The following is a 115,343-nucleotide window of genomic DNA, read 5'->3' as shown; positions in this document are numbered from 1 at the left end:
GCCAGCGGCCAGCTTTCACCAGCGCGCAGCGCCTCACGCCGTGCATTCTGATCGTTCTCCATGGCCGAGAACGCTAGGCGGCACACCACGTCCCCCACCTGGGGCTGGCGGTCCCTGCCGGATGGCCTTCCGGCCCAATCCTGCAGGTCGCAATAGGGCCCAATGGTCCCTGTGGTGGGGTCCGGTCGGCCGAGGAGTCAGCGTGCCCGACCGTGCATGCTGGGCATTGATCGAACCGCAGATGCCCCTCTGTACGACCGCATTCCGTGCCTGCCAGGCGGCCGATTCCCCCGTCCCTGGCTGCCGCAGGTGTAGCGCGTACGGCGCGTGCAGTCCGATTCGGTCGGGCGTCCGGCCGCCCCTCGCGGCCGGACGCCACATCCTCCTCACCGTCACCCACCCCGCGGAACCGCATACCCACACCGGCCGGCCGAGCCGACCGTGACCTGCTGGAGACCCCGTCATGAGCGTGCTCACCCTCGCCTCGGCCCCCGAGGACGCCACGGCCCTGCAGAGCGCCGAGGCACATCATGCCCGTTTGGCCGGTGAGCTGGCCGGCCGGGTAACGATGCTGTTCACCGCCGTGGACCGCGACCCCAGTGCCGCGGAGAGGATCCACGCCGGGCTCGTGGCCTTCTGTGACCGCTCGCTGCTGCCGCACGCCGCGGCCGAGGAAGCCGCCCTCTACCCCGCCGCCCACCGCATGCGCGAGGCCCGTCTGCTGATCGAGAGCCTGATCGGCGAACACCGCTGCCTCACCGCGCTCGTCGACGCCCTGCGCGCAGCACCCGGTCCGGCGGATGCGGTGGCAGACGCCAGGGCCCTCCAGGTGCTCTTCGAGGAGCACCTGGCCAAGGAGAACGGCCTCGTGCTGCCGCTGCTCGCCATGACGCCCGAGATCTCCCTGGCGGAGTTGCTCGCGGACATGCACCACCGGCTCGCGAACGACTCGTCCGCCAAGGGCATCCAAGAAGACCAGCACAACGAGGAAGGGCACGACATGTACGAAGGGCAGATCGAGGAGACCGGCGGCTGCGGCGGCGTGTGCGGCTGCGGCGGGACCGAGGAGTCGAACGAACCCGAACTGGATGTCAGGGACGTACCGCACGCCATTCGCCATGCCACGGTCTTCGGCGCGCTCGACGCCGTACCCGCGGGCACCGCGATGGTGCTGGTCGCCCACCACGACCCGCTGCCGCTTCTCGCACAGATCGAACAGCGCAACCCGGGAGCCTTCGCCGTGGAGTATCTGGAGCGCGGCCCCGAAGCCTGGCGGCTGCGGCTCAGCCACCGCTGAGCCGAAACCACTCACCCGCGGCGGTCTGCGCGCACGTCGCTCCACCCGGTGTGTCCGCACCGTCGCACCCGCACGCACATGAGGAAAGAAGGACAAAACGCCATGGACGGATCGCACCGTCGGGCCGGCTCCCTGCTCGGGACGGTCGGCGCAGCCCTGGTGGTCGCCGGACCGGTCATGCTGTGGCGCGGCCGCAGCGGCCGGAAGGAGATCCGCACCGAGCTGGCGGCCCAGAAGATCACCTTCCCCGAGCGCGGACTGCCCGCCGAACTCGCCGCCTACGCCGGCCGCCGCGTGAAAACCGGCGCCGAGGCGCACGCCTACGCCGAGTTCATCAAGGGCAATCTCGCCCACGCCACGGGCGGTCGCACCTACGCCGAGATCAGCGCAGAGCTGCAAGCCGTCGGCGGCGACGACGTAAAGCTCGCCGAGCTGCGCCAGACCGCGTTCATGGCCCAGTCCCTGCGCGCCTCACTGATGTCCGCCTACCAGGCGTGGCACCTCACGACCCTGGTCACGGGCCTCGGCGCCGCACTGACCGGCCTGGGAGCCGCCCTGGTGACCACGGCGGACGCCCTGACAGCCCGCTCTCCGAACCGTCCTTGACCCTGTCGCGGCACGCACGGACGGGACCGGCACTCCCGTCTCGTCGGGGTGCCCGGCTGCCGCAGGGGATCCCACGCGCGCTGCCTCTCCGACGGTCCGTCCGGCCCTCCTGTGCTTGCCGCGAAGAAGGACCAACGGCCCTGTTCGACAAGACCATCGGCCGCCGCGCCGACCACCGCCGCCGGTGGATGCTGACGGCGACCGATCCGGAGGTAACACCGTGCACGACCACATCGACCACCCTCGAGGCCGATTCCACCGCTGTCGCTCGCGGTGGGTGCCGCGCACGGTCCGGGCCGTTCACCGTCCGGCCGCCCGCCTCGTCCGCCCTGGCTCCAGGGCGGCCGGACACAGCCCCCGGGTGCCAGGGAGGGCTGCGCGATGAGCGCCCCCGGCCATGCCATCCGGCGTCAGCGGCACGACGCGGGGGAGCGGCCGTTCATCGTCATCTGGGAGTCCACCCGGGCCTGCCCGCTCGCCTGCCTGCACTGCCGCGCCGAGGCCGTGCCCGACCGCGACCCGCGCGAACTGGACACCGCCGCCGCGAAGGACCTGCTGCACCAGGTGGCCGCCTTCGGGCAGCCCGCCCCGCTGTTCGTGATCACCGGCGGCGACCCCTTCCAGCGGCCCGACCTGACCGAACTCATCGCCCACGGCCGGGAGATCGGCGTCCGCGTCGCGGTGTCCCCCTCCGGCACGCCGACGCTCACCGCCGGGCGGCTGCGGGAGCTGCACGCGGCCGGTACGGTCGGCCTCTCACTGAGCCTGGACGGATCCACCGCCGACCTCCACGACACCTTCCGCGGCGTGCCCGGAGTGTTCCGCTGGACCCTGGACGCCTGGGACACCGCGCGCGCCCTCGGCATGAAAGTGCAGATCAACACCACGGTCGCCCGGCACAACCTGCGCGACCTCCCCGACATCGCCCGCCTCGTCGCCGAGCACGGCGCGATGCTGTGGAGCGCCTTCTTCCTGGTGCCCACCGGCCGCGGCCGCACCCTCGGCGCACTCACCCCGGCGGAGACGGAGGACGTCCTCAACTTCGTCTACGACGTCGGCCTGACCGTGCCCGCCAAGACCACGGAAGCCCACCACTTCCGACGCGTCGCCCTGCAACGCCAGATCCTCGCCGCCACCGGCGACGACCACATGGCGGTCCTCCGACTCGGCCCGCTGTACCGGGAGTTGCGCGAGCGAGCCGCCTCCCTCGGGCTGGACGACGCAACGCGCCGGACGCGACGCCCGCCCCTGGACGTCAACGCGGGCCGCGGCTTCGTCTTCATCTCCCACACCGGCACCGTGCACCCCAGCGGCTTCCTGCCGCTGGGGGCCGGAAGCGTCCGCCAAACGCCGCTCACGGAGATCTACCGCACCTCCGAGCTCTTCACCGGACTGCGGGACGCCGACCGGCTTGGCGGCCGGTGCGGAGCGTGCGAGTTCCGCCGGGTCTGCGGCGGCTCGCGATCGCGCGCGTACGGCGTCACCGGCGACCCGTACGCCGAGGAACCGTGGTGCGGATACGTCCCCGGATCCTTCCCCTACCAGGCGGAGCTGACCGCGCTGCTGCCCGGCGGCGACGGCAGGAACGCGCCGCACAAGGACAGCGACGCGGGTTCGAATCAGCACCAAGGAGTGGCATGACCAGCATCGCCGGCGGGCCCACCGAGACGGGCGACGCGAGCGGACCCGCCAAGTACCCGAACAGGTTCAGGGCGTCGGGCGTGAAGGCCCGGCATCTGCGCGCCCACGTGCTGGTCGTGGTGTGGCTGGGCCTGGCCCTGCTCGCGGCCGCGGCGCAGGAGACGATGCCGGTGGCCCGCTGGCTGTCTGTGCACATGTTCCTGCTCGGTGCCGTCACCACCGCCATCCTGATCTGGAGCGAGCACTTCGCCGTCGCCCTGCTGCACGCGAAGATCCCCGACGAGGGCTGGAGCACCGCCCGGCTCGCGACGGCCAACCTCGCCGTGGCCGGGCTGCTCATCGGGGTGTGGACCGCCGCTCCCGTACTCACCGCCGTCTCCGCCGCGTTGCTGGTTGCCGCGGTCGGCGCACACCTGGTGTTGCTGGTCCGCCTGGGGCGGGGCGCGCTCGGCGGACGGCTCAAGCCGATCGTCTCCTACTACCGGGCGGCCACCGCCGCCCTGATCGCCGGTGCGGTGCTCGGCTGGATGCTGTCGGGCGGCGGGGCCGGCGGGCCCGACCGGTACGCCGGACTGCGCCTGGCGCACATCCACGTCACGTTGCTCGGCTGGATCGGGCTGCCTGTCCTGGGCACGCTGTTCATGCTGTGGCCGACCGTGCTGGGCGTACGGATGAAGGACCGCACCACCAAGGTGTCCCGATGGGTGCTGTGGCTCACCGGCGGCGGACTCCTGATCGCGGCAGCCGCCCTGGCCCTCGGCTGGCGTCGGCCGGCCGCGGCGGGCCTCGCCCTCTACGTGGCGGGCGCGGCCCTCGCCGTCCACCTGCTCGTGCGTACCGTACGCGGCACCCGCCCCGTCTCTGCGGCAGCGGCCTGGATGCTCGCCACGGCCACCTGCTGGCTGCTGATCGCCGTGGCGGCCGATCTGGCATGGCTGGCCGCCCGGCCGCTCGCGGAGGCACAGGCCGCGATCGACGCTCTGCTGCCGGTGCTGCTCATCGGCTTCGTCGCCCAGATCCTCATCGGCGCGCTGACCTATCTGCTCCCGGTCGTCCTCAGCAGCGGCCCCAAGGATCGTGCGGCCGTGCGGGGACTGATCGAACGGGGCTGGTTGACGCGACTGGTCGCCCTCAACACCGGTGTAGCGCTCGCGGCACTTCCGCTGCCCGGCCCCGCCGCCACGACCGGCATGCTGCTGGCCGCGCTGGCGGGGGCCGCGTTCCTCACCCTCGCGGTGCCGGTACTCGTCCACAGCGGCCGGAAGGCGTCCCCGGACGCAGGAACCGCCGGTGCGTCCCGGCGCCCCGCGCTGTGGGGCACGGCCGCGGGCGTCGCCCTGACCGTGCTGGCCGTGCTCGTGGCCGACAGCGGAGGTGATACCGGCGAGCCGGCCGTCGCCTCCGCGGCGGGCAGCGGGGCTGCGATCGTGAACCGCACGGTCGAGGTGACCCTCGCCAACATGCGTATCCGCCCGGGCCGGATCGAGGTCACCGAGGGAACGACGCTACGGCTGAAGGTCACCAACGTTGACGCCCAGCGTCACGACCTCGAGGTCGAGGACGGCCCGTCGACTCCGATGCTCGGCAAGGGCGACAGCGACACCCTCGACCTGGGAGCCGTCACCGAGGACCGCGAGGCGTGGTGCACCCAGGCGGGCCACCGTGCCGTCGGGATGACCATGGCCATCGTCGTGAAGGACACCGCGAAGGACGGCACGACCGAGCACGCGGACGGTCACGACGGGCACTCCACCACCACCGTCTCGGGCGGGTTGGACCTCGCCGCCGACTTCTCCGACGGCTGGCAAGCACGCGATGCCGACCTCGCCCCCGCGCCCGGCGCAACGGTGCACAAGGTCGAACTGCACGCCGCCCACACCACGGTGGAGGTCGCCCCCGGCGTGAAACAGCAGATGTGGACCTTCGGCGGCAGCGCACCCGGCCCCACCCTGCGCGGCCAAGTCGGCGACACCTTCGAGATCACGCTCGTCAACGACGACACCGGCATGGGCCACGGCATCGACTTCCACGCAGGCGCCCTCGCCCCCGACAAGCCCATGCGTACCCTCGACCCGGGCGAGCGGCTGGTCTACCGGTTCCGTGCCGAGAAGGCCGGAGCGTGGCTGTACCACTGCAGCACCTCGCCGATGCTCCAGCACATGGGCAACGGCATGTACGGCGCCGTGATCATCGACCCGCCCGGCCTGGCGAAGGCCGACCACGAGTACGTGCTGGTCTCCTCCGAGCTCTACCTCGGCATGCCCGGGAGCACCGCCCAGGTGACGAAGATGCGTCAGAACACCCCGGACGCCTGGGCGTTCAACGGCATCGCGGACCAGTACGCCAAGCAGCCGCTCAAGGTGAAGTCGGGGGAGCGGGCCCGGTTCTGGGTGATCGCGGCCGGACCGAGCGACGGCATCGCCTTCCACGTCGTCGGCACCGTCTTCGACACCGTGTACAAGGAGGGCGCCTACGCGCTGAAGCCCAGCGATGCGGGCGGATCGCAGCTGCTGGACCTGGCCCCGGCGCAGGGCGGCTTCGTCGAGACGACGTTCCCGGAGGCCGGCCACTACGCGTTCGTCGACCACGACATGCGTCACGCCGAGGCCGGCGCGCACGGCGTGGTGGAGGTGAGCAGGTAGTGGACACCGTCGGCTGGTGGTCCCTGGTGCGGTTCGCGCATGTGGCCGGCGCCGCCCTGTGGGTCGGGGGCCAGCTGGCCCTCTCTCTGGTGATCCTGCCGCTGGCCCGCCATCTGCTCGGCCCGGAGGCCAAGGACAGCTTCACCGCTGCGGCCGGACGGCGGTTCGGGATGCTGACCGGGACGGTGTTCCTGCCCGTGCAACTGGCCACCGGCTGGGCCATGGCCTGGCATCGGGGAGTCTCGTGGGCCTCGCTCGCCGAACCCGGCTACGGCCGCACCCTGGCGACCAAACTCGCCCTCTTCGTGGTGGTGATGCTCGCCGCGGCCGGACACGGCATCGCCCACGCCAAGGGCCGCGCCGACCTGGCCCGGGCCCTGGCGGTCGTCTCCCTCGTCGGCTCACTAGGCGTCGTCCTGCTCGCCACGGCCCTGCCCGCCACCTGACCAGCAGCCACGAAGAAGAAAAAGGAAGAAAAAAGAGGAGGCATCATGCGCATCCAAGCCGTTCTGGACGCGGCCACCGTGGAGTCGCTCCTGGCAGCCGCCGTGGCAGCCCCGTCGATCCACAACACCCAGCCCTGGCGCTTCCGCCTCGACCCCCACCACCAGGTGCTTGAGGTCCATTCAGCACCGGAGCGCACCCTGCAGCTGACCGACCCGATGCACCGCGCCCAGTACCTGTCCGTGGGTGCCGCCGTCTTCAACCTCCGCCTCGCCGCCCTCCACCTGGGCTGGCGCCCGGAGGTGAGGCTGCTGCCGGACCCGCACAACCCCGGCCTGCTGGCCACCGTACGACTGACCGGACCCCTCGGCGCGGACGACCAGCCACCGGACCCCGCCCTCTACGGGGCCATCCCACTGCGGCACACGAGCCGGATGCCGTTCACCGGACGCCCCGTGCCCGAGCCGATCGTGGCGGAGATGACGTCGGCGGCACACGCCGCCGGCGCGCGCCTTCACGTACCGGACATCGCCGGCACACGACGGCTGCTGCGCCTGACCGGCGTAGCCGAGGCACGCAACCACGCCCACCCCGGCCGCACCGCCGAAACCCTCACCTGGATCACCGCCCCAGGAAGGGACGCCCCCTATGGCATACCCGTCACCGCGCTCGGCCCGCCGGACGCCGGCAGGCGCATACCGATGCGGGACTTCACCGGGCCCATCCCCGCGGGCCGCCGGCCCGCCCTGTGGTTCGAACGCCACGTCCAGCTCGGTCTGCTGTGGACGGCACACGACCGGCGGGACGACTGGCTGCGGGCCGGCCAGGCCCTGCAGTACGTCCTGCTCACGGCGACCGCCCACGGGGTGCGCACGTCACTGCTGCACCAGGCCATGGAATGGCCCGACCTGCGGGCCGCGACCGCCCTACCGCGAAACAAGCGGTGCCATCCGCATGTGCTGATCCGCTTCGGCTACGGCCCGGACGGCGCCGGCGCACCTCGAGCACTCGGGCACTCCGCTGCTCGTCCAGCACCGCCCCCGGCAGCCGAAACCGAAGCGGGCTGAGCGCCGCGGTGCGCGCATGTGGGCAGCCGGAACACGGTCAGCCACTCGGAGTTCCGGTCGATGAGCTCGCGCATGCCACGAGTGAGGAGGCGGACGTTGTCCCGGACCAGCAGGATCGGGCCACCGAGCTGGATGCGAGCCCGGACGAGAAGGCGGCAGAAGTCACGCCACCCGAAACCCTTCGGCTCCCCCTTTCGGTCCCGGTACTCCCGCAGCCCGTAGAACAGCTTGGACCTGGGCCCCGGCTTGAAGCAGCACATGCCCACCATGGACTGACGGCCACTTCCCCGGCTGCGGACCCGCACGACCGGCCTGCGGCCGGCCCGGCCCCAGGTCCTGGCCCGCGGCGGCGCCATTGATTGCTCCGTCCTGGCCGTCGCGGCCCACCGGAAGCCCAGCGGCCGGCGCCCAGGCTGCGCCTCACCGCACGCCGGGCGTTCCCCTGAGTTCGCGTCCGGTGACCATCTCCGACTCGATCCGTACGAACTGCGCGTCCTGCGGGGGCATCCATGACGTGGGGCCGGTCTCCGAGAGCCGGGCGTGCTCGTCGGGATCGGTCACGATCGTGGCCCGTCCGGTGACGACCACGCTCCAGCCGGCCCGGGTCGCCGCGTCGAACTCGTCCGCCTCGAAGGCGACCACGACGCCGTCGATGGCGCGCACGAGATCCGAGCCCGGTGAGGTGCGCAGCAGGACGGAGGCGTCCGCGTCCAGGGAGAAGTTGATGGGCAGGACCGCGGGCAGCGCGTGCCGGGTGTAGACCACGCGGCCCACCGGCACCTTGGCGAGCAGACGCAGGCACTCCTGCCGGTCGAGTGCGCGAAAGGCATCGTTGTGGAACATCAGTCCATCGTCTCCGCGGATGCCGTGTGGGGGTAGGGCCGACCGGCCCTACCCCCACGGGCCCCCTCGCGTGTGCGGACGGCCGACTGCTGCCGTCGTTTCGCGGGAGCCGTGCGGGCAAGCCGGTGGGCGGGGCTGCGCGGAGGGACTGCCGGGTCCGAATCCGGGGACCGTCCGTCCGTCGGTAGGGACTGTCGGCCCATGCCTGCGGTCGGCCCTGACGCGGACAGTGGTTCCCGGAAGCCGTTCCGCAGGCAAGGGGCCTGCGGCAATGCGCGATCCAGGTGGCGCAGTACCACCAGAAGACGAAAGGGACGGACAACATGGTCCAGCCGTTGAAGTCGAAGAGCGGCAGTTCGCCGTCGGGCGCCCCGGTGTCCGGCCGGGCCTGGCTGATGCTGGCCCTGGCCACGGTCGGTTTCGCCGTGAACTTCTGGGCGTGGGCGCTGCTGAGCCCGCTCGGCCCCCGGTTCAAAGACGGACTCGACCTGTCGTCGTTCGAGCAGTCGCTGCTGGTGGCGGTTCCGGTCGTGGTCGGTTCCCTGGGCCGCATCCCCGTCGGCGCCCTGACCGACCGGTTCGGCGGCCGGGTCATGTTCCCGACCGTGTCGGCGGCCACCATCGTGCCCGTGCTCTACCTCGGCCTGGCCGGACACGACTCCCTCGCCGCCCTGCTGATCGGCGGCTTTTTCCTCGGTATCGGCGGCACCGCGTTCGCCGTCGGCGTGCCGCTGGTCAACGCCTGGTTCCCGCCCGAGCGGCGCGGCCTGGCCATCGGCGTCTTCGGCGCCGGCATGGGCGGCACCGCGATCAGCGCCCTGACCACGGTGAAGCTGGTCGACGCGAACGGCATGTCCACCCCCTTCCTGATCACCGCCGCGGTGCTGGCCATCTACGCCGCGGCCGCCGCGCTGCTGCTGCGGGACGCACCCGGCCGCACCGTGCCGACCGAGCCGCTGGGCCGCCGCCTGGCCGCCACCGCCCGGCTGCCCATCACCTGGCAGGCATCCGCGCTGTACGCGGTCGCGTTCGGCGGCTATGTCGCCTTCTCCGTCTACCTGCCCACTTACCTCAAGACCGGCTACGGCCTCACCCAGGCCGACGCCGCTAACCGCATGGCCGGGTTCGTTCTCGTCGCGGTGGCGATGCGCCCGATCGGCGGCTGGCTGTCCGACCGGTTGGGCCCGGTCCGTGTGCTGGCCGGCTCGCTGGTCGTGGTCGTGGCCGGAGCGGTGGCCCAGGCGTTCACCCCGGCGCTGGCACCGGTGGGCACCATCGCCTTCCTGGCCATGGCCGCCGCGCTCGGTGCGGGCAGCGGAGCGACCTTCGCCCTGGTGGCCCTGCGCACCCCGGCCAGCCAGGTCGGCTCTGTCACCGGCGTGGTCGGCGCCGCGGGCGGCCTGGGCGGCTTCCTGCCGCCGCTGGTGATGGGCTCGCTGTACGGCGAGTACGGCACCTACGCAGCCGGCCTCGCCCTTCTCGCGATCGTGGCCGCTGCCGCGCTGGCCTTCACCCTCACCGGGGTGCGCGCAGCCACGGGCGGCGGCGAGCGCAAGCCCCGCACCAGCGGCCGGAGCGGGCGCCGCGCCGCGGGCACCACCGCGTAAAGACGAGAGCGACGTGCAGAGGACGAAGGAGAAGACCGGTGTGCGAGTACTGCGGCTGCCAGGCCCTGGAGACCATCGACGAACTGACCCAGGAGCATGACGAGGTGGTCCGCCTGATCAGCCACCTCCGCCCCGCCCACGAGGACGGCGGAGTGCTCCGGATGGCGGAGGTCGCCCGGGAGATCGCGAAGGTGCTCGGCCCGCACACCGAAGTCGAGGAGCACGGCCTGTTCCCGGCCCTGGCCGGGGACTTCCCCGAGCAGATCGCCGCCCTGGAGGCCGAGCACCGCCGCATCGAGGCGGTGCTGGCCGAGGCGAGCGGCGCGTTCCTGACCGACCCGAGCTGGCCGGACCGCCTGATGGAGGCGATGGCGGTCCTGCGGGACCACATCCTCAAGGAGCAGGACGGCGTCTTCCCGGCAGCGCTGGCGAACCTCGGCACCGAGGAATGGGAAGCGGTCGAGGCCGCGCGCGCCAAGGCGGGCAGCACCCTGTCCCGGCCGGCCGCCTGAAAGGCCCACCCGCCACAGCGCAGCGCTCCCGTTGGCCCGGTCACCCCCGCTCGCCACGAGCGGGCGTCACCGGGCCCTTGGAAGCTGAACGGAAATGACGTGGCAGAGCCCGGGGTTTCCGCGCCGGCACCAGCGGTTCGGAGGGAACGACGACGGCCCCGGGGCCGCCAGGTGCTCACAGGCGGCGCCGAGGTGACGCCGTCTGCGCCGGCTTGTCCATCGCCGCCTGTACGTGTCGGCGCACGACCTTGGCTCGGGCCGCCCGCGGTGGGGTTCGCAACGGCGCGTCGACGGTCACGGCCGCGGAACAGCTTCGGTCCACGGGACCCCTCCACGACAGACGAACCAGCGTCTTGCGCTGGGCGAACGTCCAGGGGGATGCAACCTCTGACGTACGGACACGGGGACGGCCGGCGAAACCGGGGTGACCGGCCTTGCGCGCTGACGATCTTTGCCAAGCTCCGAGCCGTTGATGGTGTGGCTGTTGACCTTCCGGGGGACGGCGGTCGTAGAGTCTTGTGGCCGGAACCGATCACAACTCGAACGGGCCGTGGCGCCCGGGAGCGGAGTGCCGCGGTGAGCACGGACACCAGCTCGGAGCGGACGCGGGCGGGCATGGACAGCGATCTGGCGCAGGCGCTGGTGCGCAGCCGCCGGTTCTTCACCCGGGCGGAGGTCTCCGACGACCTGCGCACCCTGCACCGCAAGGGCGGCCGGCAGGCGGACGAGTTCTACCGGGACCGCTGGTCGCACGACAAGGTGGTGCGCTCCACACACGGGGTCAACTGCACCGGTTCGTGCTCGTGGAAGGTGTACGTCAAGGACGGCATCATCACCTGGGAGGCGCAGCAGACCGACTACCCGTCGGTGGGCCCGGACCGTCCCGAGTACGAGCCGCGGGGCTGCCCGCGCGGGGCGGCGTTCTCCTGGTACACCTACTCGCCCACCCGCGTGCGCTACCCGTACGTGCGGGGCGTGCTGCTGCAGATGTACCGCGAGGCCAGGGCCCGCCTCGGTGACCCGGTGGCGGCCTGGGCGGACATCGTCTCCGATCCTGGGAAGGCGCGCCGTTACAAGCAGGTGCGCGGCAGGGGCGGCCTGGTGCGGGCGAGCTGGGACGAGGCAGTGGAGATGGTCGCCGCCGCGCACGTGCACACGATCAAGGAGTACGGGCCGGACCGGCTGGCAGGCTTCTCGCCGATCCCGGCGATGTCGATGGTCTCGCATGCGGCCGGGGCCCGCTTCTACTCGCTGCTCGGCGGGGCGATGCTGTCGTTCTACGACTGGTACGCCGACCTGCCGGTGGCCTCCCCGCAGGTCTTCGGCGACCAGACCGACGTACCGGAGTCGGGGGACTGGTGGGACGCCGGATATCTGATCATGTGGGGGTCGAACCTGCCGGTGACCCGGACGCCGGACGCGCACTGGATGGCGGAGGCCCGCTACCGGGGCCAGAAGGTCGTCGCGGTGTCGCCTGACTACGCGGACAATGTGAAGTTCGCCGACGAGTGGCTCGCCGCCCAGCCCGGCACCGACGGGGCGCTGGCGATGGCCATGGGCCATGTCATCCTCAAGGAGTTCTTCGTCGACCGGGCCACCCCGTACTTCACCGACTACGTCAAGAAGTACACGGATCTGCCCTTCCTGGTCGCCCTCGACGAGGTCGAGGGCAAGCCGGGCACCTTCACGCCGGGCAAGTTCCTCACCGCCGCCGATCTCGGCGGTGAGAGCGCCGATGCCGAGCACGCGGAGTTCCGGACCGTACTGCTCGACGCCGCAACCGGGCAGCCCGTGGTGCCGAACGGCACGCTCGGCGACCGCTACGGCGAGGCCGGCGCCGGGAAGTGGAACCTGGACCTCGGTGACACCCAGCCCCTGCTGTCCGCCGAGGGTGGCGAGGAGATGCCGGTCGCCGTCGAGCTGCCGCGTTTCGACGCCCCGGACGGCGGTGCGGGGCGGCTGCGGCGCGGCGTACCGGTTCAGCGGGTCGCCGGGCGTCTGGTGACGACGGTGTACGACCTGCTGCTGGCCCAGTACGGGGTGGCTCGCGACGGTCTGCCCGGCGAGTGGCCGACGTCGTACGAGGACGCGGAGGAGCCGTACACGCCGGCCTGGCAGGCGGCGATCACCGGAGTGGACGCGGGGAAGGCGGCGCGGGTCGCGCGGGAGTTCGCCGCCAACGCCGAGGAGTCCGGCGGACGTTCGATGATCATCATGGGTGCGGGGACGAACCACTGGTTCCACTCCGACACCATCTACCGGGCGTTTCTGACCCTGACCACACTGACCGGCTGCCAGGGCGTCAACGGCGGCGGCTGGGCCCACTACGTCGGCCAGGAGAAGGTCCGCCCGATCACCGGCTACTCGGCGATCGCGACCGCCGCGGACTGGAACCGGCCGGCCCGGCAGATGATCCAGACCGCCTACTGGTACCTGCACGCCGACCAGTTCCGCTACGACCCGTTCTCCGCCGACACCCTCGCCGCGGACGGCTCCGGTGCCGGCCCGTTCGCCGGGAAGGCCACCGCGGATGTGATCGCGCAGTCGGCGCGGATGGGCTGGGTGCCGTCGTATCCGACCTTCGACCGCAATCCCCTCGACCTGGCCGACGAGGCGGAGGCGGCGGGCCGCCCGGTCGCCGAGCACGTCGTGGACGAGCTGAAGGCCGGGCGACTGCGGTTCGCGGGCGAGGACCCGGACGCCCCCGAGAACTTCCCCCGCGTGCTGACCATCTGGCGGGCCAACCTGCTGGGCTCCTCGGCCAAGGGCAACGAGTACTTCCTCAAACACCTGCTGGGCACCGATCACTCGGTGCGGGCGACCGAGGCCCCGCCGGACGCCCGCCCGAGGGACGTGGTGTGGCGGGAGGAGGCACCCGAGGGCAAGCTCGACCTGCTGCTGACCCTGGACTTCCGGATGACCAGCACGACCGTCTTCTCCGATGTCGTCCTGCCGGCCGCCACCTGGTACGAGAAGCACGATCTGTCCAGCACGGACATGCACCCCTTCGTGCACGCCTTCAACCCGGCGATCGCCCCGCCGTGGCAGACCCGCACCGACTGGGACGCCTTCCACACCATCGCCAAGGAGTTCAGCCGCCAGGCCGCCGATCACCTGGGCGTCCGCAAGGACGTGGTCGCCGCCGCGCTGCAGCACGACACTCCGGACGAGATGGCCAACCCGCACGGCCGGGTGCTCGACTGGAAGGCGGAGGAGTGCGAGCCGGTGCCCGGCCGCACCATGCCGAAGCTGGTGACGGTGGAACGCGACTACGCGGCCGTCGCCGACAAGATGGGCGCCCTCGGCCCGTTGCTCGACACCCTGGGCGCGACCACCAAGGGCGTCACCTTCAAGGTCGAGCGCGAGCTGGAGTACCTGCGGCACAAGAACGGCACCGTGCGCGGCGGCGCGGCCGACGGCCGGCCCTCCATCGCCCGCGACGTCAACGCCTGCGAGGCGATCCTCGCCCTGTCCGGCACCACCAACGGCCACCTCGCCACCCAGGGCTTCCACAGCCTCGAAGCCCGCACCGGCACGCAGCTCGCTGACCTGGCCGCCGAGCACGAGGGGAAGCAGATCACCTTCGCCGACACCCAGGCCGCCCCCGTCCCAGTCATCACCAGCCCGGAGTGGTCCGGCTCGGAGACGGGCGGGCGCCGCTATTCGCCGTTCACCGTCAACGTCGAGCGCCTCAAGCCCTGGCACACCCTCACCGGCCGCCAGCACTTCTACCTCGACCACGACTGGATGACCGCCCTCGGTGAACAACTACCGGTCTACAGGCCCCCTTTGAACATGCACGCCCTGTTCGACGAGCCGCGCATCGGCGAGACGGGCGAGCTCGGCGTGACTGTCCGCTACCTCACCCCGCACAACAAGTGGTCCATCCACTCCGAATACCAGGACAACCTGTTCATGCTCTCCCTCTCCAGGGGAGGACCCACGATCTGGATGAGCACGCAGGACGCGGCCAAGGTCGGAGTGAAGGACAACGACTGGATCGAGGCGGTCAACCGCAACGGCGTGGTCGCCGCCCGCGCGGTCGTCTCGCACCGCATGCCCGAGGGCACCGTCTACATGCACCACGCCCAGGACCGCCTGATCGACGTGCCCCGCACCGAGACCACCGGCCGACGCGGCGGCATCCACAACTCCCTCACCCGCCTGCTGATCAAACCCAGCCACCTCATCGGCGGCTACGCCCAGCTCTCCTACGCCTTCAACTACCTGGGTCCCACCGGCAACCAGCGCGACGAGGTCACCGTCATCCGCCGCCGCACGAATCAGGAGGTGACGTACTGATGCCCCGTGGCGAAGCCACCATCGGACGGGTGATGGCCCAGATGGCGATGGTGATGAACCTCGACAAGTGCATCGGCTGCCACACCTGCTCGGTCACCTGCAAACAGGCGTGGACCAACCGCACCGGCGTCGAGTACGTGTGGTTCAACAACGTCGAGACCCGCCCCGGCCAGGGCTACCCCCGCCGCTACGAGGACCAGGACGCCTGGAAGGGCGGCTGGGAACTCAACAAGAAGGGCCGCCTCGGGCTGAAGGCGGGCGGCCGGTTCAAGAAGCTCGTCCAGATCTTCTCCAACCCCGTACTGCCGTCCCTCGACGACTACTACGAGCCCTGGACGTACGACTACGAGACGCTGACCAACGCCCCGCTGCAGGAACACACCCCGGTCGCCCGGCCCAAGTCCCTGATTTCGGGCAAGGACATGAAGATTGCCTGGTCGGCGAACTGGGACGACGACCTCGGCGGATCAACGGCGACCAGCGAGAAGGACGTCCTGCTGAACGAGGTCTCCGAGAAGATCAAGTTCGAGTTCGAGCAGACCTTCATGTTCTACCTTCCGCGCATCTGCGAGCACTGCCTCAACCCCTCGTGCGCGGCCTCCTGTCCCTCCGGCGCGATCTACAAGCGGGAGGAGGACGGCATCGTGCTCGTCGACCAGGACCGCTGCCGGGGCTGGCGGATGTGCGTCACGGGCTGTCCGTACAAGAAGGTCTACTTCAACCACCGCACCGGCAAGGCCGAGAAGTGCACCTTCTGCTTCCCCCGCGTCGAGGTCGGTCTGCCCACTGTCTGTTCCGAGACCTGCGTCGGCCGGCTCCGCTACATCGGTCTGGTCCTCTACGACGCCGACCGCGTCCTGGAAGCCGCCTCCACCCCGGAGGAAACCGGCCTGTACGAGGCCCAGCGGCAGGTCTTCCTGGACCCGAACGACCCCGACGTCGTACGCGAGGCGGAGCGGGCGGGTATCCCGCGGGACTGGATCGAGGCCGCCCAGCGCTCCCCGATCCACGCTCTGATCAACACCTACAAGGTGGCGCTGCCACTGCACCCGGAGTACCGCACCCTGCCCATGGTCTGGTACATCCCGCCGCTGTCCCCGGTGGTCGACGCCGTGCGCGACACCGGCGAGGACGCCGAGGACCACCGCACCCTGTTCGCGGCCGTGGACGCCTTGCGTATCCCCGTCGACTACCTCGCCCAGTTGTTCACCGCGGGTGATCCACAGCCGGTGGACGCGGTGCTGCGCCGCCTGGCCGCCATGCGCGCCTACATGCGCGATATCAATCTCGGCCGCGAACCCGACGCCTCCATCCCGAAGGCCGTCGGGATGGGCGAGGAACAGATGTACGACATGTACCGGCTGCTGGCCCTGGCTAAATACGACGAGCGGTACGTCATCCCCCCGGCCCACGCCGAACAGGCGCACAAGCTCGAGGAACTCGCCACCGAGTGCAGCCTCGACTATGAGGGCGGCCCCGGCATGGGCGGCTCCGGTCCCTTCGGTGAGACATCCGGCGGCGCCGCGCCGATCGCCGTGGAGAACTTCCACGCGCTGCGCGACCGGCAGACCTGCGACACCCCGGCCACGCCCACCGACAAGGCCACCCGCGTGAACCTCCTCAACTGGGACGGCAAGGGCTCCCCGCCCGGCCTGTTCCCGGACACACCATCCGGCACGGGAAGCGGTGCCGGCGCGGACAGCGGCGGGGAGGTCGAACCGAAGCCATGAACAGGAAGACCAAGCGCACCGCCCGCACCGCGCCTTGGCATCCCCATGCCTGGCAGGCCCAGTCGCTGTTGCTCGCCTACCCCGACGAGCAGTTCGAGCAGCGCCTGGCCCTGGCCGGCCGGGTGACCGCCACCCTGCCGGAACCGGTCGCCCGCCCGCTGCTCCGCTTCACCGCGCACGCCGAAAAGACCGCCCCCGCGGACCTGGCGGCTGCCTACGTGGCCACGTTCGACCACCGCAAACGCTGCTGCCTCTACCTGACGTACTACGCGCACGGCGACACCAGGAAGCGCGGCGTCGGCCTGCTGCGGCTGAAGCAGACCTACGCCGCAGCCGGCTGGCGCCTGGGCGACGACGAACTGCCCGACCACCTCGCCGTCGTCCTCGAATTCGCCGCCACCGACCCGGACACCGGAGCGCGCCTGCTGACCGAACACCGCGCCGGACTGGAGCTGCTGCGCCTGGCCCTGACCGACGACGCCTCGCCCTGGGCCCACGTCCTGGATTCCGTCTCCGCCACGCTGCCCGCCCTCGCCGGCGACGACCGCGAAGCCGTCATGCGCCTCGCCGCCGAAGGCCCGCCCGAGGAACAGGTCGGCCTCGACCCGTACGCAGCCCCGGTTTTCCTGCCCGACCCCGTCGTAGGAGGTCCCCGATGACCGCGTCCGCGCAGCCCCTCACCCTGGCGGCGGAGGCAGGCACCGGCGGCACGCTGCTGTGGGTCGTCCTGCCCTACGTGGCCCTCGCGATCTTCGTCCTCGGCCACGTCTGGCGCTACCGTTACGACAAGTTCGGCTGGACCACCCGCTCCTCGCAGCTTTACGAACGCCGCCTGCTGCGCATCGGCAGCCCACTGTTCCACTTCGGCATCCTCGTCGTGCTCCTCGGCCACATCGGCGGCCTGGTCATCCCCAAGAGCTGGACCGAGGCAGCCGGGATCAGCGAGCACATGTACCACGTCGGCGCGGTCGTCCTCGGCACGATCGCGGGCGTCGCCACGGTCGGCGGGTTGGCCATCCTGATCTACCGTCGGCGGACCGTCGGTCCGGTCTTCTCCGCCACCACCCGCAACGACAAGGCCATGTACGTCTCGCTGACGCTGACCATCGTGCTGGGCCTGGCCGCGACCGTGGCCGCGAACGTCGTCGGCGGAGGGTACGACTACCGCGAGACCATCTCCCCCTGGTTCCGGTCCATCTTCTACTTCCAGCCTGACCCGGCCCTGATGTCCGGCGCCCCGGTGCTGTTCACATTGCACGCCATCAGCGCTCTGCTGCTGTTCGCAGCCTGGCCCTTCACCCGGCTCGTCCACATGCTCACCGCGCCGCTGGGCTACCTGACCCGCCCCTACATCGTCTACCGCAGCCGCGACGCCCAACTAGGCGCCCGTGCCCCGCACCGCGGCTGGGAACGGACGGGTCCATGACGGCCGGTCCCGTCCCGGACACGTGGGACCACGGGCGTGGTCCGCCGGCGAATGCGAAGCGGCACGAGGGTGGCGGCCGCCCATGATGCCGTAGGCGCCTGGCTCATCCAACGCGAGTACGCCCGCACCGGCTCTCAGCGCGAGGTGTTGTAGAACCCGAACGGGGCCACCGCGCAGCCCGACGAGCATGTGGCCGACGTCGCCTGCCCGCGCCGGCCGCGCTCCACGGCGGCGGCGCCTTCCGAGAAGCCGTGAGCCCCCCCGCCGTGTGTCAGTTGGTTGCCCGGGCGGGGAAGGGAACGGTCCATTCCACGACCGTGCCGGTGGGCTGGTTGGGTGTGATGGTGAGGCTGCCGCCGAGATCGGTGGCGCGCCGGCGGAGATTGTCCAGGCCGCTGCGACGGTTGACGGCCGGGTCGATGCCGGACCCGTTGTCGGCTACGCGCAGCCCCAACCGCGTGCCGTCCGTCTCGGCGGTGACCTCGACGGCACTCGCGTGCGCATGCCGGGCGGTGTTCGACAGCGTCTCGCGCAGCACCGCCAGCACATGCTCGGCATGCTCAGCCGGTACGTCGGTGTCCAGCAGGCCGGTCATACGCAGGGCGGGCGTGAAGCCGAGGGTCTCGGCGGCCTGGTCGGTCTCGGCGAGCAGCTTGGAGCGCAGCCCGCCGTGCCCGTCATCACGGTCGCGCTCGCGCAGCGCGTAGATCGTGCCCCGCACGGTCTTGATGGTGTCGTCGAGATCGTCGACCACCCGCTGGACGCGCTCGGCCACCTCGGGCCGGTCGGAGACACGGCCGATCACCGAGTTCAGGGTCAGTCCGGAGGCGAACAGCCGCTGGATGGCCAGGTCGTGCAGGTCGCGGGCGATTCGGTCCCGGTCACTGAGCACCAGCAGCTGCTCGGCCTCGCGCCGGTGCTCGGCGATCTCCAGGGCGAGCGCGGCCTGGTCGGCGAAACCGTCGACCATGGTCATGGCCGCCTCGGAGAACTCCGCACCGCCGGGCAGGTTGGCGACCTGCAGTACCCCGCGCACGTGCTCTCCGCCTCCCAGCGGAAGCAGGAATCCCGGCCCCAAATCGATCTGTGCCGCGGAACCGCCGCCGGCCTGCGGCTCCTGCGACAGCGCACTGCTGGAGATCCGCTGATTGGAGTGGTAGACCTTCGTGGCCAGCGTGGTGGCCGGCAGCACCAGTCCCTGCACCCGTTCGGCGCCCTCGCCGTCGGCTGCCTCGATCACCAGCTCCTCGCCGCCGTCGAACGGCACCGCCAGCGTCACCAGGTCCGCATCGGACAGCGTTCTGACGGTGGCCGCGACCTGGCGCAGCACCTGCGCAGGGTCGGTACCCGACAGCAGGCTACGGGTCAGTTCACTGCTCGCCGCCAGCCACCGCTCACGGCGCCGCGTCTCGTCGTACAACCGGGCGTTGTCGATCGCCACACCGGCCGCGGCAGCCAGCGTGCGCAGTACCGCCTCGTCCTCGTCGTCGAACTGCGCCCCACCGCGCTTGTCGGTCAGGTACAGGTTGCCGAACACCTGGTCCCGCACCCGAACCGGCGCTCCGAGGAACGTGGTCATCGGAGGATGCCCCTCGGGAAAGCCGACGGAGGCGGCATGGCGGCCCAGGTCGGCCAGACGCAGCGGCTCCGGCTCCTTGATCAGCAGCCCGAGGATGCCGTGTCCCTCGGGATAGTGGCCAATCCTCCGTACGGTGTCCTCGTCCATGCCCACGGTGATGAACTGCCGAATCCGTCTCTCGTCCCCGAGCACGCCCAGTGCCCCGTACTGGGCATCCACCAGGGCGACCGCGGACTCGGTGATCCGCCGCAGCACCACGTCGAGATCCAGGTCGGAGCCGATGGAGAGCACCGCGTCCAGCAGGGTGTGCACCCGGTCCCGGGTCGCACGCACCTGGGTGATCTGCGCCTGCAGGCCCTCCAGCAGCTCATCCAGCCGCAACTGGGGCGCCGTCGGACCGTTGTCGAGTCCTTCGGCCGGCCTCTCCGCCATTCCCGCTCCCTCCGGAAGGTGCCATGGGCACCCCCTGATCATGCCCGAACGACCCTGCCCGCACTCGAACGCATGTGTTAAGGGTCGCTCGTCGTGGCAGTCAGATCCTATGCCCCCCGACGTCGCCGACCGAGGCCCGTGTCCGGCCCGAACTGTCGCGGGCCGGCCCTTACCAGGCTCCGCGAGGCGGGAGCCGTTCGGCTCTTCCGCCAGAGACGAACGGCCCTGGCCAGGACCACGCGACCGCCCGGACTCCGGAGGCATGGACACAGGGAGCGTGCCGGCGACGAACGCAGTCACCTGGGTACGTCGGCCGCGAGCGGTGAACCGCATTGTGCTCGCGATGCTCCCGCGAATCGGAAACTGGCCGGCCGCAGCCGGACTGGCCGCCGTCGACGGGCTGCTCCTGTTGCTCAGCCTGGGTGCCGCCCAGTGGTGGGTGCTGCACCACCACATCACCGGCGCCGGCACATGGATCCCTGCAACCGCTGTCGCCTGGCTGGCCGGACTGGTCGTCTCCTGCGCGACAGCCGTGCCACTGTGGCACCCCGGCCAGTCTCCCTTGCTGATCGCCGGGATCGAAGCTCTCGCCGGTCTCCTCATGGCGGCTACCGTCGCCGCCGTCACAGGAGCCGTGTTGGTCCGCCTCGCGAACCGAGCGGCAGAGCCTGCATGAAGTGCTCCCACACCCGGCGCAGGAGCGTGGGCGGAGGCGCGCGCTCGTGCCGAACCGGCAACGGTGACGCCCTGACCGTGCTCACGGCACGGGAAGCCGAACACCCACGGACGCACACGTGGACAACTGGTGAGGCGGGCCGGATGCTATCCGCCAATGCCGGTCACCCATGGACGAAATGCCGACTCGTTTCGATGCCTCGAGCGATATGCCGCCCGAGAGGCCTTCGACCTGGTCAGGACGGCATCCAGAGCCCCTCGTTATAGGGGCGTCCGTGAGACGAGAAGCCCCGCGGGTGCGGCCCGGCGGGGCAGCGCGGGTGACCTGGCCGTCAGCCGGGCGTCACTTCCGAGATCAGCACCCGGGCGCGGGTCTCGATCGCGTCGTGGATGGGGCGTACGGCCTCGACACCCTGCGCGGCCGGGTCCTCGAGTTGCCAGTCGAGGTACCCCTTACCAGGGAAGACGGGCAGGTGTCGCATGGTGGTGGCGGTGTTTGCCCCGGAGAGGAGGGGCGGGACCAACGAGATCGAGGTCAGCGACACTGCCGTCCACACGAATCGCTCGGCTGGGCGAGCGCTCCAACCTAGAAGAACGACGGCAAAGAGCCTGCGTTGATCCTTGCCAGCTCATGGACAGCGGACGGCATCCACCGTGTGCGGCGGTCGACGACAGGCGTTCACCGACACGGCGTGTGTTGATGCCGCCGTGTTATCGCTAGCGGCTGCCGCTGCGCCGGTATAGCGTTGTGATTCAGCAGTCGTGGTTCCGAAGTCCCGTTCGCCCGTGATCGCCATCACGGGCGTTCTTGCTGTTCAGCGCCTCTCCGGACCAGGGCGATCACCTCCCGGGTGCGCAGGTCGCGGGCCCGGTTCTCTCTCAAAGGAGACGGTCATGGCCACGGGCACTGTGAAGTGGTTCAACAGCGAGAAGGGCTTCGGCTTCATCGAGCAGGACGGCGGCGGCCCCGACGTCTTCGCCCACTACTCCAACATCGCCGCCCAGGGCTTCCGCGAGCTGCAGGAGGGCCAGAAGGTGACGTTCGACGTCACCCAGGGCCAGAAGGGCCCGCAGGCGGAGAACATCCGCCCCGCCTGATCCCGCAGCCTCAGTAAGGCCGGCTTCCCTTCGGGAGTCGGCCTTACCTCCTGTCGGACTGGTCCGTAGGCGAGGAGCCGGTCCGTGCTCAGACATCGCCGCGTCCGGATGAGCCATAGGCAGCAACAGCGTGCGGGAGCACCCCCGTGCGGACAGATGGGAGGATGGTGCCTGACACAGACGCATGCGGCGGTTCGACGGTGAGCGCGACAGCGTGGTCCCGGAGCCGGCCGGTGAGTTCAGGCTCATGAACTCCCCGGCACCCGCTGCTTCTACGGCTGGCATCCGCTCGCGAAGCGCGCCTGCGACCTGCGGCACTCGGGTCTGTCCACCTGAAAGCTCGTCGAGCATGCGCCGTTTCTCCGACGGCGTATCCCCGCCCGGCAGGACCATCACCCCCCCGTTCCCCGGGCCGGGATCGGCGTCCCAGGCCACCCGGAGACCGGCATCGGAGCGATCGTGGGTGACGATCCCCCGCTGTCCGACCGGCATTCACTGGACATGCTCGGCCTGAGCGAGGACCGACTCGCCCCGGACATGGCCCGCGAGCGGATCGAGCTGCACCGCCGGGAACTGCGGTACCGAGGTGACCGCTCCAGGCCCGAAATCAAGGACCGGGCCGTGATCCTCATCGATGACGGGCTCGCCACCGGCGCCACCGCACGCGCCGCCCTGCGCCACCTGCGCCACCTGCGCTACCTGCGCCGCCAGGGCCCGGCGCGGCTGATCCTTGCCGTCCCCGTCTGTGCTCCCGACACCGCCGCAGCGACGCGCTCGGAAGCCGATGACGTCGTCTGTCTGCACCAGCCGCCGGACTTCCTCACAGTCGGACAGTGGTACGACGACTTCGACCAGGCCAGCGACGAGGAGGTCATGCAGGCACTGCACGAACACGGTGCCCCGGCAGGCAGGCGTTGAGTGGTCCGGAACCGGACCGGCGGATCGATCCCCGGCCATGCACCTGAGGCTGCGGATCCGCACACGGGCGAAGCGGTCCACCTGGACGAGGTGGCGCGTGCCTCTGGGCTGCCTCCCGAGGAGACTTCTGGGCTGCTTGACGACCTGGTCACCGTGCACGGCACCGCGACTGGAACCGGCCGGATCCGACAGGCCGGACACGGGGCCCGGTTCGAGGTCAGGCCCGGCTTGTGAGTTCACCCGGCTGACGTTCACCGGGGCGGCCCGACTCGTGACGTGAGTCGCCGCACTGGGTCGGACCATGCCTGCGGGTCGGGCCAGGGAAAGGTATGGGCGACCGGCGTCGCGATGCATTCCCCGTCAGTCACCAGCCCCGGCATCGCGGCATGTCTGGCCAGCCGACCGGGTGCGACGGCTCGCGTCCGCGCCGAGCCCGCGTCGCCAAGGAAAACTCCGCGAACTCCTCCGCGATTGCTGGGAGTTGCCAAAGAGATCGCATCACGCGGGCGGTTGCGCGGTGATCCGCCGGGCGTACACCTCGATCTCGATCTTCATGCGGGGGTCGGCGAGGCCGCACATGAGCATGGTGGCGGCCGGCCGGACCTCTCCGAACGCGCGACGTAGCACCGGCCAGCAGGGCTCGAAGTCCGCCCGGTCGGGCAGCAGGTAGCGCACCCGCACCACGTCAGCGAAGGTGCACTTCGCTTCGGTCAGGGCGACCTCGATGTTGCGCAAACACTGCTCCGCCTGCTCCACCACGTCGTCGGAAATCGTCATGGTGGTGTAGTCGAATCCGGTTGTTCCGGACACATGGACCCAGTCGCCGTCGACCACAGCGCGGGCATAGCCGATTTGTTCCTCGAACGTCGAGCCGCTGAGTATTGAACGTCGCTCCGTCATGCGCCGAACGCTAGGTGACCAGGACCGATACGTCTAATACGGCCTCACGTGTGGAGTGATATCTCTGGGCGTATGGAGCGCCCTGAACTTCCCCTTCCGCAGCTGCACGCCTTCGTCGTTCTCGCCGAGGAACTCCACTTCGGCCACGCCGCTACCCGCTTGGGCATCGCCCAGCCGCCGCTGAGCCAGCAGATCCGCCGTCTGGAGGACAAGGTCGGCTACGCGCTGTTCAGCCGCGAACCCGGGCGCATCGGACTCACCCCGGCCGGCCGGGAGCTTCTCCCCGCCGCCCGGCATGCCCTGACCGACCTCGCGGACGGCCTGACCGCAGCCCGAGAGGCCGGGAGCGGCAGGGCCGGCCGCCTGCGGATCGGCTTCGCAGCCTCCGTCGCCCTCACTGTCCTCCCCGGCCTGCTGCGAACCTTCCGGGGACGACTTCCCGCCGTGGACCTGGACATCCGGGAGATGACCACCACACCGCAACTGGCCGCTCTGCGCGAAAGGGCGATCGACATCGGCCTGTTGCGCGAACCGCCTGCCCATGACACGGAACTCGGATTCGAGACCGTGCTGCACGAACCGTTCGTGGCCGTCCTGCCCTCCTCGCACCCACTCGCGACACAGCGAGCCGTCCGAGTCGAGCAGTTGGCCGACTGCCCTTTCGTGCTCATGCCGCGCACCGTCGGCCCCTCGCTGTACGACCAGATCACCGACTTGTGCATCACGGCAGGCTTCACACCCCAGGTGACTCAGCACGCCGTGGAATGGCAGACCGTCTGCGCCCTGGTGGAAACCGGCCTGGGCGTGTCACTGGCCCCGGAGAGCATCCGCCGTATCCGCCTCAAAGGCGTTGCCTTTCGCAGGATCGAGCCCAACGCAGTGCGCACACGAGTCGCCGTCGCTTGGCGCAAGAACGACTCAAACCCCCTCGTCCCACGCCTCCTGGCGGCTCTCAAAGCCCTGGACCAGTGAACCGCCCCGGGGCCGGCATTCCGAGTCGTGCTGCTCCACGCCAGTGCGCGTCAGATGTCACGCGTTGACCGGCTGCGGTTGCTCGCTCAACGACGTCGTCCGGAAACTCCACCCGGGTGCCTCCCCGATGGAGGGCGCCCGTATCTTCGAGGGCAGCCGGCGGCCTGGTTCCCGGCCTCCTCCCGGTGTGCGTCGTGGCGTTGGCACCTGTATGCCGCGACCGTTGCTGGTCGGTGCGGAGGACGGGTCGCCGAACGACGGGGGAGGGTTCATGCGTTCTCTGCTGATCTGGGTAGTTCGGCTGTGTGCGCTGGTGGGTTGGGTCGCGACCGCGGTCGCGTGCTTCTGGCTGCTGGGTGCCACCGCCATGCCTCGGCCGTGGACCGAGCCATATGTGTGGGGAGCCGTCGCCGTGGCGTGTGCGGTGGTACGCGTGCTGGCGCTGTGGGGTCTGCGGGTGCTGCCCGGGGAGAACAGGACGCCGGGAGAGCCGGTGTCCTTGTCGAAGGTGGCTGATCGGCGGTCCGTGTCCGGCTCCGTGTCGCTCAGTGAGGCCCTCGGGTTCTCCTTCAGCGACCTCGACGAAGCCCGGGGGTGGATCAAACTGCGCACCGGCGCTGTCTGGGCGCTGGTGGCGTTCGCCTCGGGGGCCTTCTTCGTCGCGCTGCTGACGTCGGCCAACGCGGGTGAGAAGCTCGACGACCTGCGCACGGCGGGCGCCGAGGCCAGCACGGCGACCGTCGTGGGCGGGCCGCAGGCGATCCGCGAAGAGCTGACCGACGAGCATGCCGTCAAGGGGTATGTCTCACGGCTCGTGGTCTCCGTGCCCGGCGGCCCCGGGCGGCTCCCCGTGCGTGGCGCCTACACCTACGACCGGCCCCGTGCCGGCACCGAGGTCGACGTGCTGTGGGCCAGATCGGCACCGGAGCTGGGCGGTTACGTCAACGAGAGCAAGAACCTGCGCGTGCTCGCCGAAGCACGCTGGAACGCCTTCGCGGACGACGAGCTGGGTGTCGCATCCCTGCTCGCCTTCCTCGTCATCGTGGTCGTCTTCGGGGGCGTTCTGGGCGTTGTCTTCACTCTCGCACCGCAGGCCGACGTGCTGCAGCGGCTGGCCGGGTCGGCGCCGTTCCAGACGGTCCGTGCCGCGCTGGCCGTGGCGGTGTTCTGGGCCTGGAGTCCGACGCTGCTGGGGCACGAGGCCGGTGTGCTCCAGTTGCTACTGGCGGGGGCCAGTTTCCTGCTCGTCCTGCTGGGCTACGTCTGCACATCCGTCCGGTCCTTCGTCCGCTGAGCACGCACAAGCCGGCAGGATGAGCCTTGACGTCATGGCAGCCCCGGCTGATCTTGTTCCGTCTGCCGGTCGAGGATCGCCTGCCTGATGGCCGCGCTGCCGGCGACGAACCAAGCCGGCAGGCCAACCGGGAGCCGACGGCCGCATCGAGCGCGTCGCCGTCGATGCGAGCCAGCAGCGGGCCGCGCGTACAGGCGCGCGGCATTCGTCCGTCCACACCCAGGCGGGTCCGGACTTCCTCGGGTGCCCCGATCGCGAACCGGGCGATCGCCACCAGCGTCGAGGGGCGCACAGGGCCAGCAGTGCACCGAGCCGGTAGCGGCGGCCCTGGCGGCATCGCGGATCGGGCAGTCGATGGCGCTCGTAGACCGTCTTCCACGGCCCGAGCCGCTCGGGCAGATCCCGCCGCTGCACCCCGGTCCGCACCCGTGCAAAATGCCGTCGATCGCCTGCCGCTGCTCCCGTCACCGGTCACAACGGCCATTGCTGACCTGCAGGAACAGCTCATGCCGCTCGCACCCCGCATCCGATAGATCACCTCGCCCCATGCCCCGAACAGCGATCCGACAGGACGCCAGTCACATGATCGGCTGGCTAGTAGCCTGCGGCCATGCCTGACCCCTCCCGGTTCGCGGTCCCCACCCGCTTCGACGGTGCCCCTGAGCGAGTCGCAGTTCCCCTCAGCGGATCACGACCTGGAGCTCGCGGATGACGCCGCGGGATCCGTTGATGCATTGCGGCAAGTCGTCTCACGGCTGGACCGCTTCATCAACTCTCACGGCTGAAGCGTTCGGACAGGGCCCAGTCAGCCCCCCCCGCAGCGGGAGAACCTCAGGTGGAGACAGCAGTGCGGGACAGGGCGGTGCGCAGCGCGAACGCGCCGAGCAGGCCGCCTGCTGTGAACCGTTGGGCGGTCATGGCGCGGGGCCGGGCGGCCAGAAACCCCGAGACCCGTGCTGCGCCCAGCATGATCAGAGCGTTCACGGCGATGCCCACGACGATCTGCACACCACCGAGCTGGAGGAGTTGTCCCCAGGCCGGACCTGCCTGCGGGTCCAAGAACTGGGGCAGTAGGGCGGCGTACATGAGAGCGATCTTGGGGTTGAGCAGGTTGGTCAGGAGCCCCATCGAGAACAGGCGGGCATCGGAGACCGGAGGCAGGTCTTGGGCCGGGGCGAAGGGCGAGCGGCCGCCGGGCTTGAGCATGCCCCAGGCGAGGTAGGCCAGGTAGGCGGCCCCGGCAAGCTTGACCACCGTGAATGCCACCGGCACGGCGGCGAACAACGCGGACAGGCCCGCAGCCGCGGCCAGCAGATAGCACACGAATCCCACGGCGGTACCACTGAGGCTAACCAGGCCGGCCCTGCGGCCTTGGGTGATCGCGCGGGAGGCGAGGTGGACCATGTTCGGTCCCGGAGTCAGCGCCATGCCCAGTTCGACCAGTGCTACTCCTCCGACTGCGGTCAGAGTGATCACCGGTCAACCTCCAGGTCGTTCGTCGGGTACCTGATACGACTGGGGTTACCCGGCTGCAAAGGATGGACACGACGCGTGAGCAGCGCCTGCCTCGCCCACTGCAGCATACGGCCTTGCCGCTCAAAATCTTCGTGCGCCCCCGGCCCCGTTCCTGGCCCGGCCTCCGGCGCGCAAGCGCATCTCCACGGCTATGGCCGATGCGGCACTGCACCTGCTAGAAGATCACGGAGGCGACCTCGGCGGACTGCGCCAGGACGCGGAAAATGACCCGCAGCGGGAAGGGGAACTGCTCCGGCACTTCGCCAACGTGGATGACGACGTGGTGGATGCCTTCTTCCGGGAAGCCCAGCTGCTGTGGCAGGAGCTGGGCCCGTTCGCGGACAAGAAGGCGCTCGACGCAGCCGATCGGCTCGCCTTGGGCGGGAGTGCAGGCTCCTTGCGTTCTCTCGTGGATGACGACCGCAATTCGTACGGCCTCATCGACTCACTGGTGAGGATCCGGCGCGAGGAGGACGGCTACCAGAAGGTGCGCGAACTGGTCGGCCAGCAGGGGTGAGTTCCTCGGCCGGACCTCGCTGGGGGCCGCCGCCGCGCAGCCCGGTGCCCGCTGCCCGATGGCTGAGCGGCCGGGCCCGGGACCGGCCATCAGGTGGCGGATCCGCCTCCGACTGCCATGACGGCGTCGTCGATCCGGTCAGCGAGGTCGAGCGTGGTCACGGCTTGCACCGAGCGGGTCTGGACGGTGAGCGCACGGACGAGGTGAACCGCGGCGTCGGCGGCGTCCGCATCGCCGAGCCGGGCCCGCGACGCCACCTCTTCCACCAGATGCTGATGGCTGATCATGTTGCCTCCCGCAGGTGCGGTGGGGCGCTGCCCGAGGGTGCGGTTGACTCCGGCCCCCAGGGGACTCCGGCGCGACGAGTGCCCCCTGGGGTCGGCGCGTACACGGATCACTGCCGTGCGCCACGCTCACGGATCGCGGCCCTCCGCCGGTTCCACACCGTCGTGTGCGGCGGTCGCGATCAGGAAGGATCCCCGGTTTCCGCCGACGGTCGGCGCGGGACCGCTGGACACGTACCGGAGGTCGGGGCAGTCGGGGGACGGCTCGTGTGCGGGTCCGGGCTCCGAGCTCCGCTGCGGGGGAACCGGGAGCGATTCGGGCGACGGGCCGGACTGGGTTCGGGCACCGGACTTGGTGGGGACGGCCGTGCCCGGCGGGCCGAGTGGTCTTCTTCGCCGCGGGCGCCGAGGCGGCCACGGCGGTGATGGCCGGGGCGCAGTTGCCCGACCGGTTGCTGACGGCGGTGTCTGAGTTGAACCAACGCCTGACCCAGCTCGTCGAGCACCACGCCCCACAGCTACTCACACCGGTGGGCATCGACCCGGGCAGTGCCGTCACTCTCCTGATCACCATGGGAGACAATCCCGAGCGGCTGAACACCGAGGCGCCCTTCGCTGCTTTGTGCGGAAGCAGTCCCGTCGAGTACTCCTCGGCCGGCGGGTCTCGCGTCGGCTCAACCACGGCGGCGACCGCCAGGCCAACGCTGCTCTGCACCGGATCGTGTTCACCCGGCTGCGCCACGACCCGCGCACCCAGGCGCACTACGAACGCCGCACCCAGGAGGGCATGACCCGACGGGAGATCATTCGATGCCTCGAGCGATATGCCGCCCGAGAGGTCTTCGACCTGGTCAGGACGGCATCCAGAGCCCCTCGTTATAGGGGCGTCCGTGAGACGTGAGAGGGTCTGGGGCGTGAGTGAGACACCGTCGAACACCCTGCAATACCGCTTTGACGGGCCAGAAGAGGCTCCCGTCCTGATCCTCGGTCCCTCACTGGGTACCACCTGGCACATGTGGGACCGCCAGATCCCCGAGCTGATCAAACAGTGGCGCGTCTTCCGGTTCGACCTGCCCGGCCACGGCGGCGCCCCCGCCTACCCGGCCGGGTCCGTGGGTGACCTCGGCACGCGGCTGCTGGCCACCCTCGAAGGGCTCGGCGTCCAGCGTTTCGGCTATGCGGGCTGCGCGCTCGGCGGCGCCGTCGGCATCGAGCTGGCCCTGCGCCACCCGGAGCGGCTCGCCTCGCTCGCGCTGATCGCCGCATCGCCGCGCTTCGGCACGGCCGACGAGTTCCGGCAGCGGGGCGTGATCGTCCGCACCAACGGCCTCGACCCCATCGCCCGTACCGCGCCCGAACGCTGGTTCACCGGCGGGTTCGCCGCCGCACAGCCCGCGATCACCGAGTGGGCCGTGCAGATGGTGCGTACCACCGACCCCGGCTGCTACATCGCCTCCTGCGAGGCGCTCGCCTCGTTCGACGTCCGCCCCGAGCTCGGGCGGGTCGGCGTGCCGACCCTGGTACTGGTCGGCTCGGACGACCAGGTCACCGGCCCCGCCGAGGCCCGCACGCTGGTCGCGGGCATCCCGGACGCGCGCCTCGCGGTCGTCCCCGGCGCCTCCCACCTGGTCCCGGTGGAGCAGCCCGCGGCCGTCACCGACCTGCTGGTGCGGCACTTCTCCACCGCCTGGCAGCCCGCGTTCGAGACCTCCACCGGCCAGAACGTCCTGCCCCCGGCCGCCCTGAAGCCGGTCCTGTCGCCGGCCCCGCCGCAGCCCCCGCAGACCGGGCCCGTCGCCGAGATCGCCCCGGTCGCCGTGCCGCCGCAGGCGCAGGGGCGGCCCGACCCCTACGACGCCGGGATCAAGGTCCGCCGCGAGGTGCTGGGCGACGCGCACGTCGACCGGGCCCTGGCCCAGGCCGACGAGTTCTCCGGGGACTTCCAGGAGTTCATCACCCGCTACGCCTGGGGCGAGATCTGGGACCGCCCCGGCCTCGACCGGCGCACCCGCAGCTGCGTCACCCTCACCGCCCTGGTCGCCGGGGGGCACCTGGACGAGCTGGCCTTCCACACCAGAGCCGCCCTGCGCAACGGCCTCACCCCGGGCGAGATCAAGGAAGTGCTGCTCCAGGCGGCCGTCTATTGCGGCGTTCCGGCCGCGAACAGTGCGTTCAAGGTGGCCCAGCAGGTCATCCGCGAGGAGACCACGCCGCAGGAGTGAGCCTCCCCACGGCCCCCGGGGCAGGATGGAGACCATGAAGCTCACGAAGAAGTCGCACGCCTGCGTCCGCCTGGAGAAGGACGGCCGGACGCTCGTCCTCGACCCCGGCGGGTTCAGCGAGGAGGACGCCGCGCTCGGCGCCGACGCCCTCCTCGTCACCCACGAGCACCCCGACCACTTCGACGAGTCCCGGCTGCGCGCCGCGATGGAGCACAACCCGGCAGCCGAGATCTGGACGCTCAAGGCGGTCGCGGAGAAGCTCTCCGCCGCCTTCCCCGGCCGCGTCCACACCGTCGGCCACGGCGACACCTTCACCGCCGCCGGCTTCGACGTCCAGGTGCACGGCGAACTCCACGCGGTGATCCACCCGGACATCCCGCGCATCACCAACGTCGGCTACCTCGTCGACGGCGGCAAGGTCTTCCACCCCGGCGACGCCCTCACCGTCCCGGACCACCCGGTGGAGACGCTGATGCTCCCCGTGATGGCCCCCTGGAGCAAGATCTCCGAGGTCATCGACTACGTGCGCGAGCTGAAGCCGCAGCGCGCCTACGACATCCACGACGCCCTCCTCACCGACCTGGCCCGCCCCATCTACGACCGGCAGATCGGGCAGCTCGGTGGCTCGGACCACCTGCGGCTGACGCCCGGGGAGTCCGCCGAGGTCTGACGGGGCCGGGTGTCACACCCGCCGGGTAGGTTGTGGGACATGCGCATCGCGACCTGGAACGTGAACTCGATCACCGCCCGCCTGCCGAGGCTCCTGGCCTGGCTGGAGAACAGCGGCACGGACGTGCTGTGCCTCCAGGAGGCCAAGGTCGCCGAGGAGCAGTTCCCGTCGGAGCAACTGCGCGAGCTGGGCTACGAGGCGGCGGTCCACGCGACCGGCCGGTGGAACGGCGTGGCGGTGCTCTCCCGCGTCGGCATCGAGGACGTCGTCAAGGGCGTGCCCGGCGACCCCGGGTTCGACGGCTCGGTGGAGCCCCGCGCCATCTCGGCGACCTGCGGCCCGCTCCGCGTCTGGTCGGTCTACGTGCCGAACGGCCGCGAGGTGGACCACCCGCACTACGCCTACAAGCTCCAGTGGTTCGAGGCGCTGAAGGCCGCCGTCGCCGGTGACGCGGCGGGCAGCCGCCCCTTCGCGGTGATGGGCGACTACAACGTGGCGCCGACCGACGACGACGTCTTCGACCCGGCCTTCTTCGAGGGCTCCACCCACGTCACCCCCGCCGAGCGCGCAGCCCTCGCCTCCCTGCGCGAGGCGGGCCTGTCCGACGTGGTCCCGAGGCCCCTCAAGTACGACCAGCCGTTCACGTACTGGGACTACCGCCAGCTCTCCTTCCCGAAGAACCGCGGCATGCGCATCGACCTGGTGTACGGCAACGCTCCCTTCGCCAAGGCCGTCAGCGACGCGTACGTGGACCGCGAGGAGCGCAAGGGCAAGGGCGCGTCGGACCACGCGCCCGTGGTCGTGGACCTGGACGTCTAGGGCCTCAGCAGCCGCAGATCGACCGAGTCCGCCAGGGCCGCAAGCCCCGTGTCGCCCGGATGCAGATGGTCCCCGCTGTCATAGGCGGGCAGCATCCGGGACGGCCGCTGCGGATCACGGACCACCGCGTCGAAGTCGAGCACGCCGTCGAAGACCTCGCCGGCGCGGATCCACGCGTTCACCTCGGCCCGCTCGGCATCGACGGCGGCCGTGCACCGCGCCTCGCCCTCACAGGGCAGGATCGTCGCCGCGAGCATCCGCAGCCCCCGGGCGTGCCCGCGCGCCGCGAGCTCGCGCAGCCCCGCGATCAGCTGCTCCGCCGAGGTGCCCCACCGCAGGTCGTTGATGCCCTCGAAGACGACGGCCGTACGCGTCGACGGCTGGGCGAGGACGTCCCGGTCGAAGCGGTGCAGGGCGCTCACCCCGGCCGTGTCCGTGGACACCCCGTCCCCGGGGTACCGGTCGGTGACCACACGGTTGCCCGAGACGCCCAGGTTCAGCACGCCGTAGCGCGGGACGGTGCTCTGCTTCAGGAGCCGGCCGGCCAGCACGTTCGGCCAGCGCCGGTTGGCGTCCACCGTCGACTTGTCGCCATCGGTGATCGAGTCCCCGAGCAGCACCACCGACCCGGGACCGCCGCTCACGTCGACCCCGGCGAGCAGCGGCCAGCGGGTGATCACCGAGGTGTACGCCCCGGCGGCGCCCTCCGCCGTGTGGTCGCCGGGCTCGCTGACGTAGGAACGCTGCTGCGCGAGCCCGTGCACGGGCGCCGCGGAAACCGTCCCGGGCAGATGGAAGCTCACCAGGAGGTTGGTGTCCGCCGGGACGGAGAAGCCGAGCGGATCGCTGTACGCCTGTGCCCCGGCGGGGAGCGTCACGCCCGCCGCACCGCCGAACGACAGCGCCACCGGCGTAGCCCGCGAGGCCGCGCCTGACGCCTGCACCGCGACCGTGGCGCTCCCGATCCGTACCGGAGCCGCGGCGAAGGTGTTGTCGAACCGCAGCCGCACCCGGGGCCCGCCGGCCGATGTGTGCACGACCAGCCGCAGCGTCCGGTCCGTCCACGGACCCACGGCGGCGTAGCCGCCCGTGGCCGTCGTCCAACTGCCCGTCCAGCCCGGTGTGGCGGTCCGTACCGACACCGCGAAGACGTGCAGCCCGGCCGCGCGCGGCAGCCGGACGGACGTCACCGCGCGGCCCGGAACCAAGGGCACCGTCACGACGTACAGGCGGGCCTGCCGGGCGACCTGGCCACCAGGTGTGTTGATGTGCGGCAGGGTCACCGCCTTGGTCGCGAGCGGCCCGGTGCGCCAGTCGGACGCGGTCAGCCGGTACCCGGAGCGGGTGCCGTTCGCGTAGGTGACCGTGCCCGGGCCGCCCACCTCGGTGCCGGCGGTGCCCGCCACCAGGAAGGCCAGGGCGTCCCCGCGCCCCGTGATCCGGACGTCCTGCCCGGCGGCGCGGACGTTGTCCCGCTCCCCGGGCTGCCGCTTCGGCCAGGCCAGCCGGGCGCCCTGCACGGTGAGGGCGCGGCCGGGCGTCCAGCCTGCGGCGCTGAGGTCCCGCGCCGACAGGGAGGCGCCGGACCCGTCGAAGTCGGCCTCCTCGGGGGAGCCGTCGTCGCTGACCGCCACGTTGTCGAACAGCCGCTCAAGCGGCACCGGCGCGGCCCGTCCCTCCGCGGCGGCATGCGCCGACACCGCCGGGACCGGCGACCCGCACAGGGCCAGGACGATCAGGATCCCCCGGACACATCGGCGCACGGCCGACTCCTCCCGCTCATCGACACACGACGCGACAACGGCAAACGCAGGGACGGAACTGATGAGGTAACGACGGCAGAGACGCAAGGCGCACGGTGAAGTTAGGGAGACAGGAGTGACCCGTCAACGCACGCTGCCTGAACTCGGCCTGAACTCGTCCGGGATCGGCGGGTCCGCGCGCCCTGTGGTGCGTACGGCGGTACGAATGACACGCTGGACGTATGAACATCCCTTTCCTGGGCAACCGGCGCCAGAAGGTCGGGGTCCCCGATCCGGCAGGCATCGCGGAACTCCTCGCCGAGTGCGAACTTCTCCGCTCCCAGGCGTCCCGGGCGGGTGTCCGGCTGGACGACACGGCTGCCTCGCTGGAGGCGCTCGACCAGCTCCTGCCGCGCTGGCGGGACGACGAGGAGACCCTGAACTGGCTCGGCAACGACGCCGGTCTCTACCTGGGCAGCGTCATCGTGCGCACCGTGGCGGGCGCCGCCTGGGAGATCCGTCCCGACGGGCAGCCCGTCGTACGCCTGGACTCCGGTCGCGAGTTCGACGTCGTCGACTCCGGCCACGAGTGGGCCGCGTACGGGGTGCCCGAGCTGTCACAGCTGTACGCGGAAGTCGCGGAGTCGTGAGCCCCATGGCCGCAACCTTTGGCCCAAAGTCCGACGTAAATACGGCTAATGATCGAAAAGTGCGTGTCGCCCGACAAGTCCGATCTTGCCTGGATACGTTGCGGCAACCACCACACAGCTGAGAGTGAGTAGGGCTGAGCATGGCCGTCGAGCCGCTGATCGAGCTGCGTGACGTCAACAAGCACTTCGGGGAGCTGCATGTCCTGCAGGACATCAACCTCACCGTCGGCCGGGGGGAGGTGGTCGTGGTGATCGGCCCGTCGGGGTCGGGGAAGTCGACCCTCTGCCGGGCGATCAACCGGCTGGAGACCATCGAGTCCGGGGACATCGTCCTCGACGGGCAGCCGCTGCCGTTGGAGGGCAAGCCCCTGGCCCGGCTGCGCGCCGACGTCGGGATGGTCTTCCAGGCGTTCAACCTCTTCGCCCACAAGACCGTCCTGCAGAACCTCTCCCTGGGGCAGGTCAAGGTGCGCGGGCGCCGGAAGGAGGACGCCGACAAGCGCTCCCGTGAACTCCTCGACCGGGTCGGCGTCGCCGACCAGGCGGACAAGTACCCGGCGCAGCTCTCCGGTGGTCAGCAGCAGCGTGTGGCGATCGCCCGCGCCCTGGCCATGGAGCCGAAGGCGATGCTCTTCGACGAGCCGACCTCGGCCCTCGACCCGGAGATGATCAACGAGGTGCTGGAGGTCATGAAGCAACTGGCCCGCGACGGCATGACCATGATCGTCGTCACCCACGAGATGGGCTTCGCCCGCTCGGCCGCCAACCGTGTCGTCTTCATGGCCGACGGCCGGATCGTCGAGGACCGCACCCCTGACGAGTTCTTCACCAACCCGAGCAGTGACCGCGCCAAGGACTTCCTCTCCAAGATCCTCAAGCACTGAACGGGAAGGCACCGGACGGCTCATCGCATCGGACCTCGACTACGATGTGCCCTTCATCCCTGTCGGAGAGGGGGACTTCGCCGAAGGCCGCCGAATCCGCCGGGGGTGAGCAGACCGCCCGCCCGGTCCGCGGGGCATCTCCCACCGGGTGCGGCCCCCACGGCCCGAAGGCCACGGGGGCGGCGGTTCACATCGGCCAGGCCCGTCCGGCGGCAGCCGGAGATCACTGCTCGCGCAGCGGAACCGACACGTACGACGGGTCGTTCACCGGCGAGGAGAAGGTCAGCTGCGCGCCGGACGGGTTGTGCTCGATGTAGAGCGGGTCGACCGTGTCGACGACCAGGGCGAGGCGATGCCCGGCCGGGACGTCGTAGGCCGTGGAGTACAGCTCCAGGTCGACGCCGAACGGCTTTCCGGGGGTGCGCCCGTGGAAGGTGTACGGCGCGTGGGTGACCAGCTTGCCGAGGCCGAGCGGCCCCACGTCGTACAGGTAGGCGACGAGGGTGCCGCTCTCCTTGGTCGGGGTGAGGGTCGTGTGCAACTTCGTCGTTCCGCGCACCTGTTGGGCTGTGGCCGACTTCTGCGACTGCCACACGGCGGCCCAGCGGCGGGGGAGCAGCGGGATCGAGGCCATCGGCGGCAGCTGGGCCACCTGGTCGAGGATGCTGGACAGGAAGACGACACCGCCGTCCGCCCCCGAGTTCACGTTCGCGCGGATCGTCTTCGTACCCCCGAGGTCGATCTTCCGGTCGGTCGCGCCGGCCGACTTCCAGTTCGGGTAGCCCTCGTAGCCGCCTGAGGAACGGGACTTGAGCTGGACGGGCTGCTCGCGGTCGATGCCGTTGTCCTCGCCCCTGAGGTAGTGGTCGAACCAGCGCCCGGTGTCCTTCCACACGTCGTTGGGCAGCCCGAACAGGCCGGTCAGCTCGGCGGTGGCGTGGTCTCCGGGCCGCATCTCCAGCCGCTTCGGGCCGGTCAGCTTCTCGTAGAAGTCGGCGTACTGGTTGGGCGGGAAGACGCTGTCGCCCCAGGCGTTGGCGAGCATGATCGCCGCGCCGTTCTCGTTGATCCGGTCGACATAGGTCGCAGCGGAACGTTTCTTCCCCCAGGCGACGAGTTCCGGCTCCTTCGCCAGGTTGGAGCCGTAGAAGTCGTTGAAGGTCTGCCGGAGTTCCGGGCTCTGGCGGCCCGTCACCACGCTCGCGCCGTCCAGCAGGGCGGCGGCCTGGAGGTGCTGGGTGCGCCCGGCGTAGATCGAGCCGATCAGGTCGGCCCAGCCGCTGAGCGCGGCGACCGCCTTGACGCGCTTGTCGTGCGCGGCGGTGAGCAGGCTGATGCCCGCCCCGTAGGAGACGCCCGCCATGCCGATGTGCCCGGCGTCGGCGGGGGTGTGGGCGAGCGCCCAGTCGATGACCTTCGACGCGTCGGCGACGTCGGGTGGGCCCGCCACTTCTATCTCGCCGCCCGACTGCCAGAAGCCGCGCACGTTGTACGTGAGCACGACGTACCCGGAGTCGGCGAGCTTCTGCGCCTGGGCCAGGTACTCGACCTGGGGGAGTCCCCAGCTCGTGGGCATGACGAGCAGCGGGTAGCGGTCGGTGGCGCCGGCCCCGGCCGGGGTGACGACGTTCGCCTTGAGGACGGTGCCGCCGTCGCCGGCGATGTCGACGAAGCGGACGGGGTTCGGGGCCGCCTGGGCGGTGGGGGCGAATCCGAGGGCGGTGCCGGCGACCAGGGTCGCCGAGACGGCGCCTACGGCGGTGGTGCGCAGGGCCTTGCGGTGGGGTCCCACGGTCACTCCTCACTCGTGTCAGTGCAAAGTGACCGAACGGTAACCTCGACCTCTTACCAGAGGTAACCCGTCGGTAAGTTACGTGCCAGTAACGATTGTTGAGCAGTGGAGGACTTCAGGAGGCGCGGTGGGTATTGCGTGGAGTCGTCGCTGCGGCGGCGGGCAGCGCGGTCTGCGCCGCGCGCGTCACGTCCTCCACGAGTTCGACGACGTCCGGGCCGTACGCCTGCGAGTTGATCACCTTCAGCAGCAGCACGAACGAGCTGTTGCCGTACTTGCGGGTCAGCTTCTCGTGGTTGCGGGCGAGGTAGCGGGTGGTGGCCTGGTTGGTGATCGACGTCTGGCCGCAGAAGAGGAAGACCGGGCGGGTGTTCTGGCTGCGCTCCGCCGTGACCCGGGCGAGCAGCGCGTACTCCTCCCTGCCGTTCTCCACGCGGTAGCGCTCGGTGCCGACCTGGAACGCGCCCCGGTCCGGGCCCGGTTCGGAGTCGACGTTCACCCGCACCCCCGGCAGCAGGGAGGACAGATGGGCCGCCATCCGGCGGTTGGACGCCGGGCCGCCCACGCAGAACTCGGTGCGCTCCCCGAAGCCCTGCCGTGCCGTGTCGTGCGGGAGTATCTGGGCGTGGGCGTTGCAGTCCTTGATCAGCGCGGCGAGTTCGAGCAGGGCGAACACGTCGTAGCGCATCACCGCGAGTTCGGGGCCCGTGGCGCCCCGGTTCACCACCAGCAGGGACTCGGAGTTGTCCGGAAGCCCGAAGAACACCTGCTTCCGGCGGAGCTTGCGCCGCCACAGGTAGGTGCGGGCCACCCAGCCGAGCGCGGCACTGATGCCCGCCGCGACCACACCCAGAACGATGTTGCGCACGTCGTCATTCATGGGCGCGCATGGTAGCGGGCCCGACGCACCGGTGTTCGACGCCTCCCTGACGCGGCCATGGCGATGAATTAAGCTGCGCGGACGGCCTTTGACTGGAGGTGCGGATGCGTCGCCCTGTGGCACGGAATCTGACGGTCCTGGCGGTTTCGGCCGCCGTGGTGGTGTCGGTGGGAGCGGCGGCGCCGCCACCCGCCGCGCAGAGCCCCGGCGGTGAGAAATCCCCGCTGGCCGTCGGCTACGGGGGCGCCGTCTCCAGCGTCGATCCCGACGCCTCCGCCGCCGGGATCGAGGTCCTGAGGAAGGGCGGCAACGCCGTCGACGCCGCCGTCGCCACGGCCGCCGCGCTCGGCGTCACCGAGCCCTACTCCGCCGGTATCGGCGGAGGCGGCTACTTCGTCTACTACGACGCCGAGTCCCGCACGGTCCGCACCATCGACGGTCGAGAGACCGCCCCGCTGAGCGCCGACAAGAACCTGTTCCTCGAGAACGGCAAGCCCCTCGCCTTCGCCGACGCCGTCAGCAGCGGCCTGAGCGTCGGCACGCCGGGCACGCCCGCCACCTGGCAGACCGCACTCGACCAGTGGGGCAGCAAGCGGCTCGCGAGTGTCCTGAAGCCGGCCGAGCGGCTGGCACGCGACGGGTTCACCGTCGACGAGACCTTCCGCTCGCAGACGGCGTCCAACGAGGCCCGCTTCCGCTACTTCCCGGACACCGCCGACCTGTTCCTGCCGGGCGGACGGCTCCCGGTCGTCGGCTCCACCTTCAAGAACCCCGATCTCGCCCGCACGTATGCGGAGTTGGGACACAAGGGCGTCGACGCGCTCTACCGCGGGCGGCTCGGCCGGGACATCGTCGACACCGTCAACAAGCCGCCGGTCGATCCCGCCTCGGGCTGGAACGCCCGCCCCGGCGACCTGACCGCGAAGGACCTGGCCGCCTACCGCACCAAGCTCCAGGCGCCCACCAGGACCTCGTACCGCGGCCTCGGCGTCTACTCCATGGCGCCGTCCTCCTCCGGTGGAACGACGGTCGGTGAGGCGCTCAACATCCTGGAGCGGACCGACCTGTCCAAGGCGAGCAAGGCGAAGTACCTGCACCGCTTCATCGAGGCGAGCCGGATCGCCTTCGCCGACCGCGGGCGCTGGGTGGGCGACCCCGCGTTCGAGGACGTGCCGACGAAGGAGCTGCTGTCGCAGCGGTTCGCGGACTCGCGCGAGTGCCTCATCAAGGACGACGCGGTACTCACGAGTCCCGTGGCGCCGGGGGACCCACGCAACCCCGCGCGCTGCGGCTCGGGGGACAAGGCGGCTCCGACGACGTACGAGGGCGACAGCACCACACACCTGACGGTGGCCGACAAGTGGGGCAACGTCGTCGCCTACACCCTCACCATCGAGCAGACCGGCGGCAGCGGGATCACCGTCCCCGGGCGAGGGTTCATCCTCAACAACGAGCTGACGGACTTCTCCTTCGCCCCGGCGAACCCTGCCGTGCACGACCCGAACCTGCCCGGGCCGGGTAAGCGGCCGCGGTCGTCGATCTCGCCGACGATCGTGCTGGACCGGCACCACCGGCCCGTGGTGGCGCTGGGGTCGCCGGGTGGCGCGACGATCATCACGACCGTTCTGCAGACGCTCACCGGGTTCGTCGACCGGGGGCTGCCGCTGGTCGACGCGATCGCGGCGCCGCGGGCGAGTCAGCGGAACGCCGCGCAGACCGAGGTGGAGCCCGGGCTGTACGACAGTGATGTGAGGAAGCAGCTCGAAGCGATCGGGCATTCCTTCAAGGTCAACCCGGAGATCGGGGCGGCGACGGGGGTTCAGCGGCTGCCCGGAGGAAAGTGGCTGGCAGCCGCCGAGACCGTGCGGCGTGGTGGTGGGTCGGCAATGGTGGTGCGGCCCGTGCGCTGATTGCCGTGTGCGGGTGCGTGGGGGCTGGTCGCGCAGTTCCCCGCGCCCCTAAGAGGGCGTTGCCGAACCCTGCGCTTCGAAGGCCAGGTGGCCGTCCTGTACGTCCACCGTCACCCGGCCGCCCTCGTCGACCCTGCCGTCCAGCAGCAGCCGTGACAGTTCGTTGTCCACCTCGCGCTGGATCGTGCGGCGGAGCGGGCGGGCCCCGTACTCCGGCTGGTAGCCGCGCTCGGCCAGCCACTCCACCGCCCGGTCGGTGAAGGTCACCGTGATGCCCTTGCCCTGCACCAGGGACCGGGTGCGGTCCAGCAGGAGGTTGGTGATCCGGCGCAGCTGCTCCGTCGTGAGCTGGCGGAAGACGACGATCTCGTCGATGCGGTTGAGGAACTCCGGGCGGAAGTGCTCCCGCAGCGGGCGCAGGATCTGCTCGCGGCGGGCCTCCTCGTCCGCGTCGGCGCCGCCCGCGGCGAAGCCCGTCTGGGCGCCCCGGCGGGTGATCGCCTCGGAGCCGAGGTTGCTCGTCATCACGATGACGGTGTTGCTGAAGTCGACCGTGCGGCCCTGGGAGTCGGTCAGCCGGCCGTCGTCGAGGACCTGGAGCAGGATGTTGAAGACGTCCGGGTGGGCCTTCTCCACCTCGTCCAGCAGGAGCAGCGAGTACGGGTGACGGCGCACGACCTCGGTGAGCTGGCCCGCCTCCTCGTGGCCGACGTAGCCGGGCGGGGCGCCGACCAGCCGGCTGACGGTGTGGCGCTCCTGGTACTCGCTCATGTCGAGCCGGACCATGCGGTCCTCGCTGCCGAAGAGGGCCTCGGCGAGCGCCCGGGCCAGTTCGGTCTTGCCGACGCCCGTCGGGCCGAGGAACAGGAAGCTGCCGATCGGGCGGTCGGGGGCCGCGAGCCCCGCGCGTGAGCGCAGCACCGCGTCGGAGACGACCCGCACGGCCTCGTCCTGGCCGATCACCCGCTGGTGCAGGTGCTCCTCCAGCCCCAGCAGACGGTCCTTCTCCTCCTGGGTGAGGCTGGCGACCGGGATGCCGGTCTGTCGGGACACGACCTCGGCGATCGACTCGGCCCCGACCACCAGGTCCTGGCCCTCGTCGACCTCGCTGTCGCCGCCGGCCGCGGTGATCCGCTGCTTCAGCTCCATGATGCGGTCGCGCAGCTGGGTGGCCTGTTCGTACTGCTCGTCCGCGACGGCCTGGTCCTTGTCCCGGGTGAGCTGCTCCAGCTCCCGCTCCAGGGCCCGTACGTCCGTGCCCTTGGTCCGGGCCCGCAGCCGCACCCGGGCACCGGCCTGGTCGATGAGGTCGATCGCCTTGTCGGGCAGGCGGCGGTCGGTGAGGTAGCGGTCGGAGAGCTCCACGGCGGCGACCAGGGCCTCGTCGGTGTAGCGGACCTGGTGGTGGGCCTCGTAGCGGTCCTGGAGTCCGCGCAGGATCTCGATCGCGTCGGCGGCGGTCGGCTCCGGCACCATGATCGGCTGGAAGCGGCGGGCCAGCGCCGCGTCCTTCTCGATCCGGCGGTATTCCTCCAGCGTGGTGGCGCCCACGATGTGCAGCTCGCCCCGGGCGAGGGCGGGCTTGAGGATGTTGCCGGCGTCCATCGAGCTGCCGTCGCCACCGCCGGAACCGGCGCCCACGACCGTGTGCAGCTCGTCGATGAAGATGATCAGCTGGTCGGAGTGGGCGCGGATCTCGCTCACGATGTTGTTCATCCGCTCCTCGAAGTCACCCCGGTAGCGGGTGCCCGCGACCACGCCCGTGAGGTCCAGGGCGACCACGCGGCGCCCGATCAGCACATCGGGCACGTCCGCCTCGGAGATGCGCTGCGCGAGCCCCTCCACGATGGCCGTCTTGCCGACCCCCGCGTCACCGATCAGCACCGGGTTGTTCTTGCCGCGCCGGGACAGGACCTCGACGGTCTGCTCGATCTCCTGGTCCCGGCCGATCACCGGGTCGATCCGGCCCTGCCGGGCCAGCTCGGTGAGGTCACGGCCGTACTTGTCGAGCGTCGGTGTGTTGGTCGGGCGCGGGCGCTCGGACTGGGGGACCTCCGGCGCCTCGGGCGGTTCGGAGGGGGCGAAGCGGGCCGCGTTGAGGATGTGCCCGGCGGCGGAGTCGGGATTCGACGCCAGGGCGCTCAGCACGTGCTCCGGGCCGATGTAGCCGTAGCCGCGGGCCCGGGCCATGTCGTGCGCGTCCAGCAGGGCCCGCTTGGCGGCCGGGGTGAGGGAGAGTGCGGTCGGCGGCGGGGCGTCGTCCGGGGTGTGCTGGGCGGGCCCGGACCGGTCGTCGATCTGCGTCGCCAGCGAGTCGGGGTTCGCACCGGCCTTGCTCAGCAGGGTACGGGTGGGCTCGGTGGCGAGCGCGGCCCGCAGCAGATGCTGGGTGTCGAGGTCCCGGCTGCCGTGCTCGGCGGCGTACTGGGCCGCGCCGCGGACGAGTTCCCGGGCCGGCTGACTCAGCAGCCGCCCGAGATCGATCTGCCGGGGACCGGGACGCGGTCCGCCGAAGAACCGTGCGAGGAATTCTCCGAAGGGATCCGAGCCGTAGCCCTCCGGGCTGGTGAAGCCGCTGCTCATGGGCCTTCCGTTCCCGGCGTCCCCGGCGCGCGGGCGGGGGACGCCCTCGCTGGTCGACGTGCCGGGGTCGGGTAACCCGGGTGGCAGCCGGTTACACCTGGGGCGCGCTCGTAGAACACCTTCGCACGATCGCCGACGAGGGGCACCTTTGGGATGCATCCGGGCAATTCCGGCCGATGTCAGCGTGCGGTCAGGATCCTCGGCCCCGAGTCCGTGATCGCCACCGTGTGCTCCGCGTGGGCCGCGCGCGAGCCGTCGTTCGTCTTCAGGGTCCAGCCGTCGGGGGCCGCGTGGTAGTCATCCCCGCCGCCCGCGACGACCATGGGTTCGATCGCCAGCACCATGCCGTGCCGGAGTCGCATGCCGCGGCCCGGGCGGCCCTCGTTCGGCACGCCGGGGTCCTCGTGCATGCGGCGGCCGATGCCGTGGCCGCCGAAGCCGTCCGGGATGCCGTAACCGGCGCCGCGGCAGATCGTGCCGATCGCGTGGGCGATGTCGCCGATGCGGTTGCCCACGGCAGCGGCCTCGATGCCGGCCGCGAGGGCCCGCTCGGCGGTCTCGATCAGGCGGAGGTCCGCCGCGCGCGGGGTGCCCACGACGAAGCTGAGCGCCGAGTCGCCGACCCAGCCGCCCAGTTCGGCGCCGAAGTCGATCGAGACCAGGTCGCCGTCGCGCAGGCGGTAGCGGTCCGGGATGCCGTGCACGATCGCGTCGTTGACCGAGACGCACAGGACGGCGGGGAAGGGGGTCGGTGCGAAGGACGGGCGGTACCCCAGGAAGGGGGAGGTCGCGCCCGCCTCGCGCAGCACGCCGTGCGCCACCTCGTCCAGCTCCAGCAGGGAGACGCCCACGTCGGCGGCCTTGTGTGCGGCCGTCAGGGCCCGGGCGACGACCTGGCCCGCCTCGTACATCGCGTCGATAGAAGTGTCCGTCTTCAGCTCCACCATGCCAATTACTATACCGGTATTAGAATGGGGGCATGGTGCGCACCCCTCTCACCCCTGAAGAGCGCGAACGCGGCGAGCGGCTCGGCCGGTTGCTGCGCGAGGCGCGTGGTGGCCGGAGCATGACGGAGATCGCGGCGAGCGCGGGCATCTCCGCGGAGACCCTCCGGAAGATCGAGACGGGTCGGGCCCCGACCCCGGCCTTCTTCACGGTGGCCGCGCTGGCCGGAGTCCTCGAGCTGTCCATGGACGACCTGGCCGGGCAGTGCGTGCTGGTGCCCCTCTGAGGCACCCGCGCCGCGCGTGAAAACTCCCTGTAGCACGTCCGTAACACGACTGGTGTTGCCTACGGGGCGGAATGCTCCGGCCTCACGGGAGTTGAGCGATGGCGGCGGATCAACTCCCGGCTGAAGTCGGGGAGTTCGCGACCTACCTGGATGGTCTGCTGGCACGCCTCGATCCGTCCGGCGGCTGGTGCGCGGTGTTCTGGCAGCGCGACCCGGAGGGCATGCGGGCCTGTCTCGACGGGCGCGAGGTGCCGCCCTGGGACGTGGTCGAGGCGCTGCTGCGGGACCTCGCCGGGCAGTACGGTCCGGGCGGAGCCGGCCCGGAGTCGGAGCGCGCCCGCGCGATGCACGCCGCCGCGCTCGCGGTGTACGACACCCGGCCCGGGGGCCGCGACGCCCTCGGCGATCGCCTCGGCGTCATGCTCCGCGAACAGAAGTACGCCGCCGAACGCCAGGCCGCCCTCGCCCGTCACCTGACCTCGGCCACGACCCGCGAACAGGCCGACGCCCTGCGCCTGGACCTGGCCTGGGCACGCGACGACCACGAACGCGCCCGGGCCCGGTGCGCCGAGCTCCGGGCCCGGATGGCTCACCTGGACCGGCGCGAACAGGGGGTGCCGGCGGCGTGGCGCGACGGTGACGGACCGCGCGGCGCCGGGGCGGGATCGGCGGCCGCGGCGCCGCAGCCCGGCGGCACGGGCTCGGCCTCAGCGTCGGCGGACCGGTACGGGGCTGCCGACCCGGGGCACGGGTCGGCCGGCCGACAGCGTCCGGCCACCCAGGGCGTTTCCGGCCAGGCCGTTGCGGGCGCCGAACCCGACCAGGCGCCGACCGGCTCCTCCGGCCAGCCCGGCACCGCCGACCTGGACGCCGCGTGGGCCGCCCGGCAGCCCCCGATGCGCCGACCCGCTTTCGGAGAACCCGCCGCCGGGGCAGCGCCCGACGCGTTCCCCGACCCAGCCGGTTCCGGGGCGGGTTGGCCGGCGGAACGGCAGCGGGCCGGCCGGTCCGGTTCGGGGGAGGCGGGTGGCGGGACGACCCCCGAGAGGTCCGCCGACTCGGCCGGGGGTGAGGTGGGTTGGCAGGCGGAACGGCAGCGGGCCGGCCGGTCCGGCCCCGGGGAGGCTGCTGCCGCGGCGACACCCGCCGACCCGGCCGGGGGTGAGGTGGGGTGGCAGGCGCAGGGGCATTCGGCGAGCCGGTCCGGTTCGGGGGAGGCCGGTGGTGGGGCGGCGCCCGAGGCGTTCCGCGACTCGGCCGGGGGTGAGGTGGGGTGGCAGGTGCAGGGGCATTCGACGAGCCGGTCCGGTTCGGGGGAGGCCGGTGGTGGGGCGGTGTCCGAGGCGTTCCGCGACTCGGCCGGGGGTGAGGTGGGGTGGCAGGCGGAACGGCAGCGGGCCGGCCGGTCCGGCCCCGGGGAGGCTGCTGCCGCGGCGACAACCGCCGACCCGGCCGGGGGTGAGGTGGGGTGGCAGGCGCAGGGGCATTCGGCGAGCCGGTCCGGCTCGGGGGAGGCCGGTGGTGGGGCGGCGCCCGACGCCTTTCGCGACTCGGCCGGTTCCGGGGCGGGGTGGCAGGCGCAGCAGGATCGGGTCGGCCTGTCCGGCCCCGGGGCGACACCCGGTGCGTTCTCCGGCCCGGCCAGGGCCGGGGGCGGGCAGCACACCCCGCAGCGCCCGGTCGGCCGGGGCATGCCCGGGGAAGTCGTCGCGGACGGCACGCCCGGTGCGCCGAGCGCCCCACCCCCTGAACCCCCCGCCCCCAAAGCGCGTAAACGGCGCCGCGGCAGTGCCCGTTTCGCCGGGATGGCCGAAGAGGAGGCCGCACCCGTCGTCGTACCGCCCGCTGTCGTACCGACCCTGCCCGCACCAGCCCCCGCGGCCACCGGCCGCACTCCCCGCGGTGCGCGCTTCGCCGGGGCCGCGGAGGAGGCCGTGGTGGAGCGTCCGGCGCGGGAGGGCGGCGCGGTCGGGGCCGCGGACCTGGCCGAGGTCGAGCGGACCGTCGACCTGCTGGCCCGGCTGCGCGGCGAGGGGCGCAGCGGGGAGGCCCACGCCCTGCTGGCCGAGGTCGCGTCGTGGGAGCCCGGCCGGTTTCCGCTGCTCGCGGAGCGGCTGCGCATCGCCGGGCTGGAGGCCGACTGGCAGACCCTGCTGTGGGAGGCCGCCTCGCTGCCCGCCGGGCGGCTGGTCGCCGCCGCCGACGCGCTGGTCGCGGCCGGGCGGGCGGGGGACGGGCGCCAGATGCTGCGGCAGGGGGTCGCACGGCCCCCTGGAGAGGTCGGAGAGGCCGTACTCGGCCTGACCGCCGAGAGGCGCCACCGCGAGGTGCGCGTCCTGCTCGACGCGTACGTCAGGGCCCGCACCCCAGAGGAGGCCGCCCGCAGTGCCGAGCCCGATCCGCAGCGCCTCGTACCGCTCCTGCTGGAGGCCGCCCAGGGCGTGTCGGTCGAGCGCCGATGGGATCTCGTGCACGCCCTGCGGGTCGCCGGATTCGCCGCCTGACCGGCGAGGTCGCGCCCCGGGTGGCTCACCCACAGGAGTGTGAATCGCGCAATGCCCCGCGGGTTGGCGACGATGGTCTTGGCAACCCCGTGCCAGAGGCTTACGTTCGTGGCTCTACGGCCCGCTTCTACGGGCGTAGAGGCGCAGACTCGCGTCGAAGGAGCAGCTCATGGCCAACGTCGTACGTGCCGCCCTGGTCCAGGCCACCTGGACCGGCGACACCGAGTCCATGGTGGCGAAACACGAGGAGCACGCCCGCGAGGCGGCCCGCCGGGGCGCGAAGATCATCGGTTTCCAGGAGGTCTTCAACAGCCCCTACTTCTGTCAGGTCGAGGAGCCGGAGCACTACCGCTGGGCCGAGCCCGTCCCCGACGGGCCGACCGTGCGGCGGATGCGGGCGCTCGCCCGCGAGACCGGCATGGTGATCGTCGCGCCGGTGTTCGAGGCGGAGCAGCCCGGCTTCTACTACAACACCGCGGCCGTGATCGACGCCGACGGCACCTACCTCGGCAAGTACCGCAAGCACCACATCCCCCAGCTCAAGGGCTTCCGTGAGAAGTTCTACTTCAAGCCCGGGAACCTCGGCTGGCCCGTCTTCGACACGGCGGCCGGCAAAGTCGGCGTGTACATCTGCTACGACCGCCACTTCCCGGAGGGCTGGCGGCAGCTCGGCCTGGCCGGGGCCCAGCTGGTCTACAACCCCTCGGCGACCCACCGGAGCCTGTCGTCCCACCTGTGGCGCCTGGAGCAGCCCGCGGCCGCCGTCGCCAACGGGTACTACATCGCCGCGATCAACCGGGTCGGGCAGGAGGAGTACGGCGACAACGACTTCTACGGCACGAGCTACTTCGTCGACCCGCGCGGGCAGTTCGTGGGAGACGTCGCCAGCGACAGCGAGGAGGAGCTCGTGATCCGGGACATCGACCTCGACCTCATCGAAGAGGTACGGCAGACGTGGGCCTTCTACCGCGACCGCCGCCCCGACGCCTACGAAGGACTGGTGCAGCCGTGACCAACGACCTCCTGGGCCGCCACCGGGCCGTGCTCCCCGACTGGCTCGCCCTCTACTACGAGGAGCCCCTCGAGATCACCCACGGCGAGGGCCGCCACGTCTGGGACGCCCAGGGCAACCGCTACCTCGACTTCTTCGGCGGCATCCTCACCACCATGACGGCGCACGCGCTGCCCGAGGTGACCAAGGCGGTGACCGAGCAGGCCGGGCGGATCATCCACTCCTCGACCCTGTACCTCAACCGCCCGATGGTGGAACTCGCCGAGCGCATCGCGCAGTTGAGCGGCATCCCGGACGCCCGGGTCTTCTTCACCACGTCCGGCACCGAGGCCAACGACACCGCCCTGCTGCTGGCCACGGCGTACCGGCGCAGCAACACGATCCTCGCGATGCGCAACAGCTACCACGGCCGCTCCTTCAGCGCCGTCGGCATCACCGGCAACAGCGGCTGGTCCCCGACCTCGCTCTCCCCGCTCCAGACGCTGTACGTGCACGGCGGCGTGCGCACCCGCGGCCCGTTCGCCTCCCTCAGCGACGACGCCTACATCGCGGCCTGCGTCGAGGACCTCAAGGACCTGCTCGGTCACACCCGCGCACCGGCCGCGCTGATCGCCGAACCCGTCCAGGGCGTCGGCGGCTTCACGGCCCCGCCGGACGGGCTGTACGCCGCCTTCCGAGAGGTGCTGCACGAGCGCGGCATCCTGTGGATCGCCGACGAGGTGCAGACCGGCTGGGGCCGCACCGGCGAGCACTTCTGGGGCTGGCAGGCCCACGGGCGCAACGGGCCGCCCGACATCATGACCTTCGCCAAGGGCATCGGCAACGGCATGTCCATCGGCGGGGTCGTCGCCCGCTCCGAGATCATGAACTGCCTGGACTCCAACAGTATCTCCACCTTCGGCGGCACCCAGATCACCATGGCGGCGGGCCTCGCCAACCTCACCTACCTGCTGGAGCACGATCTCCAGGGCAACGCCCGGCGCGTCGGCGGCCTGCTCATCGAGCGGCTGCGGGCCGTCGCCGCGCAGGTCCCGGCCGTACGGGAGGTACGCGGACGCGGGCTGATGATCGGCATCGAGATCACGAAACCGGGGACCGACGAGGCCGATCCGCTCACCGCCGCGGCCGTCCAGGAGGCGGCCCGCGAGGGCGGCCTGCTGATCGGCAAGGGCGGCGGGCACAACACCAGTTCGCTGCGTGTCGCCCCGCCGCTGTCCCTCAACGTCGCGGAGGCCGAGGAGGGCGCCGCGATCCTCGAGAACGCTCTGAGGAGCATCCGGTAGCAGTGCACTGAGCAAGGGATACGGCGCCATGACCATCACCCTGGATTCCCTGGAGCCCGCGCTCTCGGTGCGGCAGGTCCTCACGCTGGAGCGGGTGCTCGCCGGGGAGCCCGAGGTGGTGGCCGGCGCGAGCCACCTCGACCGGCCGGTGCGCTGGGTGCACGTCGCCGAGGCCGCCGACGTCGGAGTGATGCTCACCGGCGGCGAGATGGTCCTCACCACCGGTGTGCTGCTCGCCGGCGACGAGGACAAACAGGCCGAGTACGTCCGGTCGCTGCACCGTGCCGAGGCCGCCGCCGTCGTCCTCGGACTCGGCCGCGCCTTCCCCGCGGCGCCGGACGTGATGCGCCGGGCGGCCGAACGGTGCGGACTGCCGATGGTCGTCCTGCACCGGCCGTTCCCCTTCGCCGAACTGACCGAGGAGGTCCAGTCGCGGCTCGTGCGGCGCAAGTTCGCCGCCGTCAGCCTCTCCGAGGCCGTCCGCACCGAACTCACCGCGCTCATCACCGCCGGCGCCCCCCTGCAACGCCTGCTCGACGAGGTCGCCCGGCACAGCGCCTGCCCGGTCGTCGTCACCAACCTCGCCCACCGCGTCCTCGGCACGGCCGGGGAGCGTCCCGCGGTCGACGACGTGCTGCGCGACTGGGAGCGCATCGCCCGGCAGGCCGGCGGCACCGAGGGCGACGGCTGGATCCGCGCCGAACTGGGCGGGCGCGGCGAGCGGTGGGGCCGGATCGTGCTGTGTGGCTACCGGGGCGACACCGCCACCGGACGGCTGCTGGCCGACCGCGCCGCCGAGGCCCTCGTCCTGCACCGCATGCTCGGCGGCGGCGCCGCGTGCTCCTGGGAGGAGCAGTCCGCACAGAGCCTGCTGACGGACCTGGTCAGCGGTGTCGTGCCGGCACGGCAACTGCTGCCCCGGGCGCGCGCGGCCGGGCTGCCGGTCAACCGGCGCACCTTCGTGCCGCTGGTCGTCCGCGACGGCGACCCCGCCCGGCTCGAACGGCTCCTGCGTCTGCTGGGCCTGCCCGGGCTGGTCGCCGAACTCGCGGACGGTGCCACCGCCGTGCTGCTCAGCCTGCCCCGGGACCAGGACGCGGGCGCCCTCGCCGCGCACTTCGCGACCCGGCTGCGCACCGAGACCGGCCCGGACCACACGGTCGTGGCGGCGGCCGAACCCCGCGCCGCCTGGGACGACGTACCCACCGGACTGCGCGAGGCCCAGCACGTCGCGGACGCCGTCGCCGACTCCTCCACCGTCCTCGAACTCCCGCCGGTCGTACGTCTGAAGGACGTCCACCTGCGGGGCCTGATCCGGCTGCTGCGCGACGATCCGCATGTTCAGTCGTTCGCGGAGCGGGAGCTGGACGGGCTGCTGCGCGAGACCGACGAGGACCTGTTGTCGGTCCTGCGCACCTACCTCGCCACCGGCCGCAACAAGTCCCGCACGGCCCAGCTCCACCACGTCTCCCGGCCGGCCCTCTACCGCCGCCTGGAGTCCATACAGGTGCGCCTCGGGGTGGACCTCGACGACTTCGAGCAGGCCGCCTCGGTGCACATCGCACTCCTCGCACACGACGCGCAACAGCAGTGAAACACGCGACCACCTGGGAAAACGGCGGTGAAACATGGGTCCACGAAAGAGTGACACGGTGGCACGCCGCACGCCCTCGGACGTGACACGCTGCAACTCAAAGACGCCTTCCGCCCTCCCTAGGCTCACGGCACACCGAGCGACCGGAGGTCCCGATGAGCCGAGTGATCCGCGCCGCCGTCTTCCAGACCGCCTGGACGGGCGACAAGGAGTCGATGATCCAGGTCCACGAACAGGCGGCCCGCGACGCGGCCGCCCAGGGCGCCCAAGTCCTGTGCTTCCAGGAGCTGTTCTACGGACCGTACTTCTGCCAGGTCCAGGACCCGGCCTTCTACGAGTACGCCGAGCAGATCCCCGAGGGCCCCGTCGTGCGCCGCTTCCAGGCCCTCGCGAAAGAACTGGGCATCGTCCTGGTGCTGCCGATGTACGAGGAGGAGCAGCCCGGCGTCCTCTACAACACCGCCGCCGTGATCGACGCGGACGGCTCCTACCTCGGCAAGTACCGCAAGACCCACATCCCCCAGGTCAAGGGCTTCTGGGAGAAGTTCTACTTCCGCCCGGGCAACAGCGGCTGGCCCGTCTTCGACACGAAGGTCGGCCGTGTCGGCGTCTACATCTGCTACGACCGCCACTTCCCGGAGGGCTGGCGCGCCCTGGGCCTCGCGGGTGCCGAGATCGTCTTCAACCCGTCGGCCACCTCGCGCGGCCTGTCCGGCTACCTCTGGCAGCTGGAACAGCCGGCGGCGGCCGTCGCCAACGAGTACTTCGTCGGCGCGATCAACAGGGTCGGCGTCGAGGAGTACGGCGACAACGACTTCTACGGCACCTCGTACTTCGTGGACCCCGAGGCCCAGTTCGTCGGCGAGGTGGCGAGCGACAAGGAGCCCGAACTGGTGGTGAGGGACCTGGACATGGCCAAACTCCGCGAGGTCCGCGACCGCTGGCAGTTCTACCGGGACCGCGCGCCGGGAGCCTACGGTCCGCTGACGGCGCCTTAGGGGCGCGAGGAACTGCGCGACCAGCCACGAACAACCGTCACGCGCACACCGTGAGGAGCGACCGATGAGCCGTACAGTCATTCGCGGCGGCCTAGTAGTCACCGCGTCCGACGAGATCCACGCCGACGTCCTGATCGAGGACGGCCGAATCGCCGCCCTCGCAGCCTCCGGCACCGCCGCCGCCGAATCCTTCACCGCGGACCGGACCATCGACGCCACCGGAAAGTACGTCATCCCCGGCGGCGTCGACGCCCACACCCACATGGAACTGCCCTTCGGCGGCACCTTCGCCTCCGACACCTTCGAGACCGGCACCCGGGCCGCAGCCTGGGGCGGCACGACGACGATCATCGACTTCGCCGTGCAGAGCGTCGGCCACACCCTGCGCGAGGGCCTCGACACCTGGCACGCCAAGGCCGACGGCAACTGCGCGATCGACTACGGCTTCCACATGATCGTCTCCGACGTCAACGAGCACACCCTCAAGGAGATGGACCACCTGGTCGAGGAGGGCATCACCTCCTTCAAGCAGTTCATGGCCTACCCGGGCGTCTTCTACAGCGACGACGGCCAGATCCTGCGCGCCATGCAGCGCTCCGCCGACAACGGCGGCCTGATCATGATGCACGCCGAGAACGGCATCGCGATCGACGTCCTGGTCGAGCAGGCGCTCGCCCGGGGCGAGACCGACCCGCGCTACCACGGCGAGGTCCGCAAGGCCCTGCTGGAGGCGGAGGCAACCCACCGGGCGATCAAACTCGCGCAGGTGGCCGGTGCGCCCCTGTACGTCGTGCACGTCTCGGCGACGGAGGCGGTCGCCGAGCTGGCCCGGGCCCGCGACGAGGGACTGAACGTCTTCGGCGAGACGTGCCCGCAGTACCTGTTCCTGTCCACCGACAACCTCGCCGAGCCCGGCTTCGAGGGCGCGAAGTACGTGTGCAGCACCCCGCTGAGGCCGAAGGAGCACCAGGCCGCGCTGTGGCGGGGGCTGCGGACGAACGACCTCCAGGTCGTCTCCACCGACCACTGCCCCTTCTGCTTCACCGGTCAGAAGGACCTGGGCCGCGGCGACTTCTCCAAGATCCCCAACGGGCTGCCGGGCGTGGAGAACCGTATGGACCTCCTCCACCAGGCGGTCGTCGACGGGCACATCTCGCGCCGCCGCTGGATCGAGATCGCCTGCGCGACCCCGGCCCGGATGTTCGGTCTCTACCCGAAGAAGGGCACCATCGCCCCGGGCGCCGACGCCGACGTCGTCATCTACGACCCGCACGCCGAGCAGGTCATGTCCGCCGAGACGCACCACATGAACGTCGACTACTCGGCGTACGAGGGCAAACGCACCACCGGCCGGGTGGAGACGGTCCTCTCGCGCGGCGAGCCCGTCATCACCGAGCGGGAGTACACCGGCCGCGCCGGGCACGGCGTGTTCACCCCGCGATCCACCTGTCAGTACCTCAACTAGGAGTGGCGCAGATGGACTTCGGACTCGTGCTGCAGGCCGACCCGCCGGCCTCGCGGGTGATCAGCCTGATGAAGCGGGCGGAACGCAACGGCTTCACCTACGGCTGGACCTTCGACTCCGCCGTGCTGTGGCAGGAACCGTTCGTGATCTACAGCCAGATCCTCGCCAACACCACGACCCTGAAGGTCGGCCCGATGGTGACCAACCCGGGCACCCGCACCTGGGAGGTCACCGCCTCCACCTTCGCCACCCTCAACGACATGTTCGGCAACCGCACGGTCTGCGGCATCGGCCGCGGCGACTCCGCGATGCGCGTGGCCGGCCGCAAGCCCAACACCCTGGCCCGGATCAGCGAGGCCATGAAGGTCATCAGGGACCTCGGCAGCGGACGGGAGGCCGACCTCGGCGGCGGCACCGTCGTCCGCTTCCCGTGGATCGGCGAGGGCGCCGAACTGCCCGTGTGGATGGCCGCGTACGGCCCCAAGGCGCTGAAGATGGCCGGTGAGGAGGCGGACGGGTTCATCCTCCAGCTGGCCGACCTCTACCTCACCGAGTACATGGTCAAGGCCGTGAAGGACGCGGCCGTCGCCGCCGGCCGGGACCCCGCCGAGGTCACCATCTGTGTGGCCGCACCGGCGTACGTCACCGAGGACGACTCGCCCGAGGCGCTCGCCCACGCGCGGGAACAGTGCCGCTGGTTCGGCGGCATGGTCGGCAACCACGTGGCCGACCTGGTCTCCAAGTACGGGGAGCACTCGGCCGCCGTCCCCGACGAACTCACCGAGTACATCAAGGCCCGCCAGGGCTACGACTACTCCCACCACGGCCGCACCGGCAACCCGGACACCCAGTTCGTGCCCGACGAGATCGTCGAGCGGTTCTGCCTGATCGGCCCGGTCGAGAAGCACATCGAGAAGCTGGACGCGCTGCGCGCGCTCGGCGTGGACCAGTTCGCCGTCTACGACATGCACGACGCGCAGGAGGCCGTGATCGAGGCCTACGGATCCCGGGTGATCCCGGCCGTCAACGGCTGACCTCCGCCGCCCCACCCCCTGTGAACTCCCCCTTCCCAGCGGCTCGGGAAGGGGGCCCAGGACGCTCCCCGCCGCACCCGGAGCGCACCCCCCATCGGCGTCACCGCACGGCCTTTCCCGTCCCACCTCCCCTGATTGGCCCGGCCCATGACCGATACCGCTCCCACGGCCCCACCGCCGCCCACCCAAGTCACCCTCGCCGACGGCCGGGTGGAGATCGCCCCGGGCGCACCCGCACCCACCGGCCCCTACGCCAACGAGGACCTGCTCCCGGTCCCCGTCGAGAAGCGCACCTGGACCACGTACAACTTCTCCGCGCTGTGGGTCGGCATGGCCCACAACACGGCCTCCTGGACCCTGGCCTCCGGGCTCATCGCCGTCGGCATGGACTGGAAGCAGGCGGTGCTCACCATCGCCCTGGCCAACGTCATCGTGCTGATACCGATGCTGCTCACCGGGCACGCCGGACCCAAGTACGGCATACCCTTCCCGGTCTTCGCCCGGGCCTCCTTCGGTATCCGCGGCGCCAACCTGCCCGCCGTCGTACGGGCGTTGGTGGCGTGCGGCTGGTTCGGCATCCAGACCTGGATCGGCGGCGAGGCCATCTACTTCCTGGCCGGCAAGCTCATCGGCACCGGCTGGACGGACGCGGCGAAGGTCGGCGGCTATGCCTGGACCATGTGGCTGTCGTTCGCGATCTTCTGGGCGCTGCAGGTCGTCATCATCTACCGGGGCATGGAGACCATCCGCCGCTTCGAGAACTGGGCGGCGCCCTTCGTGCTCGTCGGCGCGTTCGTGATGCTGTGGTGGATGAGCGACAAGGCGGGCGGCTTCGGCCCGCTGTTCGACCAGCCCTCCAAGCTCGGCTGGGGCGCGGACTTCTGGAAGCTGTTCGCCCCCGCCCTCATGGGCATGATCGGTTTCTGGTCCACGCTGTCGCTGAACATCCCCGACTTCACCCGCTACGGCAAGAGCCAGAAGGCGCAGACCCGGGGCCAGGCGCTCGGCCTGCCGACCACCATGACCCTCTTCGCGTTCCTGTCGGTGATGGTCACCTCGGGCTCCCAGGCCGTCTACGGCGAGGCCATCTGGGACCCGGTACAGCTCGCCGCCAAGACCGACAGCACGGTGGGCCTGCTCTTCGCGCTGGTCACCGTCCTGGTGGCGACCCTCTCCGTCAACGTCGCGGCCAACCTGGTCTCGCCGGCGTTCGACTTCTCCAACATCGCTCCCCGCAGGATCAGTTTCCGGGCCGGCGCCCTCGCCACCTGCGTCCTCGGTGTGCTGATCTTCCCGTGGAAGCTGTACTCCGACCCGCAGGGCTACATCTTCACCTGGCTCGGCCTGGTCGGCGGGCTGCTCGGCACCGTCGCGGGCATCCTCATCGCCGACTACTGGATCCTGCGCCGCGCCCGGCTCGACCTCGCCGACCTGTACCGCCCGGGCGGCCGCTACTGGTACGAGGGCGGCTGGAACTGGCGGGCCGTCGTCGCCTTCGCGGTCGGCGGCATCCTCGCCGTCGGCGGCGCGAGCTTCAAGCCGCTGATCGACGGCCGTCCCGTCCCGGCGCTGGCCGATCTGGCCGACTACGGCTGGGCGGTGGGCCTGGGCACGTCGATGGTGCTGTACCTGGCGCTGATGGCCACGCGGCGCCGGAGCACCGTCTGAGAAAGGCGGCGCGCTGGAGGGCGCTCAGCCCTTGTCGCTCTCCAGCGCGGCCACCGCTTCCTTCGCGGCCTTGATGGCGCCCTTGTTGATCGTGTCCGTACTGGGCGCCTTCTTCGACTCGAAGTCACTGCCGTTGTAGGTGATCGTCACCAGCGCGTTGGAGGCGCGGGCGATGACGACGCCCTCGCGGGTCTGCTGCTTGTCCTCGGTGGTGAGGTTGACGACGGAGTACGCGCTGTCCCCCAGACCGGGGACGGCCCCGCCGCCGCTCTTCTTGCCGAGGTGCGCCTCGTACGACTTCTGCGCGGCGTCGTCCGACTCCATGACCTCGTAGGAGACGTCGAGCCAGCGGTAGTCGTACCCCTTGAGCGCGTTCCAGGAGCAGGTGCGGCGCAGCTCCGTGTCCGTGGAGGGGATCTCCTTGCCGGCCGTCTTGGCGCCCGGCACCAGCGACTCGATCGTCTTCTCGGCGACGCTCTCGCACGGGGCGGGCGCGGCCGAGTACGCCTTCGGCGCCGTCGACGTCGACGGGGCGGACGCGGACCGGGTCTCGGTCTTCTCCTCGGCCGGCTTGTGCTCGGCGGCCTGCGGCGCGGCGAACGGACCGGACGACAGTGCCCAGCCCGCCGCGGCGAGCACCACCACCGGGGACAGCCGGGCGGTCAGGGCGAGGGGCAGAGGTAGGGAACGCACGGCGCCCTTCTCGTGGGGGACGGAAGGTGCGGAGCGGGTCCGCACGGCGGACGGAACGACAGTGTCACACGAGTGTCTGTGGTGCGGAAGTGCGAACTCGCTCCGTGGCCGCGCGGTGACGGGGACCCGCCGTTCAGCGCCCGGATTCGGCCAGTTGAGCGGCCGGTGGGTGGTTTGGTGCAGGTGCGTGTGTAGCCGGGGGGCTGGGGTGGTTCCTGCCGAGAAGTGCCCCCTCACCTGCGATCTAGCCCTTCTCCCATCCGGCCGCTCTCATTGCATCCGGGACGGCTTCTTCTTGTCGAAGAGCCAGACGTCGAAGAGCTTCGTCAGGTTCTTCCCGGATTTGCCCTCACACAGGTCGATGAACTGTGGGGTGTCGGCGTTGCCGTGCCGGTGCTGTCGGGTCCAGGTACGGAGAATGTCGAAGAAGGTCTCGTCGCCGACGGCCTTACGCACCTTGTGCACGACCATGGCGCCGCGTCCATAGACGGGCGGGTCGGAGACACGCGCCGCGCTGGGGGGATCGGCCGGAGGAAAGGCCCAGATGCCCTCGCTCTCGGAATCCGTGCCGCCGTAGAAGTCCTCGAAGATCTCATCGGCGTTCCTGCCGCCCTGCTTCTCCTCCCAGAGCCACTCCGCGTAGGTGGCCATGCCCTCGTTGAGCCAGATGTCCTTCCACACGCGCGGGGTGATGGAGTTACCGAACCACTGGTGCGCCAGTTCGTGCACGAGCAGCGTCTCGTCCGGCGCCTCCTCGAAGTAGGGCTTCGTCTGCGTTTCCAGGGCGTAGCCGAGATCGGGGACATGGTCGACGATGGCGCCGGTGGACGAGAAGGGGTAGGGGCCGAAGCGTCCGCTCGCCCAGCCGAGGATCTCGGGCACCAGATCTTTGACGTTTGCGGCGTTTTCGGACTCGTCGGGGTCGGTGGCGATGTAGACGGGCAGGTCGTCGTCGGTCCAGCCCTTGTCGACCTCGAAGTACCCCACGGAGATGGTGGCGAGGTAGGTGGCCATGGGCTCCTTGGTGCGCCAGTGCCGGGTCACTGTCTCGCCCTTGTCCTCTTCCCTGGTCAATTCCCCGTTGCTGACCACGTCGTAGGGGTCGCCGTCCTCGTCTTTGGGCACGGTGACCGTGATGTCGTACGTGGCTTTGTCCGAGGGGTGGTGGTTGCCCGGGAACCAGGTCATGGAACCGGCAGGCTGACCGAGGGCGGTCGAGCCGTCGTCGGTCTCGATCCAGCCTTCCAGGCTTCCGTCGTCATTCTCGATCGTGCGGGGGGTGCCGTCGTAGGTGACGACCGTCTTGAAGACATCGCCGTCCTTGACCGGCTTCGCCGGTGTCACCAGCAGCTCGTCCTTCTCACGCGCATACCGAGCCTCAGCGCCCTGCACCGTGGCCAGGCGTACATGCAGCCCGGCCAGGTCCAGGTTGAAGCGGCTCAGGTTCCGGGTGGCGCGGGCTGTGATGACAGCCGTGCCCTTCAGACGGTTGGTCTCGGGCGCGTAATCCAGGGTCAGTCCGTAATGCGCCACGTCGTAGCCGCCATTGCCGAGTGCGGGAAACAGCCGGTCCCCCACCCCGGCCGTGCCGGGCTTGAAGGACGCGGCGGCGCTGTCCCCCGACGCGGAGCTGATGCAGGAGGTCGTCATGGCCAGGAGGAGCGCTGCAGCCGGAACCCATCCAGACAGACGGACCGAGGCCGTTGGCCGAAGCCGACGGTCGTTCGCTGGATGAGGGCTCATCTCGTGTCTCCAATCGGTCGCGGGACGCGAGACTTCAGAGACCCCGCATTGCCTCCTGGTTGCCTCATCGTTGGTAAAAGCTTCTCTTCCGTCCATCCCAGGGCGATCGATAGCCTTCTGGGGGAGCGGGAGGAGGAGGTCCCTGGCGCAAACTCCCCAGATTCTCCCCAGCACCCGTCCTCAGTGCCCACCGTCCGGGCCGGTATGCGTAAACAGCGAGGTGAGAGGCTCTATGTTCACTACCCGCCCGACCCTCCAGGGCACCTTCGGCATGGTCTCCTCCACCCACTGGCTCGCCTCGCAGTCGGCGATGGCCGTCCTGGAGAGCGGCGGCAACGCCTACGACGCGGCCGTGGCGGGCGCCTTCGTGCTGCACGTCGTCGAGCCGCACCTCAACGGCCCGGCCGGCGAGGTGCCGATCCTGCTCGCCCCGGCCGGCGGCGAGGTGCGGGTGCTCTGTGGGCAGGGCGTCGCCCCGGCCGGCGCGACCGTCACGCACTACCGGGGCCTCGGCCTGGACCTCGTCCCCGGCACCGGGCCGCTCGCCGCCGCCGTACCGGGCGCGTTCGACGCCTGGATGCTGCTCCTGCGCGACCACGGCACCCGCTCCCTCGACGACGTCCTGCGGTACGCCATCGGCTACGCCGAGCACGGACACGCGCCCGTGGAGCGCGTCGGCGAGACCGTCGAGACCGTGCGCGAGCTGTTCGAGACGGAGTGGACCTCGTCGGCGGACGTCTACCTGCCCGGCGGCAAGGCGCCGCGCCCCGGCGAACTCTTCGCCAACCCCGCACTCGCCGCCACCTGGAAGCGCCTGCTCGCCGAGACCGCCGGCGCGGGCGGCAGGGAGGCGCGGATCGAGGCCGCCCGGGAGGTCTGGCGCACCGGGTTCATCGCCGACGCCCTCGTCCGCCAGGCCGGGCGGCCCACCAGGGACACCAGCGGAGAACGCCACACCGGCACCCTCACGGCCGCCGACCTCGCCACCTGGTCCGCCACCTACGAGACACCGGCGACATACGACTGGAACGGCTGGACCGTGTGCAAACCCGGCCCCTGGAGCCAGGGCCCGGTCCTCCTCCAGCAACTCGCCCTGCTCCCGCCCGAACTGCCCCGCTACGGCTCGGCCGACTACGTCCACCTCCTGGTCGAGAACTGCAAGCTCGCCATGGCCGACCGAGAGGCCTGGTACGGCGACGCCGCGCACGTCCCCTTGGGCGACCTGCTGTCCGACGCCTACAACACGGCCCGCCGCGCCCTCGTCGGCGAGCGGGCCGAGCACGACCTGCGCCCCGGCAGCCCCGGCGGCCGCACCCCGAGGCTGTGCGCGCACGCGCGCGTGGCGGCCGCAGCCCAGGAGGGTTACGACGCCCTGGGCGTCGGTGAGCCGACCGTCGCCAAGAGCCCGGCGTCCCCCGTGCCGGGCGAACCGGAGATCCTGGCCGACGGCACCACCCGCGGCGACACCTGCCACCTCGACGTCGTCGACCGCTGGGGCAACATGGTCTCGGCCACGCCCAGCGGCGGCTGGCTCCAGTCCAACCCGGTCGTGCCCGAACTCGGCTTCCCGCTCGGCACCCGGCTCCAGATGACCTGGCTGGAGGAGGGCCTGCCCAACTCACTGACCCCCGGCCGCCGCCCCCGCACCACCCTGACGCCCTCGATCGCCCTGCGCGACGGCAGGCCCGTCATGGCGTTCGGCACCCCGGGCGGGGACCAGCAGGACCAGTGGCAGCTGCACTTCTTCCTCGCGGTCGCCCTGCGCGCCCCCGTGCGCGGCGGCCTCGACCTCCAGGGCGCGATCGACGCCCCGAACTGGCACAACGACAGCTTCCCCGGGTCCTTCTACCCGCGTGGCATGCGCCCGGGCAGCGTGACCGTGGAGTCCCGCACCGACCCGGCCGTCGTCGGGGAACTGCGGCGCCGCGGCCACGACGTCACCGTGGGCGGCCCCTGGTCGGAGGGCCGGCTGTGCGCGGTCGCCCGGGACCCGGAGACCGGCGTGCTGTCGGCGGCGGCGAACCCGCGCGGGATGCAGGGGTACGCGGTGGGCAGGTGAACGCGGTGGGCCGGTGATCCCCCGCGCCGCTGTTCATCGCCATGCCACCCGCAGTGCACCCGGCGGGCGGGCGTTGTCAGTGGCACGTGTTGTCATGGAGGAGTGATCGACACCAACGAAACCATCGAAGAGTTTCTCGCAGAGCGCGCCTCCGACGTCGAAGAGGCGATCCGCAAGGCCGCCGCCACCGAGATCATGCCCCGCTGGCGCCGGCTGGCGGCGCACGAGGTCGACCAGAAGAGCGGCCCGCACGACCTGGTGACCGACGCCGACCGCAAGGCCGAGCTGTACCTGACCGAGGCCCTGGCCACCCTGCTGCCCGGTTCGGTCGTGGTCGGCGAGGAGGCGGTGCACGCCAACCCCGCGTCGTACGGGGCGATAGGCGGCGACGCCCCGGTCTGGATCGTCGACCCGGTCGACGGGACGCGCCAGTTCGTGCGCGGCGAGGCAGGGTTCTGCACCCTGGTCGCGCTGGCCCACCGCGGCACCCTGCTCGCGTCCTGGACGTACGCGCCCGCCCGGGACCGGCTCGCCACCGCCCAGCGGGGCAGGGGCGCCCACCTCGACGGGGAGCGGCTGTTCGCGGGAGTGCCGGAGCCCGGCCGGGACCTGCGCGTGGCCACCTCCCACCCCGACTACACGACGGACGAGGAGAAGCACGCCCTGCTCGGCCTGCGCGCCGACGGGGTGGCATCGCGCCCGTGCGGCTCGGCCGGTCTGGAGTACCTCGCCGTCGCCCGGGGCGAGTCGGACGCCGTCGCATTCTCCTGGGAGGCAGCCTGGGACCACGCGGCCGGTCTGCTCCTGGTCGAGGAGGCCGGCGGCGCCCACCTGACACTCGCGGGGGAGCCGTTCCACATCGCGGGCGGCAATGCCCTTCCCTTCACCGCCGCCCGAGACGCGGCCACGGCCCGCCGGGTGGTGGGCCTGCTGTCGGGCGGGGCATGACAGGGCGCGACTGTTGCGTGAAGCACACACTTGATGACTCAGTGTGCACGCAACCGGGTTCCGGCTGCTGGAGAGCGGCCTTCCGCAGCGGATATCCCGGGCGGCCGGTGACTGTCAGTCTCCGGGCATATCCTGATCCCCAGTGGCCGTCGGCTGACGAAGGGGTCCGAAGGTGCCGTCGATGCTCGATGCCGTCGTAGTGGGTGCGGGGCCGAACGGACTGACCGCGGCCGTGGAGCTGGCCCGCAGAGGTTTCTCCGTGGCCGTCTTCGAGGCCCGGAGCACCGTGGGCGGTGGTGCCCGCACCGAGGAGCTCACCCTCCCCGGCTTCCGGCACGACCCGTGCTCCGCGGCTCACCCGCTCGCGATCAACTCCCCGGCGTTCCGCGCCCTGCCGCTCGAGCGGTACGGCCTGGAGTGGCTGCACGCCGAGCTGCCCATGGCGCATCCCTTCCCGGACGGCACGGCGGCCGTCCTGGCCCGGACGGTCGGCGAGACGGCCGCCTCCTTCGGCCCGCGTGACGCCGGCGCCTACCGCAGGCTCATCGAGCCGTTCCTGCCCAAGTGGGACACCCTCGCCCGGGACTTCATGTCCCTGCCGATGACCGCGCTGCCACGCGACCCGGTGACCCTCGCCCGCTTCGGCCTGGCCGGGCTGCCCCCGTCGACGCTGTTGATGCGCCGCTTCCGCGACGCACCGGCCAAGGCCCTGTTCTCCGGGCTCGTCGCCCATGTCATGGCCCCGCTCGGCGGGTTCGCCACCGGCGCGATCGGCCTGGTCTTCGCCCTCGCGGCGCACGCCCGGGGCTGGCCCGTCGCCCGCGGCGGCTCCCAGGCCCTCTCCGACGCCCTCGCCGGCTACCTGCGGGACCTCGGCGGCAGCGTCCACACCGACTACGAGGTCAAGCGCCTCGACGATCTGCCGCCGGCCCGGGCGTACGTCTTCGACACCTCGCCCACCGCCCTGGCCCGCATCGCCGGCTTCGGCAACCACTACGACGGCTACCGCTACGGGCCGGGCGTCTTCAAGGTCGACTACGCGCTGGACGGCCCCGTGCCCTGGACCGCCAAGGAGGCCCGCGCCGCCGGCACGGTGCAGGTCGGCGCGAGCAGCGCGGAGATCGGCGCGGCCCTGCGCGCGGTCTCCCGGGAGGGCCGGGCCCCCGACAAACCGTTCCTGATCACGGTCCAGCCGAGCGTCGTCGACCCCACCCGGGCCCCGGCGGGCAAGCACGTCTTCTGGGCCTACGGGCACGTCCCGCACGGCTGGACCGGCGACCTCACCGACACCATCGAGCGCCAACTGGAGCGTTTCGCCCCGGGGTTCCGCGACCGCGTCCTGGCCCGGGCCACGGCGGGCCCGCCCGAACTCGCCGCCCGCAACGCCAACTACGTCGGCGGGGACATCGCCTCCGGCGCCGCCTCCGGCCTCCAGCTGCTGCTGCGCCCCAGGGCCACCCTGTTCCCCTACAACACCCCGCACCCGGCCGTCTTCATCTGCTCGTCGGCGACCCCGCCGGGCCCCGGAGTGCACGGCATGTCGGGGCACAACGCGGCGAAGGCCGTCTGGAAGCGGCTGAGGCAGACATGACCGCCATCGAACTGGTCCGGGGCGACATCACCCGCGAGAGCGTCGACGCGATCGTCAACGCGGCCAACTCCTCACTGCTGGGCGGGGGAGGGGTCGACGGGGCGATCCACCGCCGCGGCGGACCCGCGATCCTTGAGGACTGCCGCCGGCTCCGCGGCGCGCACCTCGGCAAGGGCCTGCCCACGGGCCGGGCCGTCGCCACCACCGCGGGCGACCTGGACGCCCGCTGGGTCGTCCACACCGTCGGCCCGGTGTACAGCGCGACCGAGGACCGCTCCGGCCTCCTCGCGTCCTGCTACCGCGAGTCGCTCCGCGTCGCCGGCGAGCTCGGCGCCCGCACGGTCGCGTTCCCCGCGATCTCCACCGGCGTCTACGGATGGCCGATGGACGACGGTGCCCGCATCGCCGTCGAGACGGTACGGGCGGCGGACACGACGGTCGAGGAGGTCAGATTCGTCCTCTTCGACGAACGGGCCTACGAGGCGTTCGCGGCGCAGCTGCGCTGAGTCACGGCACGGCAGGGCTCAGACCGGCTCCGGATCGAAGTGCTGCAGCAGGTCCCGGCCGGGCTGGACGACCCCGTAGGTGCTCTCCGGCACGGCGTTCCACACCCCGGGGAGATCGCCCAGCGGCTCCGACACGACCAGCCGTGTCTCGTCGGAGACATGGTTCAGGAACCCCAGGTCGGGGTGGAGGGCCCGCACGTCCTCCACCCGGCTGCTGTAGTACAGCGACCGTGACTTCCCCGCGCTGGAGTAGCGGAAGAACCACACCCGCTCCCCGTCGGTCACCGCGACCGTCATCTGGAGCGGCTGCGGTACCCCGTGCTCGCGGCCGAGGCGCTCGATGAGCCCCGTCATCCGGGCCACCGCACCCGGCGGATCGCCGTCCAGCCCGAAGGTGAGCGCCACGTGGAACATCACCTCCGAGTCCGTCGTGCCCTCCATCGACGGGAACAGCTCCGGCTCCACGGCCAGCATGAGATCCCGGCGGAGTTCGCGGAACCCGTCGATCGCTCCGTTGTGCATCCACATCCACCGCCCGTGACGGAACGGATGGCAGTTCGTCTGCTGCACGGCCGAGCCGGTCGAGGCGCGCACATGCGCGAAGAACAGCGGCGAGCGGACGTGGTCGGCGATCTCCCGCAGGTTGCGGTTGCTCCAGGCCGGTCCGGTGTCGCGGATGACGGCGGGGGTGCGCAGATGCCACGCGTACCAGCCGACGCCGAAGCCGTCGCCGTTGGTGGTCTCGACCCCCATCCTCGCGTGCAGGCTCTGGTCGATCAGCGAGTGCTCCGGGCGGTAGAGGACGTCGTCGAGGATCACGGGAGTGCCCGAGTAGGCGAGCCAGCGGCACATGACCGATACCCCTGTTCCGAGCCGACCCGGCCGGGCCGCGCGGCTCCGTAGGTGGTGTGCGTGGACCCAGCGAACCTCCCTCGCGCCCTGCACGCATCGCCCGCCGCGGGTGGTTACGGACCCGGGCCGGGCGTGCGGGGCTGGGTGAACGCTGTAGACCCGGAGCGGAGTGAGCGCCGCTCGTGGTGGAACGGACGGCAGACAACGGGGCGCGTCTCGTGCCGGCGCCGCGCGCCGCCGGAGTGCCGTCGGCGGGCGGTGGCGGCTGCCCTGCGGAGGCGGCCCGCGTGGAACGGCGGCGGACGCCGACCCGCCTCGCCGGTCCCGGCGACCCGGGCGATCACTCCGTCGCCGTGTGGATCCGGCCCGAGCGGGCCGCCGCGCCCAGCGCCTCGAAATCCCGCTCGTTCTGGTCGGCGTACGCCTGGGCGAACACGGTGAGTGCCCGGTCGAAGCGGTCGCCGCCGCCCAGGTAGGCCGCGATGGCGACGGGATCGCCGGAACGGGCGTGGGCCCGCGCCAGGCTCGCCCCGCACAGCTGTCCGAACAGCCGGAGCAGGCCGGGGTCCATGGTCTCCGGCTGGGCGATGCCCTTCCAGTCCCGCAGCTGGCGTACGTAGAAGTCCCGCTCGTGCCCGTCGAGGCCCACCGCGTGCGTCCAGCCCAGCAGGATGTCGCTGGTCGTCTGGATCAGCCGCTGCCCCGACACCACGCGCCGCCCCTGGTTGTCGTAGCGGTCGCCGCCGCAATGGGCGGCGAGCACCGACTCCTGCGCCTCCTTGGCCTGGAGCAGCAGCGGATCGTCGTCGTCCCGGCCGAGCAGCAGCACGATCCAGCAGCGGGTGCCGACACTGCCGACCCCCACCACCTTGCGGGCGATGTCCACCAGGCGGTAGCGGCGCAGCAGGTGTCGTCGCTCGTACGACAGCGTCCTGGCGTAGCCCTCCAGAACGGCCCGCAGCTCCTTCTCCCGGAAGTGCGCCGAGTCGTCCTCCAGCAGGTCCCGCAGCGGGGTGATCAGCGGCGGGTCCGGCGTGATCCGCCGCCCCACGGCCGTGTCCCGGGTGAGCTTCTCGTAGGCCTGCATGTGGGTGCGGGTCCGGGCCTTCGCCGTGGCCTTCGCGGTGCGGCGCCGGGCCTCCTTGGACATCGACGCGGCCATCAGCTCCCGCACGTGGTCGGCGTCGTCCTGGGCGTACCAGATGTCCAGGGTGCGCATCCCGGCGAAGTCCCGCATCCGCCGCCGGTAGGCCTTCACGCACGTCTCCACCGCGCTGTTCTGCTCCGCCGCCGAGAAGTCGTTGGCGCGGCCCGCGATGGCGAAGCTGGCCGCCAGCCGTTTGACGTCCCACTCGAACGGCCCGGCCAGCGTCTCGTCGAAGTCGTTGATGTCGAAGACCAGATGGCGCTCCGGCGAGGCCAGCAGCCGGAAGTTCAGCAGATGGGCGTCCCCACACAGCTGCACCCGCAGGCCGGTGTCCGAGTGGGCCCCGAGGTCCTCGGCCATGATCGCCGCCGCGCCCCGGTAGAAGCGGAACGGGGACTCGAGCATGCGGCCGTAGCGGATCGGCACCAACTCCGTTACCCGGGTGGCGGACTGGCGCTCCAGCACCTCGACGGGGTCGAACCGGTCGGGCCCGGCCTCGAACCCGGCGTGCGAGGAACGCGGCACCCGCCGCCGGGCGTTCCGGCCCGCGGCGGCCCGCTCGGCCGGTGACATGAAGGTGGTGAAGGGACTCGGTACGGTCATGGTTCAGCGCTCCGGCCGCGAGGGGAAGTCGTCCGAGGGCTCCCGGCCCTGCCGGCGCAGCCCCGTCTGCACCGCGCCGGCGAGGATCCGTGCCGCCACGCCCACCAGCAGCAGCCCGCCCGCCATCTGAATCATCGTCAGCACTCGCCCGGTCTGGGAGCGGGCCGTGATGTCGCCGTAGCCGACGGTGCTGAATGTGGTGAGCGTGAAGTACAGGGAGTCCGTCTTGGTCAACGGCTCGCTGAACGAGCCCGGGGTCGTGTGCTCCAGCAGGAAGTAGGCGCCCGCGAAGAGCAGCAGGAACAGCGCCAGCGTCGTGGCCAGGGCCTCGACGGCCTTCAGCCGGGGGTAGGGCGAGGTCACGATGGCCCGCACCTCCCACCAGAAGACCACGATCACCAGCAGCAGACCACAGGCCAGCAGCACCGAATCGCCGCTCGTGCCGCGCCCGTCCAAGGGCAGCACGTAGTAGACCGTGACGAGCCCGGCCGCGATGAGCGCGGCGCGTACGAGGGCCGTGACCGCCGCCCGTCGGCGACGCCTCGGCCGCCGCCGGTCGGGAACCTCAGCTGGATCGTCCATCGCGTGTCTTCCGGTCTCGGTCCCGCCCCGGTGCCGGAGCGCCCCACAACGCCTGCCCTACCACCTCAGCGTCCGGGCGCCTCGCACGGATCACCCGCCACGGGTGAGGCAGCCCGGCTCCTGCCCCGGGCAGGGTGGTGTCGACGGGGACGACTGCCGGGGGTGCCCCCGGGACGGAGGACTGACATGAGCGCGCAGAACTACCTGGCGTACGACTTTCCGCTGCTGAGCGCCTTCTGGTCGATGCTGTGGTTCTTTCTGTGGATCATGTGGTTCGTCCTGCTCTTCCGGGTGGTCCTCGACATCTTCCGCGACGATTCCCTGAGCGGCGGGGCCAAGGCCGGCTGGCTGGCCTTCTGCGTCCTGCTGCCCTTCCTGGGCGTGTTCGTCTACGTCCTCGCCCGCGGCCGGAACATGGGCCGCCGGGAGACGGACCGGGCCCGCGCCCAGCAGCACGCCTTCGACAGCTACGTCAGGGAGACCGCCCGGGGCGGCGAGGACCGGCCCAGCAGCGTCGACGAGCTCGCCAGGCTGTCCGAGATCCGTACCCGCGGCGACATCACGGACGAGGAGTTCCGCAGGGCGAAGGAACTGGTGCTCAGCGGCTCCGGAGCATCGGCCGCCGGTACCCCCACCTCCGGTCGCTGACCGCGCCGGACGCAGCAGAATCGAGGAGCAGGATGACCGCCACACACCCGACGCACGGGACCTCGAGGACGAGGCACGGAACCGCCGCCGCAGGCCTGATGATCTTCGCGGCCGTGATGCTCATGCTCGCCGGGATTCTCGGCATCATGCGCGGCATCTCGGCGATCGCCGAGGACCAGGTCTTCGTCACGACCCCCAATTACGTCTTCGCCTTCGACACCACCGGCTGGGGCTGGATCCACCTCGCTCTGGGCGTGGTCGCCGTGCTCATCAGCCTAGGGCTGTTCCAGGCCTCCACCTGGGCGCGCGTCCTCGGCGTGGGGATCGCCGGGCTCGTCCTCATCGCCAACTTCCTGTCCCTGCCGTCCTACCCGGTCTGGTCCGTGGTGATGATCGCGATGTCCGCGTTCATCATCTGGGCCCTGTGCACCGTGAAGAAGGGCGACGTCTGAGAGCCCGCCGGCCGTGCCCCGCCCGGAAGGGCTGGGCACGGCCGCGCCGCGCCCTCGGCCCCCGCGCTCAGGCGCGGGTGCGGACCAGCAGCAGGGCGACGTCGTCGTCCGGCTCCGGGCTCAGCGCGCTGAGCAGGCTGTCGCTGGCGCGCTGCAGGCTGGGCCCCGCGTTCCCGAGCAGCCGGGTCAGTGTGTCCAGGCCGGTGTCGATCGGCTCCCCGCGGGTCTCGACCAGCCCGTCCGTGTAGAGGGCGAGCAGGGAGCCCGGGGCGAGTTCCACCTCCACCGTGCCGAAGTCCACGCCGCCGACCCCGAGCGGGACCCCGCCCGGCACGTCGACGAGCTCGGCACGGCCGTCCGCCCCGGCGAGCACCGGCGGCAGATGCCCGGCGCTGGACAGTTCGCAGGTGCCGCGCCGCAGATCGCACACCGCGTACACGCATGTGGCGATCGCGTCACCGAGGGAGCCAGCGATGTCGTCGAGGTGCCGCAGCAGCTCGGCGGGCGGCAGGTCCAGCCGGGCCAGCGCCCGCGTCGCCGTGCTCAGCTGCCCCATGATCGCCGCGGCCTGGACGCCCTTGCCCATGACGTCCCCGACGACCAGCCCGGTGCGCCCCGGGCCCAGCGGCAGCACGTCGTACCAGTCGCCGCCGACCTCGCTGAGGGCCGGGCGGTAGCGGGCGGCGATGTCCAGCCCCTCCCGCTCGGCGGGCGTGCTCGGCAGCAGGCTGCGCTGGAGGGTGAGGGCGGTGCCGCGCTCGCGGCCGTAGAGGCGGGCGTTGTCTATGCAGATCGCGGCGCGGGCGGCGAGTTCCGAGGCGAGCGCCTGGTCCCGGTCGTCGAAGGGGCGCTCGTTGACCGTGCGGTACAGCGAGAGCGTGCCGAGCACCTTGCCCCGGGCCACCAGCGGCAGCGCCAGGTAGGAGTGGGCGCCGGCCTCGTGCAGGGCCAGGGCGGCCCGTGAGTCCCGGGCCAGACGCCGCAGCATCGTGCCGTCCACGCGCTCGACCAGGACCGGGCGGGCGCTGCGCACACACTGGGTGATGATCCGCGAGGAGCCGTACGTGGCCAGCTCGCCCACCGGGTCGGCGGCGTGGATGGCGTCGGTGGGGTAGCCGGCCGCCACGGCCAGCGCCCGGAACTCGGCCGGGGCGCCGCCCGAGACGGGCGTGATGGTGCCGCGGGCCACGACCGACTCCAGGACGTCCACGGCGGCCAGGTCCGCGAGGTGCGGCACGACCACGTCGGCCAGCTCCCGGGCGGTCTGCTGGAGGTCCAGCGTGGTGCCGATCTTCATCCCCGCGTCGGCGATCACCGACAGGTGCTGGCGCGCCTGCGCGACCTCGGCCGCGGCCTGCTGGCGCTCGGTGACGTCCAGGACCGCCATCGCGAGGCCGAGTACCCGGCCGTCGATGTCCTCGATGCGGTGGTAGGACTCCGAGTAGGCGCGCTCCCGCGGGTCCGCCGCCGTACGGCCGACGGTCTGCTGGTCGATCAGGGGCCTGCCGGTCTCCAGGACGTGCCGCATCCGGGCCTCGATGGCCTCCACGTCCAGGCCGGGCAGCACCTCCCCGACCCGTCGCCCCAGCACGGCCTCCTCGGGCACCCCGTTGATCCGCTCCAGCGCCGGGTTGACCCCGACCCAGCGCAGGTCGTTGTCGAAGACGGCGATGCCGAGCGGGGTCTGGTTGACGAGACTGTGCGAGAGGGCGAGGTCGCGCTCCACCTGCCGTACGGTCGTCGCGTCCGTGGCGAGTCCCAGCAGGTGGGGCTGTCCCTCGGGGTCGAGGAGGCGCATCGTGCGGAACTCCACGGCGCGTTCCGTGCCGTCGCGGTGCCGCAGCGGGAAGACACCGGCCCAGCGGGCGCCCGTGCTGACCTGGGCGAACAGCTCCCTGCCCCGGGGCCGGTTCTCGGGGGAGACCAGAAGGGTGTCGGCGCGCTGGCGCAGGGCCTCCGCCGCGGTCCAGCCGAGCAGCTGCTCGATCTCGGGACTCCACAGCGCGATGTGCCCGCCGGAGTCCAGGACCACGGCCGCGACCTTCAGCAGATCCAGCAGCCCGCCCGGCGCGGCCGTGACGGCGTCGCGGTCCGGGGTCGCATACCCGTTCATGCGAGCCGCTCCTTCCGGCGCGGCAAAAGGTACCGCCATGATCTGTTGCGCGGGATGTCCGATGAGGTCACATTACGGTCGGAGGAGCGACACTGTCGCGCCGAAATGACAAAAAACAGCGGGTCGCCGCCCGCGGTGGGAGGGAGTGGCGTCATGGAGGACTGGTTCTTACGGGAGAGCCTGGTCACCGTGTCGGGGACCGTGCGCTGGGACCGGTTCGGCGAGCCGGGCGGCGAGCCGGTCGTGCTGCTGCACGGGACGCCCTTCTCCTCGTACGTGTGGCACGAGATCGCCCCCGCCCTCGCCGCGGTCGGGTACCACGTGCACGTCTGGGACATGGCGGGGTACGGCACCTCCGGCATGCACCCCGGCCAGGACGTCTCACTGGGCGCCCAGGGCCGGATCCTCACCGAGCTGCTCGCGCACTGGGGGCTTCGGGAGCCGTCCGTGATCGCGCACGACTTCGGCGGCTGCGTGGCACTGCGGGCCCACCTCTTGCACGGGGCCCGCTACCGGCGGCTCGCCCTGGTCGACCCGGTGGCCCTGCGGCCCTGGGGCTCCCCCTTCTTCCGACTGGTCGGGGAGCACAGTCGGGTCTTCGAACAGCTCCCGGCGGCGCTCCACGAGGCACTGGTCCGCGAGTACGTCTCCTCCGCCAGCCATCTCGGCCTGCGCCCCGCCCCGCTCGAAGCGCTCGTGCGGCCCTGGACGGGGGAGGAGGGCCAGGCCGCCTTCTACCGGCAGATCGCGCAGGCCGACCAGCGCTACACCGACGAGATCCAGCCGCTGTATCCGTCGATCGACCTGCCCGTCACGGTCTGCTGGGGCACCGAGGACACCTGGATCCCGTTCGTCAGGGGGCAGGAACTGGCCGCCCTGATCCCGGGGGCGCGGCTGGTGTCCGTCCCGGGAGCGGGCCATCTCGTCCCGTTGGACGCCCCCGCCCGGCTCACGAGTGAGCTGCTCGCCTTCCTCATGGCCTGAACCATCAGGAACGCACAAAGTCCGACGGGATCATTGCTTCGATTGTGTGCGGGTCCTAGGGTGTGCCTGCTCAGCAGTTGCTCCCTCACCGTCAGTTGCCACGCGACTCAACAGAAACACCCATCTCCGGTGGGCAGTTGAGGATCGCATCTGACGTGCCCTCAGTCCGTGCAGCACCGCACCTGTCGAACCGAGGAAGGCCACGTTCATGCCGCACCCCCCACACCCGTCCCCCGCCGACCGGCCCGTCGTCAGCCGCCGTCGTCTGCTGGAGGGGGGTGCCGCCGTACTCGGCGCGCTCGCCCTCTCGGCGTCGCCCACCGCGTCGCACGCGGCCGTCCGGAGCCCGGCGGCCGACAAGGCCCCGGAGTGGAACGACGGCCTCAGCGTCTACCGGGTCGGCACCGAGCCGCCGCACACCACCCTCATGCCTTACGCGGACCTCGGACAGGCCCTGAAGGGCGACCGCGAGCGCTCGCCGTACCGGCTGAGCCTCGACGGCACCTGGAAGTTCGCCTACGTGGACCGCCCCGACGACCGGGACCAGGACTTCTACGGCACCGACGTCGACGACTCCGGCTGGGACACCATCCCCGTGCCCTCGGCCTGGCAGATGCACGGCTACGACGTCCCGATCTACGTCAACATCACCTACCCCTGGTGGGGGCCCAACGGCGGTGGTGAGGACGCCCAGCCGCCGGCCGCCCCGACCCGCTACAACCCCGTCGGGCAGTACCGCCGCACCTTCACCGTGCCCCGCACCTGGTCCGGCCGCCGCACCTTCCTGCACTTCGAGGGCGTCAAGTCCGCCCACTACGTGTGGATCAACGGCGAACTGGCGGGCTACCACGAGGACTCCTACACCTCCGCCGAGTACGACATCACGCCCCATCTCAAGCCCGGCACCAACCAGATCGCCGTCGAGGTGTACCGCTACTCCGACGCGGAGTGGCTGGAGGACCAGGACATGATCCGGCTGAGCGGCATCTTCCGCTCGGTCCACCTCTACTCCACGCCCAGCGTGCACCTGCGCGACTTCCGCCTGGACACCCCGCTCGGCGACGGCTACACCACCGCCGAACTCAAGGTCACCGCGCACGTCCGCGACTACGGCGGCAAGGGCGCCGGCCGCTACACCGTCGAGACCCAGCTGTACGACGCGCGCGGCCACGCCGTCTGGTCGCGGCCCCTGAACCGGCCCGCCGACGTCCCCGCCGGCGACGAGGTCACCGTCGAGGCGTCCAGAGCCGTGCCCTCGCCGAAGCTGTGGTCGGCCGAGCACCCGAACCTCTACACCGCCGTGCTCCGCCTGCGCGACCCGGCCGGCAAGGTGGTCGAGACCCTCTCGCACCGGGTCGGCTTCCGCGAGTTCGCGCTCAAGGACGGCCTGATGCGCATCAACGGCAAACCGGTCTCCCTCCGCGGCACCAACCGGCACGAGATGCACCCCGTCACCGGCTCGGCGCTCACCCGCGCGCAGATGGTCGAGGACATCGGGATCATCAAGCGGCTCAACATCAACAGCGTTCGCACCTCGCACTACCCCAACAACCCCCTGTGGCTGGAACTGGCCGACGAGTACGGCCTGTACCTCGTCGACGAGACCAACCTCGAGACCCACGGCATCCGCGACAAGTTCCCCGGCAGCGGCCACCCGGAGTGGACCGAGGCGTGCGTGGTCCGCGCCCAGAACATGGTCCACCGCGACAAGAACCACGCCTCGGTGGTCATCTGGTCGCTGGGCAACGAGGCGGGCGGCGGCACCACCTTCAACGCCATGCACGACTGGATCCGCTCCTACGACTCCACCCGCGTCATCCAGTACGAGGGCGATGACCGCCCGGGCATCAGCGACATCCGCTCCGAGATGTACGACAGCCCGCAACGGGTCGAGCAGCGCGCCAAGGACACCGGCGACACCCGGCCGTACGTGATGATCGAGTACTCCCATGCGATGGGGAACTCCAGCGGCAACTTCAAGAAGTACTGGGACATCGTCCGCCGCTACGACGTCCTCCAGGGCGGCTGGATCTGGGACTTCGTCGACCAGGCCCTGGCCTGGCCCACGCCCACGCGCAAGCTGCTCACGGAGACCGGGCCCGGCGGGCTCCGCGGTGAGGTCATCAACCCCAGCGGCACCTTCGACCGGGCCGAGGGCGTCTCCGGCGGCACCGTCTTCCCCCGCGACACCGGCCTCGACCTCACCGGTTCCCTCACGCTGGAGGCCTGGGTCACCCCGCACGTGACCGGTTTCCACCAGCCGATCCTCGCCAAGGGCGACACCCAGTACGCCCTCAAGCAGACGGACAGGAACCTGGAGTTCTTCATCCACGGCGGCGGCCAGTGGGTCACCGCGAGCTGGGCGCTGCCCGACGGCTGGACCGGCAGGGAGCACCACATCGCCGGCGTCTTCGACGCGGACGCCGGCACGCTCACCCTGTACGTCGACGGCCAGGTGCGCGGTACCAGGACGACCACCCGGCGCCCCGCGAACAACACCGCGTCCCTGTCGCTCGCCACCGATGTCGACAACCCGACCCGGGAGTTCAGCGGCACCGTCCGCCAAGCCCGCGTGTACGCCCGCGCGCTCAGCGCCGCCGAACTGGCCTCGGACACCCGCAAGCCGGGCGACGAGGGCGTGCGCTTCTGGTTCGACGCCGCAACCGCCGGCTTCACCGAGAAGCGTCCGCGCGACAAGACGTTCCACGCCTACGGCGGCGACTGGGGCGACAACCCCAACGACGGCGCCTTCGCCGGGGACGGCATCGTCCTGCCCGACCGCACCCTCACCGGAAAGTCCGCCGAGGTCAAGCAGATCTACCAGGCCGTCAACGCCACCCCGGCCTCGGGCGGCCCCGGCGCCGTCACCCTCACCAACGAGTACCTGTTCACCAACCTCCGCGAGTTCAACGGCCGTTGGGCCCTCGTCGCCGACGGCGAGGTCGTCCAGCGCGGCCGGCTGACCCGCGACCAGCTGAACGTCGCCCCGCTCGGCAGCAAGGACATCAAGGTCCCGGTGCGGCTCCCGGCGAAGCCCGAGCCCGGTACGGAGTACTTCCTCCAGCTCTCCTTCACCACCAAGGAAGCCACCCCGTGGGCCAAGGCCGGCTTCGAGGTGGCCAAGCAGCAACTCGCACTCGACGCGGGCAGTCCGGCCGTGAAACCGGCGCCACTGCGCGGCGTGCCCGCCCTGCGCCACACCGACGGGGACAAGACCGTCACCGTGAAGGGCAAGGGCTTCTCCGTCACCGTCGACAAGGGCACCGGGACCATCACGTCCTACGAGGCGGGCGGCACCCGTCTCCTCACCTCGGGCCCCGTCCCCAACTTCTGGCGGGCGCCCACCGACAACGACCGCGGCAACGGCCAGCACACCCGCAACCAGGTGTGGCGCGACGCCGGAGCGAAGCGGAAGGTTGCCGACGTACGGGTACGGCCCCTGGACGACCGGGCCGTCGAGATCACCGTCACCGGCACGCTGCCCACCGGCACGGAGTCCACGTACAGCAGCACGTACACGGTCTTCGGCAACGGCGAGATCAGGGTCGACAACACCCTGCACCCGGGCGCGGCCAACCTGCCGTACATCCCGGAGGTCGGCACCCTGCTGTTCCTGCCGCGGAACCTGGACCGGCTGCACTACTACGGCCGGGGTCCCGAGGAGAACATGTGGGACCGCAACGACGCCACCGACGTGGGTCTGTACTCCGGCACCGTCTCCGAGCAGTGGACCCCCTACCTGCGCCCCCAGGAGAACGGCAACAAGACCGACGTCCGGTGGGCCGCGCTGACCGACGGCAGGGGGCGCGGACTGCTGGTGAGCGGTGAGCCGCTGCTGGAGGTCAACGCCTCGCACTTCACTCCCGAGGACCTGTCCGTGGGAGCCCGCCACGACTACCAGCTCACCCCCCGGGACGCGGTGGTCCTGCGGCTCAACCACCGCCAGATGGGCGTCGGCGGCGACGACAGCTGGGGCGCGCACACGCACGCCGAGTTCAAGCTGCTCGCCGACCGCGACTATGCGTACACCTACCGGCTGCGTCCGCTGGCACGGGTGAGCGAGGCGATGGAGGCCTCACGCCGGCCGACCGCCACCGCATAGCACCAGCGGTCCGTCAGCGGCGCCGCCTCAGTCGGCGGCGTCGCTGATGCCCAGACGCAGATGCTCCACGTGATACACGGCCTGGTCGAGCAGCTCGGCGACATGGTGGTCGTGCAGTGCGTAGACCACCGAACGGCCCCGACGCTCGCCCACGACCAGGCCCAGATTGCGCAGCAGCCGCAGCTGGTGCGAACACGCCGATTGCTCCATGCCCACCTCGGCGGCCAACTCCGTGGCCGGCAGCGGGCCTTCGCGCAGCCGCGCCAGGATCAGCAGCCGGGAGGGCGTGGAGAGGGCCTGGAGCGTGGTGGCGACCTTCGCGACGTTGTCCGCGTCCAGGCGTACTCGCTCGGCGGCATCCTGCACGGGGGTGACGGCTCCATGACCCATGACGTCATCGTACCGGCCCCGTGCGAACACATGAATGAATCTTCATCTAACCGGGTCCGGTGGCGGTGGCGCCGGCACGTCGATGTCGGATTCTCGCCAGCCCGCACCGCCCCGGTGCCGGATGCTGGACCCATGCAGATGGGGATGCACACCGACACCGAGCGCTGCGTACGCGCCGTCCGGTCCAAGGACGCCCGCTTCGACGGCTGGTTCTTCACGGCCGTCCTGACCACCGGCATCTACTGCCGTCCCAGCTGCCCGGTGGTGCCGCCCAAGCCGGAGAACATGGTCTTCCACCCCAGCGCGGCCGCCTGTCAGCAGGCCGGGTTCCGGGCGTGCAAGCGCTGCCGGCCCGACACCAGCCCCGGCTCCCCGGAGTGGAACCAGCGCGCCGACCTCGTGGCCCGCGCCATGCGGCTGATCGCCGACGGCGTCGTGGACCGCGAGGGCGTGCCCGGCCTGGCCGGCCGGCTCGGCTACAGCACCCGGCAGGTCGAGCGCCAGCTCCTCGCCGAGCTGGGCGCGGGCCCTCTCGCGCTCGCCCGCGCCCAGCGCGCCCAGACGGCCCGGCTGCTCATCGAGACGACCGCCCTGCCCATGGCGCAGATCGCCTTCGCCGCCGGCTTCGCCTCGATCCGCACCTTCAACGACACGGTCCGCGAGGTCTTCGCCCTGCCCCCGAGCGAGCTGCGCGCCCGCGCCCCCAGACGGCAGGGCGCGAGCACCCCCGGGGCGCTCTCGCTGCGGCTGCCGTTCCGCGCCCCGCTCAACCCCGACAATCTCTTCGGCCACCTGGCCGCGACGGCCGTACCCGGCGTGGAGGAGTGGCGCGACGGCGCCTACCGCCGCACCCTGCGCCTCCCGTACGGCCACGGCATCGTGGCACTCACCCCGAACCCGGACCACATCGCCTGTCGCCTCACCCTCAGCGACCTGCGCGACCTGACCGTCGCCATCAGCCGCTGCCGCCGCCTGCTCGACCTGGACGCCGACCCCGTCGCCATCGACGACCAGCTCCGCACGGACCCCGTCCTCGAGCCGCTGGTCGACAAGGCACCCGGCCGGCGCGTGCCGCGCACGGTCGACGAGAGCGAGTTCGCCGTCCGGGCCGTGCTCGGGCAGCAGGTCTCCACGGCCGCCGCCCGCACCCACGCGGCCCGCCTGGTCACCGCGCACGGCCAGGCGGTCGAGGATCCCGAGGGCGGCCTCACCCACCTCTTCCCGGCCCCCGAGGCCCTCGCGGCGCTGGACCCCGAGTCGCTGGCGATGCCCCGCACCCGCCGCACCACCTTCACCACCCTGGTCCGCCGGCTCGCCGACGGCGAGCTGCGTCTCGGCGTGGAGAGCGACTGGCCGCAGACCCGCGCCCAGCTCCTCGCCCTGCCCGGTTTCGGCCCCTGGACGGTGGACGTCATCGCCATGCGCGCCCTGGGCGACCCCGACGCCTTCCTCCCCACCGACCTCGGCATCCGCCGCGCCGCCCGGGAACTGGGCCTGCCGTCCACCCCCGCCGCGCTCACCGTACGCGCCACGCCCTGGCGCCCCTGGCGGGCCTACGCCGTCCAGTACCTCTGGGCGACCGACAGCCACCCGATCAACTTCCTTCCGGTATAGGGACGTCCGATGAAGCAGCACACCGTGACCGACAGCCCGTACGGCCCGCTCACCCTCGTCGCCGAGGAGGGCGTGTTGTGCGGCCTCTACATGACCGACCAGCGCCACCGCCCGCAGCAGGAGACCTTCGGCACCCGCGACGACACCCTCTTCGCGGAGGCGGAGGAGCAGCTGAAGGCCTACTTCGCGGGCGAGCTCAAGGAGTTCACCGTCGAACTGAGCCTGGCCGGCACCCCGTTCCAGCGCGCCGTCTGGGACGAACTGCGCCGTATCCCCTACGGCGAGACCCGCACCTACGGGCAACTCGCCGACATCCTCGGCACCCCCACCGCCTCCCGCGCGGTCGGCCTCGCCAACGGCCGCAACCCCATCGGCATCATCGTCCCCTGCCACCGCGTGATCGGCGCGAACGGCGGCCTGACCGGGTACGGCGGCGGACTGGAGCGCAAACAGCGCCTGCTGGACTTCGAACGCGGTGCCGCCCTGTTCTAGGGGGTCCCCCCGAGCCCGCGCAGCAACTCCGGCAGCGCCGTGCCGATGGGATCGCGGACGATCTCGTCGGCACGGTCGTCGTAGGGGGTCGGCTCGGCGTTGACGATGACCAGACGGGCGCCGTGGTCGGCGGCGACACCGGCGAGACCGGCGGCGGGCTGCACCTGAAGGCTCGTGCCGACGGCGACGAAGACCTGGCAGGCCTTGCTGATGGCGGCCGCCTCGCCGAGGACGACGGGGTCGAGCCGCTCACCGAACATCACCGTCGCGGGCTTCAGGATCCCGCCGCACTCCCGGCACGGCGGATCGTCCTCACCGGCGTCCACCCGGGCGAGCGCGTCCGCCATGGGACCGCGGGCGTGGCAGCCGGTGCAGACGACACCGCGGGCCGACCCGTGCAGCTCGAGCACCTTGCGGGCGGGCATCCCGGCGAGCTGGTGCAGCCCGTCCACGTTCTGCGTGATCACCCGCACCGGCACCCCGGACCGCTCCAGCTCCGCCACCGCCCGGTGCGCGGCGTTGGGCTCGGCCCGCAGCGCCCCCGTCTCACGCCGCATCAGCCAGGAGCGACGGCGGATCTCGGCATCGCCCATGTAGTACTCGTAGGTGACGAGCTTCTCTGCCTCGGGATCCCGCCGCCACAGTCCGTTGGGCCCGCGGTAGTCCGGGATGCCGGAATCCGTGCTGATGCCGGCACCGGTGAGCAGGGCGACGAGCGGTGTGGTCATGCCGCCGACAGTAGGACGGGCCGCGGGGCGGCGGCGAGCGGATTTCGAACGGCACACCGAGGGGTGCGCGGCCGGCCCCGTCAGAACACCCGCCGGCCGTTCTCCAGCTCCGCCGTGCCCGACCCGTCCGCCAGCACGTCCAGTGCGGCCAGGACACGGCCGCCGAGGGACCCCCGCAGATACTCGGGCAGCTCCTCGCGCGGGACCAGGCGCCAGGACAGCAGCTCCTCCTCCTGGAGGCGGATCGCCTTGAACTCGTCCTCGCTCAGCACCCCGCCGTCGTACAGGTACGCCACCAGCGGCGGGCGGCCCGTGCCGAGCACCCAGTCCACCGCCAGCAGCCGGCCGAGCTCCCGGTCCAGGCCGATCTCCTCGGCCGTCTCGCGCCGTGCGCCCTGCCGCGGGGTCTCGCCGTCGTCGGACTCGACGGTGCCGCCGGGCAGCACCCAGCCCTCCCGGTAGTTGGGCTCGACGAGCAGCACACGGCCCTCGCCGTCCCGGAACAGCGCGGCGGCGCCGGCCAGGATGCGGGGCAGGGAGGCGATGTAGGCGGCGTAGTCAGGCGAGGTGGTCATCCGTGCAGGGTAACCACCGGATCGCCGCCTCATACCCCGGGTGATCAGGCCGCGGGCTCCGCCAGCCGCAGCGTCCGTTCCGCCAGCTCGCTGATCCGCACCCCGTCGAAGCCGAACACCGCGCTGCGGACCGTGTCCTCCAGCGGCGTCTTCCACTGGTCGGGAATGGCGGCCGCCCCGCCGAACACGCCTGCCACCGAACCCGCGGTCGCGCCGTTGGAGTCGGTGTCCAGGCCGCCGCGTACGGTCAGGGTGATGGTGCGGGTGAAGTCGCCGTCGCCGTGGAGCAGACCGGCGGTGAGGACGGCCGCGTTCGGGACGGTGTGGATCCAGCCCATGCCGCCGGTCTCCTCGGCGACCGTGGTGAGCGTGTCCTCCCAGGACAGCCGGGCGTCGTGCAGGGAGACCACCCGTCGCACCGTGCGGGCCAGGCGGCTGCTCGCCGGGATCACGGCCAGGGCCTCGTCGACGGCGTGCCGCACGGTGGGCGCCGTGAACGCCGCAGCGATCAGCGCCGCCGCCCACATCGCCCCGTAGACCCCGTTTCCGGTGTGCGACAGCACCGCGTCCCGGCGGGCCAGCGAGGCGGCCCGGCGCGGGGCACCCGGGCAGGTCCAGCCGTAGACGTCCGCGCGGATGAGGGCGCCGATCCACTCCTGGTACGGGTTGTCGTACGTCGCCGTCAGCGGCGGCTTCAGCCCGTTCGCGAGGTTGCGGTACGCCGCCCGCTCGGCGGTGAACGTCTGCAGATATGGCAGCCGCAGCAGCCACAGGTCGCCGACCTGCTCCGTGCTGAAGCCGAAGCCGTGGGTCTCCAGCAGGTCGAGACCGAGGATCGCGTAGTCGACGTCGTCGTCACGGCAGCTGCCGTGGATGCGGCCGCGCACGCACTGGCGCCACTCGGGGCGCAGCTCGAACCCGTCGTGCTCGCTGATCGGCTCGGGCAGGTAGTCGGTGAGCGGCAAGGCCGCGGCCTGCCTCAGGTAGCGGTCGATGCGGTCGCGGGTCCACACCTCGCCCTGTTCGACCGGCTTGCCGAGCATGTTGCCGGCGACGCGGCCGGTCCAGCCGCCGAGGATGCGGTCGGCCAGGTCTGTGTCGGTGTGCGCAGGGGCCATGGTTACGGTCTACCCGCATCGGCGGCCGCGGGCGCGTCGTCCGCGGGTTGGGCAGATGCTGACGGCCGGGGCGTCCTCCGGTTAAGGTCGCAGCGGCGCGACTGGCCTTGACATGCGTGAGGGCCCGGAGAGCAAGGGGAGTGCAAGTGGCGGACGCTGCAGTGAGCGACACCCGGACGACACAGCGGGTGCTCGTCGCCGCGGACAAGTTCAAGGGGTCGCTGACGGCCGTCGAGGTCGCCGAGCGGGTCACGGCCGGACTGCGCCGGGTGCTGCCCGGTCTCGAGGTCGAGGCGCTGCCCGTGGCCGACGGCGGCGACGGAACCGTGGCCGCGGCGGTCGCGGCCGGGTTCGAGCGCCGGGAGGTGCGGGTGGCCGGTCCCCTCGGCGACGAGGTGACGGCGGCGTACGCGCTGCGCGAGGGCACCGCGGTCGTGGAGATGGCCGAGGCGAGCGGGCTGCAGCGGCTGCCCGCCGGGGTCTTCGCCCCGCGCACGGCCTCCACCTACGGCTCCGGCGAACTGCTGCGGGCCGCGCTGGACGCGGGAGCCCGCACGATCGTCTTCGGGGTCGGCGGCAGCGCCACCACCGACGGTGGCGCCGGGATGCTGTCCGCGCTGGGCGCCCGCTTCCTGGACGCCGACGGGGAGCCGGTGCCCCCGGGCGGCGGCGGCCTGGCCGAACTGGCGACGGCCGACCTGTCGGGACTGGATCCGCGCCTCACCGAGGTCGAGCTGGTCCTCGCCAGCGACGTCGACAACCCGCTGACCGGCCCGAAGGGCGCACCCGCGGTCTACGGCCCGCAGAAGGGCGCCTCGCCCGACGACGTGGAGGCCCTGGACGCCGCCCTCGCGCACTTCGCGAAGGTGCTGGAGGGCCCGGCCGGCCCGAAGGCCGCCGCGTACGCGGCATCACCGGGTGCGGGCGCGGCGGGCGGTATCGGCTACGGCGCCCTGCTGCTGGGCGCCCGGTTCCGCCCCGGCATCGAGGTGATGCTCGACGTTCTGGGCTTCGCACCCGCCCTGGACCGCGCCGACCTGGTCATCACCGGCGAGGGCTCCCTCGACGAGCAGACCCTCCACGGCAAGGCCCCGGCCGGCGTCGCCGCGGCGGCCCGTGCCGCGGACAAGGACGTCGTGGCGGTCTGCGGCCGCCTGGCCCTGCCGCCCCAGACCCTGGGCCGGGCCGGTTTCCGCCGGGCCTACCCCCTGACGGACGAGGAACCGGACGTGGCGAAGTGCATCGCCGAGGCCGGCCCGATCCTGGAGCGGGTGGCGGAGCGGATCGCGCGGGACTTCCTGACCTGATCCGTCACGGCAGGGGGATCAGCGCTCCGTCGGAGTCCCGGAAGTAGCTGCCGGAGCTCTGGCCCCACACCTTGCCGTTCTTGAACCACTGCTTCGACATGTGGTGCACCGTCTGGGCGGTGACCTCCCACACCAGCGAGTGGCCCGCACCCTCGAGGCAGAACATCAGCCTGCCGGGTCCCTTGACGGCCTTGTACAGGTCCGGCACGGAGAAGCGGATGGGGTCGGGCAAGGTGGCCGGGCTGTTGGCGGCCCGGTCCAGTTCCCCGTAGATGATGAGCACGGGAACCCGGTCCCCGAGCACGGTCGTGCGGGCCGGGTTCTCGTGCGGCACCGTCTGGTTGTTCCAGCCCCACCAGTAGGTGTTCCGGTACCGCAGAATGCCCTCGAACTCACCCGGGGCCACCTCGCGGCCCCACTTGCTGCCGAGGGGGTCGCTGCGCATGCAGGCTTCCCAGGCGAGGTCCACGACGCCGGGTTCCCGCAGGTCGGGGTTGCCGTCCAGTCCGGTCCTGAACCCCGTCCTGGTGCCGACGAACATCGGGAAGCCCCAGGTGACGGCCGGTGTGGACATCGGCAGCGTCTGGGCCTCGGACGGGCGGCCGAACGGGTCGTCGAGCTCGCCCGACCACCGTCCCTTGGGCGGGAAGACCGGAGCGAGCAGGAGCAGGCTCTCCACATTGCCGGGGTGCTGGAGGGTGTAGGTGCCCATGATGGCCGCCCCCAGCGACCAGGCGATGAAACGGATCGGCTTCTTCCGGCCGGGAAGGCCCCTGATGTGCTCGACCACTGCGTCCACCTCTGCCCACTCGCTCTCCGAGTTGCCCAGCTGCTTGGCGTACGGGGGAGGGGGCGGGCAGGGCTCCTGGAGGGGATTGGGGACGAGGACCTGCTGCTGGGCCGGGTTGGCGTTGCACGGGTCGTCCATCCGCGGGCGCGGCGACCGGCCGGAGCCCTGGAGGTCCATGATGAAGACGTCATAGCCGTCGTCCGCGAGTTCCTGCGCCCAGCTGTACCGGGTGGCGCGCCCGCCGGGGACCGGTGCGAGGTCGAACCCCGCCAGCGCCGGCACGCTCCTGCCGTGCAGCATGAGCACCGGCTGGTGCGGTTGGTTCGGCTTGGTGCCCTCGTACTCCCGTACGGGCAGGGTCACCGTGTCGCCGAAGTTCGCGGGGATCTTGGACTGGAGTGTGACCTTGTGCTCTCTGAGGATGGGTGCGGGCATGGCCGCCTCCCGATGGGAAAAGTGTGACGAAGTGGATGAAACCCCCTCTTTCCACCCTCCTCTTCCTGTATTTTCTCCGCAAATCGGCTTCGAACGGCGGTAGTTGACCCGTCAAGGGCAAGAGTGAGACGCCCTTGAACGAGAAACGGGTGTGGCCCGGACCTCGAAGGTCCGGGCCACACCCGTCAGTACAGGGACGAGATCAGGGCAGCTGCGCCGCCCGCGCCTCGCGCCGGTTGCCGCGGAAGTTGTTCACCCGTCGAGCCGTCGCGAACAGCGGAATCACCGCGCCCATGACCAGCTGGAGCGCACAACCCGTCTGGAGCAGCAGCTGGCCGCTCGGCGCGTCGAACGCCCAGGCGGCCATCATGCCCATGCCCACCACGATCCACGACAGCATCGCCACGGCGAGCCGGCCCCGCGGCTTCGGATACTCCACGCGGCTCACCATCAGCCACGCCGTCCCCAGGATCGCCAGCAGCGTCGCCACGAAGGGAAGCTCCAGCAGCACGATGGACACGACCGTCAGCGCGCCGAACGGTGACGGCATGCCCTGGAAGGTGCCGTCCTTGACCGTGACGCACGAGAACCGCGCAAGCCGCAGCACCACCGCCAGCAGCACCACGATCGCACCGACCGCCGCGACCCGCTGGTACGCGCCCTCCGCCACCATGCCGTAGACGAGGACGAAGTACGCCGGCGCCAGCCCGAAGCTGATCAGGTCGGAGAGGTTGTCCAGCTCGGCGCCCATGGGGGAGGAGCGCAGCTTGCGCGCCACCAGGCCGTCGAACAGGTCGAAGACCGCGGCGCACAGCATCAGGATGACCGCCGTGGCCGCGCTGTTGCGCGCCATGCCGGACTCCTGGCTGCCCATGAGGTCCGGGATCAGGATGCCAGTGGTGGTGAAATACACCGCCATGAAGCCGCACGTGGCGTTGCCGAGCGTCAGCGTGTCCGCTATCGACAGACGAAGAGAGAGGGGCATCTCCTCTTCTTCGTCGATCTCGTCGGCCTCCGGGACCCAGCCGGCCTTGGTATCAGGATCAATCACGGTCAATGCGAGTCACCCCAGCCACCGTCTTCTGACCGACCTCGACCGCGACCTCCACGCCCTCGGGCAGGTAGAGGTCGACACGCGAGCCGAAGCGGATCAGGCCGATCCGCTCGCCCTGCTCGACCTTCGTGCCCTGGGGCAGGTAGGGGACGATGCGACGGGCGACCGCGCCGGCGATCTGGATCATCTCGATGTCGCCGAGCTCGGTGTCGAAGTGCCAGACGACACGCTCGTTGTTCTCGCTCTCCTTGTTGAAGGCGGGAACGAAGCCACCGGGTACGTGCTCGACCGACGTCACCGTGCCCGCGAGGGGCGCGCGGTTGACGTGGACGTTCAGCGGGCTCATGAAGATGGCGACGCGCGTGCGGCCGTCCTTCCACGGCATGATGCTCTGCACCACACCGTCGGCGGGCGAGATGACCCGGCCCTGGGTGATCTCGCGCTCGGGGTCGCGGAAGAACCACAGCATTCCGGCCGCGAGCGCGGTGGCGGGAACGGCGACGGCCTTGGCGGCGCCGGAGCGCCGGGCCCGGGCCAGGCTGAGTGCTGCGGTGGCGACGGTCGGAAGGAGCCACGGCGATGCTCCGCGCGCGAGGCGTACGCCGGCCCGGCTGTCGCGTGGTGCAGAGGTTTGGCTGTGGGGCATGGATGACCTTCGTAGCGGATGATGCCGCACTCTGACGGGGGACGGCGGCTTTCCGGCGATCGTAGCGGCTCGGAGCCGTAACTGGGTAAGCCAGGCAGCCGAGTCGGCGGCAGAAGAGTGTTGACGGGGTGTGATCTTCTTCTCCAAGAAAACACCCCGTATCCGGACATCTAGCCCTGGAATCGATACTCTTCGAGCAGCCGCCTGCCGATGATCATTTTCTGGATCTCGGCGGTACCTTCACCGATGAGCAGCATCGGAGCCTCACGGTAGAGGCGCTCGATCTCGTACTCCTTGGAGAAGCCGTAGCCGCCGTGGATCCGGAAGGCGTCTTCGACGACCTCCTTGCAGTACTCGGAGGCGAGGTACTTCGCCATCCCGGCCTCGAGGTCGTTTCGCTCCCCGGAGTCCTTTTTGCGTGCTGCGTTCACCATCATCGCATGGGCGGCCTCGACCTTGGTAGCCATCTCGGCCAGCTTGAACTGGATCGCCTGGTGCTGGGCGATCGCCTTCCCGAAGGTGTGACGCTGCTGCGCGTACGAGACGCCCAGTTCGAACGCACGCTGAGCGACACCGCAGCCACGCGCCGCCACATTGACGCGGCCGACCTCCACGCCGTCCATCATCTGGTAGAAACCACGGCCGGTGACCCCGCCGAGCACCCGGTTCGCAGGAATCCGCAGGCCATCCATGATGAGCTCGGTGGTGTCGACCCCCTTGTAGCCCATCTTGTCGATCTTGCCGGGGATCGTGAGGCCGGGACGCACCTCGCCGAATCCGGGCTCCTTCTCGACGAGGAAGGTCGTCATCGACTTGTGGGGCGCGGTGCCCTCGGGGTGACCTTCGTCACTCTTTACCAGAACGGCCACCAGAGACGACGTTCCGCCGTTCGTCAGCCACATCTTCTGGCCGTTGAGGACGTACTCCTCGCCGTCCTTCACCGCCTTCGACGAGATCGCCGACACGTCCGAGCCGAGCGCCGGCTCCGACATCGAGAACGCGCCCCGGATGTCACCGGCCGCCATCCGCGGTAGGAAGTGGTCCTTCTGCTCCTGCGTGCCGTGCTGCTTGAGCATGTACGCCACGATGAAGTGGGTGTTGATGATGCCGGACACCGACATCCACCCGCGGGCGATCTCCTCCACGCACAGCGCGTAGGTCAGGAGCGACTCGCCCAGGCCCCCGTACTCCTCGGGGATCATCAGCCCGAACAGGCCCAACTCCTTCAGCCCGTCGACGATCGCTTGCGGGTACTCGTCGCGGTGCTCCAGCTCCGTGGCGACCGGAATGATCTCCTTGTCCACGAAGTCCCGGACGGTGGACAGGATCTCCTGCTGGACGTCCGTCAGACCTGCGGTCTGGGCGAGTCGCGCCATGGCTACTTCTCCTGCTCCCTGAGCTCGGGGCGGCCGGGCTGCTCGCCGCCGCGCTCCTTGATGTACGTCTCGGTCGGCACCATCACCTTGCGGCGGAACACGCAGACGAGCGTGCCGTCCTGCTTGTAGCCCTTGGTCTCGACGTAGACGATGCCGCGGTCGTTCTTCGACTTCGACGGCCACTTGTCGAGCACGGTCGTCTGGCCGTAGATCGTGTCGCCGTGGAAGGTCGGCGCCACGTGCTTCAGCGACTCGATCTCCAGGTTGGCGATCGCCTTGCCGGAGATGTCCGGCACGGACATGCCGAGCAGCAGCGAGTAGATGTAGTTGCCCACGACGACGTTCTTGCCGAAGTCGGTCGTCTTCTCCGCATAGTTCGTGTCCATGTGGAGCGGGTGGTGGTTCATGGTGAGGAGACAGAACAGGTGGTCGTCGTACTCCGTGACCGTCTTTCCCGGCCAGTGCTTGTACGTCGCCCCGACCTCGAACTCCTCGTAGGTGCGCCCGAACTGCATCGCGCTCAGCCCTCCGGAATCTCGAACTTGCTGGTGCGCTGCATGCCGGCCGCGCGGCCCTTGCCGGAGATGACCAGCGCCATCTTGCGGCTGGCCTCGTCGATCATCTCGTCGCCGAGCATCGCCGAGCCCTTCTTGCCGCCCGCCTCGGACGTGTAGTAGTCGTACGCGTCCAGAATCAGCTCGGCGTGGTCGTAGTCCTCCTGCGACGGCGAGAAGATCTCGTTGGACGCCTCGACCTGGCCCGGGTGCAGCACCCACTTGCCGTCGAAACCGAGGGCCGCGGCGCGCTGGGCGACCTCGCGGTAGCCGTCGATGTTGCGGATCTGCAGGTAGGGGCCGTCGATGGCCTGGAGGTTGTTGGCGCGGGCGGCCATCAGGATCTTCATCAGGATGTAGTGGTAGGCGTCGGCCGGGTAGCCGGGCGGCTGCTCGCCCACGACCAGCGACTTCATGTTGATGGACGCCATGAAGTCGGCCGGGCCGAAGATGATGGTCTCGACGCGCGGCGAGGCCTGCGCGATCTCGTTGACGTTGTTCAGGCCCTGGGCGTTCTCGATCTGCGCCTCGATGCCGATCTTGCCGACCTCGAAGCCCATCGTCTTCTCGATCTGCGTCAGCAGCAGGTCCAGGGCGACGACCTGCTGGGCCGTCTGCACCTTCGGCAGCATGATGCAGTCGAGGTTCTGGCCGGCGCCCTCGACGACCGTGACGACATCGCGGTACGTCCACTCGGTCGTCCAGTCGTTGACCCGGACCACACGTGTCTTGCCGGTCCAGTCGCCCTCGTTGAGGAACTTGACGATGGTGTGCCGCGCCTCGGGCTTGGCGAGCGGGGCGCACGCGTCCTCCAGGTCGAGGAAGACCTGGTCGGCCGGGAGGCCCTGGGCCTTCTCCAGGAAACGCGGGTTCGAGCCCGGTACCGCCAGGCAGGAACGCCGGGGGCGAAGGCGGTTGACCGTGGTCATGCGGGGACCTCCAGGGGGTCGAGCTTGTTCGCTTTCCGGATCTCGTCGACGATGCTGCCGATGATTCCGGTGATGTCGAAGTCCTTCGGGGTGAAGACCGCGGCCACTCCGGCTTCCCTGAGCTGCTCGGCATCTCCGTTCGGGATGATGCCACCGGCGATCACCGGTATATCTGTGGCACCGGCCACACGGAGCCGTTCGAGCACGTCCGGCACCAGCTGGGCGTGCGAGCCGGACAGGATGGACAGGCCGACCGCGTGCACGTCCTCGGCCAGGGCCGCGTCCACGATCTGCTCGGGCGTCAGCCGGATGCCCTGGTAGACCACCTCGAACCCGGCGTCCCGCGCGCGCACCGCGATCTGCTCGGCGCCGTTGGAGTGCCCGTCCAGACCCGGCTTGCCGACCAGGAAGCGCAGCTTGCCCACGTTCAGGTCCTTGGCCGTGAGGTCGACCTTGCGGCGGACCACGGCGAGCGCGCTGCCCTCCTCGACCGGAACGGCCACCGGCGCCGAGGAGACACCCGTGGGCGCCCGGAACTCTCCGAACACCTCACGCAGGGCCCCGGCCCACTCGCCGGTCGTCGCCCCGGCGCGCGCGCATTCCAGGGTGGCCTCCATGAGGTTCTCGTCGCCGCGCGCGGCCTCCTTCAGCCGCTCCAGGGCCTTGCAGGGCCGCGGGTGGTTGAAGGGCGGCTGGTAGCGGCTGTCGCGCCACTGCTGGAGCCCGGCGATGACCCGGGCCTCGACCGCCGGGTCCACCGTCTGGATCGCCGTGTCCAGATCGGCGGTCAGCGGATTCGGCTCGGTGCCCTCGAAGATGTTGACACCGATGATCTTCTCCTGGCCGGACTCGATGCGGCCCCGGCGCTCGGCGTGCGAGGAGACCAGCTGCGACTTGAGGTAGCCGGACTCGACGGCCGCCATCGCGCCGCCCATCTCCTGGATGCGGTCGATCTCGGCGAACGACTCCTCGACCAGCCGGTCCACCTTCGCCTCGATCACCTTCGAGCCCTCGAAGATGTCCTCGTACTCCAGCAGGTCGCTCTCGTACGCCAGCACCTGCTGGATGCGCAGCGACCACTGCTGGTCCCAGGGGCGGGGCAGGCCCAGGGCCTCGTTCCAGGCGGGCAGCTGCACGGCACGCGCGCGGGCGTCCTTGGAGAGGGTGACGGCCAGCATCTCCAGGACGATCCGCTGGACGTTGTTCTCCGGCTGCGCCTCCGTCAGGCCCAGGGAGTTGACCTGGACGCCGTAGCGGAAGCGGCGCTGCTTGGCGTTCTCGATGCCGTAGCGCTCGCGGGTGATGCGGTCCCAGATGCGGCCGAAGGCGCGCATCTTGCACATCTCCTCGACGAAGCGGACGCCCGCGTTCACGAAGAACGAGATGCGGGCCACGACGTCGCCCATGCGCTCCTGCGGCACCTGGCCGGAGTCGCGCACGGCGTCGAGGACGGCGATCGCGGTGGACATCGCGTACGCGATCTCCTGGACCGGCGTGGCGCCCGCCTCCTGCAGGTGGTAGCTGCAGATGTTGATCGGGTTCCACTTCGGGAGGTGGGAGACCGTGTACGCGATCATGTCCGTCGTCAGGCGGAGCGAGGGACCCGGCGGGAAGACGTGCGTCCCGCGGGACAGGTACTCCTTGACGATGTCGTTCTGGGTCGTGCCCTGGAGCTTGGTGATGTCCGCGCCCTGCTCCTCGGCGACGACCTGATAGAGCGCCAGCAGCCACATGGCGGTGGCGTTGATCGTCATCGAGGTGTTCATCTGCTCCAGGGGGATGTCCTGGAACAGCCGGCGCATGTCACCGACGTGCGCGATCGGCACGCCGACCCGGCCCACCTCGCCGCGGGCGAGGATGTGGTCGGAGTCGTAGCCGGTCTGTGTCGGCAGGTCGAACGCCACCGACAGGCCCGTCTGGCCCTTGGCGAGGTTGCGCCGGTACAGCTCGTTGGACGCCTCGGCCGTGGAGTGACCGGCATACGTGCGCATGAGCCACGGCCGGTCCTTCTGACGCTCAGTCATGCGACGCCTCTCAGATGTTCCGGAAGCGGTTGATGGCGTCGATGTGCTTGGCGCGCTTCTCGTGGTCGCGCACGCCCAGGCCCTCCTCGGGGGCCATGCACAGCACGCCGACCTTGCCCTGGTGGAGGTTGCGGTGCACGTCGTAGGCGGCCTGGCCGGTGTCCTGAAGGGAGTACACCTTCGACAGGGTGGGGTGGATCTTGCCCTTCGCGATGAGCCGGTTGGCCTCCCAGGCCTCGCGGTAGTTGGCGAAGTGCGAGCCGATGATCCGCTTCAGCGACATCCACAGGTAGCGGTTGTCGTACTCGTGCATGTAGCCCGAGGTCGAGGCGCAGGTGGTGATGGTGCCGCCCTTGCGCGTGACGTAGACGCTCGCGCCGAAGGTCTCGCGGCCGGGGTGCTCGAAGACGATGTCGATGTCCTCGCCGCCGGTGAACTCGCGGATGCGCTTGCCGAAGCGCTTCCACTCCTTCGGGTCCTGGGTGGTCTCGTCCTTCCAGAACTTGTAGCCCTCGGCGCTGCGGTCGATGATCGCCTCGGCGCCCATCGAGCGGCAGATGTCCGCCTTCTGCTCGCTGGAGACGACACAGATCGGGTTGGCGCCGCCGGCCAGCGCGAACTGGGTGGCGTAGGAGCCGAGTCCGCCGCTCGCGCCCCAGATCAGGACGTTGTCACCCTGCTTCATGCCGGCGCCGTTGCGGGAGACCAGCTGCCGGTAGGCGGTGGAGTTGACCAGGCCGGGGGCGGCGGCCTCCTCCCAGCTGAGGTGGTCGGGCTTCGGCATCAGCTGGTTGGACTTGACCAGGGCGATCTCGGCGAGGCCGCCGAAGTTGGTCTCGAAGCCCCAGATGCGCTGCTCGGGGTCGAGCATCGTGTCGTTGTGGCCGTCGCTGGACTCCAGCTCGACGGACAGACAGTGCGCGACGACCTCGTCACCGGGCCGCCAGGCGTTGACGCCGGGACCGGTGCGCAGGACGACGCCCGCGAGGTCGGAGCCGATGATGTGGTACGGCAGGTCGTGGCGCTTGGTGAGCTCGCTGAGCCGGCCGTAGCGCTCCAGGAAGCCGAAGGTGGACAGCGGCTCGAAGATCGACGTCCACACCGAGTTGTAGTTGACCGACGAGGCCATCACGGCCACCAGGGCCTCGCCCGGGCCGAGCTCGGGCAGCGGCACCTCGTCCAGGTGGATCGACTTGCGGGGGTCCTTGTCGCGGGTCTCGAGGCCCGCGAACATCTCCGTCTCGTCCTTGTGCACGGTGATCGCGCGGTACGACTCGGGGAGCGGGAGGGCGGCGAAGTCCTCCGACGTGGAGTCGGGCGACTGGATCGCGGCCAGGATGTCCTTAACGGTCACGGTGTTGCCTCCGGCGGTGAGCGCCCTGAGGGAGGGGCGCCGATGGTTACGTCGGTGCTGCTGAGGGTTGAGGGTGTGCCGTCGGTTCGGCGGTGGTGCTGATCGGCAGCGCTGGGTGGCGCGGGAGGTTGCCTGTGACGCAGGCGTCCGGGCGGGCAAGCGGGTGAGCTTGCCGGGACGTCGCCCGGACCTCTTCAACGTATGACACCGCGTGTCACCCCGCAAGGCACTGAGTGCCAGAACTTGATCTCAGATGAAATCTTTACGTAACAAATGAGCGATGATCGATCGAATGGTCCCTCCGAGGGCCTGCAAAACGGGCCCTGACATGCCAAAACGGCCACCCCGAGGGGTGGCCGTCATCACACGGGTGAAAGGGGGCTCAGCGCTCCTTGAGTGCCTGCTCGATGGTCCGCATGACCTCGTCCAGCGGCGCGTCGGTGCGGGCGACGGTCACCAGCACCTCGCCCTGCGCCGACGCCGTGGCGGCGGCCGGCTGCGGTTCGGTGGAGCGCCCGGCCCCGATGCCCGACCCGAAGGTCTTGCGCACGATCGCGAAGGCGTGGTCCAGCTGCGCCTCCACGTCCCCCTGGCCGCCCGCGCGCAGCCAGCGCCGCAGAACGTGGTTGTGGGCCGTGACGACCGCGGAGGCGGCGACCTCCGCCAGCAGCGGATCGTCGTTGGCGTCGTCGGCGTGCGCGCGCTCGTCGAAGTGGCCGAGGAGATAGCGGGTGAAGAGGCGCTCGTAGCGGGCCACCGACGCGATCTCCGCCTCGCGCAGGGTGGGCACCTCGCGCGTCAGCTTGTAACGGGCGACCGAGATCTCCGGCCGGGCCGCGTACATCCGCATGACTTCCTTGATGCCGCGGCACACCGTGTCGAGCGGATGCTCGTGCGCGGGCGCGGCGTTGAGCACCGCCTCGGCGCGGATCAGGGTGTCGTCGTGGTCGGGGAAGATCGCCTCTTCCTTGGAGCGGAAGTGGCGGAAGAAGGTGCGGCGGGCGACCCCGGCCTGGGCCGCGATCTCGTCGACGGTGGTTGCCTCGTACCCCTTGGTCGCGAACAGCTCCATCGCGGCGGCCGCAAGTTCCCGGCGCATCTTGAGCCGTTGGGCGGCGGCGCGAGAGCCGGCGGCACTCTCCGGCGCGTCGGCCGTGGCTGGTGTACGTGAGGACTTGGCGGGCTGGGGCATGCCCTGAACGTACTGCATGTGCGCAGCTCGCCGCGCATGACCTGGTTCTCCGCCGCCGGCGGGCGGGGGAGGGGCGGCCCGGCCGACCGGGTGGAACCGGTCCGGGCCGAGCAGGCCACCCCACTCCGCGCCGGACCGGAACCAGTCGCCGGGACGCTCAGCGCTTGGCATATTCGCGGAAGCCACGGCCGGTCTTGCGGCCGAGGCAGCCCGCGGCCACCAGGTGCTCCAGCAGCGGCGCCGGAGCGAGCCCCGGGTCGCGGAACTCGCGGTGCAGGACCTTCTCGATGGCGAGCGAGACATCCAGTCCGACCACGTCCAGCAGCTCGAACGGGCCCATCGGGTAACCGCCGCCCAGCTTCATCGCCGCGTCGATGTCGTCGAGCGACGCGTAGTGCTCCTCCACCATCTTGATCGCGTTGTTCAGGTACGGGAACAGCAGCGCGTTCACGATGAATCCGGCCCGGTCACCGCAGTCGACCGGGTGCTTCCTGATCCGCCCGCAGACCTCGCGGACCGTCGCGTGGACGTCGTCGGCGGTCAGCACCGTGCGGACGACCTCGACCAGCTTCATGGCCGGCGCCGGGTTGAAGAAGTGCATGCCGATCACGTCCTGCGGGCGCGAGGTGGCCCGGGCGCAGGCGACGACCGGCAGCGACGAGGTCGTGGTGGCCAGGATCGCGCCCGCCTTGCAGACCTTGTCCAGGGCCGCGAACAGCTGCCGCTTGATCTCCAGGTCCTCGGCGACCGCCTCCACGGCCAGGTCGACATCGGCGAAGTCGTCGTACGTGCCCGTGGCGGTGATCCGGTCCAGGGTCTCGGCGGCCGCCTCCGCGGTCATCCGCCCCTTGTCGACCGAGCGGGCCAGGGACTTGCCGATCCGGGCCTTCGCGGTCTGCGCCTTCTCCGCGCTGCGGGCGGCGATGACCACCTCGTACCCGCCCTTGGCGAAGACCTCGGCGATGCCGGAGGCCATGGTGCCCGAGCCCGCGACACCGACCGAGCGGATCTCCCGGCCGGGAACCAGGTCGCCGCCCTCCAGCGGGGTCAGCCCGTCCCGCACGACGACCGGGCTGCCCGGCGCCTCGTACGTGTAGAAGCCGCGCCCCGCCTTGCGGCCGGTCAGGCCCGCCTCGCTCAGCTGCTTGAGGATCGGGGCCGGAGCGTGCAGCCGGTCGCGGGAGGAGGCGTACATGGCCTCCAGGACCGTGCGCGCGGTGTCGACGCCGATCAGGTCGAGCAGCGCCAGCGGACCCATGGGCAGTCCGCAGCCCAGCCGCATCGCGGCGTCGATGTCCTCGCGGGAGGCGTACTTCGCCTCGTACATCGCGGCGGCCTGGTTGAGGTAGCCGAACAGCAGGCCGTCCGCGACGAAACCGGGCCGGTCGCCGACCGCGACCGGCTCCTTGCCCAGGTCGAGCGCGAGGTCGGTGACCGCGGTGACGGCCGCCGGCGCGGTCAGCACCGAGGAGACGACCTCGACCAGCTTCATGGCCGGCGCGGGGTTGAAGAAGTGCAGGCCCAGCACCCGTTCGGGGCGCGAGGAGTCGGCGGCGAGGCGGGTCACGGACAGGGCGTTGGTGCCGGTCGCCAGGATCGTCTCCGGGCGCACGATCCCGTCCAGCTCCCGGAAGATCTGGTGCTTGATCTCGTACGACTCCGGGGCCACCTCGATGACCAGGTCGGCGTCGGCCGCGGTGCGCAGGTCGGCGGAGGTGCGGACACGGCCGAGGATCCCGGCGCGCTCCTGCTCGGTCAGCCGCCCGCGCTCGACGCCGCGGGCGGTGGAGGCCTCCAGCGCGGCGACGCACTTGGCGGCCTGGGTCTCGCTGATGTCGATGCCGACGACCGTGCGGCCGGCCTTGGCGAGGACCTCGGCGATGCCGGTGCCCATCGTGCCGAGGCCGACGACGGCGATGGTCTGCAGCGGGGACTGGGACGGGTCGGACAGGGGAGTGGCCATCGCGGGACTCCAGGATGAGGGTGACGACGGGGAACGCGCTCCGGGTGCGCCGGAGGCGGCCCGGCGGAAGCCGGACCACGGGCGCACCGGGTGCGTGGTGAAGTGCGGGTGTTGGCCGGGCCGCGAAGCGCACACGCCCGGTGCCGCGCCGCGGGCGTGCACACGCCCGGGGTCGACGGCCGTTCCGACCGGCCCTGTCCCGGGGCCGAGCCGTACTGCGGTACCTGAGGCACCGAACCGACTGCTCTCGCGACTGCCGCGTCACCAGACCGCCGCGAGGAAATACGAGTGGGTAACTCGCTCGTCTGAGCTTAACCGGCGGGTAACGAGCGCGCCAGCCCCCGGGTTTGTGATGTACGTCCCGCGCGGCTCGCCACGCCCCTAACCTCTGAGTCATGGACGAAGAGTTGCGATCACTCACGGAGCGCTTACGGCAGGAGTCCGGGGCGCCGCCCGCGTTCGAGCGGCTCGTGGCGACCGACGACCTCGACGCCCTGGCGGCGGTGCTGACCGAACCCGGGCAGCATCTGTGGGCGAGGGAACTGGCCGCGTTCCGGCTGGGGCTCGCACAGGACGCGCGGGCCTTCGAGGCCCTGGTGCTGCTGCTCAACCACCGCGACCCCCCGCGCTGCGCCTCCGCCGCCCACGCCCTCGCCCGGCTGGGAGACCCGCGCACCGCCCGCGCGGCCGCCGCCCTGGCCACCAACGAACTGCGCGTCGCCTACGCCCTGCACCCGGTGCGGCTCCTGGTCGAGCTGCGTGCGCCGGAGGCGGTGCCCGCGCTGATCACCACGCTCCAGCGGCGCCTGCGCCCGCACGATCCGTACCGCCGCGTCGCCCTGGCCTGTGTGGACGGGCTCGGCGCGCTGGGCGACGCCCGGGCCAGACCCGTCCTGAACGAGGCGCTCGCGCATCCGACGCTGGCCGAGGCGGCGGTGCGGGCGCTGGGGCGGATTCCGAAGCAGAGGTGACGCCGGCGGGGGGAGGGGTCCGCCGTACCGCGACGTCAGCGGTGAGGGTGCCTGGTGTGCCGCGACGTCAGCGGGCGAGGGGCCTGGGTGCCGCGACGTCGGCGAGGGCCCTGGTGTACCGCACCTCGGGGACCGCGACCCCGTCCACCTCGAACGGCTCCTCGGCGCCGTCCGCCCGGAAGCCGGCCCGTTCGTAGAAGCGCCGGGCCCGGTCGTTCTCCTTGAGCACCCACAGCAGGAGACGGCCGTGGCCCGCGGCGGAGCAACGCGCGACCGACTCCGTGAGCAGCGCCCGCCCCACACCCCGCCCTACCTGATCCGGGTGCACGTAGATGGCGTACAACTCGGCGTCCCCGGTGAGGACTTCGTCCTCCCGGTACGGGCCGTGGCACGCCCAGCCGACGATCTCGCCGCCGGTGTCCTCGGCGACCAGGTTCACCACACCGGGGTCGCCCTGCGCGAGGTACTCACGACGGCGCTCGGCGTCCGCCTCGACGCTGAGCCCGTCCAGGTAGGACTGCGGCATCAGGCCCCGGTAGGCACTGCGCCAGCCACTGACACGGACCTCCGCGACGCCGTCGCAGTCGGCTGGCGTCATCTCCCGAATCCGCGGGCTCCTCATGGTGCGACCACCGCGAACGCCTCGACCTCGATCAGGAACTCGGGCCGGACCAGCGCGGCGACCTGCACCGCCGAAGCGGCCGGCAGCCGGTCGTCGGGTATGTGCTCGGCGCGGGCCGCGCGGACGGCCGGCATATGGGCCATGTCCGTGACGAAGTAGGTGAGTTTGACGACGTCGTCGAAGGTCGCGCCGACGGCCGCCAGGCAGCGCCGGAGGTTCTCGAAGACCTGGCGCGCCTGCGCCGCCGGGTCGCCCTCGCCGACCAGCCGCCTGCGCTCGTCGATCGCGAGCTGACCGGCGATCGCCACGAAACGGCCGGTGCCGAGGACGACATGGCTGTACTGGGCCGCGGCGGCGACACCGTCGGGGGCGGGGATCCTCGTCAGCTCACTCATGGGTCCATGGTGGACCACGGGACCGACATCTCCCGCCCCCGACGCCCCGTCAGCGCTCAGCGGCGGAAGCCGAGCAGGCCGTGCAGCGCCGAGCCGTTCGACGGTGCCGACCCGGCCTTCGCCGACGCCGTTCCGGCCGCCGAGGGCTTCGGGTCCGGCAGCGCCTCGCACACCGCGTCCGCCTCGCCGAACCCGCGCGGCACGGTGCCGTCCTTCAGATACGCCGCCAGGTGCCGGTCCAGGCAGGCGTTCCCGCTCAGCGTGATGCCGTGGTTGCCGCCGCCCTCCTCGACCACCAGGCTGGAGCGGGCCAGCAGACGGTGCACGGTGACACCGCCCTCGTAGGGCGTAGCCGCGTCTCCGGTCGCCTGGAACAGCAGGGCCGGCGGCAGCTTGCCGTTGGCCACGTTCACCGGGCGCCGCGAATCCGTCGGCCAGAACGCGCACGGCGCGTTGTACCAGGCGTTGTTCCAGGTCATGAACGGGGCCTTCTCGTACACCGCCCAGTTGTCCTCGCGCCACCGCCGCCAGTCGCGCGCCCAGTCGGCGTCCCGGCACTGCACCGAGGTGTAGACGCTGTAGCCGTTGTCGCCGGAGGCGTCGACCGCGCCGAAGTCCTCGTACGCCTGGACCAGCGGCCCGGGGTCCTTGTCGTTCACGTACGCCGCGAACGCCTCGGCGAGGTGCGGCCAGTAGCCGTTGTAGTAGCCGCCCGGGATGAAGGTGTCCTCCAGTTCCGAGGCGCCCACCGTGCCGTCCGCCGGCTTCTTCGCGAGGGCCGTGCGCATCGCGTACCACGTGGCCTCGATCTTCTCCGGGTCGGTGCCCAGCCCGTACGTGGCGTCGTGCTCGGCGACCCAGGCCAGGAAGGCGCGGTGGCGGTCGTTGAAGGCCACGTCCTGGTTGAGATTGGCCTCGTACCAGACGTCCGTCGGGTCGACGACGGAGTCCAGGACCAGACGCCGGACCCGCTCGGGGAAGAACTTGGCGTAGACGGCGCCCAGGTAGGTGCCGTACGAGTAGCCGAAGTAGTTGATCTTCTTCGCGCCCAGGGCCTGCCGGATCGCGTCCATGTCGCGGACGGCGCCGGCGGTGTCGATGTACGGCAGGAGGTGCGCGTACTTCTTGCCGCAGGCGGCGGCGAAGGACCTGGCGCGGGCGAGGTTGGCCCGCTCGATCGCGGGCGTGGCCGGCAGGGAGTCCGGGCGGACCGGGCCGAAGTGGCCCGGCTTGCAGTCCAGCGCGGGCTTGCTCGCTCCCACGCCGCGCGGGTCGAAGCCGATCACGTCGTACTGGGCCGCGACCTTCGGGGGGAGCGAGGACGCGACGAACCCGGCGAGCGTCAGGCCGCTGCCGCCGGGACCGCCGGGGTTGACGAGCAGCGGGCCCTGGAAGGTCCGGGCGGTGTGCGGGACGCGGGACAGGGCGAGAGTGATCTTCTCCCCGTCCGGCCTGCGGTGGTCGAGCGGCACCTTCAGGGACGCGCACTGCAGCGTCGGGTGGTCCTCGGTGGCGCAGCTCTTCCAGGAGAGCTTCGCGGCGTGCGTGGTGGTGGTCCCGGTGCCGGGTGCGCTCGCCTCGGCGGGAACGGCCGTGAAGGTCCCGGCCATGACGGCGGCGCCGCACAGCGCGGCTGCGCGTTTTCTCATGGAGTCCTCCCAGGACGGCGGGATGGAGGACCGCGAGGGTCACCGTCCTCGCCGCATCGTCCCGGAAGCCCGTCCCGGAAGAACTCATTGCGTATAGCGCATGACCCGATTGGATCTTCAGATGCGCTCGAATGCCCGCAAGGGGGCGCAGATCTCGAACTCCTGGGGGAACGCGAAGTCTCCTGGGGAAGCCGAGTTCTCCTAGAGGAGCGAGAGTTGGGTCGGTCCCGTCACCGGCGGCTCCTCGGCCGCCTCGGCCGGCCGGATCCGCGGCGGCGTCTGCGCGCGCGTCGGCCCGATGCCGTACTCCTCGGCCAGCTCGTGGACCTGACGGGTGATCCGTCGCTGGTACCACTTCGGGGCGTAGGAGCCCTCCGCGTACAGCCGCTCGTACCGGGCCACCAGGTAGGGGTGGTGCTGTCCGAGCCAGGCCATGAACCACTCACGGGCGCCGGGCCGCAGATGCAGCACCAGCGGTGTCACGGACGTGGCGCCGGACGCCGCGATCGCCCGTACGGCGGCGCGCAGTTGGGCCGGCGTATCGCTCAGGAACGGGATCACCGGCGCCATCAGCACCCCGCAGCCGATGCCGTGCTCGGCCAGGGTGCGCACGACCTCCAGGCGCCGCTCCGGCGCGGGCGTGCCGGGCTCGACGGTGCGCCAGAGCTCCTGCTCGGTGAAGCCGACCGACACGGAGATGCCGACGTCGGTCACCTGCGCCGCCTGCGTGATCAGGTCCAGGTCACGCAGGATGAGCGTGCCCTTGGTCAGGATCGAGAAGGGGTTCGCGTGGTCGCGCAGCGCCGCGATGATGCCCGGCATCAGGCGGTAGCGGCCCTCGGCGCGCTGGTAGCAGTCGACGTTGGTGCCCATCGCGATGTGCTCGCCCTGCCAGCGGCGCGAGCCGAGCTGCCGGCGCAGCAGCTCCGGCGCGTTGGTCTTGACGACGATCTGGCTGTCGAAGCCCAGGCCCGTGTCGAGGTCCAGATAGCTGTGCGTCTTGCGCGCGAAGCAGTACACGCACGCGTGTGAGCAGCCCCGGTAGGGGTTGACCGTCCACTGGAACGACATCCGCGAGACGGCCGGCACCCGGTTGATGATCGAACGGGCCCGGATCTCGTGGAAGGTGATCCCGCGGAACTCCGGCGTGTCGAAGGTACGCGTGGTCACCGCGTCCGCGCCGAACAGCGCGGCATCGGCCCGGCTGTGTTCGGAGTCCGATGTGAGGTTCTCCCAGCGCATGACGCCTCCTCGGTAGCACTGACCACAGAATAGAACACATGTTCCCTTGATCGTGCGGGGGTGTTTTCCGAACGTGTTCGACCGGGTTGTGCCACCCCGATTTGGGGGGCCGGGCGGCGGGGTGGTTGGCTTGCCCCGACCCCCGAGCAACCAGTCCTGGAGGAAAGCGATGGCGCAGGTCGAGGCCACTACGGAGCGGATCGTCGCGGCGGACGCGGAGACGGTGTTCGACGCCCTCGCCGACTACAGCGGCACGCGTGCGAAGCTGCTGCCCGAGCAGTTCAGCGAGTACGAGGTCCGGGAGGGCGGTGACGGCGAGGGAACCCTCGTCCACTGGAAGCTCCAGGCCACCAGCAAGCGCGTGCGCGACTGCCTCCTGGAGGTCAGTGAGCCCACCGACGGTGAGTTGGTCGAGAAGGACCGCAACTCCTCCATGGTCACCACCTGGAGGGTCACCCCGGCCGGCGAGGGCAAGTCCCGGGTCGTGGTCACCACCACCTGGACCGGCGCCGGCGGCATCGGCGGCTTCTTCGAGAAGACCTTCGCACCCAAGGGTCTCGGCCGGATCTACGACGCGATGCTCACCAGGCTCGCCGCCGAGGTCGAGAAGTAGCCCGCCCCAAGACGCAAACCGGCAGGGGGTGTTGCGCCCCTCACCGGTTCGAGTGATCTCCGTGCGGCTCGCTCCTGTGCCGTAACTCGTCGCGCTTGCTCGTAGTTGTCGCTTTTACGCGGGAATTGCGCGGCAGCGCGACGAGGGGAGCGGTGAGTGGGCGGGATCACTCTGGCGCAGGACGAACCGGCGGTAGCGCCTCCCGAGACCCCCGCACCCCCGCCGGATCCGGACACCGGACCGAGCCCGCGCCGGGTGCGGTTGATCTTCTTCGCTCTCATGCAGGCCCTCCTCCTGGCCGCCCTGGAGCAGATGATCGTCGCCACCGCGCTGCCGAAGATCGTCGGTGAACTGCACGGCCTGGACCGGATGTCCTGGGCGATCACCGCCTACCTGCTCACCGCCACCGTCGGACTGCCGATCTACGGCAAGCTCGGCGATCTGCTCGGCCGCAAGGGCGTCTTCCAGTTCGCGATCGTCGTCTTCGTCGCCGGCTCCGCGCTCGCGGGCCGGGCTCAGACCATGGACCAGCTGATCGCCTTCCGCGCCCTGCAGGGCGTCGGCGCCGGCGGCCTCATGATCGGCGTCCAGGCGATCATCGCGGACATCGTGCCGCCCCGGCAGCGCGGCCGCTACATGGGCCTGATCGGCGCCGCCTTCGGCCTCGCCTCCGTGGCCGGACCGCTGCTCGGCGGTTACTTCACCGACCACCTCTCCTGGCGCTGGTGCTTCTACGTCAACGTCCCCTTCGGCCTGGTCACCCTGGCCGTCGTCGCCGTCACGCTGAAGCTCCCCAAGCCCGCCGCCAGGGGCCGGCTGGACGTCGTCGGCGCGCTGCTGCTGACCGCCGCCTCCACCTGCCTGGTCCTGCTGACCAGCTGGGGCGGCACCGAGTACGCCTGGGACTCGCGCATGATCCTCGGCCTCGCGGCCGGAGCGGCGGCGGCGACCGTCCTCTTCCTCGTCACCGAGCACTTCGCCGTCGAACCCCTCATCCCCCTCAGGCTGTTCAGGGACTCCGTGTTCAACGTCACCGGCCTGATCGGCCTGGTGATCGGGGCGGGACTGTTCGGCGCCGCCAGCTATCTGCCGACGTACCTGCAGATGGTCGACGGAGCCTCCGCCACCGAGTCGGGCCTGCTCATGCTGCCGATGACGGCCGGCATCGTCGGCGCCTCGATCATCGCCGGCCAGCTCATCAGCCACACCGGCCGCTACAAGGCCTACCCGATCCTCGGCGGCGCCCTCTCCGTCACCGGCATGTGGCTGCTGTCGCGCCTCGAGGTCGGCACGCCCCGGCTGCACTACAGCATCTGGATGGCCGTCCTCGGCGCCGGCATCGGCATGGTGATGCCGGTGCTGATCCTCGCCGTGCAGAACTCCGTGCGCCCCGCCGACCTCGGCACCGCCACCAGCGCCAACAACTACTTCCGGCAGATCGGCGGCAGCGTCGGAGCCGCCGTCTTCGGCACCCTGTTCGCCGACCGGCTCGCCGACGCCCTCGCCGACCGGCTCCCCCCGCGCGCGGGACTGCCGGACCCCGAGTCTCTCACCCCGCAGCTCGTGCACGCGCTGCCCCCGGCCGTGCGCGACGACTACATCCGGGCGTACGCCGACGCCATGCCGCGGATCTTCCTCTACCTGGTGCCGGTGCTCGTCCTCGGACTGGTCATCGCCCTCTTCCTCAAGGAGAAACCCCTGGTGTCCCACAACGCCCCCGTCACCGACCCGGACACGGCGCCCGGGAACGCCCACGTCCCGCAGGCCCGCGCCGCGCACACCGCCGGCGTGCCCGTGTGCGGCTCGGTACAGCACCACGACGGGACCGTCGTGCCCCGCGCGGCGCTCACCCTCATCGACGTCACCGGGCAGCAGACCGGACGCGGCGCGAGCGGCGAGGACGGGCGCTACGCGCTGGCCACCCCCGGCCCGGGGTCGTACGTGCTGATCGCCGCGGCCGGCGGTCACCAGCCGCAGGCGGTCACCGTGACCGTCGGCGAACGCCCCGTCGAGCTCGACATCGTCCTCGGTGGCGCCGGAAACCTGATCGGCACCGTGGTCACCGCCGACGGCACGCCCGTACGGGACGCCACCGTCACGCTCACCAACGTGCACGGCGAGGTCGTGGCCACCACCCGCAGCGGCCGGGAGGGCGGTTACGTCATCACCGCGCTCGTCGCCGGCGAGTACACCCTCGCGGCCAGTGCGCCCGCCTTCCGCCCGGCCGCGCTCCCCGTCACCGTTCAGGCCGCCCGCGAGACCCGCAGGGACATCGAACTGGCCGGCGGCGCCGTGCTGCGCGGCACCGTCCGGGCGGGCGGCGGCCGGCCCGTCGAGGACGCGCGCGTGACGCTGCTCGACGTGGCGGGCAACGTCGTCGACACCCTCACCACGGGCGCCGACGGCACGTTCCGCTTCGTCGACCTGTCCTCCGGGGAGTACACGGTCATCGCCGCCGGATACCCGCCCGTCGCCACCGTGCTCCAGGTCGCCGGAGGAGGCCGTACCGAGCGGGATCTCCAGCTCAGCCACGAGGACTGAACGGCCACCGGCCGCGGACCGAACGGGCAGCGGCGCGCGGGGTCGTACGCCGGTGCGAACCCCGCGCGGGCAATTCCCGCAATGCCTCACATCGCCACCGGCGGGAGCCGTACGGTGGAGACGCCGGCACAGATCTTGCGTCCGGGGGGAGAGAGGGCCTGGCCATGGACCATGGCACCGACAGGGCTGGACAGGACGCGGTCGCGGAACCCGCCGAGCCCGGCCGCGTCCCCCTGGCCGTCGTCGTGGTCGACCGCGACGGCCTCGTGTCCCACTGGAGCCGCGGCGCACGGCGCCTGTTCGGCGTCCCCAAGGAAGAGGCGATCGGCCGCACGGCCCTCGACCTGCTCCCCGTCTCCGGCGCCCTGCCCGACGAGCGGGACACCACCCCCTACGCCGCCGGCGACGGCCTCGGCCCCGACCTCGAATCCTCCCTCGACGGCGGGCTCTCCTACCCGGCCGCGGGCCGCGCCCGGCTCACCGCGTCCGGGGACGGCCGGGTCGACGTCCTGTGGTGGGCCTACCCGCTGGTTGGTCCCGGACCCGAGCGGCTGCTCGTGCTGGCCGCCGACGCCGAGGGACTGCGCGCGGGCGACGGGGCGTGCGAGCGGATCGCGCCCGGCTTCGCGCTGCACACCGACTTCCCCGGGGCGGAGGACCTCGCCCGCAGGCTCCCCGAGATCCTGCCCAGCATGAGCGTCGGCGACAGCGCCCGTATCGTCGCGCAGATCCTCGAACTCGGCTACCCCATCCTGGAGTTCAGCCAGAACGACCGGGTGCCTGTCACCCCCGACTGGGGCGTGGCCCGGCGCGCCGAACGCAAGGCCCGCCGCGAGCGGGCCGCGCGGGCCCTGGCCGCCGGCGAACCCGTGCCGGCGGACCTGTGGGACGAGGGCGAGGACCTCGAGTACGCCGCCGTCCGTGAGCGCCTGGAGTTCCTCAACGAGGTCAGCGGCCGCATCGGCACCTCCCTCGACCTGTCCCGCACGATCGTCGAGGTCAGCAAGGCCGTCGTGCCCCGCTTCACCGATGTCGCCGGGACGTACCTGCGGGAACAGGTCGTCGCCGGCGAGGGGTTCGAGGACGGCGTGCCCGACACCACCACGATGTGGCACCGGGTCGCCCTGGAGCACACCGACGAACCGGGCCGCTGGGACGACGTCGTCCCCGTCGGCGAGGCCATGCCGTTCCCGGCGCACACGCCGTTCTTCCAGTGCATGACCAGCGGCGAACCCGTCCTCGTGCCGCGCATCAGCGAGGAGATGGGGCACGCCATCGCCGCGCAGTTCGAGAAGCGCGACATCCGGCCCCTCATCACCGGCCGCTCGATGCTGGTCGTGCCGCTGAAGGCACGCAACGTCGTCCTGGGCTTCATGATCCTGCTGCGGCACCCGGAGCGGCCCGTCTTCAACGACATGGACCGCGTCACCGGCGCCGAACTCGCCGCCCGCGCGGGTCTCGTGCTGGACAACGCGCGCATGTACACCTTCCAGGAGAACGTCGCCGAGACGCTCCAGGACAGCATGCTCCCGCACATCCCGCCCCGCATGGCCGGCTGCGACATCGCCACCCGCTATCTGCCGGGCACGCTGCTCGGGCGGGTCGGCGGCGACTGGTTCGACGCGGTGAAACTGCACGGCGGGCGCACGGCCCTCGTCGTCGGCGACGTCATGGGCCACGGTCTGAACTCGGCCGCGATGATGGGCCAGTTGCGGACGGCCGTGCAGACCATGGCCGGGCTCGACCTGCCGCCCGCCCAGCTGCTGCGCAACCTCGACGATCTCGCACAGCGCCTCGGCGACAACTACCTCGCCACCTGCCTCTACGCCGTCTACGACCCGATCGCGAGCGAGCTCAGGCTCGCCAACGCCGGGCACATCCCGCCCGTCCTGGTCCGCGCCGACGACGGCCGCAGCGAACTGCTGGACCTGCCCACGGGCGCGCCCATCGGTGTCGGAGGGGTGCCCTTCGAGGCCGTTCGCGTGCGCGTGGAGCCCGGCGACCGGCTGGTGATGTGCACCGACGGACTGGTCGAGGTGCGCGGCGAGGACATCGGGGTGGGCCTCGCGACGCTCTGCGAGTCGGCCGCGCACCCGGCCGCCTCCATGGACGACGCCTGCGACACCATCATCCGCGCCCTGGCTGTGACATTTTCAGAAGCGGGCCGCGGCGGCCGCAAGGACGACGTGGCGCTGCTGATGGCTCGCCTCAACGGCATCGAGCCGGACGACGTGGCCGAGTGGCGCCTCGCCCTCGACCCGGCCGAAGTGGGCCGGGCCCGCGCGGCGGTCCGCGAGCAACTGCACGACTGGGGCCTGGCGAAGCTCGTCGGGCCCGCCGAGCTGATGGCCGGCGAACTCGTCACCAACGCCGTACGGCACTCCCACGCCCGGCCGGTCGCGCTGCGTCTGGTCCGTGGCGACACCCTGCTGTGCGAGGTGGACGACGACGACCACGAGCTGCCGACCCTGCTCAGCGCGGGCCCGCTCGACGAGGCGGGACGCGGACTGCGCGTGGTCAGCACGCTGTCGCGCGAGTGGGGGACCAGCCGGACCGGCACCGGCAAGACGGTCTGGTTCGAGCTGACGCTGCCGCGCCGCTGAACACCCCCGGGCCGAACGGGGCGTGAAGGTGCGTGCCGTCTTCTTGTGGCCGGGGCCGGGGCGCGATACACCGGACCCGCCCGCCGCATGGCGGGATTCGTTCGCACCCTGGGGAGTGGGCCATGAGCGTGACGAGTCGGTACCGGGAGGCGTGGGAGGCGTTCTGGCGGGAGGCGCCCGCCGAACCGGGGGCGGTGTTCTGGGATGCGGAACCGGTCCTGACCGCGGGGCCGCATCTCGCCCTGTTCGAGCCGTACCTGGCCGATCCCGCCCTGCCGCTGGTGGACCTCGGCTGCGGCAACGGCACCCAGACCCGCTACCTCGCCGACCGCTTCCCGAGGGTCCTGGGTGTCGACCTGTCCGCCGCGGCCCTCGATCACGCCCGGCGGGCCGACCCGGCGGGGCAGGTCGCCTACCGGCAGCTGGACGCCGCAGAGAAGGACGAGGTCCAGGCTCTGCACGCGGAACTCGGCGACACCAACGTCTATGTGCGGGGCGTCCTGCACCAGTGCGATCCGGACGACCGGCAGACGCTGATCGACGGCATCGCCACGCTGGTCGGCGACCGCGGCCGGGTCTGTCTGGTGGAACTCTCCGGCGCCGCCAAGCCGGTGCTGATGGGCTTGGCGGGTGGCCCCGAAGGCCCGCCGCCCAAGCTCGCTCCCGTGTTCCGGCACGGCCTCGCGCCCGCCGAGGTCGCGGACGAGGCCGTGCCCGAGTATCTGCGCTCGGCCGGCCTCGCCGTCCTGGCGAGTGGCCGTGCGCCGCTGAAGACCACGGAGTACCGCCCCGACGGCACGCGCATCGAGCTGCCGTCCACCTGGCTGGTGGCGGGGCGCACGGCCTGAGCCGGGCGGTCGGGGGCGAGGGGCAGGAGACGGTCTGGCGGGCGGTGAATTTGTCGGTGTACGGTCACCTTCCTCGTCCGTGCACCCGCCTCGCCCCCGCGGAGGACCGCCATGCCGATGCCCTGGTTACGGATGATGGCCGCGTCAGCGGTCTCGACGGTGCTGATCGGCACGAGCGCCGTCACGACCGCGGCCGCGCCGGACCCTCGCGGAGTACGGGACAGCGTGCACACCGCCGGGCGGATCAAGGCCTCCGGAGACGTGCTCCAGTACAGCTGGCCCGGCGTCTACTTCGAGGGCCGGATCCGGGGCACCGGCGTGGGCGTCGTGCTCGACGATCCGGCCGCCGACTACGACGTCCAGGTCGACGGGTCCACCGTCGCGACCCTCGTCACGCCCGGGAAGACCACCCACTGGGTCAGGGGCCTGCGCGACGGCGAGCACACCGTCCGGCTCGTCAAGCGCAACGACACCCCGTGGAACACCAGCTCCTTCGGTGGCTTCGTCGCCGCACCCGGCGGTGCCGTCCTGACCCGGCCCGCCGCGCACAGCCGCCAGATCGAGTTCATCGGCGACTCCCTCACGGCCGGCTACGGCAACCTCTCCCCCTCGCGCGACTGCGACGGCGAGCAGCTCAAGCGCACCACGAACGCCGACGTGAGCTACGGCGCCCTCACCGCCCGGGGGCTGCGCGCCGACTACCAGCTCAACGCGTACTCGGGCCAGGGCATGGTGCGCAACTACAACGGCGGCTCGCCGGAGGTGAACTACCGCACCTTCTACGACCGTGCGCTGCTGAACGTGCCCGGCGACGTCTGGCAGAACCCCGGTACCTGGCGGCCGCAGCTCGTGGTGGTCCACCTCGGTACGAACGACTTCTCCACCCCGGTCAACCCGGGCGAGCCCTGGACGGACGAGAGCCTCGCCGCCGCCTACCGCAGCGCCTACAGCGGTTTCCTCGCGAAGCTGCGGCAGCGTTACGGGGCCTCGACCACCCTCCTGGCCGTCGGTACGGGCCCGTTCGCCGGCCATGTCGATCACGTCGTCCGGGAACGCGCCGGCGCGGGCGACCGCCGGGTCCGCTACTGGCCTCTCGACACCTCCGGCCTGGACTACACGGGCTGCCACTGGCACTACTCGGCCCGTGACCACCGGCTGCTGGCCGACCGTCTCACGGCATTCGTCGCCGACCTGCCGATCCGTTGGTGACCACCTCGTAGCCGGTTCCGGCCGCGGCGCGTAACGTGACGAACCATGAAGATCTCCGCCCTGGACGGCTCGTCATGAGAATCCTCATCAGCGCCGACATGGAGGGCGCCACCGGCGTCACCTGGCCCGACGACGTGGTGCCGGGCGCCTCCCAGTGGGAGCGCTGCCGGTCGCTGTTCACCTCCGACGTCAACGCCGCCGTGCTCGGCTTCCACGACGGCGGCGCCGACGAGGTGATCATCAACGAGGCGCACTGGTCGATGCGCAACCTGCTGCTGGAGCAGCTCGACGACCGCGCCCAGCTGCTCACGGGCCGGCACAAGACGCTGTCCATGGTCGAGGGCGTGCAGCACGGCGACGTCGACGGCATCGCGTTCGTCGGCTACCACGCGGGCGCCGGCATGGAGGGCGTCCTCGCGCACACCTACCTCGCCAACTCGATCACGGGCGTGTGGCTGAACGACGTACGGGCGAGCGAGGGGCTGCTCAACGCGCATGTCGTCGCCGAGTACGGCGTGCCGGTCGTGCTGGTCACCGGGGACGACGTCGCCTGCGAGGACGCGCTCGGGTACGCGCCGGAGGCGCTGAAGGTCGCCGTGAAGGACCATGTGTCGCGCTACGCGGCCGTGTGCCGCACGCCCGGTCGCACCGCGGCCGACATCCGGGCGGCGGCCAAGGAGGCCGCCGCTCTGGCGGTGCGTCACGAACCCGTGCACGGCGGTCCGTTCACCGTGGCCGTGGAGTTCGACGCCGAGCACCTGGCGATGGCCGCCACCGTCGTCCCGGGTGTGGAACGCATCGGTGAGCGGAAGGTGGCGTACACGAGCGGGACCATGTACGAGGGCATCCGCGCCTTCAAGGCGGTCACCACGATCGTCTCGGCCGCGGTGGAGGAGCAGTATGGCTGAGCAGGTGGACGAGCAGGCGCTGGACGAGGTCGTGACGTACACGTCCGACCTCATCCGGATCGACACCACCAACCGGGGCGGGGGCGACTGCCGGGAGCGGCCCGCCGCCGAGTACGCCGCCGCCCGGCTCGCCGACGCCGGGATCGAGCCGACCCTGCTGGAGCGCGCCGAGGGGCGGACCAACGTCGTCGCCCGGATCGAGGGCACCGACCCCTCGGCCGGCGCCCTGCTGCTCCACGGCCATCTCGACGTCGTGCCCGCCGCGGCCGCCGACTGGAGCGTGCATCCGTTCTCCGGGGAGATCCGCGACGGGGTCGTCTGGGGGCGCGGCGCCGTCGACATGAAGAACATGGACGCGATGATCCTGGCCGTCGTACGCGGCTGGGCACGGCAGGGTGTCCGGCCCCGCCGGGACGTCGTCATCGCGTTCACCGCCGACGAGGAGGCCAGCGCCGTGGACGGCTCCGGGTTCCTCGCCGACCGGCACCCCGGTCTGTTCGAGGGCTGCACCGAAGGCATCAGCGAGTCGGGCGCCTTCACCTTCCACGACGGTGCCGGGCGGCAGATCTATCCGATCGCCGCCGGGGAACGCGGCACCGCCTGGCTGAAGCTCACCGCCCGCGGACGTGCCGGGCACGGCTCCAAGGTCAACCGCGACAACGCCGTCACCCGGCTCGCGGCCGCCATCGCGCGGATCGGCGCCCACGAGTGGCCGCTCAGGCTGACCCCGACCGTGCGCGCCGCCCTCACCGAACTCGCCGCGCTCTACGGCATCGAGACCGACCTCACCGACGTGGACGCGCTGCTGGAGAAGCTCGGACCGGCCGCGAAGCTCGTCGAGCCGACCCTGCGCAACAGCGCCAACCCGACCATGCTGGACGCGGGTTACAAGATCAACGTCATCCCGGGCGAGGCCGTCGCGCACGTGGACGGCCGCTTCATGCCCGGCGGCGAGGAGGAGTTCCGCACCACCCTCGACCGCCTCACCGGGCCGGACGTGGACTGGGAGTTCCACCACCGCGAGGTCGCCCTGGAGTCGCCGGTGGACTCGGCGACCTTCGCGGGCATGCGCTCCGCCATCGAGGAGTTCGCGCCCGAGGGGCACGTCGTTCCGTTCTGCATGTCCGGCGGCACCGACGCCAAGCAGTTCTCCCGCCTCGGCATCACCGGCTACGGCTTCACCCCGCTGAAGCTGCCGGACGGCTACGACTACGCGGCCATGTTCCACGGGGTCGACGAACGGGTACCGGTCGAGGCGCTGCACTTCGGTGTCCGCGTACTCGACCGGTTCCTGCGGACGGCCTAGGAGAGTGGGGGAGACGGTGCGGACGCTGGCCTACGGGGCGTGGCCCTCGCCCATCGACGCGGCCCTGACCGCCGCGCACGACGGGCACCCGGAGTACGTGGGTTTCGTCGGCGACGAAGTGTGGTGGACCGAGCCGCGCCCCGCCGAGAGCGGCCGGCGCACCCTGGTGCGCCGGCACGCCGACGGCCGGGAGGAGTCGCTGCTGCCCGCGCCGTGGAACGTGCGCAGCCGGGTCATCGAGTACGGCGGGCACCCGTGGGCCGCCGTCGCGCGTGACACCGGACCGCTCGTGGTGTTCGTGAACTTCGCCGACCAGCGGCTGTACCGCTGCGAGCCGGGCGGAGAACCCCGGCCGCTCACCCCCGTGTCGCCCGTGGGTGCCGGCCTGCGCTGGGCCGAGCCGCTGCCGCTGCCCGAGCGGGGCGAAGTGTGGTGCGTGCTGGAGGAGTTCACCGGCGACGGACCCACCGACGTGCGCCGGGTCCTGGCCGCCGTCCCGCTGGACGGCTCCGCCGCCGAGGACCGGGACGCCGTACGGGAACTGACCGACGGGCGGCACCGGTTCGTGACCGGACCGAAGCTCTCGCCCGACGGGCGGCGGGCCGCCTGGCTCGCCTGGGAGCATCCCCGCATGCCGTGGGACGGCACCGAGCTGCTCCTCGCCGACGTCACCACCGACGGCGCCCTGCGCGACGCCCGGACCGTGGCCGGAGGGCCCGGCGAGGCCATCGCCCAGGTCGACTGGACCCACGACGGCCGTCTGCTCTACGCGAGCGACCGTTCCGGCTGGTGGAACCTCTACCTGGACGGGGAGCGGGTGTGCCCGCGCGAGGAGGAGTTCGGCGGGGCCCTGTGGAAGCTGGGTTCGCGATGGTTCACCCCGCTGGAGAGCGGTCTGGTCGCCGTCGTGCACGGCCGGGGCGCCACCGCACTCGGCATCCTGGACCCCGAGACCGGCGAGGTCGTCGACGCGGCCGGACCCTGGACCGAGTTCGCCCCCACCCTCGCCGCCCACGGCGAACGGGTCGTCGCCGTCGGGGCCAGCCCGCGCAGCGCCTACGAGGTCGTCGAACTGGACGCCCGCACCGGCCGGGCCCGGGTCGTCGGCGCCGAGCACGACGACGCCGTCGATCCCGCCTACTACCCCGAGCCGCAGATCCGCACCTTCACCGGCCCCGACGGGCGCGACATCCACGCCCACATCTACCCGCCGCACCACCCCGGCTGCGTCGCGCCCGGCGACGAGCTGCCGCCCTACGTCGTCTGGGCGCACGGCGGGCCCACCGGCCGCGCACCGCTGGTGCTCGACCTTGAGATCGCCTACTTCACCTCGCGCGGCATCGGCGTCGCCGAGGTCAACTACGGCGGCTCCACGGGGTACGGCCGCCCCTACCGGGAGCGGCTGCGCGAGCAGTGGGGCGTGGTGGACGTCGAGGACTGCGCCGCCGTCGCCCTGGCCCTCGCCGACGAGGGCACCGCCGACCGCGGCCGGCTCGCCGTCAGGGGCGGCAGCGCGGGCGGCTGGACCGCCGCCGCCTCGCTCACCACCACCGACGTCTACGCCTGCGGCACCGTCAAGTACCCGATCCTGGACCTGGCCGGCTGGGGCACGGGGGAGACCCATGACTTCGAGTCGCGGTACCTGGAGGGCCTCATCGGGCCGCTCGCCGAGGTGCCCGCCCGGTACGCGGAGCGCTCGCCCGCCGCCCACGCCGACCGCCTCACCGTGCCGTTCCTGCTGCTCCAGGGCCTGGAAGACGTGATCTGCCCGCCCGTCCAGTGCGAGCGGTTCCTGGCCCGGCTGGAGGGCCGGAAGGTGCCGCACGCGTATCTCGCCTTCGAGGGGGAGGGGCACGGGTTCCGCAGGGCGGAGACCATGGTGCGCGCCCTGGAGGCCGAACTCTCCCTCTACGCCCAGGTGTTCCGCCTGGACCCGCCCGGCATCCCCACCCTGGAGCTCAGCAAGTGAACCCGTTGGTACGACCTCCCCGGCTCGCCCCCGGCGCCCGTGTCGCCGTCGTCGCGCCCAGTGGCCCCGTGCCCGAGGAGCGCCTCCAGGCGGGGCTGGACATTCTGCGCGGCTGGGACCTCGACCCCGTGGTGATGCCCCATGTGCTGGGCAGACACCGGGAGTTGGACTACCTGGCCGGCACGGACGAGCAGCGCGCCGCCGACCTCCGGGCCGCCTGGTGCGATCCGTCCGTCGCGGCCGTGCTGTGCGCCCGGGGCGGGTACGGGGCGCAGCGCATGGTCGATCTGCTCGACTGGGAGGCGATGCGGACGGCGGGCCCCAAGGTGTTCGCCGGGTTCAGCGACGTCACCGTCCTGCACCAGGCCTTCGCCACCCGCCTGGGCCTGGTCACGCTGTACGGACCCGCGGCCGCCGGCGTCGACTTCCTCAAGAACGCCCGGGCCCAGGAGCACCTGCGGGCCACCCTCTTCGAGCCGGAGTCCGTGCGGACCGTCACGGCCGCGCCCCCGGGTGCGGCACTGGTCCCGGGCCGAGCCCGGGGGGTCACCCTGGGCGGTTGCCTGAGTCTGCTCGCGAGCGACCTTGGCACCCCGCACGCCCACCCCGGGGCGCGGGGCGGGCTGTTGCTGGTGGAGGACATCGGGGAAAGCCCGTACCGCGTGGACCGATACCTCACCCAACTCCTGCGCACCGGCTGGCTCGACGGGGTCGCCGGGATCGTCCTCGGATCCTGGGCGGGGTGCGGCCCGTACGGGGAGCTGCGCGTGGTCCTCGCCGACCGGCTCGGCGGCCTTGGTGTCCCGGTCGTGGAGGAGTTCGGGTTCGGGCACGGTGAGGGTGCGCTGACCATGCCCCTCGGGGTCGGGGCCGAACTGAACGCCGAGGCGGGCACGTTGACGCTGGACGAACCGGCCCTGAGCTGAGCGGCCCGCTACTGAAATCCTGTCAAGAAACCCTCGTTTCGGTGATTGACGGCTCCTGACACGTGTCACACGATGACAACCGGCCGGTACCTACTGGTCGGTATCCGGGTTGCCCTCACCGTGGAGGTCCGTGTGTCCCGACGCGTGCCCAGAACCCGCGCACTCCTCGCTCTCGCTCTGGGTGCCGCCCTGGCCGTGCCCCTCACCCCACCCGCCACCGCCGCCGACGCCTACACCGTCACGCCGCTGAAGTTCACCGTGCGGGCGGGCGGCCGCACCTGCACGGTCGACGCCGACCTGTACCGTCCCGCCGGCGCGGACAGCGACCACCCGGCGCCCGCCGTGCTCGGCACGAACGGCTTCGGCGGCAGCAAGGCGGACGGCTCGACGGACACCATCGGCAAGGCCTTCGCCCAGCGCGGCTACGTCTCGCTCGTCTACTCCGGGCTCGGCTTCGGCCGCAGCGGCTGCCTCGTCTCCCTCGACGACCCGGACATCGACGGTGCCGCCGCCTCCCGGCTGGTCGACTTCCTGGGCGGCACCCGCGCCGCCGACGACGGCACCACCGCCGACTTCGTCACCCGTGACGCCCCCGGCGACCCGCGCGTCGGCATGATCGGCGGCTCCTACGGCGGCGCAGTCCAGCTCGCCACGGCCTCCGTCGACCACCGCCTGGACGCGCTCGTCCCGATGATCACCTGGAACGACCTGGCGTATTCGCTCGCCCCCGACAACGCCGTCGGCAGCGGCAGCGTCCCGGGCGTCTTCAAATGGCAGTGGACGAACGGCTTCTACTTCATCGGCGAGGGCCAGCCGCTGCTGGAGCCGAGCCTCGACCCGTCCCGCATCAACTCCCTGGCCTGTCTGCACTTCGTCACCGAGGCCTGCCGCACGGTCCACACCCTCAACTCCGGCAGCTACCCCGCCGACCGGACCGCCGAGCTGCTGGCCTACGCGCGCCGTGTCTCCCCGGTGTCGTACCTCCACCGCGTGGACACGCCCACCCTGCTGGTCCAAGGACAGGCCGACACCCTGTTCAACCTAAACGAGGCCACGGCGACGTACCGGACGCTCAAGGCCCAGGGCACGCCCGTCAAGATGATCTGGCAGTCCTGGGGCCACAGCGGAGGCCTCACCGGACCGGCCACCGGCGAACTGGACCTGTCCCAGGGCAACCTGGAGACCAGTTACGTCGGTCGGCGGGTCCTCGCCTGGTTCGACCGCCATCTGCGCAAGCAGACCCACGTCGACACCGGCCCGGCCTTCGCCTACCACCGTGACTGGATCACCGACCCCGACCGCACCTACGCCACCGCGAACCGCCTCCCCACCCTCGGCCACACCCTGTACCTCTCCGGCGACGGGAAACTCGTAGAGCACCGGAGCGAGGTGGCCCGAGGCAGCCGCGGCTACACCAACTGGCTGACCCCCACGAGCCATTCGGAGAGCTCGCTGGCCGGACTCATCGGCCTGCCGGACACGCCGCCGCGCGACACCAAGGGCACGTACCTCGACTGGACGAGCGCGCCGCTCGAGCGCCCCCTCGACGTCGTCGGCGCACCCCGGGCCACGCTCAAGGTCGTCTCCCCGAAGGCCGAACGCGAGCAGAACTCCGCCGACGCGGCCGACAAGCTCGTCCTGTTCGCCAAGCTCTACGACGTCGCCCCCGACGGCACCCGCACCCTGGTGCGCCGCCTGGTCGCGCCGGTGCGGGTCCCGGACGTCACCAAGCGCTTCACCGTCACCCTGCCCGGCATCGTGCACCGCTACGAGACCGGGCACCGGCTGCGGTTCGTGATCGCCGCGAGCGACGACGCGTACTTCGGCAACCGGGGGATCAAGCCGGTGACCGTGGTCAGCGGGCCGGGCGACACCGAGGCACTGCGGCTGCCGGTCGCCGGCCCCTGACCCCCGACTGGGGAGACACAGGTGGCGCGGTTACTGTGACGGGGTGCCGCACCACGCATCCCGCCACCTCGCCGAAGGCCCCCGGGTGGGGATTCGCCACTTCACCTACGAGGACGGTGCCGAGTTCACCGCCCGCGCCCGGGAGAGCAAGGACCTGCACCAGCCGTGGCTCTTCCCGCCCACCACGACGCAGGCCTACACCGCCTACGCGGGCCGGCTGATCGAGGACCCGTCCAAAACCGGATTCCTGGTCTGCGACAAGAGCGACGGGGCCATCGGCGGGTTCATCAACATCAACAACATCGTCGAGGGCGGCTTCCAGTCCGGCGCCCTGGGCTACGGGGCCTTCGCGCACGCCGCCGGGCGGGGGCTGATGCGCGAAGGGCTGGACCTCGTCGTGCGGTACGCGTTCGGCCCGATGCGGCTGCACCGGCTGGAGATCAACGTCCAGCCGGGCAACGCAGCGTCGATCGCCCTGGCCCGCGGCTGCGGCTTCCGCCTGGAGGGCTTCTCGCAGAAGATGCTCTTCGTCGACGGGGCCTGGCGTGACCACGAACGCTGGGCGATCACCACCGAGATGATCACTCCGCCGGGCCGGGACTGAGCCCCGGCGGCGACGCCTACGCCTGGCGGTCCACGTACTCGTAGACCGAGCCGTCCGGATGCAGGGCGATCAGGTTGCGGCCCGCCGGTGAGGCGATGGGGCCCGCCACGATGTGGGCTCCCAGTTCGGTCAGCACCTTGTGGGTCTCCTCGACATCCGTCACCGCGATCGTCGCGGCGACCTTGCGCAGCACCTCGAGTTCGGCCGGGGGGCCGCTCATCAGCAGGAAGCAGCCGATCGCCGCCACCTGGACACCTCCCCGCTCGAAGCGCTGGGCTCTGCCGCCCGCCAGCCGCTCGTAGAAGGGGATCGCGGTCTCGAGGTCGTCGACGCAGACGCGCAGTGTGGCACCCAGAATCTCCATGCCACCGAGCCTAGTTACGGGAAGGGGGGCGAGGGTACCCGGCCGGGCATGAAGCCGTTGGATCACCTGGAGCATCTGGACAAGCATCTCGTCGACGAGCTGGCACAGGTGGCGCGCGAGACCGTGCGGGACGAACTGCGCGAGCAGACGCGCAGGCAGCGCCGCAAGGCCGCGCTGTACGCCGCGTCCGGCGCGCTGGCCCTGTACGCAGGCGCGGCCCTCGCGCTCGCCGTGGGACTGGCTCTCGCCCTCGGCCTGCCCGACTGGGCGGCCGCGCTGATCACCGCCGTGGTCCTGGGGGTCCTGGCCTACGTGCTGCGCGGCATGGCCCGGCCGTCCCGGCCGGGCCCGGACCACGCGTCCGGCACGGCACCGGGCGGGGACAGCGCCCGTCGGACCGCGGCCGGGGCGGCCGACGGCATGCCGTACCCGCCCGTGCCCCCGGCCCCGCCCGCCGGAGCGGCCACCCCCGGCCCCGTGCCCCCCCGGCCGTCGGAGGCCCCGGACGTACCCCACCGCAGGGCGTGATACCGGGTGCGCAAGGAAGCGACATCGCACGAGCGCGGCCGTGTGGTCGTGGTGACCGGAGCCAGCGGCGGGGTCGGACGGGCCACCGTCCGGGCCTTCGCCGCCCGCGGCGACAAGGTCGCCCTGCTCGCCCGCGGGCGTGAGGGACTCGCCGCCGCGGCGGACGAGGTCGAGCGCGCCGGCGGCGAGGCGCTCGTCATCGGCGTCGACGTCTCCGACGCCAAGGCCGTCGACGACGCCGCCCAGCAGGTCATCGACGCGTACGGCCACATCGACGTCTGGGTCAACAACGCCTTCACCGGAGTGTTCGCGCCGTTCACGGAAGTCACCCCGGACGAGTTCCGGCGCGTGACCGAAGTGACCTACCTGGGCTATGTGTTCGGCACCCGCGCCGCCCTGCGCCACATGCTGCCGCGCGACCGCGGCACGATCGTGCAGGTCGGCTCCGCGCTCGCCTACCGGGGCATTCCCCTGCAGGCGGCGTACTGCGGGGCCAAGCACGCGATCCAAGGGTTCAACGAGTCGCTGCGCTGCGAGCTGCTGCACGCGCGCAGCGGGGTGCGGACGACGATGGTGCAGTTGCCGGGCCTCAACACCCCGCAGTTCGACTGGGTGCTGAACCGGATGCCCGGGCGGGCACGGCCCGTGGCGCCGGTGTACCAGCCGGAGGTCGCGGCCCGGGCGATCGTGCACGCGGCGTCGCACGCGCGGCGCCGGGAGTACTGGGTGGGCGGCTCCACCGCCGCGACGCTCATCGCCAACGCCGTGGTCCCCGGGCTGCTCGACCGCTACCTGGCCCGCACCAATGTCGACGCGCAGCAGGAGGCGGGCCGGCCCGACGGTCCCGCGAACCTCTGGTCGCCGGCGGACGGCCCGCACGGCCGGGACTTCGGCGCACACGGACGCTTCGACGACGAGTCCACCGGCGACAGCCCGCAGCAGTGGCTGTCGCGCAACCGCGGCCGGCTGGGCGCGGCCCTCACCGCGGGAGCGGGCGTCCTGGCGGCACGCAGGCTGGCGGGACTCGTCCGCCGCTAGTCCACTGCGCACCGGCGGCGACGTCCGCCCGCTGTGCGCCGGCGGCGGCGCCCTCGCCCTCCTCGGCGTCATCGAGGAAGCGGAGCAGCACGGCCGCTTCCGCGCGCAGCCGACCGGCCCGGTCGGCATGCGCGGCGGCGGTCAAGTGGGTGGCCGCCTCCAGCCGCTCGGCGGCCTCGGCCCGTTCGATCTCCGCCTCGGCCCGTTCGATCTCCGCCGCGTCCCGCTCGATGTCCGCCGTGTCCCGCTCGATGTCCGCCGTGTCCCGCTCACTGGCCTCGCGACGCGCGGCT

General features: G+C 71.5%; 95 protein-coding genes and 4 pseudogenes (1 of these 99 cut by a window edge). 59 read left to right on the top strand and 40 right to left on the bottom strand.

Translation table 11 applies throughout. From position 1 onward, the window contains the following. Positions 1-62: the 5' portion of a nitrate reductase subunit alpha gene (locus BJ965_RS06745; RefSeq protein ID WP_184907829.1), read on the bottom strand. Its footprint begins 3,640 nt before the window's first position; 62 of the gene's 3,702 nt are visible here — the first part of the coding sequence; its start codon is at positions 60-62; its stop codon lies beyond the left edge, outside the window. A gap of 401 nt (positions 63-463) precedes the next feature. On the opposite strand from BJ965_RS06745, the gene BJ965_RS06740 reads away from it, so the two are divergent. The 6 genes from BJ965_RS06740 (at position 464) to BJ965_RS06715 (ending at position 7,697) form a co-directional block, all read left to right on the top strand. Then, the gene (locus BJ965_RS06740; protein WP_184907828.1) at positions 464-1,297 is read left to right on the top strand and encodes a DUF2249 domain-containing protein; all 834 of its coding nucleotides are present in this window, start codon (positions 464-466) and stop codon (positions 1,295-1,297) included. Positions 1,298-1,399: 102 nt separating this feature from the next. Further along, the gene (locus tag BJ965_RS06735; RefSeq protein ID WP_184907827.1) at positions 1,400-1,903 is read left to right on the top strand and encodes a hypothetical protein; all 504 of its coding nucleotides are present in this window, start codon (positions 1,400-1,402) and stop codon (positions 1,901-1,903) included. A gap of 381 nt (positions 1,904-2,284) precedes the next feature. Next, on the top strand, positions 2,285-3,544 hold the full coding sequence (locus tag BJ965_RS06730) for a TIGR04053 family radical SAM/SPASM domain-containing protein (RefSeq protein WP_184907826.1): 1,260 nt from the start codon (positions 2,285-2,287) through the stop codon (positions 3,542-3,544). Then, the gene (locus tag BJ965_RS06725) at positions 3,541-6,186 is read left to right on the top strand and encodes a multicopper oxidase domain-containing protein (protein ID WP_184907825.1); all 2,646 of its coding nucleotides are present in this window, start codon (positions 3,541-3,543) and stop codon (positions 6,184-6,186) included. Before BJ965_RS06730 ends, BJ965_RS06725 begins: the two co-directional genes overlap by 4 nt. Then, the gene (locus tag BJ965_RS06720) at positions 6,186-6,632 is read left to right on the top strand and encodes a hypothetical protein (RefSeq protein WP_184907824.1); all 447 of its coding nucleotides are present in this window, start codon (positions 6,186-6,188) and stop codon (positions 6,630-6,632) included. Before BJ965_RS06725 ends, BJ965_RS06720 begins: the two co-directional genes overlap by 1 nt. 45 nt (positions 6,633-6,677) lie before the next feature. Beyond that, on the top strand, positions 6,678-7,697 hold the full coding sequence (locus BJ965_RS06715) for an Acg family FMN-binding oxidoreductase (protein ID WP_184907823.1): 1,020 nt from the start codon (positions 6,678-6,680) through the stop codon (positions 7,695-7,697). A gap of 11 nt (positions 7,698-7,708) precedes the next feature. Here the strand turns inward: BJ965_RS06715 and BJ965_RS40585 are convergent. Both BJ965_RS40585 and BJ965_RS06710 read right to left on the bottom strand, forming a co-directional pair. Then, positions 7,709-8,059, bottom strand: a pseudogene (locus BJ965_RS40585) (IS630 family transposase); the annotation flags it as partial. Between the two features lie 58 nt (positions 8,060-8,117). Next, the gene (locus tag BJ965_RS06710) at positions 8,118-8,540 is read right to left on the bottom strand and encodes a pyridoxamine 5'-phosphate oxidase family protein (RefSeq protein WP_184907822.1); all 423 of its coding nucleotides are present in this window, start codon (positions 8,538-8,540) and stop codon (positions 8,118-8,120) included. A 323-nt stretch (positions 8,541-8,863) separates the two neighbouring features. On the opposite strand from BJ965_RS06710, the gene BJ965_RS06705 reads away from it, so the two are divergent. From BJ965_RS06705 to narI, 6 genes are all read left to right on the top strand, one after another. Continuing rightward, on the top strand, positions 8,864-10,147 hold the full coding sequence (locus BJ965_RS06705; protein WP_281402693.1) for an MFS transporter: 1,284 nt from the start codon (positions 8,864-8,866) through the stop codon (positions 10,145-10,147). 38 nt (positions 10,148-10,185) lie between these two features. Next, entirely contained in the window at positions 10,186-10,659 is a 474-nt protein-coding gene (locus tag BJ965_RS06700) for a hemerythrin domain-containing protein (RefSeq protein WP_184907821.1), read from the top strand. A 615-nt stretch (positions 10,660-11,274) separates the two neighbouring features. After that, on the top strand, positions 11,275-14,961 hold the full coding sequence (locus BJ965_RS06695) for a nitrate reductase subunit alpha (RefSeq protein ID WP_184916860.1): 3,687 nt from the start codon (positions 11,275-11,277) through the stop codon (positions 14,959-14,961). After that, positions 14,961-16,691 carry a nitrate reductase subunit beta gene (gene narH, locus BJ965_RS06690; protein ID WP_184907820.1) on the top strand — a complete coding sequence of 577 codons (1,731 nt, stop codon included), beginning with the start codon at positions 14,961-14,963 and terminating at the stop codon, positions 16,689-16,691. The genes BJ965_RS06695 and narH overlap by 1 nt, the downstream gene beginning before the upstream one ends. After that, on the top strand, positions 16,688-17,350 hold the full coding sequence (gene narJ, locus BJ965_RS06685; protein ID WP_184907819.1) for a nitrate reductase molybdenum cofactor assembly chaperone: 663 nt from the start codon (positions 16,688-16,690) through the stop codon (positions 17,348-17,350). The genes narH and narJ overlap by 4 nt, the downstream gene beginning before the upstream one ends. Further along, a complete protein-coding gene (narI, locus tag BJ965_RS06680; protein WP_184907818.1) occupies positions 17,347-18,117 on the top strand; it encodes a respiratory nitrate reductase subunit gamma in 771 nt (256 codons plus the stop codon). Before narJ ends, narI begins: the two co-directional genes overlap by 4 nt. A gap of 271 nt (positions 18,118-18,388) precedes the next feature. Here narI and BJ965_RS06675 read toward each other — a convergent pair whose 3' ends face one another. Further along, the gene (locus BJ965_RS06675; protein WP_246545849.1) at positions 18,389-20,128 is read right to left on the bottom strand and encodes a sensor histidine kinase; all 1,740 of its coding nucleotides are present in this window, start codon (positions 20,126-20,128) and stop codon (positions 18,389-18,391) included. Between the two features lie 343 nt (positions 20,129-20,471). Here BJ965_RS06675 and BJ965_RS06670 point away from each other — a divergent pair, with 343 nt between their 5' ends. Then, entirely contained in the window at positions 20,472-20,804 is a 333-nt protein-coding gene (locus BJ965_RS06670) for a hypothetical protein (RefSeq protein WP_184907817.1), read from the top strand. Positions 20,805-21,135: 331 nt separating this feature from the next. Here the strand turns inward: BJ965_RS06670 and BJ965_RS06665 are convergent. Further along, a pseudogene (locus tag BJ965_RS06665) lies at positions 21,136-21,273 on the bottom strand (phosphotyrosine protein phosphatase); the annotation flags it as partial. A 21-nt stretch (positions 21,274-21,294) separates the two neighbouring features. Then, positions 21,295-21,396: pseudogene (locus BJ965_RS40375) on the bottom strand (DUF6069 family protein); the annotation flags it as partial. Positions 21,397-21,697: 301 nt separating this feature from the next. On the opposite strand from BJ965_RS40375, the gene BJ965_RS06660 reads away from it, so the two are divergent. Together BJ965_RS06660 and BJ965_RS06655 are read left to right on the top strand one after the other, a co-directional pair. Next, complete coding sequence (locus BJ965_RS06660; RefSeq protein WP_184907816.1) at positions 21,698-21,901, top strand: cold-shock protein; 204 nt, start codon at positions 21,698-21,700, stop codon at positions 21,899-21,901. Positions 21,902-22,360: 459 nt separating this feature from the next. Then, positions 22,361-22,819: a phosphoribosyltransferase gene (locus BJ965_RS06655; protein WP_313666739.1), complete on the top strand. Its 459-nt coding sequence runs from the start codon at positions 22,361-22,363 to the stop codon at positions 22,817-22,819. Positions 22,820-23,317: 498 nt separating this feature from the next. Here the strand turns inward: BJ965_RS06655 and BJ965_RS06650 are convergent, their stop codons facing one another. Then, the gene (locus BJ965_RS06650) at positions 23,318-23,719 is read right to left on the bottom strand and encodes a RidA family protein (RefSeq protein WP_184907815.1); all 402 of its coding nucleotides are present in this window, start codon (positions 23,717-23,719) and stop codon (positions 23,318-23,320) included. Positions 23,720-23,791: 72 nt separating this feature from the next. Between BJ965_RS06650 and BJ965_RS06645 the strand changes: the two genes are divergently transcribed. Both BJ965_RS06645 and BJ965_RS06640 read left to right on the top strand, forming a co-directional pair. Then, positions 23,792-24,691, top strand: a complete 900-nt coding sequence (locus BJ965_RS06645) for a LysR family transcriptional regulator (protein ID WP_184907814.1) — start codon at positions 23,792-23,794, stop codon at positions 24,689-24,691. A gap of 271 nt (positions 24,692-24,962) precedes the next feature. After that, positions 24,963-25,985: a hypothetical protein gene (locus tag BJ965_RS06640; protein WP_184907813.1), complete on the top strand. Its 1,023-nt coding sequence runs from the start codon at positions 24,963-24,965 to the stop codon at positions 25,983-25,985. Positions 25,986-26,336: 351 nt separating this feature from the next. On the opposite strand, the pseudogene BJ965_RS06635 reads toward BJ965_RS06640, so the two are convergent. Both BJ965_RS06635 and BJ965_RS06630 read right to left on the bottom strand, forming a co-directional pair. After that, a pseudogene (locus BJ965_RS06635) lies at positions 26,337-26,431 on the bottom strand (transposase); the annotation flags it as partial. A gap of 385 nt (positions 26,432-26,816) precedes the next feature. Further along, positions 26,817-27,461 carry a LysE family translocator gene (locus tag BJ965_RS06630; RefSeq protein ID WP_184907812.1) on the bottom strand — a complete coding sequence of 215 codons (645 nt, stop codon included), beginning with the start codon at positions 27,459-27,461 and terminating at the stop codon, positions 26,817-26,819. Between the two features lie 190 nt (positions 27,462-27,651). Between BJ965_RS06630 and BJ965_RS06625 the strand changes: the two genes are divergently transcribed. Further along, positions 27,652-28,017 carry a hypothetical protein gene (locus BJ965_RS06625; protein ID WP_184907811.1) on the top strand — a complete coding sequence of 122 codons (366 nt, stop codon included), beginning with the start codon at positions 27,652-27,654 and terminating at the stop codon, positions 28,015-28,017. Positions 28,018-28,106: 89 nt separating this feature from the next. Here BJ965_RS06625 and BJ965_RS39165 read toward each other — a convergent pair whose 3' ends face one another. After that, on the bottom strand, positions 28,107-28,304 hold the full coding sequence (locus BJ965_RS39165) for a hypothetical protein (protein WP_246545848.1): 198 nt from the start codon (positions 28,302-28,304) through the stop codon (positions 28,107-28,109). Between the two features lie 422 nt (positions 28,305-28,726). Here BJ965_RS39165 and BJ965_RS40095 point away from each other — a divergent pair, with 422 nt between their 5' ends. The 4 genes from BJ965_RS40095 (at position 28,727) to BJ965_RS06600 (ending at position 32,012) form a co-directional block, all read left to right on the top strand. Then, on the top strand, positions 28,727-29,092 hold the full coding sequence (locus BJ965_RS40095) for a transposase (protein WP_313667725.1): 366 nt from the start codon (positions 28,727-28,729) through the stop codon (positions 29,090-29,092). Positions 29,093-29,215: 123 nt separating this feature from the next. Continuing rightward, positions 29,216-30,523: a bifunctional 3-oxoadipate enol-lactonase/4-carboxymuconolactone decarboxylase PcaDC gene (pcaDC, locus tag BJ965_RS06610; protein ID WP_184907810.1), complete on the top strand. Its 1,308-nt coding sequence runs from the start codon at positions 29,216-29,218 to the stop codon at positions 30,521-30,523. Positions 30,524-30,557: 34 nt separating this feature from the next. Then, entirely contained in the window at positions 30,558-31,193 is a 636-nt protein-coding gene (locus BJ965_RS06605; RefSeq protein ID WP_184907809.1) for an MBL fold metallo-hydrolase, read from the top strand. A 39-nt stretch (positions 31,194-31,232) separates the two neighbouring features. Next, positions 31,233-32,012, top strand: coding sequence for an exodeoxyribonuclease III (locus BJ965_RS06600; RefSeq protein WP_184907808.1), 780 nt, complete (start codon positions 31,233-31,235; stop codon positions 32,010-32,012). On the opposite strand, the gene BJ965_RS06595 is transcribed toward BJ965_RS06600, so the two are convergent. Further along, positions 32,009-33,775, bottom strand: a complete 1,767-nt coding sequence (locus BJ965_RS06595; RefSeq protein WP_184907807.1) for an SGNH/GDSL hydrolase family protein — start codon at positions 33,773-33,775, stop codon at positions 32,009-32,011. The two genes, BJ965_RS06600 and BJ965_RS06595, sit on opposite strands and share 4 nt — an antisense overlap. Before the next feature lie 221 nt (positions 33,776-33,996). On the opposite strand from BJ965_RS06595, the gene BJ965_RS06590 reads away from it, so the two are divergent. Together BJ965_RS06590 and BJ965_RS06585 are read left to right on the top strand one after the other, a co-directional pair. Further along, the gene (locus BJ965_RS06590; protein WP_184907806.1) at positions 33,997-34,404 is read left to right on the top strand and encodes a DUF6278 family protein; all 408 of its coding nucleotides are present in this window, start codon (positions 33,997-33,999) and stop codon (positions 34,402-34,404) included. Positions 34,405-34,544: 140 nt separating this feature from the next. Continuing rightward, positions 34,545-35,288: an amino acid ABC transporter ATP-binding protein gene (locus tag BJ965_RS06585; protein WP_184907805.1), complete on the top strand. Its 744-nt coding sequence runs from the start codon at positions 34,545-34,547 to the stop codon at positions 35,286-35,288. A gap of 223 nt (positions 35,289-35,511) precedes the next feature. Here the strand turns inward: BJ965_RS06585 and BJ965_RS06580 are convergent, their stop codons facing one another. Both BJ965_RS06580 and BJ965_RS06575 read right to left on the bottom strand, forming a co-directional pair. Then, on the bottom strand, positions 35,512-37,080 hold the full coding sequence (locus BJ965_RS06580; protein ID WP_184907804.1) for an alpha/beta fold hydrolase: 1,569 nt from the start codon (positions 37,078-37,080) through the stop codon (positions 35,512-35,514). A 115-nt stretch (positions 37,081-37,195) separates the two neighbouring features. Then, positions 37,196-37,960, bottom strand: coding sequence for a hypothetical protein (locus BJ965_RS06575; protein WP_184907803.1), 765 nt, complete (start codon positions 37,958-37,960; stop codon positions 37,196-37,198). 104 nt (positions 37,961-38,064) lie between these two features. Between BJ965_RS06575 and ggt the strand changes: the two genes are divergently transcribed. Continuing rightward, complete coding sequence (gene ggt / locus BJ965_RS06570; protein ID WP_184907802.1) at positions 38,065-39,870, top strand: gamma-glutamyltransferase; 1,806 nt, start codon at positions 38,065-38,067, stop codon at positions 39,868-39,870. A gap of 48 nt (positions 39,871-39,918) precedes the next feature. Here ggt and BJ965_RS06565 read toward each other — a convergent pair whose 3' ends face one another. Together BJ965_RS06565 and map are read right to left on the bottom strand one after the other, a co-directional pair. Further along, entirely contained in the window at positions 39,919-42,453 is a 2,535-nt protein-coding gene (locus BJ965_RS06565; RefSeq protein WP_184907801.1) for an ATP-dependent Clp protease ATP-binding subunit, read from the bottom strand. Between the two features lie 179 nt (positions 42,454-42,632). Beyond that, on the bottom strand, positions 42,633-43,400 hold the full coding sequence (gene map, locus BJ965_RS06560; protein ID WP_184907800.1) for a type I methionyl aminopeptidase: 768 nt from the start codon (positions 43,398-43,400) through the stop codon (positions 42,633-42,635). A 32-nt stretch (positions 43,401-43,432) separates the two neighbouring features. Between map and BJ965_RS06555 the strand changes: the two genes are divergently transcribed. The 9 genes from BJ965_RS06555 to BJ965_RS06510 all read left to right on the top strand — a co-directional run bounded on the left by BJ965_RS06555 (position 43,433) and on the right by BJ965_RS06510 (position 55,242). Beyond that, entirely contained in the window at positions 43,433-43,684 is a 252-nt protein-coding gene (locus BJ965_RS06555) for a helix-turn-helix domain-containing protein (protein WP_184907799.1), read from the top strand. 98 nt (positions 43,685-43,782) lie between these two features. Next, on the top strand, positions 43,783-46,188 hold the full coding sequence (locus BJ965_RS39155; protein WP_246545847.1) for a hypothetical protein: 2,406 nt from the start codon (positions 43,783-43,785) through the stop codon (positions 46,186-46,188). A 169-nt stretch (positions 46,189-46,357) separates the two neighbouring features. Then, positions 46,358-47,200 (top strand): nitrilase-related carbon-nitrogen hydrolase, encoded by an 843-nt coding sequence (locus tag BJ965_RS06540; RefSeq protein WP_030843991.1) that lies wholly within the window; start codon positions 46,358-46,360, stop codon positions 47,198-47,200. After that, positions 47,197-48,483, top strand: a complete 1,287-nt coding sequence (locus tag BJ965_RS06535) for an aspartate aminotransferase family protein (protein WP_184907798.1) — start codon at positions 47,197-47,199, stop codon at positions 48,481-48,483. The genes BJ965_RS06540 and BJ965_RS06535 overlap by 4 nt, the downstream gene beginning before the upstream one ends. A 28-nt stretch (positions 48,484-48,511) precedes the next feature. Beyond that, the gene (locus tag BJ965_RS06530; protein WP_184907797.1) at positions 48,512-50,077 is read left to right on the top strand and encodes a PucR family transcriptional regulator; all 1,566 of its coding nucleotides are present in this window, start codon (positions 48,512-48,514) and stop codon (positions 50,075-50,077) included. A 155-nt stretch (positions 50,078-50,232) separates the two neighbouring features. After that, positions 50,233-51,075 carry a nitrilase-related carbon-nitrogen hydrolase gene (locus BJ965_RS06525; protein ID WP_184907796.1) on the top strand — a complete coding sequence of 281 codons (843 nt, stop codon included), beginning with the start codon at positions 50,233-50,235 and terminating at the stop codon, positions 51,073-51,075. A 64-nt stretch (positions 51,076-51,139) separates the two neighbouring features. Beyond that, positions 51,140-52,540 (top strand): dihydropyrimidinase, encoded by a 1,401-nt coding sequence (hydA, locus tag BJ965_RS06520; RefSeq protein ID WP_184907795.1) that lies wholly within the window; start codon positions 51,140-51,142, stop codon positions 52,538-52,540. Positions 52,541-52,551: 11 nt separating this feature from the next. After that, positions 52,552-53,574, top strand: coding sequence for a TIGR03842 family LLM class F420-dependent oxidoreductase (locus tag BJ965_RS06515; RefSeq protein ID WP_184907794.1), 1,023 nt, complete (start codon positions 52,552-52,554; stop codon positions 53,572-53,574). A 147-nt stretch (positions 53,575-53,721) separates the two neighbouring features. Continuing rightward, on the top strand, positions 53,722-55,242 hold the full coding sequence (locus BJ965_RS06510) for an NCS1 family nucleobase:cation symporter-1 (protein WP_184907793.1): 1,521 nt from the start codon (positions 53,722-53,724) through the stop codon (positions 55,240-55,242). A gap of 24 nt (positions 55,243-55,266) precedes the next feature. On the opposite strand, the gene BJ965_RS06505 is transcribed toward BJ965_RS06510, so the two are convergent. Both BJ965_RS06505 and BJ965_RS06500 read right to left on the bottom strand, forming a co-directional pair. After that, a complete protein-coding gene (locus tag BJ965_RS06505) occupies positions 55,267-55,935 on the bottom strand; it encodes a hypothetical protein (protein ID WP_184907792.1) in 669 nt (222 codons plus the stop codon). A 270-nt stretch (positions 55,936-56,205) separates the two neighbouring features. Continuing rightward, a complete protein-coding gene (locus BJ965_RS06500; protein WP_246545846.1) occupies positions 56,206-57,585 on the bottom strand; it encodes a M1 family metallopeptidase in 1,380 nt (459 codons plus the stop codon). Positions 57,586-57,910: 325 nt separating this feature from the next. Between BJ965_RS06500 and BJ965_RS06495 the strand changes: the two genes are divergently transcribed. The 4 genes from BJ965_RS06495 (at position 57,911) to BJ965_RS06480 (ending at position 62,782) form a co-directional block, all read left to right on the top strand. Next, positions 57,911-59,737: a gamma-glutamyltransferase family protein gene (locus tag BJ965_RS06495; protein ID WP_184907790.1), complete on the top strand. Its 1,827-nt coding sequence runs from the start codon at positions 57,911-57,913 to the stop codon at positions 59,735-59,737. A 102-nt stretch (positions 59,738-59,839) separates the two neighbouring features. Then, positions 59,840-60,685, top strand: coding sequence for an inositol monophosphatase family protein (locus BJ965_RS06490; RefSeq protein ID WP_184907789.1), 846 nt, complete (start codon positions 59,840-59,842; stop codon positions 60,683-60,685). A 181-nt stretch (positions 60,686-60,866) separates the two neighbouring features. Continuing rightward, positions 60,867-62,276, top strand: coding sequence for a phytoene desaturase family protein (locus BJ965_RS06485; protein WP_184907788.1), 1,410 nt, complete (start codon positions 60,867-60,869; stop codon positions 62,274-62,276). Then, positions 62,273-62,782 (top strand): O-acetyl-ADP-ribose deacetylase, encoded by a 510-nt coding sequence (locus tag BJ965_RS06480; RefSeq protein ID WP_184907787.1) that lies wholly within the window; start codon positions 62,273-62,275, stop codon positions 62,780-62,782. Before BJ965_RS06485 ends, BJ965_RS06480 begins: the two co-directional genes overlap by 4 nt. 18 nt (positions 62,783-62,800) lie before the next feature. Here BJ965_RS06480 and BJ965_RS06475 read toward each other — a convergent pair whose 3' ends face one another. The 3 genes from BJ965_RS06475 to BJ965_RS06465 form a co-directional block, all read right to left on the bottom strand. Next, positions 62,801-63,634, bottom strand: coding sequence for a class II glutamine amidotransferase (locus BJ965_RS06475; RefSeq protein ID WP_184907786.1), 834 nt, complete (start codon positions 63,632-63,634; stop codon positions 62,801-62,803). A 340-nt stretch (positions 63,635-63,974) separates the two neighbouring features. After that, entirely contained in the window at positions 63,975-65,384 is a 1,410-nt protein-coding gene (locus BJ965_RS06470) for a DUF2252 domain-containing protein (protein WP_184907785.1), read from the bottom strand. Between the two features lie 3 nt (positions 65,385-65,387). Next, positions 65,388-65,966 (bottom strand): potassium channel family protein, encoded by a 579-nt coding sequence (locus tag BJ965_RS06465; RefSeq protein ID WP_184907784.1) that lies wholly within the window; start codon positions 65,964-65,966, stop codon positions 65,388-65,390. Between the two features lie 186 nt (positions 65,967-66,152). On the opposite strand from BJ965_RS06465, the gene BJ965_RS06460 reads away from it, so the two are divergent. Continuing rightward, positions 66,153-66,614: an SHOCT domain-containing protein gene (locus BJ965_RS06460; RefSeq protein WP_184907783.1), complete on the top strand. Its 462-nt coding sequence runs from the start codon at positions 66,153-66,155 to the stop codon at positions 66,612-66,614. Between the two features lie 32 nt (positions 66,615-66,646). Continuing rightward, positions 66,647-67,066, top strand: a complete 420-nt coding sequence (locus tag BJ965_RS06455; protein ID WP_031104396.1) for a DUF7144 family membrane protein — start codon at positions 66,647-66,649, stop codon at positions 67,064-67,066. Positions 67,067-67,133: 67 nt separating this feature from the next. Here BJ965_RS06455 and BJ965_RS06450 read toward each other — a convergent pair whose 3' ends face one another. After that, positions 67,134-69,179 carry a SpoIIE family protein phosphatase gene (locus tag BJ965_RS06450; protein WP_184907782.1) on the bottom strand — a complete coding sequence of 682 codons (2,046 nt, stop codon included), beginning with the start codon at positions 69,177-69,179 and terminating at the stop codon, positions 67,134-67,136. Positions 69,180-69,332: 153 nt separating this feature from the next. Here BJ965_RS06450 and BJ965_RS06445 point away from each other — a divergent pair, with 153 nt between their 5' ends. Next, positions 69,333-70,163, top strand: coding sequence for an alpha/beta fold hydrolase (locus BJ965_RS06445; protein ID WP_184907781.1), 831 nt, complete (start codon positions 69,333-69,335; stop codon positions 70,161-70,163). A gap of 208 nt (positions 70,164-70,371) precedes the next feature. Continuing rightward, on the top strand, positions 70,372-74,265 hold the full coding sequence (locus tag BJ965_RS06440; RefSeq protein ID WP_184907780.1) for a glycoside hydrolase family 2 TIM barrel-domain containing protein: 3,894 nt from the start codon (positions 70,372-70,374) through the stop codon (positions 74,263-74,265). A 27-nt stretch (positions 74,266-74,292) separates the two neighbouring features. Here the strand turns inward: BJ965_RS06440 and BJ965_RS06435 are convergent, their stop codons facing one another. Beyond that, on the bottom strand, positions 74,293-74,655 hold the full coding sequence (locus BJ965_RS06435; RefSeq protein WP_030843939.1) for an ArsR/SmtB family transcription factor: 363 nt from the start codon (positions 74,653-74,655) through the stop codon (positions 74,293-74,295). Between the two features lie 144 nt (positions 74,656-74,799). Here BJ965_RS06435 and BJ965_RS06430 point away from each other — a divergent pair, with 144 nt between their 5' ends. Together BJ965_RS06430 and BJ965_RS06425 are read left to right on the top strand one after the other, a co-directional pair. Continuing rightward, entirely contained in the window at positions 74,800-76,269 is a 1,470-nt protein-coding gene (locus tag BJ965_RS06430; RefSeq protein WP_184916848.1) for an AlkA N-terminal domain-containing protein, read from the top strand. Positions 76,270-76,278: 9 nt separating this feature from the next. Continuing rightward, positions 76,279-76,761 carry a methylated-DNA--[protein]-cysteine S-methyltransferase gene (locus BJ965_RS06425; protein ID WP_030843934.1) on the top strand — a complete coding sequence of 161 codons (483 nt, stop codon included), beginning with the start codon at positions 76,279-76,281 and terminating at the stop codon, positions 76,759-76,761. Here the strand turns inward: BJ965_RS06425 and BJ965_RS06420 are convergent. The 3 genes from BJ965_RS06420 to BJ965_RS06410 form a co-directional block, all read right to left on the bottom strand. Beyond that, the gene (locus BJ965_RS06420; protein WP_184907779.1) at positions 76,758-77,489 is read right to left on the bottom strand and encodes an SIR2 family NAD-dependent protein deacylase; all 732 of its coding nucleotides are present in this window, start codon (positions 77,487-77,489) and stop codon (positions 76,758-76,760) included. The genes BJ965_RS06425 and BJ965_RS06420 overlap by 4 nt on opposite strands. A gap of 80 nt (positions 77,490-77,569) precedes the next feature. Further along, the gene (locus tag BJ965_RS06415) at positions 77,570-78,064 is read right to left on the bottom strand and encodes an NUDIX domain-containing protein (protein ID WP_184907778.1); all 495 of its coding nucleotides are present in this window, start codon (positions 78,062-78,064) and stop codon (positions 77,570-77,572) included. A gap of 44 nt (positions 78,065-78,108) precedes the next feature. Continuing rightward, positions 78,109-79,182, bottom strand: a complete 1,074-nt coding sequence (locus BJ965_RS06410; protein ID WP_184907777.1) for an ADP-ribosylglycohydrolase family protein — start codon at positions 79,180-79,182, stop codon at positions 78,109-78,111. Positions 79,183-79,370: 188 nt separating this feature from the next. Here BJ965_RS06410 and BJ965_RS06405 point away from each other — a divergent pair, with 188 nt between their 5' ends. Continuing rightward, positions 79,371-80,489: a glycerate kinase gene (locus BJ965_RS06405; RefSeq protein WP_184916845.1), complete on the top strand. Its 1,119-nt coding sequence runs from the start codon at positions 79,371-79,373 to the stop codon at positions 80,487-80,489. Positions 80,490-80,493: 4 nt separating this feature from the next. On the opposite strand, the gene BJ965_RS06400 is transcribed toward BJ965_RS06405, so the two are convergent. The 10 genes from BJ965_RS06400 to BJ965_RS06355 all read right to left on the bottom strand — a co-directional run bounded on the left by BJ965_RS06400 (position 80,494) and on the right by BJ965_RS06355 (position 92,806). Continuing rightward, positions 80,494-81,714, bottom strand: coding sequence for an alpha/beta fold hydrolase (locus tag BJ965_RS06400; protein ID WP_184907776.1), 1,221 nt, complete (start codon positions 81,712-81,714; stop codon positions 80,494-80,496). A gap of 202 nt (positions 81,715-81,916) precedes the next feature. Continuing rightward, positions 81,917-82,699, bottom strand: a complete 783-nt coding sequence (pssA, locus tag BJ965_RS06395) for a CDP-diacylglycerol--serine O-phosphatidyltransferase (RefSeq protein WP_037832427.1) — start codon at positions 82,697-82,699, stop codon at positions 81,917-81,919. A 58-nt stretch (positions 82,700-82,757) separates the two neighbouring features. Continuing rightward, positions 82,758-83,414, bottom strand: coding sequence for a phosphatidylserine decarboxylase (locus BJ965_RS06390; RefSeq protein ID WP_030843916.1), 657 nt, complete (start codon positions 83,412-83,414; stop codon positions 82,758-82,760). A 170-nt stretch (positions 83,415-83,584) separates the two neighbouring features. Continuing rightward, positions 83,585-84,790 (bottom strand): acyl-CoA dehydrogenase family protein, encoded by a 1,206-nt coding sequence (locus tag BJ965_RS06385; RefSeq protein ID WP_184907775.1) that lies wholly within the window; start codon positions 84,788-84,790, stop codon positions 83,585-83,587. A 2-nt stretch (positions 84,791-84,792) separates the two neighbouring features. Next, positions 84,793-85,305: a MaoC family dehydratase gene (locus BJ965_RS06380; protein ID WP_030843910.1), complete on the bottom strand. Its 513-nt coding sequence runs from the start codon at positions 85,303-85,305 to the stop codon at positions 84,793-84,795. 5 nt (positions 85,306-85,310) lie between these two features. After that, entirely contained in the window at positions 85,311-86,273 is a 963-nt protein-coding gene (locus tag BJ965_RS06375) for an HpcH/HpaI aldolase/citrate lyase family protein (protein ID WP_030843907.1), read from the bottom strand. Further along, positions 86,270-88,297: a protein meaA gene (locus BJ965_RS06370; protein WP_184907774.1), complete on the bottom strand. Its 2,028-nt coding sequence runs from the start codon at positions 88,295-88,297 to the stop codon at positions 86,270-86,272. Before BJ965_RS06370 ends, BJ965_RS06375 begins: the two co-directional genes overlap by 4 nt. Positions 88,298-88,307: 10 nt before the next feature. Then, positions 88,308-89,651 (bottom strand): crotonyl-CoA carboxylase/reductase, encoded by a 1,344-nt coding sequence (ccrA, locus tag BJ965_RS06365; protein ID WP_184907773.1) that lies wholly within the window; start codon positions 89,649-89,651, stop codon positions 88,308-88,310. Between the two features lie 382 nt (positions 89,652-90,033). After that, the gene (locus BJ965_RS06360; RefSeq protein WP_246545845.1) at positions 90,034-90,843 is read right to left on the bottom strand and encodes a TetR family transcriptional regulator; all 810 of its coding nucleotides are present in this window, start codon (positions 90,841-90,843) and stop codon (positions 90,034-90,036) included. 157 nt (positions 90,844-91,000) lie between these two features. After that, positions 91,001-92,806 (bottom strand): 3-hydroxyacyl-CoA dehydrogenase family protein, encoded by a 1,806-nt coding sequence (locus BJ965_RS06355; RefSeq protein WP_184907771.1) that lies wholly within the window; start codon positions 92,804-92,806, stop codon positions 91,001-91,003. Positions 92,807-93,201: 395 nt separating this feature from the next. On the opposite strand from BJ965_RS06355, the gene BJ965_RS06350 reads away from it, so the two are divergent. Next, entirely contained in the window at positions 93,202-93,777 is a 576-nt protein-coding gene (locus BJ965_RS06350; RefSeq protein WP_184907770.1) for an adenylosuccinate lyase, read from the top strand. Between the two features lie 67 nt (positions 93,778-93,844). On the opposite strand, the gene BJ965_RS06345 is transcribed toward BJ965_RS06350, so the two are convergent. The 4 genes from BJ965_RS06345 to BJ965_RS06330 all read right to left on the bottom strand — a co-directional run bounded on the left by BJ965_RS06345 (position 93,845) and on the right by BJ965_RS06330 (position 97,685). Beyond that, positions 93,845-94,375, bottom strand: coding sequence for a GNAT family N-acetyltransferase (locus BJ965_RS06345; RefSeq protein ID WP_184907769.1), 531 nt, complete (start codon positions 94,373-94,375; stop codon positions 93,845-93,847). Positions 94,376-94,395: 20 nt separating this feature from the next. Next, positions 94,396-94,794, bottom strand: a complete 399-nt coding sequence (locus BJ965_RS06340) for a RidA family protein (RefSeq protein WP_184907768.1) — start codon at positions 94,792-94,794, stop codon at positions 94,396-94,398. Positions 94,795-94,850: 56 nt separating this feature from the next. Next, on the bottom strand, positions 94,851-96,443 hold the full coding sequence (locus tag BJ965_RS06335) for an alpha/beta hydrolase (RefSeq protein WP_184907767.1): 1,593 nt from the start codon (positions 96,441-96,443) through the stop codon (positions 94,851-94,853). A 201-nt stretch (positions 96,444-96,644) separates the two neighbouring features. Continuing rightward, positions 96,645-97,685, bottom strand: a complete 1,041-nt coding sequence (locus tag BJ965_RS06330) for an Rv2578c family radical SAM protein (protein ID WP_184907766.1) — start codon at positions 97,683-97,685, stop codon at positions 96,645-96,647. 169 nt (positions 97,686-97,854) lie between these two features. On the opposite strand from BJ965_RS06330, the gene BJ965_RS06325 reads away from it, so the two are divergent. The 11 genes from BJ965_RS06325 to BJ965_RS06275 all read left to right on the top strand — a co-directional run bounded on the left by BJ965_RS06325 (position 97,855) and on the right by BJ965_RS06275 (position 113,120). Next, a complete protein-coding gene (locus BJ965_RS06325) occupies positions 97,855-98,298 on the top strand; it encodes an SRPBCC family protein (protein ID WP_184907765.1) in 444 nt (147 codons plus the stop codon). A 156-nt stretch (positions 98,299-98,454) separates the two neighbouring features. Further along, a complete protein-coding gene (locus BJ965_RS06320) occupies positions 98,455-100,839 on the top strand; it encodes an MFS transporter (RefSeq protein ID WP_184907764.1) in 2,385 nt (794 codons plus the stop codon). A gap of 164 nt (positions 100,840-101,003) precedes the next feature. Further along, entirely contained in the window at positions 101,004-103,442 is a 2,439-nt protein-coding gene (locus tag BJ965_RS06315; RefSeq protein WP_184907763.1) for an ATP-binding SpoIIE family protein phosphatase, read from the top strand. A gap of 122 nt (positions 103,443-103,564) precedes the next feature. Beyond that, entirely contained in the window at positions 103,565-104,290 is a 726-nt protein-coding gene (locus BJ965_RS06310) for a class I SAM-dependent methyltransferase (RefSeq protein WP_184907762.1), read from the top strand. A 117-nt stretch (positions 104,291-104,407) separates the two neighbouring features. Then, positions 104,408-105,499: an SGNH/GDSL hydrolase family protein gene (locus BJ965_RS06305; protein ID WP_246545844.1), complete on the top strand. Its 1,092-nt coding sequence runs from the start codon at positions 104,408-104,410 to the stop codon at positions 105,497-105,499. Positions 105,500-105,573: 74 nt separating this feature from the next. Further along, the gene (locus tag BJ965_RS06300) at positions 105,574-106,407 is read left to right on the top strand and encodes a M55 family metallopeptidase (RefSeq protein WP_184907761.1); all 834 of its coding nucleotides are present in this window, start codon (positions 105,574-105,576) and stop codon (positions 106,405-106,407) included. Then, complete coding sequence (locus BJ965_RS06295; protein WP_184907760.1) at positions 106,400-107,713, top strand: M20/M25/M40 family metallo-hydrolase; 1,314 nt, start codon at positions 106,400-106,402, stop codon at positions 107,711-107,713. Before BJ965_RS06300 ends, BJ965_RS06295 begins: the two co-directional genes overlap by 8 nt. Positions 107,714-107,717: 4 nt before the next feature. Then, positions 107,718-109,682 carry a prolyl oligopeptidase family serine peptidase gene (locus tag BJ965_RS06290; RefSeq protein WP_184907759.1) on the top strand — a complete coding sequence of 655 codons (1,965 nt, stop codon included), beginning with the start codon at positions 107,718-107,720 and terminating at the stop codon, positions 109,680-109,682. After that, positions 109,679-110,608, top strand: coding sequence for a S66 peptidase family protein (locus tag BJ965_RS06285; RefSeq protein ID WP_184907758.1), 930 nt, complete (start codon positions 109,679-109,681; stop codon positions 110,606-110,608). The genes BJ965_RS06290 and BJ965_RS06285 overlap by 4 nt, the downstream gene beginning before the upstream one ends. Before the next feature lie 132 nt (positions 110,609-110,740). After that, the gene (locus BJ965_RS06280) at positions 110,741-112,516 is read left to right on the top strand and encodes a CocE/NonD family hydrolase (RefSeq protein WP_313666735.1); all 1,776 of its coding nucleotides are present in this window, start codon (positions 110,741-110,743) and stop codon (positions 112,514-112,516) included. Positions 112,517-112,559: 43 nt separating this feature from the next. Next, positions 112,560-113,120 (top strand): GNAT family N-acetyltransferase, encoded by a 561-nt coding sequence (locus tag BJ965_RS06275; protein ID WP_184907756.1) that lies wholly within the window; start codon positions 112,560-112,562, stop codon positions 113,118-113,120. A 16-nt stretch (positions 113,121-113,136) separates the two neighbouring features. Here the strand turns inward: BJ965_RS06275 and BJ965_RS06270 are convergent, their stop codons facing one another. Further along, entirely contained in the window at positions 113,137-113,484 is a 348-nt protein-coding gene (locus tag BJ965_RS06270) for a VOC family protein (RefSeq protein WP_184907755.1), read from the bottom strand. Positions 113,485-113,532: 48 nt separating this feature from the next. Between BJ965_RS06270 and BJ965_RS06265 the strand changes: the two genes are divergently transcribed. Beyond that, positions 113,533-114,012, top strand: coding sequence for a phage holin family protein (locus BJ965_RS06265; protein WP_184907754.1), 480 nt, complete (start codon positions 113,533-113,535; stop codon positions 114,010-114,012). Between the two features lie 6 nt (positions 114,013-114,018). After that, positions 114,019-115,050, top strand: coding sequence for an SDR family oxidoreductase (locus BJ965_RS06260; protein WP_184907753.1), 1,032 nt, complete (start codon positions 114,019-114,021; stop codon positions 115,048-115,050). Positions 115,051-115,343 lie beyond the last annotated feature (293 nt).

The sequence above is a fragment of the Streptomyces luteogriseus genome, assembly GCF_014205055.1.
Lineage (GTDB): Bacteria > Actinomycetota > Actinomycetes > Streptomycetales > Streptomycetaceae > Streptomyces > Streptomyces luteogriseus.
Note: the sequence above shows the minus strand (reverse complement) of the source record. Positions and strands in the feature narration are given on the sequence as shown.

Coding starts and splice junctions, on each gene's coding strand:
- BJ965_RS06565 (WP_184907801.1), bottom strand. CDS start 42,453: ATGAGCAGCGGCTTCACCAGCCCGGAGGGCTACGGCTCGGATCCCTTC.
- BJ965_RS06540 (WP_030843991.1), top strand. CDS start 46,358: ATGGCCAACGTCGTACGTGCCGCCCTGGTCCAGGCCACCTGGACCGGC.
- BJ965_RS06345 (WP_184907769.1), bottom strand. CDS start 94,375: ATGACGCCAGCCGACTGCGACGGCGTCGCGGAGGTCCGTGTCAGTGGC.
- BJ965_RS06650 (WP_184907815.1), bottom strand. CDS start 23,719: ATGACGGAGCGACGTTCAATACTCAGCGGCTCGACGTTCGAGGAACAA.
- BJ965_RS06725 (WP_184907825.1), top strand. CDS start 3,541: ATGACCAGCATCGCCGGCGGGCCCACCGAGACGGGCGACGCGAGCGGA.
- BJ965_RS06465 (WP_184907784.1), bottom strand. CDS start 65,966: ATGGACGATCCAGCTGAGGTTCCCGACCGGCGGCGGCCGAGGCGTCGC.
- narH (WP_184907820.1), top strand. CDS start 14,961: ATGCCCCGTGGCGAAGCCACCATCGGACGGGTGATGGCCCAGATGGCG.
- BJ965_RS06420 (WP_184907779.1), bottom strand. CDS start 77,489: ATGACCACACCGCTCGTCGCCCTGCTCACCGGTGCCGGCATCAGCACG.
- BJ965_RS06510 (WP_184907793.1), top strand. CDS start 53,722: ATGACCGATACCGCTCCCACGGCCCCACCGCCGCCCACCCAAGTCACC.
- narJ (WP_184907819.1), top strand. CDS start 16,688: ATGAACAGGAAGACCAAGCGCACCGCCCGCACCGCGCCTTGGCATCCC.
- BJ965_RS06340 (WP_184907768.1), bottom strand. CDS start 94,794: ATGAGTGAGCTGACGAGGATCCCCGCCCCCGACGGTGTCGCCGCCGCG.
- ggt (WP_184907802.1), top strand. CDS start 38,065: ATGCGTCGCCCTGTGGCACGGAATCTGACGGTCCTGGCGGTTTCGGCC.
- BJ965_RS06450 (WP_184907782.1), bottom strand. CDS start 69,179: ATGAACGGGTATGCGACCCCGGACCGCGACGCCGTCACGGCCGCGCCG.
- BJ965_RS06645 (WP_184907814.1), top strand. CDS start 23,792: ATGGAGCGCCCTGAACTTCCCCTTCCGCAGCTGCACGCCTTCGTCGTT.
- BJ965_RS06300 (WP_184907761.1), top strand. CDS start 105,574: ATGAGAATCCTCATCAGCGCCGACATGGAGGGCGCCACCGGCGTCACC.
- narI (WP_184907818.1), top strand. CDS start 17,347: ATGACCGCGTCCGCGCAGCCCCTCACCCTGGCGGCGGAGGCAGGCACC.
- BJ965_RS06445 (WP_184907781.1), top strand. CDS start 69,333: ATGGAGGACTGGTTCTTACGGGAGAGCCTGGTCACCGTGTCGGGGACC.
- BJ965_RS06485 (WP_184907788.1), top strand. CDS start 60,867: ATGCTCGATGCCGTCGTAGTGGGTGCGGGGCCGAACGGACTGACCGCG.
- BJ965_RS06555 (WP_184907799.1), top strand. CDS start 43,433: ATGGTGCGCACCCCTCTCACCCCTGAAGAGCGCGAACGCGGCGAGCGG.
- BJ965_RS06295 (WP_184907760.1), top strand. CDS start 106,400: ATGGCTGAGCAGGTGGACGAGCAGGCGCTGGACGAGGTCGTGACGTAC.
- BJ965_RS06735 (WP_184907827.1), top strand. CDS start 1,400: ATGGACGGATCGCACCGTCGGGCCGGCTCCCTGCTCGGGACGGTCGGC.
- BJ965_RS06390 (WP_030843916.1), bottom strand. CDS start 83,414: ATGCCCCACAGCCAAACCTCTGCACCACGCGACAGCCGGGCCGGCGTA.
- BJ965_RS06515 (WP_184907794.1), top strand. CDS start 52,552: ATGGACTTCGGACTCGTGCTGCAGGCCGACCCGCCGGCCTCGCGGGTG.
- BJ965_RS06310 (WP_184907762.1), top strand. CDS start 103,565: ATGAGCGTGACGAGTCGGTACCGGGAGGCGTGGGAGGCGTTCTGGCGG.
- hydA (WP_184907795.1), top strand. CDS start 51,140: ATGAGCCGTACAGTCATTCGCGGCGGCCTAGTAGTCACCGCGTCCGAC.
- BJ965_RS06360 (WP_246545845.1), bottom strand. CDS start 90,843: ATGCCCCAGCCCGCCAAGTCCTCACGTACACCAGCCACGGCCGACGCG.
- BJ965_RS06640 (WP_184907813.1), top strand. CDS start 24,963: ATGCGTTCTCTGCTGATCTGGGTAGTTCGGCTGTGTGCGCTGGTGGGT.
- BJ965_RS06335 (WP_184907767.1), bottom strand. CDS start 96,443: ATGAGAAAACGCGCAGCCGCGCTGTGCGGCGCCGCCGTCATGGCCGGG.
- BJ965_RS06305 (WP_246545844.1), top strand. CDS start 104,408: ATGCCCTGGTTACGGATGATGGCCGCGTCAGCGGTCTCGACGGTGCTG.
- BJ965_RS39155 (WP_246545847.1), top strand. CDS start 43,783: ATGGCGGCGGATCAACTCCCGGCTGAAGTCGGGGAGTTCGCGACCTAC.
- BJ965_RS06400 (WP_184907776.1), bottom strand. CDS start 81,714: ATGCCCGCACCCATCCTCAGAGAGCACAAGGTCACACTCCAGTCCAAG.
- BJ965_RS06670 (WP_184907817.1), top strand. CDS start 20,472: ATGCTCCCGCGAATCGGAAACTGGCCGGCCGCAGCCGGACTGGCCGCC.
- BJ965_RS06575 (WP_184907803.1), bottom strand. CDS start 37,960: ATGAATGACGACGTGCGCAACATCGTTCTGGGTGTGGTCGCGGCGGGC.
- BJ965_RS06590 (WP_184907806.1), top strand. CDS start 33,997: ATGAACATCCCTTTCCTGGGCAACCGGCGCCAGAAGGTCGGGGTCCCC.
- BJ965_RS39165 (WP_246545848.1), bottom strand. CDS start 28,304: ATGATCAGCCATCAGCATCTGGTGGAAGAGGTGGCGTCGCGGGCCCGG.
- BJ965_RS06705 (WP_281402693.1), top strand. CDS start 8,864: ATGGTCCAGCCGTTGAAGTCGAAGAGCGGCAGTTCGCCGTCGGGCGCC.
- BJ965_RS06380 (WP_030843910.1), bottom strand. CDS start 85,305: ATGCAGTTCGGGCGCACCTACGAGGAGTTCGAGGTCGGGGCGACGTAC.
- BJ965_RS40095 (WP_313667725.1), top strand. CDS start 28,727: ATGGCCGGGGCGCAGTTGCCCGACCGGTTGCTGACGGCGGTGTCTGAG.
- BJ965_RS06710 (WP_184907822.1), bottom strand. CDS start 8,540: ATGTTCCACAACGATGCCTTTCGCGCACTCGACCGGCAGGAGTGCCTG.
- BJ965_RS06440 (WP_184907780.1), top strand. CDS start 70,372: ATGCCGCACCCCCCACACCCGTCCCCCGCCGACCGGCCCGTCGTCAGC.
- BJ965_RS06625 (WP_184907811.1), top strand. CDS start 27,652: ATGGCCGATGCGGCACTGCACCTGCTAGAAGATCACGGAGGCGACCTC.
- BJ965_RS06480 (WP_184907787.1), top strand. CDS start 62,273: ATGACCGCCATCGAACTGGTCCGGGGCGACATCACCCGCGAGAGCGTC.
- BJ965_RS06695 (WP_184916860.1), top strand. CDS start 11,275: ATGGACAGCGATCTGGCGCAGGCGCTGGTGCGCAGCCGCCGGTTCTTC.
- BJ965_RS06355 (WP_184907771.1), bottom strand. CDS start 92,806: ATGGCCACTCCCCTGTCCGACCCGTCCCAGTCCCCGCTGCAGACCATC.
- BJ965_RS06500 (WP_246545846.1), bottom strand. CDS start 57,585: ATGACGACCTCCTGCATCAGCTCCGCGTCGGGGGACAGCGCCGCCGCG.
- BJ965_RS06740 (WP_184907828.1), top strand. CDS start 464: ATGAGCGTGCTCACCCTCGCCTCGGCCCCCGAGGACGCCACGGCCCTG.
- BJ965_RS06265 (WP_184907754.1), top strand. CDS start 113,533: ATGAAGCCGTTGGATCACCTGGAGCATCTGGACAAGCATCTCGTCGAC.
- BJ965_RS06585 (WP_184907805.1), top strand. CDS start 34,545: ATGGCCGTCGAGCCGCTGATCGAGCTGCGTGACGTCAACAAGCACTTC.
- BJ965_RS06715 (WP_184907823.1), top strand. CDS start 6,678: ATGCGCATCCAAGCCGTTCTGGACGCGGCCACCGTGGAGTCGCTCCTG.
- BJ965_RS06315 (WP_184907763.1), top strand. CDS start 101,004: ATGGACCATGGCACCGACAGGGCTGGACAGGACGCGGTCGCGGAACCC.
- BJ965_RS06325 (WP_184907765.1), top strand. CDS start 97,855: ATGGCGCAGGTCGAGGCCACTACGGAGCGGATCGTCGCGGCGGACGCG.
- BJ965_RS06525 (WP_184907796.1), top strand. CDS start 50,233: ATGAGCCGAGTGATCCGCGCCGCCGTCTTCCAGACCGCCTGGACGGGC.
- BJ965_RS06660 (WP_184907816.1), top strand. CDS start 21,698: ATGGCCACGGGCACTGTGAAGTGGTTCAACAGCGAGAAGGGCTTCGGC.
- BJ965_RS06460 (WP_184907783.1), top strand. CDS start 66,153: ATGAGCGCGCAGAACTACCTGGCGTACGACTTTCCGCTGCTGAGCGCC.
- BJ965_RS06675 (WP_246545849.1), bottom strand. CDS start 20,128: ATGGCGGAGAGGCCGGCCGAAGGACTCGACAACGGTCCGACGGCGCCC.
- BJ965_RS06455 (WP_031104396.1), top strand. CDS start 66,647: ATGACCGCCACACACCCGACGCACGGGACCTCGAGGACGAGGCACGGA.
- BJ965_RS06475 (WP_184907786.1), bottom strand. CDS start 63,634: ATGTGCCGCTGGCTCGCCTACTCGGGCACTCCCGTGATCCTCGACGAC.
- BJ965_RS06605 (WP_184907809.1), top strand. CDS start 30,558: ATGAAGCTCACGAAGAAGTCGCACGCCTGCGTCCGCCTGGAGAAGGAC.
- BJ965_RS06435 (WP_030843939.1), bottom strand. CDS start 74,655: ATGGGTCATGGAGCCGTCACCCCCGTGCAGGATGCCGCCGAGCGAGTA.
- BJ965_RS06410 (WP_184907777.1), bottom strand. CDS start 79,182: ATGGCCCCTGCGCACACCGACACAGACCTGGCCGACCGCATCCTCGGC.
- map (WP_184907800.1), bottom strand. CDS start 43,400: ATGGTGGAGCTGAAGACGGACACTTCTATCGACGCGATGTACGAGGCG.
- BJ965_RS06370 (WP_184907774.1), bottom strand. CDS start 88,297: ATGACTGAGCGTCAGAAGGACCGGCCGTGGCTCATGCGCACGTATGCC.
- BJ965_RS06730 (WP_184907826.1), top strand. CDS start 2,285: ATGAGCGCCCCCGGCCATGCCATCCGGCGTCAGCGGCACGACGCGGGG.
- BJ965_RS06600 (WP_184907808.1), top strand. CDS start 31,233: ATGCGCATCGCGACCTGGAACGTGAACTCGATCACCGCCCGCCTGCCG.
- BJ965_RS06330 (WP_184907766.1), bottom strand. CDS start 97,685: ATGCGCTGGGAGAACCTCACATCGGACTCCGAACACAGCCGGGCCGAT.
- pssA (WP_037832427.1), bottom strand. CDS start 82,699: ATGCCCCTCTCTCTTCGTCTGTCGATAGCGGACACGCTGACGCTCGGC.
- BJ965_RS06425 (WP_030843934.1), top strand. CDS start 76,279: ATGAAGCAGCACACCGTGACCGACAGCCCGTACGGCCCGCTCACCCTC.
- BJ965_RS06385 (WP_184907775.1), bottom strand. CDS start 84,790: ATGGCGCGACTCGCCCAGACCGCAGGTCTGACGGACGTCCAGCAGGAG.
- BJ965_RS06375 (WP_030843907.1), bottom strand. CDS start 86,273: ATGACCACGGTCAACCGCCTTCGCCCCCGGCGTTCCTGCCTGGCGGTA.
- BJ965_RS06415 (WP_184907778.1), bottom strand. CDS start 78,064: ATGACCACCTCGCCTGACTACGCCGCCTACATCGCCTCCCTGCCCCGC.
- BJ965_RS06470 (WP_184907785.1), bottom strand. CDS start 65,384: ATGACCGTACCGAGTCCCTTCACCACCTTCATGTCACCGGCCGAGCGG.
- BJ965_RS06430 (WP_184916848.1), top strand. CDS start 74,800: ATGCACACCGACACCGAGCGCTGCGTACGCGCCGTCCGGTCCAAGGAC.
- BJ965_RS06495 (WP_184907790.1), top strand. CDS start 57,911: ATGTTCACTACCCGCCCGACCCTCCAGGGCACCTTCGGCATGGTCTCC.
- BJ965_RS06530 (WP_184907797.1), top strand. CDS start 48,512: ATGACCATCACCCTGGATTCCCTGGAGCCCGCGCTCTCGGTGCGGCAG.
- BJ965_RS06350 (WP_184907770.1), top strand. CDS start 93,202: ATGGACGAAGAGTTGCGATCACTCACGGAGCGCTTACGGCAGGAGTCC.
- BJ965_RS06270 (WP_184907755.1), bottom strand. CDS start 113,484: ATGGAGATTCTGGGTGCCACACTGCGCGTCTGCGTCGACGACCTCGAG.